Below are 111,145 nucleotides of genomic sequence, written 5' to 3' on the forward strand. Positions count from 1 at the left end.
AGCGCCCCCGTCCCCCGCGGCGCCGCAGGCGGCGCAAGACCTGTCGCCGCAGGCGCCCTCATTCCTCGTCCACCACGGCAAAAAGCGACGGCACGGCAGGGCACGGCGCCAGCGAGTTGCCCACCACGTCGCTCAGCCGGGTCTGGTGCAGGAACACGTAGACCTGCGCGCTCAGCCCTTCCCACAACCGGTTGGTCATGCTCTGCGCCCGCGACCCGCTGGTGGCGCCCGAGGCCCCTGCCCCCTTGTGCATCGCGTCAATGGTCTCGTCCACCGCGGCCAGGATATCCACCGCCCGGATCTCGGACGCCGGTCGCGCCAGCTTGTAGCCGCCGCCCGGGCCGCGCACCGACGTCACCAGTTCGGCCCGGCGCAGCTTGACGAACAGCTGTTCCAGGTAGGGCAGCGAGATGCTCTGCCGGTTCGAGATGTCGCTGAGCGTGACCAGCCCGTCCTTTTGCTGAAGCGCGATATCGACGAGCGCCACCATCGCATAACGTCCCTTGGTGCTGAGTTTCATCGCTCTCCCCCGGAATAGCGGTCGATTCAGGGGCTTGGCTGGCGGGGAAATGATTGACCTTGCCCGATCAACCCCCTATCTCGCGTGAAGCCGCAGAATCCATTCGGTCGTTTAGAATAGTTCTAAGGTGCTTGATCAATTCCGTCAAGAATTGAGCCGCACCGAAATGCAAGGGGACACGCATGCCCGAGGTCATCTTTCCCGGCCCCGAGGGCCGCCTGGAAGGCCGCTACCACCCGCAACGAGAGCGCGACGCGCCGATTGCCATCATCCTGCACCCGCATCCGCAGTTCGGGGGCACGATGAACAACAAGGTGGTCTACAACCTGCACTACGCGTTCCACAAGATGGGCTTCACCGTCCTGCGCTTCAATTTCCGCGGCGTGGGCCGCAGCCAGGGCGAATATGACCAGGGCGTGGGCGAGCTTTCCGATGCCGCCTCGGCGCTGGATTACCTGCAGTCGATGAACGCCAACTCGAAACATTGCTGGGTCGCGGGCTTTTCCTTCGGTGCCTGGATCGGGATGCAGCTCTTGATGCGCCGTCCAGAGATCACCGGCTTCGTCTCGGTCTCGCCGCCGGCCAACATGTACGATTTCTCGTTTTTGGCGCCCTGCCCGTCCTCGGGCCTGATCATCAACGGCAGCGCCGACCGCGTGGCGCCACCCGCCGATACCGACGCGCTGGTATCCAAGTTGCATGAACAGCAGGGCATCACCATCACCCACGAACAGATCGAAGGCTCGGGCCATTTCTTCGAGGAGCCGCACATGGAGACGATGATCGGCACGGTGTCCGATTACGTCAAACGCCGCCTGACCGAGACCACGAGGTAACGGCCCATGGGCGTGACCGAGGATCTGGCCGACGAACTGGCGCTCAAGGTCATCAAATACGTGGACGCCTCGGGCGACGATTCCGTCATCTCCGAGATCGTCGGCATCCTCGGCGCCACGTCCCAGTCCGCCGAGGAAGCCTTCCTGACCTCGATGCGGGTGCGCCGCGCCAACATGGCGGCGCGCGCGCATCTGCTGAACAGGGTCAAGAAGTTTCAGGAAAAGCAATCGGCCGGCGACGGCGCGGCCAAGGACGCGCCGGAAACCTGACCGCGATTGCAATGCGCACGGGCGTTCCGGGCCGACCGGGCCAGATGCCCGTCAAGACACGTGCGGCGCAGGCCGGTAAGGCCACGTCGGAAGACATAAAGCAGGGAGAGACCAGACATGGCACGCACCATCATCATCGAAGAGTTCGGCGGGCCGGACAACCTCAAGCTCGTCGACCGCGACGTGGGAGAACCGGGCCCCGGCGAGGTGCGCATCGCCCACGTGGCCTGCGGGCTGAACTTCATCGACGTCTACCAGCGCACCGGGCTTTACCCGCTGGAGTTGCCCCATGCCCTGGGGATGGAGGCCGCGGGCATCGTCGAGGCCGTGGGCGACGGCGTCACGCATCTGCAGGTGGGTCAGCACGCCGCCTACGCCGCCACGCCCCCCGGCGCCTATTGCGAGGCCCGCGTCATGCCCGCAGCACAGGTCTGCCCCCTGCCCGACGACATCCCGTTCGAGGACGCCGCCTCGATCATGCTTCAGGGCATGACGGTGGAATATCTCTTTCACCGGGTCTGGCCGCTGCAAAAGGGCGACACGGTGCTGTTTCACGCCGCCGCCGGTGGCGTGGGCCTTCTGGCCTGCCAGTGGGCACGGTCCGAGGGGATCAGACTGATCGGCACCGCCGGGACGGACGAGAAATGCAAGATGGCGGTCGAGAACGGCGCCACCGCCTGCATCAACTACCGGACCGAGGATTTCGTCACCGAGGTCAGGAAACTGACCGACGACAAGGGCGTCGACGCGGTGATGGACGGCGTCGGCAAGGACACGTTCGACCGCTCGCTCGACTGCCTGAAGCCCCTGGGCATGATGATGTCCTTCGGCAACGCCTCCGGCCCGGTCGAGCCGGTCAGCCTGCTGACCCTGGCGCAGAAAGGCTCGCTGAAGCTCACGCGCACGACGCTGTTCACGTTCCTGGCCGATCACGAACGCTGCCAGGAGATGGCCAGGCACCTCTTCTCCAAGGTCCAGTCAGGCGACGTGAAGGTCAATATCGGCCAGACCTGGAAGCTCGAGGATATCGCCGAGGCGCACCGCGCGCTCGAAGCCCGCGAAACCACCGGGTCGACCATCCTGACGCTTTGATCACCTGCCCGGGAACTTTTTCCGGCGCGGCGCAGTTGACGGTCTGCACGCCACAGCGGGCACGACAATCGTGCCCGCCCGGCAAACCGGAGTAGAAGACCCATGAACAACATCATCTATATCGTCGGCCTTATCGTCATCGTCGTTGCCATCCTGTCCTTCATCGGCCTCGCCTGACGCAGGTCCCGGGGTCTGCACTCTGGGAAAGAACTGAATGAACAAACGGGCGCTCTTGCTCAAACTGGCGCAGGACATACGCGCCAGCTACTGGTTCATTCCGGCAAACTTGGTGTTGTTCGCGATCCTTCTGGCCTATGCGTCGGAATGGCTCGATCGCAACGCCGAGATTCTGCCCTATCAGCTTCCCGAAAGCCTGATCGACACGCAGGTCGACGGCGCGCGCAGCACGCTGTCGACCATCGCCACCTCGGTGATCGGGGTCACCGGGGTCATGTTTTCCATGACGATGGTCGCGGTGTCCTTTGCCGCCGGCAACTACGGCCCGCGCCTCATCGGGAACTTCATGCGCAACCGGGGCAACCAGATCAGCCTCGGCATCCTGATCGCCACCTTCGTCTATGCCCTGCTGATCCTGCGCTCCGTGCAGGACCCCTCTGAGAGCGGCGGGATCGAGGCCTTCGTGCCGCAATACTCGATGCTGCTGGCGATGCTCGGCTGCCTGATCGCGGTCTTCACCATGATCTATTTCGTGCATCACGTGCCCGAAACGATCAACGTGAGCAACATCACCGCCGAGCTGGGCCTGCGACTGGAGACCGAGATCAAGGCAGTCATCGACGCCGAGGACGCGCGGGACCCGCGCGGCGAGGCCCCCTGCCCCGACCGCGACCCGGACCACCTCATCACCCTGAACGCCGCCGGCTATATCCGCACGCTGAACTACCAGCAGGTCGAAAAGCTGACCGACCGAGACGACCGGACCCTGCGGATCGACCAGCAGCCGGGCGATTTCGTCAGCACATTCACCCCGGTCATGTCGGTCTGGTCACGCGCGGCGCTGTCGGATGAGGACATCGCGGAATTGCGCGACTGCTACGCGCTCGGCACCAGCAAGACCGAGCATCAGAACGTGCTGTTTCTGGTCGACGAACTGGTCGAGGTTCTGGCGCGGGCTCTCTCCCCCGGCGTCAACGATCCCTTCACCGCGATCAACTGCCTCAACTGGATGAAGAATGCCCTCGACGCCGCGCAACACCACGGCGAGGGGCTGGGCAAGACCGGTGCAGGCAAGCACGCCCTCGGGCCGCGCATCACGTATGACATGCTCTTCCGGCGCAGTTTTCTGGCCTCGAAACCCTATACCGACACCGACGAACTGACCAAGGCGCACTACCACAAGCTGGTCGCTGAACTGGAGCGGTCCGAGTAAGCGCCGCGCGCTCAGCCCGTCTTGCCTTCCTTCACCTTCTCCGCCAGATCGCGGGCGATGGCAAAGGCCCCCTTGATCTTGTCGGCGTCGGATTTCCAGCTGCGCCTGACCACGATCTTGTTGTCCTTGACCTTGGCCAGCCCCTTCTGATCCTTGATGAATTCCACCAGCCCCTGCGGGTTGGAGAACTTGTCGTTGTGAAACTGGATCGTCGCGCCGCGCGGCCCGCCATCCAGCTTCGCGATCCCGGCGCGCTTGCACATCGCCTTGATCCGCACCACCAGCATCAGCGTGTTCACCTCGCGCGGCAGTTTGCCGAACCGGTCGATCAGCTCGGCGGCAAAGCCTTCCAGTTCAACTTTGGTCGTCAAGCCACTGAGACGACGGTACAATCCCAGGCGCACGTCCAGGTCGGGCACATAGTCCTCGGGGATCAACACCGGCACGCCCAGGTTGATCTGCGGCGCCCATTGCTCGTCGGCCTCGCTCAGCCCTTCCAGCTGCCCCGACTTGATCTTGGCAATCGCCTCTTCCAGCATCGACTGGTACAACTCGTACCCCACGTCGCGCATCTGGCCCGACTGTTCCTCGCCCAAGAGGTTCCCCGCCCCGCGAATGTCCAGATCCTGAGACGCCAGCGTGAACCCCGCGCCCAGCTGATCCAGGCTGCCCAGCACCCGCAACCGCTTCTCGGCGGCAGGCGTCAGCCGCATCCGGGGTTTCGTCGTCAGATACGCATAGGCCCGCGTCTTCGCGCGCCCCACGCGCCCCCGGATCTGGTAAAGCTGCGAGAGCCCGAACATGTCGGCGCGGTGCACCACCATCGTGTTGGCCGTGGGAATATCCAGCCCCGACTCGACAATCGTGGTGGCCAAGAGCACGTCGTACTTGCCGTCGTAGAACGCGTTCATGCGCTCATCCAGCTCCTTGGCCGCCATCTGGCCATGTGCCACGACGAAACTGACCTCGGGCACCTGGCTGCGCAGGAAATCCTCGATCTCGGCAATATCGCTGATGCGCGGCACCACGTAGAAGCTTTGCCCGCCCCGATAATGCTCGCGCAGCAGCGCCTCGCGGATCGTCACCGTGTCGAACTCGCTGACATAGGTGCGGATCGACAGCCGGTCGATGGGCGGCGTGCCGATGATGCTCAAATCCCGCACGCCGCTGAGGCTCAGCTGCAGCGTCCGTGGGATCGGCGTCGCCGTAAGGGTCAGCACATGCACTTCCGAGCGCAGGGATTTCAGCCGCTCCTTGTGCGTCACGCCGAACCGCTGTTCCTCATCGATCACCAGCAGGCCAAGGTTCTTGAACCGGATGTTCTTGGCCAGCAATGCGTGCGTGCCCACCACGATATCCACCGTGCCATCGGCCAGCCCCGCGCGGGTCCTGGTAGCCTGGCTCGCGGGCACGAAGCGCGACAAGGGCGCCACCGATACCGGAAAGCCGCGAAACCGCTCGGCAAAGCTCTGGTAATGCTGCCGCGCCAGCAATGTCGTCGGCGCGATCACCGCCACCTGCATCCCGGACATGGCCGCAACGAAGGCCGCGCGCATCGCCACCTCCGTCTTGCCAAAGCCGACATCGCCGCAGATCAGCCGGTCCATCGGCGTGCCGCTTTCAAGGTCTGCCATCACGTCCTCGATGGCGCTCAGCTGGTCGTCGGTTTCCTGATACGGGAACCGAGCCGAGAACGCCTCCCACGCGTGGTGCTCGGGCTCCAGCACGGGGGCCTTGCGCAGGGCGCGTTCGGCGGCGATCCGGATCAGGCGGTCGGCCATCTCGCGGATGCGTTCCTTCAGCTTGGCCTTCTTGGCTTGCCACGCGCCGCCGCCCAGCCGGTCCAAGAGGCCCTCTTCATGGCCATAGCGGCTTAGCAGTTCGATGTTCTCGACCGGCAGGTAAAGTTTTGATTGTTCGGCATATTCCAGCAGCAGGCATTCATGCGCCGCCCCCGCCGCCGTCACCACTTCCAGCCCCTTGTAGCGCCCGATCCCGTGATCGACATGCACCACCAGGTCGCCGGGCGACAGGCTTTGCGCCTCGGTCAGAAAGTTCTCGGCGCGCCGGCGTTTCTTGGGGGACCGGATCAGTCGGTCGCCCAGGATATCCTGCTCGGCGATCACCGTCAGGCCCGGCGCGGTAAACCCGTGCTCCAGTCCCCAGACTGCCAGATGCAGCCCACGCTTGCCGATGGCCCCGGCGTTCTTCACCGTCACCGCGCCCAGCAGGCCCTCATCCTCCAACAGACCTTCCAGCCGCTCCCGCGCACCCTCGGAATAGGATGCCACCAGCACCGGCCCCTCGGCCATCCGCGCGTCAATATGGTCTTTCAGAACACTGAAAAGGTTGATTTTTTCCTGCTGACGCTCGGGGGCGAAGTTGCGGCCGATCCGCCCGCCGGCATCGATCACCCCCGGCCCCGGCGCCTGTGGCAGCGGCGACAGGGCCAGCACGCGGCGGTCGCCCAGGACGGCGCTCCAGGCGTCGTTGTCGAGATACAGCAGATCCGGCGCGATGGGCTTGTAGACGCTGTCCTCGCGGCCCTTCTGGGTCATGGCGTGCTTGCGGGCATCATACTGATCGGCGATGGACACCCACCGCGCCTCGCGCGCCGCCTCGACCTGGTCATCCAGGCTTACCGGCGCGCCGGGGATATAGTCGAACAGCGTCTCCAGCCGCTCGTGAAACAGTGGCAGCCAATGCTCCATCCCGGCCTGCTTGCGCCCCGCGCTCACCGCCTCGTAAAGCGGGTCATCACTGCCCCCCGCGCCGAACTCGATCCGGTAATTCTGCCGGAACCGCGTGATCGCGGCATCGTCCAGGATCACCTCGCTGACTGGCGCCAGCTCGATCCGGTCCAGCTTTTCCGTGGTGCGCTGCGTCGCCGGATCGAACCGCCGCACGCCGTCCAGCACATCGCCGAAGAGGTCCAGCCGCACCGGGCCGCTCTCGCCCGGCGGATAGATGTCGATGATGCCCCCGCGCACCGCATAATCGCCCGGCTCCATCACCGTGGGCGCCTGGGTAAAGCCCATCCGCACGAGGAAGGATTTCAGCGCCTCCTCGTCGATCTGGTAATCGACCTGCGCCGAAAACGCCGCCTCGCGCAGCACGTCGCGCGCGGGCACCCGCTGCGTGGCCGCATTCAGCGTGGTCAGCAGGATGAACCGCGACGGCCCGCCATGCACCAGCCCGGCCAGCGTCGCCATCCGCGTGGCGGAAATGTCGGCATTGGGCGACACCCGGTCGTATGGCAGGCAATCCCAGCCGGGAAAGCGGATCACCGGCATCTCGGGCGCGAAAAAGCGCAGCGCCTCCTCCATCGCCGCCATCCGCTTGTCGTCGCGCGCGACGTGGATCACGGGGCCCTCCGCGCGCGCGGCCTCGTCCAGGATCAGCCGCGCGTCAAAGCCCTCGGGCGCGCCACCAACCGCGATGCGTGTGCCACCTGCCATGCGCAGCCCCTCAGATGCCCAGCACGCCGGTCGACATGTTGACCAGCATGCCCCACATCGCGGTCACCAGGATCGACAGCACGCCGACCATCTGCGTCACGATCCGGTGATGATGCATCCGCTTGTAAAGCGCCTCGCCCGTCAGCCCGTCGCGGATGATGCGATGCGCCGTAAAGGTCGCCAGAAGCGCCACCAGCGTCATCGGAAAGCCCAGCAGGAACAGCGCCTGGCTGAACTCGTTGCCATAGACGAACCCCAGAAGACACAGCGTGGTCAGCACGAAGCACCCGAACCCGGCCAGCAAAAGCCCGGTCTCCTGCGCGATGTACAGGATGCGGTTGCAGTTGATCCGCACCATGTCGTGCAGGTCCTCCACACCTTGCTCATCTCCCCTCCTGGCCCGCTGCACCATGTCCCACGGCACGCCCAGCACCCAGTGGCTGGTCGACGACCACAGCACCGCCAGCACGATCCAGAACCACAGGTTGCTGAAGCTGCGCATGTCGATCAGTTCGAAGATGGTCTCGATCAGGTCCAATGCCCGTGCCTCGTACTGCCCCTGCGCTTGCCCGCGCTCCACCCGGGCACCTCATAGCGCCGCTCTGCGCCAATTCCTACCCTTGAGATGGCGGAATTTCCATGCCACTCAGAGGGCGGTCAAGAAATAGGATGGCAAGAATGCGTCCCACCCAAGGTCCCTTCCCCGTCACGCGCCTGCGCCGCACCCGCGCCACCCCGGCGATCCGCGCGCTCGTGGCGCAGAACACGCTGACCCCGACCGATCTCATCTGGCCGGTCTTCGTGCGCGACGGCGACGGCGTCGAGGAACCCGTGCCCTCCATGCCCGGCGTCATGCGCCGCAGCGTCGACCGCGTGGTCGAGGCCGCCCGCGAGGCGCACGCCCTGGGCATCCCCGCGATCTGCCTCTTTCCCTTCACCTCGGCCGAGAACCGCACCTCGGATTGCGCCGAGGCGTGGAACCCCGACAACCTTTCCAACCGTGCCACCCGCGCGATCAAGGACGCGGTGCCCGACATCGCGATCATGACCGACGTGGCGCTCGACCCCTATTCCGACACCGGCCATGACGGCTTTGTTGTCGACGGCGAGATCCTCAACGACGAGACCATCGAGGCACTGGTGAAACAGGCCCTCAGCCAGGCCGAGGCGGGTGTCGATATCATCGGCCCCTCGGACATGATGGACGGCCGCATCGGCGCCCTGCGCGCAGCATTGGAATCCGAAGGCCACAAGAACACCCTCCTGCTCAGCTACGCCGCCAAGTACGCCTCCGCCTTCTACGGCCCCTTCCGCGACGCGGTCGGCGCGTCGGGCGCGCTCAAGGGCGACAAGAAGACCTACCAGATGGACCCGGCCAATTCCGACGAGGCGCTGCGCTGCGTCGCCCGCGACCTGACCGAGGGCGCCGACATGGTCATGGTCAAGCCCGGAATGCCCTATCTGGACATCTGCCGCCGGGTAAAGGACGCCTTCGGCGCGCCCACCTACGCCTACCAGGTGTCGGGCGAGTACGCGATGATCCAGGCCGCCGCGCAGAACGGCTGGATCGACCACGACCGCGCCATGGTCGAAAGCCTGATGGCCTTCAAACGGGCCGGTTGCGACGGCATCCTGACCTATTTTGCCCCCGCCGTGGCGCGGATGTTGCAGGGCTGAGGCCCGCGCAACTTCCCGCTTATCCGTCCGGACACCACAAACTGTGGTGACACCGCTTGCCTTCCCCCCTATAGTGTGGCCATAGACCGGCAAAATCAAAAGACCGGCCACGGATCAGGCAACGAACAGGCAGTATCATGAAAAACCTTTCCCGGCGAAGCTTCACGCTCGGCGCCCTGGCCGCATCCCCCTTTCTGGCTGCATGTGCCAACGGGGTGGGCAGCGTAGGCTCGCAAAAGATCGACGCCCGCGTCAACGCGACGCTCAATTACCTTTTCACCACCTACCCCCAGACCCGCGACATCGCGGCCAAGTCGGTGGGTCAGCTTGTCATGCCCCTGATCACCGAGGGCGGCTTCATCGTCGGCGGCGGCTACGGCCGCGGCGCCCTGCGCGTGGGTGGTGCCACGGTCGACTACTATTCCGCCACCAAGGGCAGTGTCGGGCTCCAGATCGGGGCGCAGCAATTCGCCCACGTGCTGTTCTTCATGACCCAGGACTCGCTGGCCGGGTTCCGCCGCGCGTCGGGCTGGGTCGCGGGCGCGGATATCGAATACGTGTTCTCGGACAAGGGCGAGAACCTGCGCGCCGACACGACCACGGCCAGCACCCCGGTGCTTGCGGTGATCTTCGGCCAGGCCGGCGCGCTGGTGGGCGCGTCGCTGGAAGGCACCAAGTATACGCGCATCATTCCCTGAGGGACCCGTGGGGTTTGAACCCCTCGGGCACGTCATCCGACATACAAGGGCGCGTGACCTCCACGCGCCCTTTTTCAATGAGGTCCCCCGATGTCCCGTACCGCCGCACTTGCCGCCCTTTTCACCCTCTGCTCTGCCGCCCATGCCGCCGCCTGTGTCCTGCCCATGCCGGTCTGCGAGGTCTCGAACGGGCAACGTGCCACGCTGGAACACGCCAACGGCAGCACCGTCCTGTTCTCGCAGATTGATCCCGACGCTCAAGGCTATGAACCCACCTACGTGCTGGTCGATTGCAGCAAGAGGCAGGCCGTGGCCCTGGGCCATCTGCCGGACGGTGCCGGCGACACGGCCTTCCAGAAACATTTCGAAGGCCGGATGGTGATGGACCGCGAACTCTCGACCGGCGCGCGCCCCCGGCTGGGCCACGTGCATCGCCAGCTCCAGCGCATGGGCTTGCGCAGCAAACGCTTCACCCTGCTGAAATCCCATTGCGGCTGCGCCCTGCCCGACATGCCCCCGCCGCCTTCCAGCTGCCCGCCCTACTGATCCGGGCGCAGGCGGTCCCGGCGCTGGCGCGGCGTGTCAGTCCGCGCCGTCGCCGAAATCGAACCTGATCCCGGCCAGGGGATTGTCGTCGTCTTCCTCGTCGCGGTCCTCCGCGCCCTCGCCCATGCGTCGGGCACGCTGTTCCTGCAGGATCTCCATCTGCCGGTCCAGGTACTCCGCAAATTGCGGCCCGGCGCCATTCTCGTCCCAATGCGCATAGACCCGCCCCTCGATCAGGGCCAGCCAGTAAAGCCGCAGCACCCGGTTCATGCGTGCGCCATAGCCGGGGCCAAGCCGGCGGAACCATTTCACCATGTCGCTGTCCAGCCGGATGGTGACCCGCGTCTTGGGGCGCGGGATCGGCTCGCGGCTTTCCAGCCCCTGCCACTCCTCGGGCAGGGATCGGTCCAGCCAATGCTCGGTCAGCGATTCCTGCAATTGCCGCAGTTCGTCCATCAACGCGGCGCGGGATTTCTGCTCGGGCGGCCTGCGGCGCATCGGGGCGTCCTTTCGATCGGATGACGGTCGGAACGCCCTCATCCTGCCGCCCGAAAGTTAACGCGGTTTGCCGGCACCGCGCGGTGCACGGCGGGTGCACGGGGGGTGCACGCGTGTCACCCCCGCGATTTCGGCCCGTTGCGCCGATCGGTTAACCGACCGTGCTCAGTTCAAATAGAACTCGCCCGTGACCTGCCGCCACTCGCCGGGACTGATCATTTTCCGGTGGATGAACTGCACCGAATGCAGCGGCCCTTCGATCTCGTCCTGCCAGAACTCGATGAACTTGAAAAGCTTGGGATGATCAGGCGCGATATCGTAATCCTGCCAGACGAAGGTATTGATAACATGCGCATAATCCGGCATGTGATAGTAGAATTCCGCGGTCGTCAGGCCATAGCCTTTCAGCATCAGTTCGGTTTCAGATAGCTCCGTCGTGTTTTCCATGTCGGCACCACTCTTTATTGTTATGATTCAGAGTGTGGCACGAAATTATTAGTTTTCAATAAAAACAGTATGTTATCACCCTGCCCTGCTGGCTGCCAAAGGTGTGGGGCGCGAGGCATTGCACCCCATATCCTGCCTCTGGTATAGTTTCCGTAACAAGATATAGAACAATTGCGACAGGACGGGACAGCACGTGAACGACACGCCGGAAACCCCTGAAAACGAAGACGAAATGCCGCCCGAGCGCCCTGCCTATGACGGTCCGTCGGTCTCGATCATCGACGAGATGAAGACGTCCTATCTGGACTACGCCATGTCGGTGATCGTCAGCCGCGCCATTCCCGATCTGCGCGACGGTCTGAAACCTGTGCACCGGCGCATCCTTTACGCCATGCACGAATCCGGCAACTCGCATGACAAGGCCTACCGCAAATCCGCCCGCCCGGTGGGCGATGTCATGGGTAAATACCACCCCCACGGCGACAGCGCGATCTACGACGCGCTTGTGCGCATGGCGCAGGATTTTTCCATGTCTTTACCGCTACTTGACGGTCAAGGCAACTTCGGTTCGATGGACGGCGACAACCCCGCCGCCATGCGCTACACCGAGGTCCGCATGGACAAGCCGGCGGGCGCGCTGCTGGCGGATATCGAAAAGGAAACCGTCGACTTCCAGGACAACTACGACGGCAAGGACAGCGAGCCCACGGTCCTTCCGGCGCGGTTTCCCAACATGCTGGTCAACGGCGCAGGCGGCATCGCCGTCGGCATGGCTACCAACATCCCGCCGCACAACCTTGGCGAGGTCATAGACGCCACGCTGGCCCTGATCGAAAACCCCGACCTGAGTTCCGAACAACTGATCGAGTACATCCCCGGACCGGATTTTCCCACGGGCGGCATCATGCTGGGCCGCTCGGGCGCGCGCAAGGCCTATATCGAGGGGCGCGGCAGCGTGATCGTGCGGGCAAAGACCCGGATCGAGGAGGTCAGGAAAGACCGCTATGCCATTATTATCGAAGAGATTCCCTATCAGGTGAACAAGTCGGCGATGATCGAGAAGATCGCCGAGACCGTGCGCGAGAAACGCATCGAGGGCATCACCCACGTGCAGGACGAATCCGACCGGCACGGCGTGCGCGTGGTGGTCGAGCTGAAGCGCGACGCCACCGCCGAGGTGGTGCTGAACCAGCTGTTCCGCTTTACCCCGATGCAGACCCATTTCGGCTGCAACATGCTGGCGCTCAACGGCGGACGGCCCGAGCAGTTGACCCTCTACGGCTTCCTCAGCGCCTTCATCTCGTTCCGCGAGGACGTGGTGGCGCGGCGCACCGCCTATGACCTGCGCAAGGCCCGCGAACGCAGCCATGTCCTGTGCGGCCTGGCCGTCGCGGTCAGCAACGTCGACGAGGTCGTGGCGACCATCCGCGCCTCCGCCGACGCCGCCGAGGCGCGCGAAAAGCTGATGACCCGGCGCTGGCCCGCGGGCGACATTCTTGAATACATCGCGCTGATCGACGACCCCACGCACAAGGCCAACGACGACGGCACCTACAACCTTTCCGAAACCCAGGCCCGCGCGATCCTGGAGCTGCGCCTGCAACGCCTGACGCAACTGGGCGTGAAAGAGGTCACGGACGAGCTGCAGGAGCTGGCCGGCAAGATCAAGGAATATCTCGCCATCCTCGCCAGCCGCGAGCGCATCATGCAGATCATCTCTGATGAATTGCAGGAGGTTAAGGACCAATTTGCCGTCCCCCGCCGAACAGAGATCGTCGACTGGTCCGGGGACATGGAAGACGAGGATCTGATCGAGCGCGAAGACATGGTCGTGACGGTCACATCCGGCGGCTATATCAAGCGCACAGCACTTGCCGATTTCCGTGCGCAGAAGCGCGGCGGCAAGGGTCTGTCGGGCATGCAGACCAAGGAAGAGGATGTGGTGACCACGCTGTTCGTGGCCAACACGCATACCCAGCTTTTGTTCTTCACTACCGACGGGATGGTCTACAAGCTCAAGACCTGGCGCCTGCCTTTGGGCGGACGCACATCGAAGGGCAAGGCGATCGTCAATATCCTTCCCATTCCCACGGGTGTCAGCATCGCGGCAATCATGCCGGTCGATGTGCCGGAGGAGGAGTGGGACAACCTTCAGATCTTCTTTGCCACCTCGGCCGGGGACGTGCGGCGCAACGCGTTGAGCGACTTCACCAACGTCAAATCGAACGGCAAGATCGCGATGAAGCTGCCGGACGAAGACACGCGGCTGGTCAACGTGCGCATCTGTTCCGAGGACGACGACGTGATGCTGGTTACCGACTCGGGCCGGGCGATCCGGTTCCGGACCACCGATGTACGCGTCTTCAAGGGGCGCGATTCCACCGGCGTGCGGGGGATCAGGCTTCAAAACGGCGACCAGCTTGTCTCGATGTCGATCATCCGCCATTTCGAGGCCAGCCCGGACGAGCGGGCCGCGTATCTCAAGATGCGTCGACAGATGGCGGGCGCGGATGACGAGGGTACGGGCGAGGACGAGGGCAACGCCGACGCCCCCCTGCCCCCCGAACGGTTCGAGGAAATGCAAGCGGCGGAAAACCTGATCCTGACGATCACCGAACAGGGCGCCGGCAAGCTGAGTTCAAGCCATGATTACCCGGTGCGCGGTCGCGGCGGGATGGGCGTGCAGGCGATGGACAAGGCCATGCGCGGCGGTGCGCTGGTGGCGTCCTTTCCTGTCGAGTTGGAGGATCAGATCATGCTGGCCACCTCGCGCGGGCAGTCGATCCGGGTGCCGGTCGACGGTATCTCTTTCCGGTCGCGCAGCGCGGGCGGGGTGAAGGTGTTCAACACCGGCAAGGGCGAAAAGGTCGTCAGCGTGGCGTGGATCGCCGAGACCGGAGAAGAGGAGTTGCTGGACGCCGAGACGGTGGAGGACAAGGCGGAGGATCAGGAGGCGACCTGATCTTTCCGATATGCCGTCAAGAAAGTTCTCGGATTTCTGCGCCTCGACATGATCGGAGAACGACGTCGAAAACATCTTCGGGGGCGTTACCCTTGCCCGACCGTACGCGGGTGAGAACCATTTGGTAAGATTTTGGTGTCACGGTACGCGCAAGCCTCAAGAAAGACGCTCAGGCGAGGCTGTTCGCGTTGGCGCGGGAAAACTGAACGGCCCAATTGCAGGCGGCGTGCATGATGGGCCAGTGATCGCTGCTGTGCCGCAAGCTGAACTTTGCGTCGGAACTCTATCGCGACTTCTGGCTCCAGATAGAAGTGACCGACTCGGTGCAGCTGAACCATGCGTTCCGGTATGAAGGGGCCTGGCCACGAGGCAGAGACGCTGTATGCCCGGATGCATGACATGATCGACAGCGCGGATTTCGCGCTTTACCAGGCCTTCCCTAATCCCGCACGTACTGAGCGACCGGCCATCGTTAACCGGCCGCTGATCAGTTGCTGACGTTGTTGACCGAACTGGTGACGCCGATGATCGTACCGAAGAGCCCGATAATTGTGCGGGCCGAGTTGATCGGCGACTCGGTGGCGTAGAGCGTGTCGTCGGGCTGCATGTAGAATTGGCGCGCCGAGAACAAGCCGTCGGCCGAGGTCAGGTCGAAGCTGAACACGACTTGCTGCTTGTTCGGACCGGCAAGGCCCGGCTTGAGATCCCTGGGCTGATAATCGCGTAGGATCAGAACGCCCTTGGGGTTCGCCGAGCCGGCATTGAGGCCGCTGGTCGCCGAGAGCGCCTCCATCACGGTCATGCGTTCCTTTTCGAAGTAGATGATCTTTTGAGCGCCGGTTGCGCCCAGGGAAGTGAAACTGCGCTCATCCTCGACGATGACGATCTGGTCGCCACCGACGACGCGGATGTTGCGGTTGGCATTTTCGAGCACTGAAGACACGCGCGTTTCATACGTGCGCCCCCCGCGTTGCAGGCGGACCAGCGGGTTGCGCAGCGCAGGATTCACGCCTCCCGCCTGGGCGATTACACCGAGCAGCTTGGTATTCCGGCTTTCGAGCGGCAAGCGACCCGGTGTCCCGACGCCCCCCACCATGTCGACCGAATTGTTGCGCCCCGGGGTAACCGAAAGTTGGACCTGCGCCGATGGTTGGATCTGTTCGAACTGCGATTGCAGCCGTACCCGCGCGGCCGATGGAGTGAGCCCGCGCACCGAGACCTCGCCGACATAGGGCAGGAACACACGCCCGGTGGCCGAGACGGTCTGCGGCGGGATCTGGGCCGCGGTACCGTCGACCCCGGTCAAAAGCGAGTTCTCCTCGCTGTCCCAGACCACGATGTTGACGGTATCGCCGGTCTGGATGGCCGAGGAATCAGGACCGTGATCGGCCCCGAACCAGTGATAATGTCCGTGTGCGCCGCTTTGCGGCCACTTGGCCAGCAACGGCGTCAGCGCGCGCGTGACCTCGACCAGTTGGAACGAGGGATTCTCGGACCTCTGTTCCTTGAGAACTTCCGATTGCACGGCAGCCCCGCGCGGCAGAGCACAGCCGGCCAGTGCCAACGCGCATACGGCCATCAGAGCGAACCGGAGATTCTTTTTCAATGTACCTGTCCCCCCACGGGATTGCTTCGGTTTCCTATCGCATGGACGTGATGATAGACAATGGGGTAATGGAAAAAGTCGGCGATCTTGCTGAGCTTCTCCAACAGGACGACCATCATGCGGATTTTGATTACGGGCGCGGGCGGGCGGCTTGGCCGGTTGCTTTATGCGGCGAGGGAGCGCGATGACGCCCCCGACACCGAGGTTGTGTTCCAGTCGCGCGGAGCCGGGCGTGATGTACAGTGGCGGCCCGGCGAGCCCGTAGAGCGGTTGCCCGATTGTGATGTCCTGGTGGCCCTGTGGGGTGCGACGCAGGGGGACGCGGAGGCGCTTTCGGTCAACGTCGGGCTGGTCGCGCAGTCGCGGCAGGTGGCGCAGGTATGTGGGGCACGAGCGGTCTTTCATCTGTCGTCGGCGGCAGTCTATGGGCCGGGCGCAGGTCTGACCGAAACGGCAACGATCGCTCCGCTCACCCCCTACGGCGCGGCCAAAGCGGAGATGGAGCGCCGCGTGCGGAACGTTGGCGCTGGCATGAAGGAGTGCATTTTGCGACTGGCCAACGTGGTAGGCGCCGACAGCCTTGCCGGCGCGCTGGCGTCCGACAAACCAGTAACCCTGGACAGGTTTGACGGAGGGCGCGGACCGGTGCGCAGCTATATCGGCGCGGTTGATCTGTTGCGGGTCCTGAGCGGGCTTGCGAGGGTGGAGTCCGGGACGCTGCCCTTCGCGCTCAATATCGCGGCGCCGTCGCCGGTGGCGATGGAAGACCTTGCGCGGGCGGCGGGGAAGCGCGTGATCTGGCAACCGGCCCCGGAAGGCGCGGTACAGGAAGTGTCGATAGACACCACCCGGATGCACAGGCTGCTGCCGGCCATTCGGACCAACGCCGACGCCGCCGCGCTGATTGGCGAATTGAACGCGCTGGAGAAAGTGACATGACACCGGGCAAACGACTGTTGGATATCGTTCTGGCACTTGTTCTTGCCGGCGTCCTCGCAATACCTTCTGCGATCATCGCACTTGTCATCCTGTTGCGGGACGGGCGACCTATTCTATATCCCTCGAAGCGGATGAAGGCGCCGGGAAAGAGTTTCACCTTGTGGAAATTCCGCACGATGGCAATGGCAGATCGGGATGCCTCGGTATCGGGGGCTTATAAAACGAGCCGGATCACGCCGACCGGGCATTTCCTGCGGCGGGTTCGGCTGGACGAGCTTCCGCAGCTTTGGAACATCCTGCGGGGCGATATGAGTTTTGTCGGGCCTCGCCCACCCCTGCCCCGCTTCGTCCGGCTTTGCCCTGAGATCTATGCCGAGGTGCTGCGAAACCGGCCAGGCGTTACAGGATTGGCCACGCTGGTGTTTCACAAGCGCGAAGAGCAGTTATTGGCGCAATGCCATACGCAGGCGGAAACCGACGCCGTCTACCTGCGGCGATGCGTGCCCGCCAAAGCCAGGATCGACCTCATGTGGGCTCGCAACCGGACCTTGTGCTTTGATTTGGCGCTGATAATAGCCACGGTTCGGCGGGTTTTCGCTTTTCGCGGATAAAGCGATAAATCATTAACTTTGAGGCTTTAGCTTGGGGCTGAGCCGATCGTTTTGCATACGCAGCAGGATATGAGTTGAGGGGGCTCGACAAGTTGTTCTAACAGTATAGTTGGAAAGCCCAGGAATCGTGACGTATGTTGATTTGTTTGTGTTATTTAAGGTTACTACAACCATCGGTAGCAAGGGGCGGGATTTGATGCTGTACAAGTTGGCGATTTCGCTTTCCCGTCATCATAAGCAGACAATCCTTCTAGCCATCGACGGTTTGCTGATCGCCCTGTCACACGTGGTTGCCGGCGTGCTGCTTCTCGGGATGGAGGCAGTCGGCGCGAATTTAAGGATGTTCCTGCTAAGCATCGCCGTGGTAACGCTCACGGGCGTTGCGCTGATCCTGTTCCAGGGACTGCACAAGATCAAGCTGAATGCCTACCAGATGCAGGGTGTCTTGGAATCGGCACTCGTGGCCTGCGCCATGATCGTCACCGGCATACTCAGTTCTTTCGTTTTTCTGACCATGGCTTTCCCCGTGCCGCTTTACGTCGTTATGGGGATGCTCTTCCTCATTCTGTCGATTTCGTCGCGGCTGGCGCTGCGGCAGGCTCTGCTGTCGGTCTATCGGCGTGGCAACGCGCGGATTCCGATCATCATCTACGGGGCTGGTCAGACCGGACAGCAACTCGCGACCGCGCTGACTGTCGACGACGCGGTGGCCCCGGTTGCGTTTGTCGATGACGATCTCCGGCTTCAGGGCATCACAATCGCGGGTTTGCGGACCTATTCGCCGGCCGACCTGGAGGATCTAATCCAGCGTTATCAGGTCAAACGCGTGGTTCTGGCCATGCCGAGCGCCAATCGCGCGGTACAGTCGAGTATCATACAGCGGCTGGCCAACACCTCTTGCGAAGTACATGCGATGCCGTCTTTCGCGGACCTCGTCGCCACCTCCGGCTCCAGCCTGGCCGAGACACGTCCGATCGACGTAAACACCCTGCTGGGGCGGGCTGGCTTTGAGGACGATCTGCCAGGCGTGTTCGACACCTATCGCCACCGTAATATCCTGATCACAGGCGCCGGCGGCTCCATCGGCTCGGAACTTTCGCGGCAGCTTCTTTCGTGTCAGCCTGCCAAGCTCGTGCTGCTGGATCACTGCGAGTTGGCGCTGTTCGAAACGCATCGCGAGCTTAGCGCCATTTTGCCCGAGGCGACGCTGATCGCAGTACTGGGCAGTGTAACCGAAGAAAATCACATGGCCGATGTCATGCGGTCGCACAAGATCGACATCGTGCTGCACGCCGCGGCCTACAAGCACGTGCCGCTGGTGGAGCAGAACGCGTTGGAAGGCATCCGCAACAACGTCTTCGGCACGCGGACCGTGGCCAGCGTGGCGATGCGGCATGGCGTCGAACGGTTCATCCTGGTATCGACGGACAAGGCGGTGCGCCCGTCGTCGATCATGGGCGCCTCGAAACGGTTTGCCGAACTGGCGGTGCAGGACCTGGCGACACGGTCGAGCACGACACGCTTTTCCATGGTACGCTTCGGTAACGTTCTGGGCTCTTCGGGATCGGTCATACCGCTGTTCCAGGAACAGATCGCGCGGGGCGGACCCGTCACGCTGACCCACCAGGACGTGACGCGATATTTCATGACCATTGCCGAGGCGGTGCGCCTGGTCCTTCTGACCGGCTCGTTCGCACGGGGCGGCGATGTGTTCGTTCTGGACATGGGCAAGCCCGTACCCATCCACGAACTGGCCCGGCGGATGATCGAGAATGCCGGTCACACCGTGCGTGACGCCGAGAATCCCGGCGGCGATATCGAGATCGAAGTGACCGGTTTGCGCCCGGGCGAGAAGCTGCACGAGGAATTGCTGATCGGATCGGACATGCTGACCACACCGCATCCCAAGATCCTGCGGGCGCAGGAGAAACACCTGTCGGAAATCGAGATGGCGAACGCGCTGCAATCGCTGCGGCAGGCCATCGAAACCCGAAACGTGGAACAGATGCAGGCCACGTTGCAGCAGTGGATGGAAAAGAGCGACATGACGGTGGGCGGAAAGTCTGTCAACGAATGACTCGTTTCTAGCCGGCGCTCTCTGCCTTTTCAGCCAGTGTCAGCCATTCCTCTTCGGCCTTTTCCAGCGCGGCCTGCCGCTTGCTGAGCCCCTCGGAGGCCTTTGCGAATTTGGTAGGCTCGCGGGTGAAGAGGTCGGGGTCGGACAGCAACTCCTCGAGCTTGCCGATCTCGGCTTCGAGGCGCGCGATCTCACCTGGGAGCGTGTCGAGCCGGTGCTGATCCTTGAAACTGAGTTTGGGCTTGCGGGGGCTTGCCGGTTCGGACGGTTTTGTACGCGGGCCAACGCCGCCTGACGATTTGACGGACTTGCGATCAGCGAGGGCGTCGGGCGTGGCGCGTTGCGCCATGTAATCGGTCCAGCCACCGGCATAGACGGTGTGCCGCCCGCGCCCTTCCATGGCGATGGTGGTGGTGGCGACACGGTCGAGAAAATCACGGTCGTGGCTGACCAGAAGGACGGTGCCCTCGTAATCGTCTAGCAGTTCCTGAAGCAGGTCCAGCGTTTCGATATCGAGATCGTTGGTCGGCTCGTCCAGCACAAGAAGATTGCTGTCCCGCGCCATCAGCTTGGCCAGCAGGAGACGGGCCTTCTCGCCCCCCGATAGCGATCGTACCGGCGCACGAACCTGGCGTTCGTCGAAGAGAAAGTCCTTGAGATAGCCCACCACGTGGCGCGGTGTACCGCGCACCATGACCTGGTCGGCCTGCCCCGAGACGCGCATTTCGGGATCGCCGGTCAGGCTGTCCCAGAGCGTCATGTCGGGGTCGAGCTGGGCCCGGGCCTGGTCGAAGATGACGGGCACGAGGTTGGTGCCGTGGCGCACCTCGCCCGTGTCGGGCTCAAGCGCTTTCATCAGGAGTTTCAGCAGCGTCGTCTTGCCCACGCCATTGGGACCGATGAAAGCCACGCGGTCCTTGCGCTGGATGGTGAGGGAGAAGTCGCGCACGATTGGCGCGCCCTCGAAGCTCTTGGAAACGCTAAGCGCCTCGATCACCTTGCGCCCCGATTGCGGCCCGCTGGACAGTGCCATGGCGGCGGTGCCCTCCCGCTTGATTTGCGAGGCGCGCTCGGCCCGAAGCGCCTGAAGGTTGCGCACGCGCCCCTGGTTGCGCTTGCGCCGGGCCGAGATACCCTCGACCGCCCAGCGGGCCTCTTCGGCGATCTTGCGGTTGAGCTTGTGGCGGGCCTGGTCCTCTTCCTCCCAGACCTTGTCGCGCCAGGATTCGAAATCCTCGAACCCTTTTTCCTGCCGCCGGGTGGCGCCGCGGTCGATCCAGAGGGTGGCGCGGGTGAGCGTGCGCAGGAAAGCGCGGTCGTGAGAAATGAGGATGAAAGCCGCGCGGGTCTCGCGAAGTTGCTGTTCGAGCCAGCCGATCGCCTCGATGTCGAGGTGGTTGGTGGGCTCGTCCAGCAGCATGAGATCGGGCGCCTGCGCCATCAATTTGGCCAGCGCGGCGCGGCGGCGCTCGCCGCCCGAGGCGGTGGCCACGGGACGGTCGGGATCGAACTTGAGGCCCTCGGCGGCCATTTCGATCCGGTAGTGTTCGGCCACGTCCAGCCCGTTCGCGGCGAAGGCCCCGAGGGTGTCGAAGCCGGTCATGTCCGGTTCCTGCTCCATGTAGCCGACAGACGCGTCGGGGTGCAGGACGCGAGAGCCGCGGTCGGGCTCGACGAGGCCGGCAATGACTTTCATCAGGGTCGATTTGCCCGACCCGTTGCGCCCCACCAGCGCCACGCGGTCGCCGGGCTGGACCACTAGCGACAGGTCCTCGAAGATCGGCGCACCGCCGAAGGTCAGGGAGATATCCGAAAGTTGAAGAAGAGGTGCACGCGCCATGGCGCAGCGCTATCCCGCGCGAAGAAGCCCGTCAAGCGCCGACGCGCTAGCCCGCAACCGCCCGCAGCAGGCGCTTGCGCGAGGCCGGGATCGAGTTGATCTCGAGCCCGGTGAAAACGTGCAGGGTGTTCATCTGCCGGTCCACCACCGCATGATCGCTGACCCAGCCACCCATCACTAGGTAGGTGCGCAAGAGCGGCGGCATCCGCGACATCGCCTGCTTGGCGTCGGGCTTGCGAAGGCGCAGGGCCTGGGCGAAGCGAAAGACCGAAGGCGCCTTGACCCGCGGCAACCAGCGGCGCGGCGCAAGGTGACGATCCTTGAGCATGGCGAAGGCATCGAGGTACGTGTCGGCATCGGTGCCCTTGAAGGAAGAACAGCCGAAAAGAAGTTCGACGTCGTTTTCATCGACGTAACGCGTCATCGCGGCCCAGGCCACGCGCAGGATATCGGGGTCGCGGGCCTCGGGATGGATGCAGAAGCGACCCATCTCGACCATGCGGCCGGGAAAGGCGCGAAGGGCAGAGAGCTCGTAGAACTGGGCAGAGTAGCTGCGCTCGATCTCGTCACCGCCGTTGAGCGGCAGCATCCGGAAACAGCAGATCAGCCGGTCGTCCGATGTGTCCTCGACGAGAATATGGGTGCAAATGTCGTCAAAGCTATCCTGATCGAGTGTTCCGCTTGGCTCGGCGCCCTTGAAGGCAAGTTGGCGCAACCGCTGCGCCGCCTCGATATCGGCTGCATTTTCGGCAGTCCTCGTCAGGTAGCGTCCCTTGCTCAACATGTCAGCCTCATCTGTGACGGTCGCCTAAAGGGTATATATGTGCGAACCGCTTATCATGAAGCATGTGACAGTCGAATGACGCCGAAAGGTCAGAAGAACTCGCCCGGATCGACATTGCCGAAATTGCCAAGAAGCTGACGCAGGAAGCCGCCGCCGACCACCGAAGAATCGGTCACGCGGCGGGTCAGCGGCACGATGTTGCCGTCGGCCAGCGAGAATGTCTCGATATTGGCGATGGTGTCGTTCGGGGCAAAGCTGATCGCCAAGACCTGACGCTCGATCACCTCGGGGCGGTACATGCCCACTTCCTTGAACCGGCTGCGCACGTAATAGTAGTCGCCCCCGCTCAGCATCCCGGCCGAGGACGGCGGGCCAACCACGTCGTCAACGGTTTCGCGGGTATCCACGCCCACCTGAAGGTTGTTTAGATCTTCCTGAAGCGGGAAATACCCGTGGTTGCGATAGGTCGGCGTACAGGCTGTGAGCGCCGCGGCCAGGCACATGACGCCCCCCAGTTTGGCAAACCAGATTTTCATGCAACCCCTCTTGGCCTCTTGAACGGGTCCCCATTGCCCTTTTAATCCGATACAACAAGGTAGCGGTAAGGTTCAAGAAAGGATAGGTCATACGCTCATGACCGAGAAGACAGAAAATACGAACGTGCTGCATCTGGCACAGATGGCGATGAACCGCCCGCACCCGTTCCGGATCGCGCCCGATGCGCCGACCATGGCACGCATGGCCGACGACCTTGGCATCCTTGCGCTGAAGAAAGCCGTGTTCGAGGGCGCGATGCACCCCGACGACGGTGAGAACTGGCGGCTGGAGGCCCGGCTTGGAGCGACTGTGGTGCAGTCGTGCGTAGTAACGCTGGACCCGGTGACCACCCGGATCGAGGAACCGGTCATCCGTAAGTTCCGCAGAGATTGGCCCGGGGTCGACACCGAGCAGGAAGAGGTCGAGATGCCCGAGGACGAGACGATCGATCCGCTGACCGACCGAATCGATTTGGGCGAAATGATGCAGGAGGCCATTGCGCTGGCGCTGCCCCCCTACCCGCGCAGCACTGGGCAGGAGTTGGGAACCGCGCGCTACGCGCCCCCCGGCGTGACCCCGCTGACGGACGCGGATGCCAAGCCGTTCGCGGCGCTTGCAAAGCTCAAGGAGCAGCTGAAAGACGACGACTGAGACCACGAAAGAATCGCTGGACAGCAAGCGATTTCCTTGTATTTTCGCGCTCTCACCGGATTTAGGGTTGCACGCCGGGCTCTCGAGGGATTAAGAGCCGCGTCAGCGTATGAAACCGGGCCGAAAGGCCCACAAGATTTGAGGTTGTGACATGGCCGTCCAACAGAACAAAGTATCGAAATCGCGCCGCAACAATCGCCGGGCGCATGACTCGCTGGAGGGTGCGAACTCGAACGAGTGCCCTAACTGCGGTGAACTGAAGCGCCCGCATCACGTGTGCGTCGCCTGCGGTCACTACGCGGATCGCGAAGTCATCGCGCTGGATGACGAGGTCGACCTGGACGAAGACGCAGCCTAAGCGGCGGCATCAAGGGACGCGTCCAATGACGGCATCGGCCGACAGCAAGACCAGCGGGCGCATCCTTATCTCCGTAGACGCCATGGGTGGCGATCTTGGCCCGGCAACCGTCGTTGCCGGGATTTCCTTGTCTGCAAAGAAAAATGACCGGATCGGGTTCATCCTGCACGGACCCGAGGATGTGCTGAAACCACTGGTGGCCAAACGCAAGCATTTGGTCGGGCGCTGCGAGATCCGCAATGCCGGCGATGTCGTCGAAATGGAGGACAAGCCGAGCCAGGCGCTGCGGCAGGGCAAGGATACCTCGATGTGGTCGGCGCTTGAATCGGTGCGCAACGGCGAGGCCAGCGTCTGCGTCTCCTGCGGCAATACCGGCGCGCTGATGCTGATGTCGGTCATTCGCCTGCGCAAGCTGCCGGGGATTTATCGCCCCGCCATTGCGGTTCTGTGGCCCTCGCAGAACCCGCAGCGGCACAACATCATGCTGGATGGCGGCGCGGATATCCGGGCGGATGCCAAGGACCTGATGCAATATGCGCTGATGGGCACGTCTTATGCACGCAACGGGTTTGGGCTGGAGCGACCGCGCGTCGGACTCTTGAACGTGGGCACGGAAGAGCACAAGGGCCGGGCCGAGCTGCGGGAGGCATATGACCTGATCGAGGGCAACGCGCGCAACGGCGATTTCGAATTCGTGGGGTTCGTCGAGGGGCGCGACCTGCCCGGCACTGTCTGCGACGTGATCGTAACCGACGGGTTCACCGGCAACGTGGCGCTGAAGACCGGCGAAGGCACGGCCAAGCTTATTCGCGAATTGCTCAAGGAAGCCTTTGCGCACACGCCGCTGTCGCGGCTCGCCTCGATCCTGGCGCTGACCTCGCTGCGGCGGATGGGCAAGCGGATCGACCCGAGCCGGGCCAATGGTGGTGTCTTCCTGGGCCTCAACGGAACAGTCGTGAAGTCGCACGGATCCGCCGATGCGACGGGGATTTCCGCCGCCGTCAAGCTGGCTTTCGAGCTGGCCGATACCGGCTTTACCGAAAAACTGGCGGCACGGGTTGCATCCGCAACGATGCTTGAACAGGATGCCGACAAAGAACCCGACAATAACGGTGAACAGGCATGACGATTCGCGCCGTTGTCGACGGTGTCGGTCACTACCTTCCTGAACGAGTGGTGCCGAATTCTCATTTCGAGACGTTTCTAGACACGTCCGACGAATGGATCAGGAGTCGGTCAGGAATAGAACGCCGCCATTTCGTCGCCGAGGACCAGACCACGTCCGATCTTGGCACTCGCGCCGCGCTTGCGGCGATGGCCAATGCGGGCGTAGGGCCGGACGATATAGACGGAATTCTCGTGGCCACCTCGACCCCTGACCTGACCTTCCCCTCGGTCGCCACCATGATCCAGAACCAACTGGGCATGACACGCGGCTTCGGCTTTGACGTGCAGGCGGTCTGTGCCGGGTTCATCTATGCCCTGGCAAATGCCAACGCGCTGATCGTGTCAGGCCAGGCCAAGCGCTTGCTGGTGATCGGGGCCGAAACGTTCAGCCGGATCATGGATTGGACCGACCGCTCCACCTGCGTTCTGTTCGGTGATGGCGCTGGCGCGGTGGTGCTGAGTGCCTCCGAGGCCGAGGGCTCATCGCAGGACCGTGGCATCCTTTCGACCGACCTCAATTCGGATGGGCGCTACCTCGACATGCTGTATGTCGACGGGGGCGTGTCGTCGACCGGCACCTCGGGCAAGCTGAAGATGCAGGGCAACCTGCTGTTCAGGCAGGCCGTCGAAAAGCTGACCACCACCGCCGAGGCCGCTCTTGAGAAGGCCGCGCTGAGCGATGACGATGTCGACTGGATCGTGCCACATCAGGCTAATATCCGGATCATCCAAGGCACTGCGAAGAAGCTTGGAATCTCCATGGACAGGGTCGTCGTGACGGTGCAGGACCACGGCAATACGTCGGCTGCATCGATCCCGTTGGCGCTTTCAGTGGGCGTGGCAGAGGGCAAGATCAAGCGCGGCGACGTGATCGTTTCAGAGGCGATCGGTGGCGGCCTTGCCTGGGGTGCAGTGGTCCTGCGCTGGTAACTGCCGGAACAAAGCGCGATTTTTCCGCTTAAACTGTACCTCCCAAGTCATTGACATTGACTCGGAAAATTCTTCACCCCTAAAGTTCTCTGCAAACGGCAAAGGGGATGTGATGACAAATGACACGGTGACACGGATGGACCTGAGCGAAGCGGTGTTTCGCGAAGTAGGTCTGTCGCGCAACGATTCCGCCCAGCTGGTCGAAAGCGTTCTGGAGCATATGTCGGACGCGTTGGTGCGGGGCGAACAGGTTAAGATCTCGTCCTTCGGCACCTTCTCGGTGCGTGACAAGTCGGCCCGCGTCGGGCGCAATCCCAAGACCGGAGAAGAGGTCCCGATCAATCCACGGCGTGTTCTCACATTTCGTCCGTCGCACCTGATGAAAGACCGGGTGGCGGCCGGCAACAAGGCCTGAGAACCAGCCGATGGCCAAATCCGCCGACGCGTTCCGGACCATCAGCGAGGTCGCCGACTGGCTTGAAACCCCGGCGCATGTGCTGCGATTCTGGGAAAGCAAGTTCAGCCAGGTGAAGCCGGTGAAGCGCGCCGGTGGGCGGCGGTACTACCGGCCCGCGGACATGAAGCTGTTGGGCGGGATCAAGAAGCTGCTGCATGACGATGGGATGACCATCAAGGGCGTGCAAAAGATGCTGCGGGAACAGGGCGTGGGATATGTCTCGGACTTTTCCCAGCCATTGGGAGATGCGGCGGATGACGTCGTCATAGATCACGTCGAAGATACACCATCAGCGGATCGGGCGGACGCCAACGCGCCCGAAACCAAGCCAGTTTCGACGGACGAGGTACCGCGCCCTGTCCCGCCTGCCGTTTCCCCCCCCGCCGGGTCCGAACCGGCTCGGGCTGAGCCGGACGCACCCCCGCCACCGCATTCCCCAAGCGCCGCGCCGGATCCGGCGCCGCTTACGCCAAGTGCCGCGCCCGAGCCTGCCCCTGTGGCGTCAAGTTTGCCGCCGCGGCCGGATCCTGTTTCCCAGCCTCCGACCCCGTCATCCGGGCCGCTGGACAGCGTGGACGCGGATATCCCGCCGACCTTCAGCCGGCGCAATGCCGAAGCCGAGTCCGGGCCGGAGCAAGAAGCAGAGCCCGAGCAGCAGGAAGAAGACTCCCCGCCGCTGCCGAGTTTTCTGCAACGGAGGAACGCCACGCCTGATACACCTTCGGCTCGCGCAACAGGAGACGACGCCCCGGCCACCGACCCGGAGCCTGCAGGCGCCGGGCCAGCCGTGCCGGAACCGATCGAGGTTGATTTGCCCGATGACCCGGATGACGGAATTGCCGCCGAACCGGGTGTGCTATCCATGCTGGCGCGGGTGCGCAGACCGTTGACACCCGACACGATTGCCGGTCTGGAAAGCCTGCTGTCGCGATTGCGCGCGACGACGGGTTCCGCCCCCAGAGAGTAGCGCGTGAATCTGGAATTTCCCCCTTGTCCTTGGCGCGAAAACCAGTATGAACGGCCAGACGTCGGGCTATGGCGCAGCCTGGTAGCGCGTCCGTCTGGGGGACGGAAGGTCGCAGGTTCGAGTCCTGCTAGCCCGACCAATTCTTCGCGTACCAAGGGCCTTTTATCCGCGCCCCGGGGCACTGCAATTGCCGCGCTGGCGCGTGCGGGGGGGATCGAATGACCGGCGTTCTGGCCAGCCAGCAACTGAAGGCGATGATCCTGGATGGGCGCCTTTCGGCACAGCCGGCGATCACCGACGAACAGGTACAGCCCGCGTCGCTGGATTTGAGGCTTGGCACGACGGCGTACCGGGTCCGGGCGTCGTTCCTTGCCGGAACCGGTGCGAAGGTCGAGGACCGGTTGAAAGAATTCGAGATGCACCGGATCGACCTGTCGGACGGCGCGGTGCTGGAGAAGGGCTGTGTCTATGTCGTGCCGTTGATGGAGCGGCTGGACCTGCCCTCGGATGTTCATGCGGTGGCAAATGCCAAATCCTCGACCGGGCGGTTGGATCTTCTGACGCGCACGATTACCGATGGCGGCGAGGAGTTCGACCGTATCCCGGCGGGCTATACCGGGCCGCTTTATGCCGAGATCTGTCCACGGTCCTTTTCGGTGCTCGTGCGGCCGGGCATGCGGCTGAACCAGATCAGGTTCCGTGCGGGCCAGGCAGTTCTGAACGATGCCGCGCTGAGCGCATTGCACGTTGAAAGCCCGCTGGTGAACGGCCCGCCGGTTATCAGCGACGGGCTGGGATTTTCGGTCGACCTGAAGCCTGAGGCGGGCACGCTGGTGGGTTATCGCGCGAAGCCGCACACAGGTGTGATCGACCTGGACAACATCGCGGGCTATGATGCCGCCGACTACTGGGAAGAGGTGCATAGTGACACGGGCCGCATCATCCTGGACCCCGGCGCGTTCTATATCCTGGTGAGCCGCGAGGCGGTGCATATTCCGCCGGCCTATGCCGCCGAGATGGCACCATACCTGGCAATGGTGGGCGAGTTCCGGGTGCATTACGCGGGTTTTTTCGACCCCGGGTTCGGCCATGACGCTGCAGGCGGCGCGGGATCGCGCGGAGTTCTCGAAGTGCGCTGTCACGAGGCGCCATTCGTGCTGGAACACGGGCAGATTGTAGGGCGGCTGGTCTATGAGCAGATGGACGAGGTGCCCGAGCAGCTTTACGGCGCTGGCATCGCGTCGAACTACCAGGGTCAGGGGCTCAAGCTGTCAAAGCATTTCCGCGCGACCTAGAACTTTCCGATCTTGCGCGCGACGCGCATCGACTGGCGCATGCGCTTTTGCGTTTCGGCCGTCTGCCGCTTGTGCTGCGGATTTGGCGCGCCCTTGCCATCGGCGGGTTTCTTGCCGCGTTTCGACATCTTGTCGATACCGGCGTTCACGCCCGTGCGGATCAGGCGGTTCATCACCATGCGGATGATCATGCTTACGATACGGTTGGCGTTCATTGCGCCCTCCTCGACCTGTGCGTTTCCAAGTATGTAACACGGAAACTTGAATTTTTCAGGGCGCTTTCGCAGAATTATCGGGATTTAATCCTCGAATAGCTCGCTCTGGCCTTCCCCGGTCTGTTCGTCCAGGTCCTCGTCTCCCTCGCCCATCTGCGGCATGTCACCGGGCGGTGGTCGGTTCTCCAGGAGACCCGCGGCGCGCAATTCCTTGAGCCCCGGCAGATCGCGGGCGTTTTCCAGACCGAAATGGTCGAGGAAATGCGGCGTGACCACAAAGGTCACAGGGCGGCCCGGCGTCATCTTGCGGCGTCCGAAGCGGATCCACTCCATTTCCAGCAACTGGTCAACCGTGCCGCGGCTGACACTGACGCCGCGGATTTCCTCGATCTCGGCGCGGGTGACGGGTTGGTGATAGGCGATGATGGCCAGGGTTTCGATCGCGGCGCGGCTGAGCTTGCGGGTCTCGACGGTTTCCTTTTGCATCAGAAATCCGAGGTCGGGTGCCGTGCGCATGGCCCAGGCATCGCCGACTTTGACCAGATGCACGCCCCGCCCCTCGTAGCGTTTGCGCAAGTGCACCAGTGCCTCGGCGGCGTCGCAGCCATGGGGCATCCGCGCCTCGATTTCCCTGGCCGAGACAGGCTCTGAGGTGGCGAAGAGGATCGCCTCGCACATCCGCTCCTGTTCGGCCATGGGCGGAGCCTCGAACAGGCTTTCCTCCTGCGGCGCGGGGTGTTCGGTGTCGTCCGACATGGGCTCTATCCTTTACGCCGCAATTCCAGCGGCGCGAAAACCTCGGACTGGCGCAGTTCAACCTTGCCCTCCTTGGTCAGTTCCAGCGCGGCGGCGAAGGTCGACGCGGTGGCCGAGCGTCGGCGCGCCGGATCGGCAGTAAAGCCGTCGGGCAGGTAGGAGGCGATGTCGGTCCATGTGCCGGCAAAGCCGATCAGGCCGCGCATCCGTTCCAGCGCCTGTTCCAAGGTAAAGAGCGCCTCGCGGTCGAATGCGTAGGGACGAAATTCGTCCTTGGTGCGGATGCGGGCATAGCCCTGCATCAGGTCCAGCAGCGTGGCCGTGTATTGCACGCGGCGAATGCGCGTCACGTCTTCGGGCAGGCCGCGGGCGAAGAAATCGCGACCAAGCTGGTCGCGGCCCATCAGCCGGGCGGAGGCCTCGCGCATGGCTTGCAGGCGCTCAAGCTGGAAGGCGAGATGCGCGGCAAGCTCCTCGCCCGAGGGGCCCTCTTCCGCCGGGTCGGGCGGCAGCAGGAGGCGGGATTTGAGGAAAGCCAGCCAGGCGGCCATGACGAGGTAATCAGCCGCAAGTTCGAGGCGCAGCGCCTTGGCGCGTTCAACGAAGGCAAGGTATTGTTCGGCCAACTGCAGGACGGAGATCTTGCGCAGGTCGACCTTTTGCGTGCGGCTGAGCGTCAGCAGCAGGTCAAGCGGCCCCTCGTAGCCGTCCACGTCGACGATCAGCGCCTCGGCCGCCATGCGGTCGCTCACGCTTTCTATCTGTCCCATTTCCTCGAATGTATCTTCAGACATTGCCCCGACCGTGCAGCAGTCCGGCAAGCTTTGCCTCCAGCGCGGGAATGTCAACCTTTGTTGGGCTTTTCCGCGCAGCAAGGGCGGCCTTGGCGCGCCGAAGGGCAGTCCCGGACAAAACGCCGGAGGCCTCCGTAACCGCCTTCATTTCGTCGAAAGTGCCGTTGCAATGCAGGATCACGTCGCAGCCGGCGTCGAGCGACTGACGCGACAGCGTGGCAAGATCGCCCTTGAGAGCTTTCATGGATATGTCGTCGGTCATGATCAGACCGTCAAAGCCGATCCGATCACGGATGAGTTGCATCATCCGGGGCGACGTCGTGGCGGGCAGCGCATCGCAAGCCTCGTAGACGAGATGCGCGGTCATGCCCATCGGCAAGTCATTGAGCGCAGCGAAAGGCCGGAAGTCGGTCGCGGTGAGCGTGTCGATGTCAGTATCGACGACAGGCAGGTCGAAATGACTGTCCACGACGGCGCGGCCGTGACCAGGGATGTGCTTGACCACCGGCAATACGCCTCCGTCCAGGTGCGCGTTGGCCACGGCGCGGCCTACTTTCGCCACCGTATCGGGATCCTGCCCATAACAGCGGTTCTTGAGAAACGGATGTGTCTCGCGCCCGGCGACGTCCACCAGCGGGGCACAGTTGGCATCGATGCCCAACTCGTGCAGTTCATGCGCGATAATGCGGTAACGGGCGTACATCGCCTGTTCGGCATGCGGGCCGGCCAGTTGGACCTGTTCCAGAGGCGGAAGCCATTCCCGCCATACGGGGCCGCGCAGACGCTGGACGCGTCCGCCTTCCTGATCGATCAGGATGCTGGCGTGGTGATTGGCCGCGAGGCGCAAGCTGTCGCAGAGCGCGCGAACCTGATCTGGCGTGTCGATATTGCGGGCAAAGAGGATGAACCCGAAGGGGCGGGACGCACGAATGAGCGCGGTCTCGTCCGGGGTCAGTTCCGTGCCGGCCACGCCAAGGATCGTGGCGCCAAGCGTGCTCACCGTGTCACCACCGGGATGCAGTCGGCCTTTTCGGCCACTAGGGCAGAGCAGAAGCGACGTGCATCACTGAGGTCGCCAAAACCCATGGCGCGCAGGCGATAAAAGGTGCGGCCGCCGCTTTGCGCTTTCTGGATGACGCGTTGCTTGTCGTCGAGATATTCCGCGAACTTGTCCGACAGCTTGCCCCACTCCTGCTCCGCCACGGCGGCGCTTTCGAACGCGCCAAGCTGGGCCATGCGGGTTCCGGCGGGGATGGTTTCGGGGTCGATCTGCGGGACGGCCTGCGCGGCGACGCTGGCGGCAACGGCGTCCTCGACCGTATTGACTTGCGCGGGACGGGCCTTGGGACGAAGCGAGCGCCCGATCCCTTCGGTCACCTGCGTAGTTTCGGATTCCTCTGCATCGGACTCCGCGTCTGACGTGCCGGCTGTGTCTTCGGTCTCGGTCTCGGCGGGAGCGACGGGGGTGAGAGGTTCGACCCCCTCGGACAATTCGTCGGCCAGTGTAGTAAGCGCCGCCAGCGTGGCCGCGTCTTCATCAGTTTCGACCGCGTCCTGGGATTCCGCGCTTGGCGTGATCTCCTCGGTCACCGCTTCGGTTTCGGTTTGCGTGGCGGCGAGCTGCACCTCTGCTTGTGGCGTATCCTCGAGGCTGAGGGCCAGAGGTTCGGGCGCAAGCACCAGCCGGTCGGCGGGCTGTGCAGCCGAGCCGTCGGCGGCCACGTCGTTGACGGCAAGCCCCTGATTTTCAGCCGTGGAGCCGCCGGGATTTTCGGGCTGAATGCGCATCGGACCTTCGGCGGCGCGGACCACCGGCACGCCGCTGACATCGCGGACAAGGATCTTGTAGCCCCAGACCCCGATCCCGATCACGAGGGCCAGAGATATTGCCGCTCCGGCCATGTTCGTGAGTTTCTGAACTGATATCTGCCGAACAGCCCCCGCCTGATGGGGGGCACCATGTATCTGTGCCATCGCTCGCCTCGCTACCTCCGGCGATACTTGGCCGCCGGGTTGGATTACTGCCACGTCCCCGGCGCTGGCGCGATTTGCTACCGCATCTCTTCGGCCGGAGTTACGCCCAAGATACCAAGACCGGCGGAAATAACAACGGTTACGGCCCGCGCGAGGGCGATTTTCGCCTGAGATCCGGCGATATCGGTCTCGTCAAGGAAGCGAAGCGCAGGCAAATCGTTGCCCCGGTTCCAAAGGCTGTGCAGGTCGCTGGCAAGATCGTAGAGGTAGAAGGCCACGCGATGCGGCTCGTTCGTGCGGCCCGCGATCTCGACCAGCCGAGGCCATTCGGCGATTTTCCGGGCGACGGCCACCTGCGCGCTGTCCTGAAGCACCGACAGGTCGGCGCCGGCCAAGGTGGCGTCGTCGACATCAATGCCGGCGTCTCGGGCTTTGCGCATGACCGAGGAAATCCGGGCGTGGGCGTATTGCACGTAAAAGACCGGGTTTTCCTTGGACTGCTCCAGCACCTTGTCGAAGTCGAAATCGAGCGGCGCATCGTTCTTGCGGGTCAGCATGACGAAGCGGGTCACGTCGCGCCCTACGTTATCGACCACGTCGCGCAGGGTGACGAAGGTGCCGGCCCGCTTGGACATCTTGAAGGGCTCGCCGTTCTTGTAGAGCTTGACCAACTGGGTGAGCTTGATGTCGAGCGGCACGCGGCCATCGGTAAGCGCGCTGACGGCGGCCTTCATCCGCTTGACGTAGCCGCCGTGGTCGGCGCCGAAGACGTCGATCAGCGCGTCGAAGCCGCGCTCGACCTTGTCGTAGTGGTAGGCGATGTCGGGCGCGAAATAGGTCCAGCTGCCATCGGATTTCTTGACCGGGCGATCGACGTCGTCGCCGTGTTCGGTGGACTTGAAGAGCGTCTGTTCGCGCGGCTCCCAATCCTCGGGCTTCTTGCCTTTGGGCGGCTCGAGTACGCCTTCGTAAATCAGGCCCTTGGATTGCAGCGCCTCGAGCGCCTGTTCGATACGGCCGGTGCCATAGAGGGACTTTTCGCTGTAGAAAACGTCCATGGAAACCCCGAGCGCGCGCAGGTCCTCGCGGATCAGATCCATCATCTCGTCGGTGGCAAAGTTGCGGACATCTTCCAGCCAGACATCCTCGGGCTGTCCGATAAAGGCGTCGCCCACCTTGGCCTTGAGTGACTCGCCGACCTCGATCAGGTAGTCGCCGGGATAGGTGCCGTCCTCGAAGGCAATTTCCTGGCCGTGCGCCTCGAGATAACGCAGGTAGACCGAGCGGGCGAGCACATCGACCTGTGCACCGCCGTCGTTGATGTAATATTCGCGGGTGACGTCGTAGCCCACGTAATCCAGGAGGCTGGCCAGAGCGTCACCAAAGACCGCGCCGCGAGTGTGGCCCACGTGCAGCGGCCCGGTCGGGTTGGCGGAGACGTATTCCACGTTGACCTTTTTGCCCTTGCCCAACTCCGAGCGCCCGAAACCCTCGCCGGTTTGCAGTGCCGTACGGATAACGTTTTGCCAAAGAGTGTCCGCCAGGCGCAGGTTCAAAAAGCCGGGCCCCGCGACCTCGGCGCTCTCGATCCGGTCGTCGGCGGACAAAAGGTCGGCAAGCGTGTCGGCAATGTCGCGTGGTTTCTGCCCTGCGGGCTTGGCCAGGACCATCGCGGCATTGGTGGCCATGTCACCGTGCGCCGGGTCCCGCGGCGGCTCGACGGTGACGTTCGACATCTCGAGGCCAGCGGGCAGTTGCCCCTGCCCCTGCATGGTATCAAGGGCGGCGAGGACACAAGCGCGGATTTCGGTAAACAGGTTCATCGGACAATCCTTCGTTTGGCGCCGGTTTAACACCCGGGCGGGCCGCGTCAATCCGCGCTGTCGGTCGGGGCAGCGGCTTCGGGCGTCTTGTCGTCTCGCGGGGGGCCCAACGAGATGAGCTTGAACTCGCCCCCGGTCTCGACCTTGGAAGTTTCGGACAGGATGCGCAGACCGGTAGCGGGGCTGTGGGTGGCGAGGGGAATACCCTCGTCATTCTGGGCCGACCAATCCTCCATCGTGAAATCGTCGGTCATGTTGGTTGCGCGCACCTGCCAATCCCGGACCATCAGACCAGCCAGTTCGGTATGGCCATAGCCCTGTCCCACGACCCGCCCGCCCAGCGAGGCGGGCAGCGCGTGGCGCTTGCTGTTTTGCTTGGCACGGCTCAGCTGGTAGACATTCTCGCGCCCGAATTCCGGCGCGAGGTCGGTAGCGACGAGGGTATTGTAGGCATCGTTGTCACTAAGCGCGAGGACGACGCCGTATTTCATGATTTCGGCGCTGTGTTCGGCCGCCTCGGACAGGACGTCGCCGAAAAAGGTCGGCAGGCCGGCCTCTCGCGCGCTGCGCAGGCGGGCGCGATTGGTGTCGGCAACGAGGACCGGAACCTCGAGGTCTTGCAGGGTCTTGGCGAAGGATGTGGCAAACTGCGACCCGCCCGCCAGCAGGACCCCCGGCTGACCCTTGCCCGCCAGCCCCATGGCGCGCGCCAGCGGGGCCAGCGTGAAGCCATGCAGCACGACGGTGGCGGCCACCAGCGCAAAGGCGAAGGGCGTGAGAAAGGCCGCATCCTCGATCCCTTCGGCCACGAGCCGCTCGCCGAATAGACCCGCGACCGCGACCAGCACGACGCCGCGCGGGCCAGTCAGCCCGACGAGCAAGCGCTCGCGGAAGGGAATGTTGGTGAAAGCCAGGGAAACGAGCACCGTCAGCGGACGAACCAGCAGGATGACCACCGCCACCATGGCGGCGGCGTTCCAGTTAATGCGGTTGAGCGTCTCGACATCCATGTTGGCAGCCAGCAATATGAACACGCCCGAAACCAGAAGGATGGTCGCGTGCTCCTTGAAGCGGCGCAGTTCGGTATAGCTGGGCAGGTTGGCATTGGCCATCACGACGCCCATGACGGTGACCGCCAGTAAGCCGCTTTCATGCAGCATGTAATCGGTGACCGCGAAGATCCCGAGCAGGACAGCGAACAGCACCGGCACCTTCATGTATTCCGGCACATAGGCGCGGCGGAACGACTCGCTGAGCACCCAGCCGCCGGCCCAGCCAAGCGCACCGGCCACGACGATACCGCGAATGATCTGCCATGCGGCGAGCCCCAAGCTGCTTTCACTGGCGGTGACGACGATCACCTCGAAGGCAAGCACGGCGGCAAGGGCGCCGATCGGGTCGTTCACGATGGCTTCCCATTGCAGAAGCTGCGCGGGACGGCGATTGAGCCGGGCCTGGCGCAAAAGCGGTGCGATCACCGTGGGGCCGGTGACGATCATGATGCCGCCAAAGACGGCCGAACTTTCCCAGCTGAGACCGCCCACGTAATGCAGCGCGAGGGCGCTGCCGATCCAGCCCACGGGCGCGCCCAGCAGGACCAGGCGCTTGACGCCTTGCTCTGCCCCACGCAGCGAGTGAAAGTCGAGCGTCAGGCCCCCCTCGAACAGAATTATGGCCACGGCTATGGAAATCATCGGCCCCATCAGGGTGCCGATATCGCGCGCGGGGTCGAAGAGGCCGAGGACCGGTCCGGCGATAAGGCCCGCGGCCAGCATGAGCACGATCGCTGGCATCCGCAGTCGCCACGCCAGCCATTGCGCTCCGACACCGAGCGCGCCCACCAGAGCGACCGCCATGACCGGATCGATCGCCCCGTCCGTACCGCCAGTTGCCATCGGCTATATTCCCTTTCCGTGACTCAATTCGTCGTCGCCGCCCAGCAGCCGCGCATGAGCCTCGAGCGCGAACCGGTCCGTCATTCCTGCGATATAATCGGCGACCAGGCGCGCCAGAGCCGTCTCATCCTGGGCATCGTCCACGTTCTGACGCCACCGCCGCGGAAGAAAGTCGGGACGCGACATGTAGAACGGAAACAGGTCCTCGACCACATTGGTGACGCGCCTGCGCATCTGGACCACTTTAGGAGCGCGATACATACGCTTGAAAAGAAAAGACCTTATCTGCTGAAGGTCAGACCACATCGGAGCTGAGAAGCGGATCACGGGGCGTCCCAGGTTGCGTACTGCCTGGGCGTCGGCCGGCGCGGCTTGCTGAAGAATTCCGTGCGAGGTCTCGATCACGTCCGTAACCATCACGCCAAAGACTCGGCGTAGCGCCTCATGCCGTCGGCGGTAAGGGTCGAGACCGGGATATTTGGCATCCACCTCACGGTAACAAGCGCCAACGACGGGAAGCCCGGCAATGTCGTCTTCGCTGAAAAGTTTCGCGCGCAGGCCGTCATGCAGGTCGTGATTGTTGTAGGCTACATCATCGGCAAGTGCGGCCACCTGCGCCTCGGCGCTGGCATAGGTGCCGAGTTCAAGGTCGTGTCGGGCGTTGTAGTCGGCCAGAGCATAGGGCAGATCGCCCGTGACGGGCCCGTTATGCTTGGCGATGCCTTCCAGCGTGTCCCATGTCAGGTTCAGGCCGTCAAACTCGGCATAGTGCCGTTCGAGCGAGGTGACGATGCGAATGGCCTGTGCGTTATGGTCGAAACCACCATATTGCGCCATGAGCGCGTCAAGCGCATCCTCGCCGGTATGGCCAAAGGGCGTGTGGCCGAGGTCATGCGCCAGCGCCACGGCCTCGGTCAACTCGACATTGAGGCCAAGCGCACCGGCGATGGTCCGGGCCACCTGCGCCACCTCGATCGAGTGCGTGAGGCGGGTACGGAAATAATCGCCCTCATGCTCAACGAAAACCTGCGTCTTGTGCTTGAGACGGCGAAAGGCGCTGGAATGGATGATCCTGTCTCGATCCCTTTGATAACAGGACCGAAACGCGCTTTCCTCCTCGGCATGAAGACGCGCGCGCGCCTGTTTTGGGTTCGAGGCATAAGGTTTATGCATCGCCTGTTTCCTTGTCGTCCTGTCCCAGCGTTCGTATATTCGATGATGAACGGCAAAGAAACCTCGAGGATCACCAGATGCAAATGCCCCCCAAAGTGACACAACGCGCCTATAAACGCCTTGCTGAAATCGGTGCCGGCGAACAGGGTCAGGCCCTGCGCGTTGCCGTCGAAGGCGGCGGGTGTTCGGGCTTTCAGTACGACATCAAGCTGGACGCGCCCACGGGTGACGATCTTGTGCTGGAAGGCGGCGATGGTCAGAAGGTCATCGTCGATAGCGTGTCCCTGCCCTTCCTGGCCGGTGCGACAATTGACTTTACAGAGGAACTGATCGGCGCGCGGTTTACCATCGACAACCCGAACGTGACCAGCGCCTGCGGCTGCGGGACGTCCTTTTCGATGTGATCTATTCAGCCGGGACCGCCGCCTTAGGCGTCGGCGTGCGAACTTGGTCCCAGACCAGCCATGCACCAGCGGTAATTAGCAGCGCCGCGCCGAGAAACACTCCTGCCCCGGCCCGTTCACCGAAAGCCATGGACCCGATGGCGACCATCCAGAGAAATTGCAGGTTCATCAGCGGCGTCACGACATAGGCCGGCAACAGCTTGAGCGCGGCTACGAGAACCCAACGTGCGCCAAAGAGCAGCGCTGCGTAATAAGCCACCCACAGTACATCCCACCAGCTCATCGGAACGAAGACGAACGGCAGAGCGCCTCCCATCACGATCATCAACGCGAGATTGGGGTAGAAAACCTGAGACAAGAGCCCGCCCGGGTCGCGCTGACCAATATAGCGCGAGGCGACCATCGACACGGCCCCCATCGCCACGGCGAGGAAGGCAACGAGGTGCCCTGCCCCCAAACTGTGCAAGCCGCCCGGAAAGAGCGTCGCGATACCGATCACGCCAAGGATCATAGCTCCCCAGACCTGCCCACCCGCGTATTCCTTCAGCATGACCCGCGACAGCAACGCGGCGAGGATCGGGATGATGGCGATGAACAGGAAAACCTCGGCAAAAGGCAGCAGCTTGAACGCGTAGAAGAATGCGCATGTGCCGATCACCGTGGCGGCGGCGCGGAGCGCCATGATCCAGGGGCAGCCGGTGGCAAGCACGCTGGTCGCGGCGGTTCTATGACCGGCGACCAGGCAGAAGAACGCGACCAGGCCACCGGAGAGAGCGAACATCTGCGGGGCGGCGTAGTTGGCCGAGAACAGCTTGGTGATGGCATCGGCGCCGGTGATCAACAGCGTGTAGATCACGGTCAGCGCGACACCGAGGAGGACAGTCTCGCGGCCCCTCGCGATCATGCCGGCACCCCTTGGGCTGTGGCGCGGGAAAAGCCGTAAAAGAAGGCGTCGAAATCGACGGCCTGTTCGGCGGCTTCGACCACCTCGCGAGCCTCTGCGGTCAAAAGCGGGTCGATCCGGGTGCGCATCAGCGACCAGTCGGCGATGCGCTCGCCCTCGAGGCGGTACATGCATTCCGACAACTCGCGCAGCGGAGCCACGTGCGGACTTGGCGCGGTGATCCGAAGCCCGCCTTCGGGCAGCATTGCCCCGAACCCGCCCAGCCCGGCGGTGGACAGGAACCACTGGATCATAAGATAGGGGTGGTAGTCGTCCGAGATCCATCCTGCCGGGTCGGCCTCGATCAAGAAGTGCCGCGCCTGCGCGGACAGCCAATCCTCCCATGTGTCAGGCGGTGTCTGGCCGGCGAAACGCAGGGCGATGCAGACCTCCGCGAGAAGGTCGATGTTCATTTCAAGGAAGGCCACAGTACCTGCGAAACGCAAGCTGTCCGCGAATGCAGCGGGCAGATCCGGGTTACGGCGACCATATTCGGACAGGTAGAACACGATGTGAGTGAGCTCGTACGCGGCTTTCTTGTTGGGAAGCGCGAATGTCGTGCTGCGGCTGCCGAAACTGCGCAGGCGATCGTCGAGCCCGGGATCTTGGGAAGTCGGATCGACCCCGCGGCGCAGGCAGAGGCGCCGCGCCTCGGCCCGTTGAAGATCGGACAATTCGGCGGAGACAAGCCCTTCGGCGGCCACCCATTCGACCGCCCATGCGCCCATGTTCCCGCCCATGCCTAGATCTTCAAGGTCGAGACAGAGAGACAGCAGAAAGCGGTAGTATTGCGGGAAGAACCTCAGGCGCCGGTCTATTGTGCGATAGAGCGTGTCGAACGGGTCGAGGGCCGCCAGCGACAGGGTTGCACCCGTGCTGGACAGGACGTTCAGAATCTCGGCGTTTTCCTTGAGCCAGAAAACGTCCGTTTCGGAACGACGCTCGGCAGCGAAACGTTGCAAAAGCGCGGTTTGCCGCGCCTCCCGCGAGGTTTGGCGGAACGGAAGATCGAGTTTGACGATGGATCCCATGGTTTAGATATCCCTGTGACGTGTTTCCGTTCCGCCGCCCGGCTTAAAGGCTGGACGTGAAGGCGCCGACGACATCGCCTTCGTCGGCACGCTCTGCACGGACCGGGCCAAGGCTAGAGGTGAATGCCTCGACGGCATCGCCTGCGCCGGTGCTGGTTGCGGTCACCGGGCCAAGGCTAGAGGTGAAGAGTTCTACCGCGTCGCCGGTTTCCGCTTCGCAGGCCATGCGAGGGGAGAGGCTTGAGGTGAACGCCTCAACCGCGTCGCCAGTCATCCGATTGGTTTCGGCAACGGGGCTCAGGCTGGATGTGAACATCTCGGTCGCCACACCATCCAGCATGTCGCCGGACGCTTGCAGGGACGAGGTGAACGCTTCGACAGCGGTGCCTTCGTGCAGGCTGGCCTCGGTCGGGGTGGAGGGGCTTTCGGCGAAAAGGTTTTTACGAATTGCAACCATTGGTGGTCTCCTGATTTGGTCAACACCAAAAACGGTTGCACGCAAAACGGGATTCTCAAACTGTTTTTCGCCGTAAGCGAGTTATCCACAAGGCACGATTCCGAACTACAAAATTTAGCACCCCTTGCCAGCTTTTCCGTGCGCTGCTTAGCAGCGCACGGAAAAAATTGTTTTCCACAGGGCAACAGAACTGTGGATAAAACAAAATTGTTTCCAGATTCAGACCGAATCAGCTTAGGCGCGAATCGTTAATTTAGTCCTCAAGGCGGCTTGCGTCCGCGGGGAGGCTGGGCGATAGGTTGACCATGATCGGAGACCGTGCATGAAGATCGCCAGTTTCAACATCAACGGTATCAAAGCGCGCCTGAGCGCCTTGACCGACTGGCTGGATGAGGCCCAACCCGACGTTGCGCTTTTGCAGGAAATCAAGACAGTCGACGAAGGCTTCCCGCGAGAGACGTTCGAGGAGCGCGGATATAATGTCGAAACCCATGGCCAGAAGGGTTTCAACGGCGTCGCGATCCTGTCCAAGCTGCCGCTGGAAGACGTCACCCGGGGCTTGCCCGGCGACGACGAAGACGACCATGCGCGGTGGATCGAGGCGACGGTCGTGGGTGCGCGGTCTTCGATACGTCTGTGCGGCCTCTATCTGCCCAACGGAAACCCAGCACCGGGGCCGAAATACGATTATAAACTTGCCTGGATGAAACGCCAGAAGGCACGCGCCGCCGAGTTGCTGGCCACCGAGGAGCCCTTCCTGATGGCAGGGGACTACAACGTGATCCCGCAGGACGAGGACGCAAAGCGCCCGGAGGCCTGGGCGAAGGATGCGTTGGCCCTGCCGCAAAGCCGGGCGGCCTTTCGCGAGTTGCTGTCCATGGGGTTTACCGAAGCGTTCCGCACGCGGGTGGCCGGGCCTGGCCATTACACTTTCTGGGACTATCAGGCGGGGGCGTGGAACCGGGATGACGGCATCCGGATAGATCACTTTCTGCTGAGCCCGCAGGCGGCGGACCACCTGGTGGACGTGGGCATCGACAAGGACATCCGTGGACGGGAAAAGCCGTCGGATCACGTTCCCGTTTGGGTCGAACTGGACCTTTAGGCGTCCGTTGCCGTGACGTCGTAGCCGTAAATCCAGTCGAACTGGCTCACGAGACGGCCTGGCATCAGCGCACCGCCGAGCCGCAGCGCCGTGTGCGCGGCAAAGCGAACCGGCGGGAAGGCGAGATGGTATTTCCAAGCGTTCCGGCTGGCGGTGTCGACGACCTGCCGCACGCGATCGGCTCGCATCCACTGGTAGGCCGCGAGCGCTGAGTTGAGGTCCCTTTCTTTGGCAAGGCTTCGTCCCAGGGCATAAGCATCCTCGAGCGCCATGTTGGCCCCCTGTGCCATGAACGGCAGCGTCGGATGAGCGGCGTCACCGACCAGCACCACTCCACCCGCGTGCCATTTCGCCGCGACCGGATGCTGGAACAGGCCCCAGCGATGGACCTTTTCGACCCGGTCGATCAAACGGGTCGCATCAGGCCCGAAATCGTGGAAGATTCCGCGCAGGGTTTCGGGACGATCCTCGGCAGTCCAGCTTTCTTCGTGCCACCGGGCCCGTTCCTGCACGGCAACGAGGTTGCGCATGCGGCCTCCGCGCAGGGGATAGGTGACCAAGTGCCGGTGGGGGCCCATGAAGACCTGCGCCTCCGGTTCGGCGCCGGTTTCGGGGATGACGGCGCGCCAGGCCACCTGCCGGGTAAAGTAAGGGGCGGATGTACCGTTGAGCGCTTTACGAGCGACCGAGTGAAGTCCATCCGCCCCAACAAGCAAGTTGCATGTCAGCGCAGTGCCATCCCGCAGCGTCACTTCGGGAACCGATCCGGGCGTCACGGACGCGCCCTCTTGATCCAGTGATATCTCGACGCCGGCCGCGAGAGCAGCGTGCTCGAGGATGTGGATCAGGTCCGCGCGATGGACGAAGTGGTAGTCACCACAAGGCAGGCGCGCGAGATCGAGACGGACGACCTCGGCCCCCTTGTAGTCGCGCAGACGCACTGACTGGCCGCGCACCGATTTCGCCCGCAGCGCGCTGCCCAACCCCAATTTTTCCAGAACGATGAAGCCGTTGGGACTGATCTGCAGGCCTGCCCCCACCTCGGTGATATGGGGGGCCTGTTCGAGGACGCACACGGCAGCACCCGCGCGGCGCAACATGATCGCCGTGGTCAGCCCGCCGATGCCACCGCCGAGAACGATGCAGTTGAAAGAGGCGATATCCATGCGGGTCCTTTGAATGCGAAAACGCCGAAGCAAAAGCCCCGGCGTTCCGATTTCGGTTTGGTTCTGCCGCGGTCAGTCGTCGCGGTGAACCTTCTCGCGCCGTTCGTGACGTTCCTGGGCCTCGAGGCTCATGGTCGCGATCGGGCGGGCATCGAGGCGTTTGAGGCTGATCGGCTCGCCGGTGACCTCGCAATAGCCGTATTCGCCCTCGTCGATCCGGCGCAAGGCCGCGTCGATCTTGGCGACCAGCTTGCGCTGACGGTCCCGCGTGCGCAGTTCCAGCGCCCGGTCGGTTTCCTCGCTGGCGCGGTCGGCCACGTCGGGAATTGCACGCGTGCTGTCCTGAAGCCCCTCGATGGTGTCACGGCTGTCCTCGAGCAACTCGCTCTTCCAGGTCAGCAGCTTGCGACGAAAATACTCCACTTGCCGCTCATTCATGAACGGCTCGTCCTCTGCCGGAGTGTAATCCTCCGACAGAACCACGTCCTGTTTCATTTCCACTCCCTCCTGCAGGTCTCCGTAGGTCACCCAACTTCCCCTTGAGAAATCCACCTTGTGGCGTGCAATTACACGCGCCCCGACCGATTGTCACTACACAATTGCCCGCCATTGATGTGAATTGCCCAAGACACTAGGGTGCGGCAAAAATTCCGTGCAGCCCGACACTTGCGCGCGGCGACACCACGAAAAGGGACGCTCATGAAATTCGAAGGCACCGACGCCTATATCGCCACCGACGACCTGACCGTCGCGGTGAACGCCGCCGTTACGCTGGAACGCCCCCTGCTGGTGAAGGGCGAGCCGGGGACCGGCAAGACGGAACTGGCCCGGCAGGTCGCCTACGGGCTGGGCCTGCCAATGCTGGAGTGGAACATCAAGTCCACCACCAAGGCGCAACAGGGTCTTTACGAGTACGATGCCGTTTCGCGCCTGCGCGACAGCCAGCTTGGCGAGGAACGCGTCCACGACGTGCGCAACTATATTCGCAAGGGCAAGCTGTGGCAGGCATTCGAAGCTGAAGAAAAAGTCGTGCTGCTTATTGACGAGATCGACAAGGCCGATATCGAGTTTCCCAACGACCTGTTGCAGGAACTGGACCGGATGGAGTTTCACGTCTACGAGACCGGTGAAACCGTCCGCGCGGTTCAGCGCCCGATCGTGATCATCACCTCGAACAACGAAAAAGAGCTGCCCGACGCATTCCTGCGCCGCTGTTTCTTTCACTACATCCGATTTCCGGACCCCGAGACGATGAAGCGGATCGTCGAAGTGCATCATCCGGGTATCAAGGAACGGCTGTTGACCGAGGCATTGACCCAGTTCTACGACATCCGCGAGCAGTCGGGACTGAAGAAGAAGCCCTCGACCTCGGAAGTGCTGGACTGGCTGAAACTGATCCTGGCAGAGGACCTGACGGCAGAGGACCTCAAGCGCGATGGCGCGGATGCGCTGCCCAAGCTGCACGGCGCGCTGTTGAAAAACGAGCAGGATGTACACCTTTTCGAGCGGCTCGCCTTCATGGCGCGCCGGCAAAGATAGCGACATCGCCTGAAACTTCGGCAGTAGCGTGCAAACCCGTAACATTGCGGCAACAGGCGTGCGATTAGTCGTTTGCTGGTAATTCCCGGTTAACCAGAGTTCCGACAACATTCCTCATGCGCTTCGAATCGCGATTCGGGCTGCTGGCGATTCGGCCACACTATTGTCTTTTTTGCACCTTGCCGGGGACGAAGTAAGAGGCGAAGAGGGCACCTATCCGGTAGGGTCGAAGAGCAGCGTTTCGAATTGCGTGCACGGAAAGACGCGCAGAAAGACCGGGCGACGACTGCACCGGATGGGCAGGACGGGGTTACGACGGACACCTGCCATATGGGACCATACAGGCATCGGGGGGCTTATGCGCCGCGTCATTCTTCCATTGTTTTTCATGCTGGGCGCGTGCGTTCCCAGCCCGTCCAGTGAAATGCCCTCGCGCGCAGCCACGGCGACCGCCACTACGCTACCAGCCCTTAAGTCGTTCTCGGCGCCGCGTCCCGTGCCACCCTCACGGTCCAACATCGACATCGCTCAGGATTTCCTCGAGTTGTCCTTTCAACTCGAATCGGGTCGCAAATTGCAGAATTTCTCGCGCTTCGAGGGGCCTGTTTCGATCCGAATCACCGGCAACCCTCCCTCGACGCTTATCCCGGACCTTAACCGCCTGGTGCACCGGCTGCGTACTGAAGCGATGATCGACATTGCAAGGGTCCGGTCCGACGCGGCCAATATCACGATCGAGGCCGTGCCGCGGGCCCAAATCCGCAGGCACCTGCCCAAGGCGGCCTGTTTCGTGGTGCCCAATATCAGTCGCCTGTCGGAATACCGCGCGGCGCGCAACAAGCGGCAGACAAACTGGAGCAAGCTGGTCGAACGCGAGAAGATTGCGATTTTTTTGCCCAACGATGCCTCGCCCCAGGAAGTACGCGACTGCCTGCACGAGGAAGTGGCGCAGGCGCTGGGACCGCTGAACGATCTTTACCGGCTGCCCGACAGCGTGTTCAACGATGACAACGTGCACACGGTTCTGACAGGTTTCGACATGCTGATTCTGCGGGCCTATTACTCGCCCGAGCTGCAGTCGGGAATGACGCGGGAACAGGTGGCGGCCCGTCTGCCGTCCATCTTGTCAAGGCTCAATCCCGGTGGCGACACAATCTCGCCGCACGCCCTGTCATCGACGCCCCGCGCATGGATCAAGGCTGTGCAGACGGCGCTTGGCCCCGGAGCGGGCCACTCGCAGCGGCTAGTGGCCGCGGGCGAGGCGCTGCGTATCGCCGACGCGATGGGCTGGCACGATCATCGGCGCGCGTTCTCGCATTTCGCAATGGGGCGCCTGACCCAGGCCAGCCAGCCCGATACCGCGTTCCAGCATTTCAGCCTGGCCGAACGGTTCTACAGCCAGACGCCCGGCACCGAATTGCATCGTGCCTACTCCGCATCGCAATTGGCCGCGTTCGCCATTGGCGAGGGCAATGGCCAGTTGGCGCTGACCATTCTGGCGCCGCATCTTGCCATCGCCGAACGTCATGAAAACGCCGCCCTTCTGTCGACACTGATGCTGCTGAGGGCCGAGGCGCTGGACTTGACGGGCCGCGTCGCCGAGGCGCAGACGGTGCGTCTGGACAGTATAGGCTGGGCGCGGTACGGGTTCGGCGCGGACTGGGCGGTGCGCGCGAAACTGCGGGAAATCTCGTCGCTCAGCCCCCTGAAGTGACCTGACGGGAAGACACGATGATCGTTCTATTCGGCGCGATCCTGGGCGCAAGCCTGGGCGCATTCACGGCGTGGCGGCGCAAGGGTCGCACCGCCGATATCCTTTTGTACGCGGCCGTTTACTGCCTGATCTTCACGCTGCTTGGGCTTTTTGCTACGCTGATCATCCACCGCATGTCGATCTGAGGTAAGCGATGTTCCTGCCCTTCTTCGAGAATCTCAGGAAGGCGGGCCTGCCGGTCTCGCTGCGCGAGTACCTGACCTTTCTGGAAGCGATGGGTGCGGGCCTTGTGACCTACGATCTCGAGGGGTTCTACTATCTTGCCCGTACGGCGATGGTGAAAGACGAGCGGATGATCGACCGCTTCGACCGCGCCTTTGCCGCCAGCTTCGAGGGGCTGGAAGCGATCAGCGCGAGTGACGTGGTCGAGGCTGTCGACATCCCGCAGGAGTGGCTGGAAAAACTGGCCGAGAAGCACCTGAGCGAGGAAGAGCGGGCCGAGATCGAGGCGCTTGGCGGGTTCGACAAGCTGATGGAGACGCTGAAGGAGCGGCTGAAGGAACAGCAGGGGCGCCACCAAGGCGGCAATAAATGGATCGGCACCGCCGGAACCTCGCCTTTTGGCGCCTATGGCTACAACCCCGAAGGTGTGCGCATCGGGCAAAAGGAGAGCCGCCACCGGCGGGCGGTCAAGGTCTGGGACAAGCGCGAGTTCCGCAATCTCGACGACACGGTCGAGTTGGGGACGCGCAACATAAAGGTGGCGCTGAAGCGGCTGCGGCGATGGGCGCGGGACGGAGCCGAGGACGAGTTGGACCTGGACGGTACGATCCGGGCCACCGCCGAGCATGGCTATCTCGACGTCAAGACCCGCCCGGAGCGACGCAACGCTGTGAAGGTTTTGCTGTTTCTGGACGTGGGCGGGTCGATGGACCCGCATATCAAGATGGTCGAGGAACTGTTTTCAGCCGCGAAAACCGAATTCAAACATCTGGAATATTACTATTTCCACAATTGCCTTTATGAAGGCGTCTGGCGCGACAATCGCCGCCGCTGGGACGCGCAGACGCCCACCGTCGAGGTGCTGCGCACCTACGGGCCGGACTACAAGTGCATCTTCGTCGGTGACGCCTCGATGTCGCCTTACGAAATTGCCTATCCGGGTGGCGCCAACGAGCACTGGAACGCCGAAGCGGGACAGGTCTGGCTTCAGCGGGCAAGAGCGCAATGGCCCGAGCACCTGTGGATCAACCCGGTGCCCGAGGCCTTTTGGAGCTATACCCATTCGATCGGAATGGTGCGCGAAATATTCGAGGACCGTATGGTACCGATGACCCTTGAGGGGATCGAGCGCGGGATGAAAGAATTGGGTCGTTGATCCGATCGAAGGTCCGCGCCAGGAGATCGGTCCCTCCCCGGAGTATTTCTGCCAAGACAATCTAAGCGCAGTGGACAAGTATTGTCTGCCGTGACAGGGGATTTGCATGAACGTGCGCAAGATCATCATCGACACGGATCCCGGGCAGGACGACGCCGTCGCGATCCTTTTGGCGTTCGCGAGCCCGGAGGAAATCGAGGTTCTGGGAATTACCTGTGTCGCCGGCAACGTGCCGCTGGAACTGACGGTGCGCAATGCGCGCATGGTGTGCGAATTGGCCGGGAGGCGCGACGTGAAAGTCTTTGCCGGGTGTGATCGCCCGCTGGACCGCGACCTTGTGACAGCGGAGCATGTGCACGGCAAGACCGGGCTTGATGGGCCCGACCTGCCCGAGCCGACGATGCCGTTGCAAGATATGCGCGCGGTCGAGTTCATCATCGAGACTTTGCGGAAAGAGCCCGCGAGCAGCGTCACGCTGGTGCCGATCGGGCCGCTGACAAATATCGCGACGGCGTTCCGCATGGCGCCCGATATTGTCCCGAAGGTGCATGAGATCGTCCTGATGGGCGGCGCCTATTTCGAGGTCGGCAACATCACGCCCGCGGCCGAGTTCAACATTCATGTCGATCCGCATGCGGCCGATCTGGTTTTCCGGGCTGGCGTGCCGATCGTCGTCATGCCGCTCGATGTGACGCACAAGGCGCTGGTGACGCGCGCGCGCAACGATGCCTTTCGTGCCATCGGCAACCGGGTCGGGACGGCGGTAGCCGAAATGACCGACTTCTTCGAACGTTACGACCGCGAGAAATACGGCTCCGACGGGGCACCGCTGCATGATCCTTGCACAGTCGCATACCTGATCCGCCCAGAACTGTTTTCGGGTCGACACGTCAATGTCGAGATCGAAACCGGATCGGAACTGACCATGGGAATGACCGTGGCGGACTGGTGGGGCGTGACCGATCGCGCACCCAATGCGCTGTTCATCGGGGACCTCGATGCGGACGGGTTTTTCGAACTTCTGACCGAAAGGCTGGCCCGGCTATGACGAAATTGACGCTTGCCGCGACCGAGGACATGGAGCGTCTGTTGCCGCTGGTAGCGGCGTTCCACCACGAAGAGGGCATCGTGCAGGACGACACGACCCGCCGCGATGCCCTGGCGCCGCTGCTGGAGGGATCGCCGCACGGGTGCATCTACCTCGCGGGTCCGAGGCGGGCCCCGATCGGCTATGTCGCCGTCTCGTTCGGGTGGTCGATAGAGTTTGGCGGGCTCGACGGATTTGTCGATGAGATTTTCATCCGACCCGGCGTGCGTGGACGCGGGATCGGCTCGGAAATCCTGCTGACCTTGCCCAAGACACTGGCAGCCGCGGGAATGAAGGCAATCCATCTGGAGGTCGGGCGCGAGAATGAAAAAGCGCGGCGCATCTACGAAAGACTGCGTTTCGAGCCGCGTGAGAATTACATCCTGATGTCACGCAAGCTCTAGCGTTTGCGGGACAGGCGACTATCTATCAGGTATGAGCTTGCAAATCCCATTCGACAATTCCTATGCCCGCCTGCCCGACCGCTTCTTCACCAGGCAGCCGCCCGTGCCTGTGAAAGCGCCTCAACTGATTGCTTTCAATGAGGTGCTGGCGCGTGAACTCGGGATCTCGCCGGGACCCGAGGACGAAATGGCGCGCGTCTTTGCCGGCAATCAGGTGCCGGACGGCGCTGATCCATTGGCGCAGGTCTATGCCGGGCACCAGTTTGGCGGCTTTTCACCGCAACTGGGAGACGGCCGCGCCAACCTGTTGGGGGAAGTCGCAACGAACGGTAAACGCTTTGACATTCAGCTCAAAGGGTCGGGGCCGACGCCCTATTCTCGGATGGGAGACGGGCGCGCCTGGTTGGGACCTGTGTTGCGGGAATACGTCGTCAGCGAGGCCATGCACGCTCTTGGCATCCCCACAAGCCGGGCGCTGGCGGCGACGCTGACCGGCGAGCCGGTGTTCCGCGAAACCGGCGCCCTGCCCGGCGCGGTGCTGACCCGCGTGGCGCAAAGCCACATTCGCGTCGGTACGTTCCAGTTCTTTGCTGCAAGGCGCGACCTGCCAGCGCTTCAGGCGCTATACGAACACGTGGTCCAGCGGCACTATCCCGAGGCAACTTCCCCGGCGGAGTTGCTTGACGCTGTGATCGCGCGACAGGCGCGTCTGGTGGCGCAGTGGATGTCGGTCGGGTTCATTCACGGGGTGATGAACACCGACAATACCGCGCTGTCGGGCGAAACCATCGACTATGGGCCATGCGCGTTCGTGGATGACTATCATCCCGATACAGTGTTTTCCTCCATCGACATGCACGGGCGTTACGCCTTCGCAAACCAGCCCAACGTGATCGCTTGGAACATGGCACAGCTGGCCACGGCACTGGTGCCTATGATGCCCGATCAGGACAAGGCGGTCGAAGATTTCACCAAGTCGGTCCATGCCATGCCGGGTCAGGTGCACGACGTGTGGCGTGAGCTTTTCGGGCGCAAGATCGGGCTGGCGAAAGCAACAGCCGAAGACGAGGGCCTGATTGCCGCGCTTCTGGATGCCATGGCGGCCAATCGCGCAGACTTCACCAACACGTTCAGAGCATTGAGTGACGGCAAGCCGCGCGACGAGTTCCTCGACCCAAAGGCATTCGACGCTTGGGAAAAGGACTGGCGCAAGCGGATGGAACAGGAACAGGCGCCGGACGATGTCATGCGCGCGGCCAACCCTGCCTACATTCCACGCAATCACCGCATCGAGCAGATGATCGCGGCGGCTGTTGCCGGTGACATGGCCCCGTTTCACCGGCTTTGCGATGTACTGGCCGATCCGTACCATCCGCGGAGTGACTCCCGGGATCTTGCACGACCGCCGCAGCCCTCGGAAGCGGTGCAGCAGACCTTTTGCGGCACCTGAGGCTATTCGGAGCGGTCGCGACGCCGTCGTAACCTGCGAAAGAAGCGTGGGTTGCGTTTTACGAATTCGTCAATGAAGGTGCCGATGCCGACATGCCGTCCCTTGAGATAGCCAAAACCCGCTGCAGCGCCGACCAACGCGCCGACCGCGTTGATGATGAGATCGCCCATGGTGTCCTGAAGTCCGGATTTCTGCATGTTGAACCCGAAGACCTGGTCCATCCCGAACTCGAAGATTTCCCAGACCGTGCCGATCGTCATGGCGAAACAGAAAGCGAGAAAGCTCAGTTGAAGATGCGGCGCGGCGAACCGGTCACCCTGGAACATCATGAATACAAAGACAAATCCGATCAGCCCGAACGCGACGGCGGACGTGCCGTGCATGGCGATGTCCCACCACCAGAACCGTTCGTAGAAATCGAAGACCTCACCAAGGAAAAGGGTGGCGACAACGAACGCCACGACCACGGCGATGAAGGTCGGTGGCACATGCACCTGCGCCCAGTTAGCAACGATGACCGGGGCCAGCGAAACTCCAAGCGTCGCCAGCGCAACAAAGGCCAGTTCAAACCGCAGCAAGGCCAGTGCCCAAAGCGTCGCGCCGGCAAGCGCCAGCCAGATGAGACGCGCCAGCCAGGTTTGATCTGCAAACATGTAGAGCGGTCCTTCTGCAATTTTGCCATCGTGTTACCATGAACGAGCCCCGACTGAGAATTGCAACCTACAACCTGCAAAAATGCGTGGGGCTGGACATGCGCCGGCGACCGGATCGCAGCCTTCAGGTGATCAATGCCTTGGGCGCCGATCTTGTTGTCTTGCAGGAGGCGGACAAGCGATTACAGCCCCGCCCCGCCGCCCTGCCCCACGACCTTGTGGAGCGGGACGGCTGGCGGATCCTGCCCTTCGGTGCGCCGGGCGGCTCGCTGGGCTGGCACGGCAACGCGATGCTGGCGCGGCGAGACCTGGCGGTGCGGCACACGCGGCATGTCGACCTTCCGGGGCTGGAGCCGCGCGGGGCGGTGATGGCGGAACTGGACACCAGCATTGGTCCCCTGCGGGTTGTTGGAGTGCACCTGGGGCTTGTGCGGCGATACCGGTTGTTGCAGATGATGGCGGTGATGCGGGTGGTTGCCCGGTGCGAGGCGATGCCGCTGGTGTTGGCGGGCGATTTCAACGAGTGGCGTCGCCCCGCCGCGATGCGCGCTGCGGCGAGCGGCTTGGAATTCGCGCCAACGCCTGCCAGCTATCCTGCGCCTCGGCCCGTCGGGAAGCTGGACCGGATCGCCCATTCTCCCCAGCTTGAGGTCGCGGCAACCGGCGTCTACACGGCCAAGCCCGCGCATATCACTTCGGACCACCTGCCCGTCTGGGCAGACCTGACGCACCGGCGGTGATGCATGTCGCAAAAAGCTGGATTTCCGATGTCACACCCGTTATCCAACGCTCCGGAAACGCGAAGAAGGCCGGCATGACAGAGACCATCATCGACCGTTGCGAGGCCAAGGGCTTGAGGATGACCGACCAGCGGCGCACCATTGCGGCGGTGCTGGAATCCTCCGAAGACCATCCAGATGTGGAAGAGCTTTATTCCCGGGCCAGCGGCCGGGACCCCAAGATTTCGATCGCCACCGTCTATCGTACCGTGAAACTGTTCGAAGAGGCCGGCATCATCGACAAGCTGGAATTTGGGGACGGGCGTGCCCGGTACGAGGATGCCGAACGCGACCACCACGACCACCTGATCGACATGCATTCCGGCGAGGTGATCGAGTTCGTCGACCCCGACATCGAAAAATTGCAGGAAAAGATTGCCGCCAAGCTTGGCTACAAGCTGAAGGGTCACAAGCTGGAACTCTACGGCGTTCCGATTCGGAAGGATTGACCCGACTCCGTCCGACCGACTGTCTTGTATCGCCCCCAAAAGCCGCCTATCGCGGCAGGGAAACTTTCAAGCGGCACGGCGATCATGGACAATCTTCGCGGAATAATGATGGTAATTCTGTCCATGGCGGCCTTCACCGTCGAGGACATGTTCATAAAGAAATTGTCGGCCGACATTTCAGTCGGGCAGATCCTGATCTTTCTCGGGATCGGCAGCGCGTCCATCTTTGCGGTGGTGGCGCGGCTGGGTGGGTATCGCATTTTCGCACCGGAGGCGTGGCGCAGGCCCTTTCTGCTGCGCGCGGGATGCGAGGCCGGTGCTGCCCTTGCCTTTACCACCGCGCTGTCGAAGGTCGATATCTCGGTCGTCGCCTCGGTTTTCCAGGCGACGCCGCTCTTCATTACCATGGGGGCGGCGCTGTTTCTGGGAGAGGACGTGGGCTGGCGCCGGTGGAGCGCGATCCTGATCGGGTTCTGCGGCGTGCTGCTGATTATCCGCCCGGGCCTTGCCGGTTTCGACCCTTCGGCGTTGCTCGTTCTGGTGTCCGTAGCCTGCGTGGCCGCGCGCGACCTTATCACCCGGCGCATCGACGTCACCGTGTCCTCGACCGTGGTGTCGTTTCAGGGCTTTGCCGCAGTGGTGCCGGCCGGAATTTTGTTGATCGTGCTGGGACCGCAGACGCTGTCACCGTTAACACCGCCGCTGTGGGCAATGATCGTGGGCGGCATGGTGTTCGGGGCCATGGGATATTATGGCATCGTGGCGGCGATGCGCATGGGGGATGCGGCGGTCGTCACGCCGTTCCGCTATACGCGCCTTCTTTTTTCGCTGATCGTGGGTGTTGTGGTCTTTGCCGAGCGGCCGGACACCCTGACCTTGCTTGGCGCCGCGCTGATCATCACGACCGGGCTCTACACTTATCTGCGCGAGCGGCGGTTGGCCCGGCGGGCGCGGGCCGCCTGACGCATCGAAAGATTACCGCCACACCGCCTTGCGTCGCAGTTCCCATTCGGGCGCGTTCTTGCTATGGACCGGCAACTGCATTCTGCCAAAGGGTTACAGATGAGCATCATTCTGGACATTCACGCACGTGAAATACTCGACAGCCGCGGCAATCCGACAGTCGAGGTGGACGTGATCCTCGAAGACGGCACCATGGGCCGCGCCGCCGTGCCGTCGGGCGCGTCCACCGGCGCGCATGAGGCGGTGGAGAAGCGCGACGGCGATACCGCACGCTATATGGGCAAGGGCGTGCTGGAGGCCGTGGCGTCGGTGAACGGCGAAATCGCGGACGCGTTGGCCGGATTCGATGCCACGGAACAGGTGGCCATCGACGAAGCGATGATCGAACTGGACGGCACCCCTAACAAGGGGCGGCTTGGCGCCAACGCCATCCTCGGCGTCAGCCTTGCCGTGGCCAAGGCCGCGGCGGATTTCGCCATGCAGCCTTTGTTCCGCTATGTAGGCGGCACATCGGCCCGCACCCTGCCGGTGCCGATGATGAACATCATCAACGGCGGCGAACACGCCGACAACCCAATCGACATTCAGGAATTCATGATCATGCCGGTCAGCGCGGGCAATATCCGCGATGCCGTGCGCATGGGATGCGAAGTATTCCACACGCTGAAGAAAGAACTGTCCGGCGCGGGGCTATCGACCGGAATCGGTGACGAAGGCGGCTTTGCCCCTGATATCGCCTCGGCCCGCGACGCGCTGGATTTCATCCTGCGCTCGATCGAAAAGGCCGGCTACAAACCCGGCGAAGACATCTACCTCGCGCTCGATTGCGCCGCGACCGAATACTTCAAGGACGGCAAGTACGAGCTTGCTGGAGAAGGAAAATCCCTTTCACCGGACGAGAATGCGGCGTATCTGGCGGCGCTGGTGAACGACTATCCAATCATTTCGATCGAGGATGGCATGTCCGAGGATGACTGGGACGGTTGGAAGGCACTCACGGACCAGATCGGCGACAAGGTGCAGCTGGTGGGTGACGATCTGTTCGTGACCAACCCGATGCGCCTGTCGGACGGGATCAAGCGCGGGGTTGCGAACTCGATGCTGGTCAAGGTCAACCAGATCGGCAGCCTGACAGAGACGCTTCAGGCGGTCGAAATGGCGCATCGCGCAGGCTATACCAACGTCATGTCGCACCGTTCCGGAGAAACCGAGGATGCCACCATCGCCGATCTTGCGGTGGCCACCAATTGCGGGCAGATCAAGACCGGCTCGCTTGCGCGTTCGGACCGGCTGGCGAAGTACAACCAGCTGATCCGCATCGAAGAGGCGCTTGGCGACACAGCGATCTACGCCGGGCGCTCGATCCTGCGGAATTGACGTGACCGCCGACCAGATCATTGCCACCCTCGACCTGTCGCCGCATCCCGAGGGCGGGTTCTTTCGCGAGACATGGCGCGCGTCCAATGAAGGACGCGCCCATGGCACGGCGATCTATTTCCTGCTGCGGGGTGAGGATCACAACCAGTGGCACAAGGTCGATGCGGCCGAGATCTGGCACTATTACGCCGGGGCGCCGCTGGTGTTGTCGATATCGGAAAGCGAGGCGGGCCCCGCGCGGGACATGGTTCTTGGCCCAGACCTGACGGAAGACCAGAGGCCACAAGTCATCGTCCCGCCCGACGGATGGCAGATGGCGCGTTCGACCGGGGACTACACGTTGGTCGGTTGCACCGTGTCCCCGGGATTCGAGTTCGAGCAGTTCACGATGGCACCTGACGGGTTCGATATTCCCCGCTAGCCCCGGATTGCTTTCAGGAAGGCCAGAAGGCTTTGGGTCGAGCCGTCCTTTCTGCCGGCCTCGGCCTCGCCCGCCACCAGCGGCTCCATCTCCTTGGCCAGTTCCTTGCCCAGCTCGACCCCCCATTGATCGAAGGAATTGATCCCGAGGATCACTCCCTCGACGAAAACCCTGTGCTCGTAGAGCGCAATGATCTGCCCAAGCTGGTAGGGCGTCAGCCTGTCATAGACCAGCGTGGTCGAGGGGCGGTTCCCAGGAAATACCCGGTGCGCGGCTTGCCGTTCCAGTTCGGCGCCCTCAAAACCGGCCTTGCGCATCATCTCGCGGGCGGTGTCGATGTCTCGCCCCCGCATCAAGGCTTCGGATTGGGCAAGGCAGTTGGAGATCAGCAAGCGGTGATGGTGGTCCATCCCCGGCTCGAACCCGCGGGCGGCCACCATGAATTCGCAGGGCACCACCTGCGTGCCCTGGTGTATCAGCTGGTAGAACGCGTGCTGTCCGTTGGTGCCCGGTTCGCCCCAGACAATCGGTCCCGAGCCGCCGTCCACCGGGTCGCCCTGCATCGTCACGCCCTTGCCGTTGCTTTCCATCTCAAGCTGCTGAAGATAGGCAGGCAAGCGCGACAGGCGCTGATCGTAGGGCAAAACGGCCCGCGTGGGATAGCCGCATGCGTGACTGTGCCACAGCCCGGTCAGCGCCAGCATCACCGGCATGTTCCGCTCGAGCGGCGCGGTCTGGAAATGGGTGTCCATCGCTTCGCCGCCGGCGAGAAATGCGTCGAATTCCTCTGGTCCAATGGCCAGCATCAGCGACAGCCCGATCGGCCCCCACATGGAATATCGCCCGCCCACCCAGTCGGCAAAGCCGAATACGCGCTCGGGCGCGATGCCGAATGCTTCGGTCTTGTCGAGCGCGGTGGACACGGCCGCAAATTGCGCGCTCGGGTCCCCGCCGCCAAGTTGCACCCAAGGCTTTGCGATCGCGGCGTTGCTCATCGTCTCGATGGTCGTGAAAGTCTTGGAGGCGACGATGAAGAGCGTGGTTTTCGGATCCAGCCCGTCGAGGCAATCGGCAATATCCGCCCCATCCACATTCGACACGAAGTGACAGCGCGGACCCTCGTGATAAGGGCGCAGCGCCAGCGTGCCCATTTCGGGCCCAAGATGCGAGCCGCCTATGCCGATAGTCACCACGTCGGTGATCGGACCGCCCGCGCCCTTGTGCCGGCCCGACCGAATGTCTTCGGCAAAGGCACGCATGCGGGACAGGACGTCGCGAACGCCGGGCATCACATCCCGCCCATCGACCTTTATCGCCGTGTCGGGCCCTGCTCGAAGCGCCACGTGTAGAACCGAGCGCCCCTCGGTCTCGTTGATCGGCTCGCCCGCGAACATCGCGTCCCGACGCTCGGCAACGCCGCGTTCCTTTGCCAGTTGCAAAAGCTTCTCGCGGGCCGCGTCGGTCATCGAGGTCTTGGCGTAGTCGAACAGCATCCCATCGGCCTGGACCTGGAACCGGGCTGCGCGGTCGGACGATCGCATGAGGTCACCAATCGGCGTTCCGGTCTCAGATTTCAGCGCCGCCCAGGTCATGCGGTCTCCTCCTTTTTTATCTCGGTCGGACTGTCCGGCACGCTAGGGCGCCCAGTGCACATCGGTTTCGTCGAGGATCGCGGCCACAGGCGCCTGTTCGGGCCGGCAGGTGCGGGCGCGCTCAACAGCCTTGCGCTTGTCCTCTCCGGTGATCACCAGGTGCTTGGCCACCGCCGCATTGAGCACCCTTGCCGACAGGCTGATCCGCACATCCTCGACCTTGGCAGGGCGCATGGGAACCAGCACCGGTGCGTCGTGCGCAAGCGCCTCACCCAGCCCATCGGTGCCCGGAAACAGCGAGGCGGTATGCATGTCGCCGCCCATGCCGAGGAGCAATACGGCGATCGGCAGACGTGGCTGGATGACGGCCTCCAAGTCCGCAAGTACCGCCTCGGGCGCCTCGGCACGGGCGTAAAGCGGCAGGTAGGCGGCTTTCGCGGCCCGGCCCACCAAGAGCCGCTCGCGCAGCATCCGGGTGTTGGACCGGATGTGCACCTCGGGCACCCAACGTTCATCGCTGAGGCAGATATCGACACGGGACCAGTCGAGATCGGCATCGCACAGCACGTCGAAGACCGGACCGGGCGTGCTGCCCCCCGGCACCACGAACAGCGCACGGTCGTCATGCTCCAGCGCGGTATTCAGATCCCCTGCGAGCTGATTGGCGAGATCGATCGCCATCATCTCCTCGTCGGCGTATTCGATCAGTCTCATGCGCGTATCTCCCTCCAGCGGCGTCCGTCGCGGTGCATCAGCATCAGCGCATCGTCCGGCCCTGAACTGCCCGTCGCATAGCTGTGCGGTGCGCGGCCGGACTCGTCCCATTGCGCGATGATCGGGTCGATCCAGGCCCATGCGGCCTCGACCTCGTCACCGCGCATGAAAAGCGTCTGGTTGCCGCGGATCACGTCCATGATCAGCCGTTCGTAGGCATCGGGAAAATCCGCCTCTTCCGGTCCCAATGCCTCGGCGAATGTCATATCAAGCGGGACGTCCACCAGCCGCATGCCACCCGGGCCGGGTTCCTTGATGGTCACGCCAAGCTCGATCCCCTCGTTGGGTTGCAGCTTGATGGTCAGGATGTTGCGGTGGCGGCCCGCGTCGGCGCCGAATATGGAATGCGGCGCATCCTTGAAGACCACGGCGATCTCACTCGCACGTTCGCGCAGTCGCTTGCCGGTGCGCAGATAGAAAGGCGTTCCGGCCCACCGCCAGTTGCTGATCGTGGCGCGCAGGGCAACAAAGCTTTCGGTCATGCTTTCGCGGTTGCCAACCTCGTTGCGATAGCTGCCATTCTGTCCGGTGCCCTCGTACTGGCCCCGCACGGCGTCGTCGGGTGCAACCGGGTCCAACGCACGAATCACCTTGAGCTTTTCATCGCGCACGGCGTCGGGATCGAACTTGGCTGGTGGTTCCATCGCGATCAGGCACAAAAGCTGCATGATGTGGTTCTGCATCATGTCCCGCATCGCACCCGAGCGGTCGTAATAGTCGCCGCGACCGCCAACGCCCACTTCCTCGGCCACGGTGATCTGGATGTGATCGACATACTGGCTGTTCCACAGGGGTTCGAACAATGTATTGCCAAAGCGGATCGCCATGAGGTTCTGTACCGTTTCCTTGCCCAGGTAATGGTCAATCCGGTAGATCTGGTGCTCGTCGAAATACTCCGCAATGGTGGCATTCAACGCCTTGGCCGTCTCGAGATCGCGGCCAAAGGGCTTTTCCACCACGATTCGGCAATTCGGACAGTCCATGCCGTACTTGTGCAGCCTGTCGGCGAGGTCCCCGAACAGGCTGGGCGCCACGGAAAAGTAGAAGGCGCGAATCTCGTCGTCGCGCAGCATCCCCGTCAGTTCGGACCATCCCGCCTCGCCGCGTGCGTCGATCGTCACGTACTCGAGCTGTTGCAGGAAGCTTTCTAGATGTTCGGTGTCTTTCGCGGCCTCGGGCTCGAATTCAATCACGGCTTTACGGGCGAAATCACGGTACGCGGCAGCGTCCATCTCGCTGCGCGCGGCACCGATCACTCGGGCATCGTCGCTCATTTGCCCGGCCCGAAAGCGCCGGAAAAGGCCGGGAAGGATCTTGCGCTGCGCCAAGTCCCCCGTGCCCCCGAAAATCACAAGGTCGAAAGGATCGACCGGGATGACGCGAGATACCATGGTTTTCTCCTGAACTCGGTGCAAGTCTAGGTGGCGATCACGAAGGTGTCACCTGCCCGTACTCGACTTTCAAGAGAAGAAAGGACAGGTTACGCCCGAAAGGCAAATGAAATTCGGACGATAGACAGATGAAAGATGTGGCGTCCCCTCGCGCAAACGGTGGAAAATTCATCGACCCGAAGGTCACCGCCGATGGTGAGCCGCGGGCGTACGTCCCGCTGAACAAGCCACGAACGCTTTGGTTCAATACCGGCACGCTGTGCAACATCACCTGCGCGAATTGTTATATCGAAAGTTCTCCGGAAAACGACCGGCTTGTCTACATCACCACGGCCGAGGTCGAGGATTACCTCGATCAGTTGACCGAACGCGGCTGGCCCGTGACAGAGATCGGGTTTACCGGCGGTGAGCCCTTCATGAACCCTCAGATGGTGGAAATGGCGGGCGTCTGCCTGTCTCGCGGTTACGACGTTCTGATCCTGACCAATGCGATGCGCCCGATGATGCGCAAGCGCGTTCGGGACGGGCTTCAGGCGCTGCAAGAAGAATACGGCGACAAGCTGACCCTGCGCATTTCGGTCGATCATTATTCCGAGGCGCTGCATGACGAGGAACGCGGCAAGGGCAGCTTTGCCCGGACGCTGGAAGGAATGCACTGGCTTCGGCAAACAGGCATCCGGATGGCCATTGCCGGGCGGAGCCTTTGGAACGACGGTGAACACGAGTCGCGTGCTGGCTATCAGGCGTTTTTCGCCGCACACGGGTTTGACATCGACGCCCACGACCCGGCCATGACGGTTCTGTTCCCGGAAATGGACGAGAGCGTCGAAGTTCCGGAAATCACCACCGGCTGCTGGAGCATCCTTGGCAAGTCGCCCGACAGCGTGATGTGTGCGTCCTCGCGTATGGTGGTCAAGCGCAAGGGCGCGGAGCGGCCCGCCGTGCTGGCTTGCACCTTGCTGCCTTATGACGCGGAGTTCGAACTGGGCCAAACGTTGGCGGAGGCCGAGGGAGACGTGGCGCTGAACCACCCCCATTGCGCCAAGTTCTGCGTGCTGGGGGGCGCCAGCTGCTCGGGCTGACCGGGGCTTGGGCCTCCTGCCCTTTTGCAAATCTCCAGAGTTGCGGGGTCATTCTGGATATCAGGCGGCGATGCGTCGCTTGCCCCGCCCGGCTGCAGGGCCCATATCTGCCTCATGATCAAGTTCACCCCGATCCTTCTGGCGATTCTCTATGCAGTGGTCATGTACCGTTTCTCGGTCTGGCGCACCAAGCGGGAGCTTGACGCACGTTCGACCGAACTGGCAGATCCCAAGCTGACACCGTTGTTCTCACGGCTGGCAAAGGCCCTCGATCTGCCGCGTATAAAGGTGCACATCTATGAGATCGACCCGGTCAACGGATTGGCCGCGCCGGATGGGCGCATCTTCATCACGCGTGGTTTCTATCGCAAGTTTCTTTCCGGAGAGGTTTCGGCCGAGGAGATGGCAAGCGTCATCGCGCATGAACTGGGCCACGTGGCGCTTGGTCATTCGCGCCGCCGAATGATCGATTTTTCGGGTCAGAATGCGCTGCGCACGGCTCTGGCGATGGTGCTGTCACGGTTCCTGCCCGGCATCGGAGTCTGGATCGCCAATGGTGTCGCCTCGCTTCTTGCGGCCCGGTTGTCGCGGGGCGACGAATACGAGGCTGACGAGTACGCCGCCGCCCTGCTGACCAAGGCCGGGATCGGGACGAGGCCACAGAAATCCCTGTTTGAAAAACTGGAGGCGCTGACCCAGTCGCGCGGCGGCGCGATGCCGGCTTGGCTGATGAGCCACCCCAAGACGACCGAGCGCATTGCCGCCATCGAAAAGCTGGAGACCCGGTGGCACGAGTTGTCAAAACAGTAGGATCAACCTCCGTTTATTGCCTCCTGACGCGGCATGGAACTAGGCGAAAGCCAGAGCCTTGCCCAAGCGCGGCAGCCGCGCTTTCTTCATCAGGCGCCGGATGTCCCAGTCCTCGCCGCTGAGGCGGCGTGCGTCGGCCAGCACTACCCCGGCGACCTCGTGCATCACATCCGGATGCGCCTCGAATACGCCGAACAGGAACGTGTCGGGATCTGCGCGGCTGATCCCTTCCTCGGCCAGAATATTGCGCGGAAAGTCCTTGGCGTTGACTGTCAGGATCAAGTCGGCCGACCCGGCGATGGCGGCGGCGAGCACGTGGATGTCCGCCGGATCCGGTAGCCACAGTCGCGATTGAAGCGAGGGTGGCCAGGTTACCTCGGCATCGGGCCAGTCGAGCGCCAGCATCGCTGCTTCGGCCTGGGCCTGCGCGATACCGTCGGGGCCCAGCTTGACGACCGCGCGCTGCCATTCCTCGATGATACGTGCCGACCAAAGCGGCTTGAAAACCCCATGCTTCGCTGCCCCAAGAAGCATTTGTCGCATTACGGTCGGATAGATCACGCAGGTGTCGAGAACCGCATTCATAGCCGAAAAAACAGCGCCTTGAGATACCCGCTTTCGGCCAGCTGAGGATGCAGCGGATGGTCCGGCCCGGCGAACCCGGTGTGAACGAGCGCACCCTCGCGCCCGGCACGGCCGATGCCCCGGGTACAGGCGGTCCGGAACTTGTCGAGGGTCGCGGCGTGGGAACAGGAACACAGCCCCAGAAAGCCCCCTTCCGCCACAAGGGGTGCGGCCAGCCGTGCGACCCGTTCGTAGGCGCGAAGGCCCTTCTCCAACGCCGGCTTGTTGGGTGCAAATGCCGGCGGGTCACAGATGACCACGTCGAATCGCGCTCCCTCTTCGGCCAAGGCCGTCATCACGTCGAAGGCGTCGCCGCGCCGGGTGGCGAAGCGCTGCGTAAGCCCCATGCGCGAGGCCCCTTCCCCGGCCAGTTCCAGCGCCGGTTGCGAACCGTCGACGGCCAACGCATCGGTCGCCCCCGATGCGAGTGCCGCCAAAGAGAAGCCGCCCACGTGGCTGAAAACATCGAGTACGCGGCTTTTTCGCGCGAGCGTCGCCGCAAACGCGTGATTGGGTCGCTGGTCGTAGAAAAGCCCGGTTTTCTGCCCGCCGGTCAGATCCGCCATGTAGGTGGCCCCGTTCATCGGCACGGGTAGCGGTTCCGCGGGCAAATCGCCCACTATCGCCACGGTCGTGTCGTCGAGCCCTTCCAGCGCCCGCGCCCGCCCCGAGCCGTTCTTGATCACGCAGGCCACAGACGTGACATTCACCAGGGCCGCCACGATCTGGGGCAGCAGAACCTCGGCCCAGGCCGCGTTCGGCTGAATGACTGCAACGTGATCGAAACGGTCGATGATCACCCCCGGCAAACCGTCAGCCTCGGCATGAACAAGCCGATAATACGGGGCATCAAATAGCCGTTCCCGCATCAATAGAGCCTGGCGCAACCTGCGCTCAAGCCAGGCCAGATCGACCTGTGCAGTCGGATCCCGGTCCAGCACTCGTGCCATGATGCGGGACTTCGGATTTACGGCCACAAGGGCCAGCGGCGTGCGTTCGGCATCTTCCAGCACCGCTACAGTGCCGGGTGTCAGCGCCTTGGTCCGTCGGTCGGTAACGAGTTCATTGTCGAAAACCCATGGAAACCCATGCCGTATGGCACGGGCCTGCGTCTTGGGTTTCAGGCGGATGCGAGGCAAAGAGGACGGCGTCATGCCGTCCCCTTAAGCCGTTTCAGTTTTTGTTGGAAGCACCGAGTTGATTCAGCGCCCCCATCAGGCCCAGGTTTGCCGCCTGATAGCCCTCGGGACTGGTCAACTGGCGCTGGATCACATCGGCGAGGTGATTGGTGATACGGTATTTCTGCGTGATGCCCTGTTGCTCGGCCTTGATCGCAGCCTGGCCGCCAAGCGCCTTGAAGTCGGCCTTTACGAATTGCGGGGCGCCATATGCGACTCCGGTCTCGGGATTGCGCAGAAGCATGCGGAATTGCAGTGCATGAACGCCGCCCACGGTATACCGCGCCTTTTCCGTCAACGCGTGGAATCGCGTGACCTGGATATCCAGCACCGCCGGTACGTGACCGGGTCGCATGGCGTTGACGCCCTGCTGCATCGCCGCCTCGAAGATCGCCTTGACCTGTGCGTGACGGTCGCCCGCAGGGTCTTCGCGCCAGACGATGTCGCCCCCCGGAAGGTAGCGGTTGGCTTCGGAAACCTTGAGAGACTTCGGAACGTTGACCCGGATTTCCTGGACCGCATATGCCGGAGCAGCCACGGAGACCGAAGTGGTTTCAAGCGGAGCATTCCGTGTTGCCGTCTCGGGCGTGGAACAACCCGCGACAGACAGTCCCATGATCAGCGCGGTGATAGCTCGACGGGTTTTCATGTCATCCTCCTGGCGCAATTTCAGCGCATTGGTTGGAGGTATCTTGACGAGCAATTGAGGCTAGTTTTGGGCACGTTCGGTACTTCACCAAGGTTCGTTCGCACGCGACACCGCGGTGACGAGCAGTCAGCGCTCCCGCCGGCGCCACCCGCCGCGGCGCTTTGGCGCCGCCGCGGAATTCAGGCCTTCGCGCAGAACGGCAGTCATCGGATGATCGGGATACTGGGTGCCGTAGCGCTCGATCAGGCCTTCCAGCTGCAGCTTTACGTCGCCGTCGCCATCCACCGACAGCGCCCAATCCAGAAAGATGGACCGGCATTCTCCCGACGTGATGCCCTCTATCCTATAGGATTCCCGGATCAGCCCCTTGGGATCCAACGCGTCAGCCATCTGCTGTTCCTCGCTTCAATGCCGCTTCAATCACCACTGCGGCCTCTGCCGTGCGCCGCTCCAGGTCCTGGCGCAAGTCTGCCATATGCTCCTGTCCGGTCTGCCGCAGAATGAACGCCTTTGCCCCGTCGCCCAACTTGTCCTCGTCCAATGGCTTGTCACCCAGCAGGCGCGCCGCCTGCGTCACTTGCCAACAAAGCCCGTAAGCGGCGGCAAGCGCAGTCTCTTCCGCGTCATTTAACCAACCGGCGGCGACACCGGCGGCCAATCCGGCCTCGACGCTGCGTTCGGGTTGTCCGGCAAGCAGGCATCCTGCCTGGGCAATCAACTCGATGTCCTGCATCCGGCCATCGCCCAGCTTGGTCTCCCACGCCCCCCCTGAACCCTTGGCGGCTTTGATCCGTGCTCGCATCTCGCCGACTTCTCTCAGGACGGTCTCGCGATCGCCCTTTTGCGGTAGCAGCGCACAGCGGAACGCCTCGACATCCGTGGCCAGCGCGTCGGGGCCGGCCACGACGCAGGCACGGGTCAGTGCCAGGTGCTCCCAAACCCAGGCCTCCTGTTCCTGGTAGCTCTGAAACGAGTTCCAGCTGGTGGCCACCGGACCCTGGTTGCCCGAGGGGCGCAGGCGCATGTCCACCTCGTAAAGACGCCCTTCGGACATAGGCGCCGTCAGTGCGGTAATCAGCGCCTGTGTCAGGCGCGCATAGTAGGGCCGCGTTGCAAGCGGACGGCGACCATCGGATCCTTCGGCCCCTTCGGCATCGTAGATCACGATCAGGTCAAGGTCGGAGGCTGCGTTGAGTTTTCCTGCGCCAAGAGATCCCATGCCAAGCACGACAGCGCCGCGCCCGGGCGCCGGGCCATGCTTCTGTGCGAACTGGGCGCAGACCACCCCCCAGAGCTCGGCTAGGATCACCTGCGCAAGATCGGCATATTGCGCACCAGCCTTGTCGGCCCCGATCAGTCCGCGCAATAGATGGACGCCAGTTCGGAAATGCCATTCCTTGAGCCATCGGCGCGCCGCGTCGAGCTTGCGCTCGTAATCATCTTCGCGCTCCAGCCGCGCCGCCAGTTCGCGCCGCAGGCGTGCTTGGTCCGGCCAGGGAGCGAAGAAATCTCCGGCAATCACCGCATCGAACACACCTGGATGCCGCGACAGGTAGCTGGCCAGGGCCGGCGAGACACCTGCGATGTCGACCATCAGGTCGATCAATTGGGGGTTGGCCTCGAACAGAGCGAAAACCTGCACTCCCGCCGGAAGGCCGGACAGGAAGCCGTCAAAGGCCAGCAACGCCTCATGCGGGTTGGAGGACCGGCTGAGGCGTTCGAGTATTTCGGGCCTGAGCCGGTCAAAGATCGTATTGGCCCGCTCGCTGCGCAAGGCCGGATAGCTGCGCCAACGACCGATGACCTCGTCATCCAGCCCCTCGAATGCGACAGGCTTTTCGCTGCTGCTGTCGGGCGCGAAAAATCCCTCGATCAGGTCATGCACCTCTTGAAGACGCCCGGTAAGTTCGTCGCGGAAATCCGGCGCGTCACGATCGCACAGCGCGGCCAGCCGTGCCCAGGCGTCGGGATGATCCGGCAGAACCTGTGTTTGCGCGTCGCGCAGCATCTGAAGCCGGTGTTCGATCTCGCGATGGGCCCGGTAATGGTCGGCAAGCATCTGCGCGGCATCGCCGGGCACCCAGTCCTTGTCCGCCAGCCGCGCCAGCCCATCGACCGTGCCGCGCACCCGCAGATCGGGATCGCGACCTCCGGAGATCAACTGGCGGGTCTGTGTGAAGAACTCGATCTCGCGAATGCCGCCACGCCCCAGCTTCATGTTGTGCCCGTCCAGCCGGATCGGACCATGGAGGCCTTTGTGCTCGCGGATACGTAGGCGCATGTTGTGCGCGTCCTCGATGGCGGCAAAGTCAAGATGCTTGCGCCATACGAAGGGACGCAGGGTGTCGAGGAAACGCGCACCCGCCTTGATGTCGCCCGCCGCGGCACGTGCCTTGATATAGGCCGCGCGCTCCCACGTGCGGCCGAGGCTTTCGTAGTAGGTTTCGGCGGCGCCCATGGCCATGCAGACCGGCGTGACATTGGGATCCGGACGCAGACGCAGGTCGGTGCGAAAGACATAACCATCCGCCGTGCGGTCGTTCAACATGGCCGCCATGCGGCGCGTCGCCCGAACAAAACCCGTCCGGGCCTCTTGGTAGGTGTCGCCGTCGAACCGGTCTTCGTCGAACAAACAGATAAGGTCGATGTCGGAACTGTAGTTGAGCTCATGCGCACCCATCTTGCCCATGGCCAGCACGACCATACCTGCAGCATCCTCCAGTGCATCCTCATCCTGTCCGGGGATCTTGCCGCGTCGCAACTCGGGCAGGAGCGCCGCATGCAGGGCCTGTGTCACTGCAAGGTCAGCAAACCGCGTGAGGGCGCATGTCACCTCCTCCAGCGACCAGACGCCGGCCAGATCGGCAAGTGCGACCAGTAGCGCCACCCTGCCCTTGGCCCGGCGAAGCCGCGAGCTGGTCTCGTCGACGGGGATCGAGGCAACCTCGTTCATCAGATCGTCGAACGCTGCCTCGGGATTGTCGAACACCTCGGGCAGCCAGTTGCGTTCCTTCAAACTGAGAGAGTGCAGGAACGGGCTGCATCCGGCCGAGCCTTCGACAAGCGCCGCCACGTCGGAAGAAACGCCATCGACCGCGTCGCGCGCCTCCTGTCCGGGGGCGGTGTCGAAGGAGCGCGGACATCTGGTCATGCGATCGGAGAAACTCATGGTCGCAGTGATACACCCAATGCAAGGGCGGTCAACGGCCCGCGCGTTCTCTGCCTTTCCGATATCTGCGTGGTATCCAGAACAACCAAGCCTGGCATGTGAAAATAATTAACATCCCCTCTTGCAACGGGCGCGCCCATTCCCCATCTCCTGAATGTAAAGACGCTTCACATACCATCCTCAAACCACCCCCGAAAGGACCCTAGATGAACACCTACACCTACAACTCGCCCGCTGCCGGCATCTCGGGCTGGTTCGCCCGCACCGAGGCATGGCTTGACGACAAGGGCAAAGCCGCGTGGATCGCAGTGCTGGTCGTCTCGATGATCGCGTTCTGGCCCGTCGGCCTCGTGCTGCTGGCCTACATGATCTGGCGCAACAAGCTGTCTTGCCCTTCCAACCGGGTGTCGCATCGCCCGATAGTGCGTCCGCTGAAGGGTTCGTCGGGCAACAGCGCGTTCGACGCCTATCGCGATGAGACCCTGCGCCGACTGGAAGAAGAACAGCAGAACTTCGAGGCCTTCCTCGAGCGGCTGCGCGCGGCACGCGACAAGGCGGAATTCGACCAGTTCATGGAAGAGCGTGCCCGCAAGACCGATTACGAAGCAGAAGACGACGAGGCAGACACGCACGGTACAGCGCGTGCCAACTGACGCCCGGTAAATGACACGCCCTCCGTGCCGTCACCTTTCGCGGCGCGGTGGGCCAGCCTATATGATGCATATGACCGATACGACCTGGCATATCCCCGACCCCGACACGCAGCCCGATTTTTATGCGGATGTCCCGCTGAAACGTTTCCTTGCATGGCTGGTGGACAGTGTCCTGACACTGGTGTTTTGCGTACTGGTGCTGCCGTTCACGGCCTTCACCGGGCTGTTTTTCCTGCCCTTCCTGTTTCTTGCCATCGGCCTGGTCTATCGGACCGCGACCATCGCGAAAGGATCCGCCACGTGGGGCATGCGCCTTTTCGCGCTGGAGTTCCGCACCGCATCGGGTCATCGATTTGATGGTACAATGGCGTTCTTGCACTCGATGGGGTTCACCTTTTCCTGCGCCGTTCCGTTGGTGCAACTGGCATCGATTCTGTTGATGCTGACAGGCTCGCGCGCGCAAGGCCTGACCGACCTTGTCCTTGGAACCGTTGCCATAAACCGACGCGCGGCGTGCTGACACAGGCTTCGCTGCACGGGATTTGACCTCTTGGCGCAGCGATACATCGTTGTTATCGTCACGGCTGAAAGTTGCGAAACCTACCATGCGTCATACCCTTCCCATCGCGCCCCAGTTCTATGTGACGGCGCCCCAGCCCTGCCCCTATCTCGAGGGCCGGATGGAACGGAAGCTGTTCACGGCACTGCAGGGAGATGGGGCGCAGCGCCTTAACGATACCCTGTCAAAACAGGGGTTTCGTCGTTCGCAGAACGTGCTGTACCGCCCGTCCTGTGCGGATTGCGCCGCCTGTCTGTCGGCCCGCGTGAATGTCGAAAATTTCACCGCCTCGCGCAGCCAGCGCCGCACCCTTCGGCGCAACCGTCATCTCGACCGGCGCGCCACGTCGCCTTGGGCCACCGAGGAACAATACGCGCTTTTCCGCGAATACCTGGAAGATCGGCATGCGAATGGCGGCATGGCTGACATGGATACCTTCGAATTTGCCGCGATGATCGAGGAGACGCCGATCCGCACTCGCGTGGTGGAATATGCCGACCGGGAAACTGGCGAGCTTGTCGCGGTCTGTCTGACGGACGTGTTCGACGACGGCGTCAGCATGGTCTATTCCTTCTACGATCCGAACCGACCGCGCGACAGCTTGGGCACGTACATCATCCTCGATCATATCGACATCGCCCGAGAAGCCGGCCTGCCCTATGTCTATCTGGGCTACTGGGTCCCGGGCAGCGCAAAGATGGGATACAAGGCGGCGTTTTCGGGGCTCGAGGTCTATTCGGCTGGAGAGTGGCAGCCCATGCGCGATCCGGCAGATTTCGAGGCACACCGCCACCCGCTGTCCAACGATCCGATCGCCGAGCAGGTGGCGAACATTTCGCTGCCCGACGGACGCCCCCTACGCAACAGGAAGTACTGAAGCGCCCTCTCGGGTAGTACATTGTACGGACACATTCTCGTGTGTGCCATCGGGCTTACGCCCTCGTGCTCTGGCCGTTTCCGGTGTCCGTGATATGTCCTGGAGTGCCGAAGCTCACGAGGTTGCATGTCCATTCTCCTCCACCGCCGCCACTTTCTTGCCAGTGCTGCCGCGCTCTCCGCATGGCCCGTCCGGGCGCAACCCACCGGGTGGCGGAACGTAGCGGATGCCGCGGGGGAGCTGGAGCAATGCCACGCTGTACTGATCTACCAGCACGGTGCAGAGGTTTTCGCCGAGGCGTTCCGCGGCCCGGAGATCGGCACGCCCGTGCCGATCAAATCGGTGTCGAAGACACTTGTGGCGGCTCTGACCGGCGCCGCGCTGGATCGGGGCGAGATTCCCGGGATGCAGGCCACCATCGGGCAGCTTGCCCCCAACCTTGTCCCCGACAGTGCCGAACCCGGGGTGGCGGACATCACCGTCGAAAACCTCGTGACGATGCAGGCCGGGCTGGAACGGACATCCGGCCCCAACTACGGCGAGTGGGTCAGCAGCGGCAACTGGGTCGCCGATGCCCTGTCACGACCCTTCGAGACAAAGCCGGGCGCACGCATGCTCTACTCCACCGGCTCGTTCCACATCCTCGGCGCGATCCTGTCCGAAGTCACCGGGCAAAGCCTTCTGCAACAGGCACGCGACCGGCTTGGCGCACCGTTGGGCATCAGCATCCCGCCATGGACGCGCGATCCGCAGGGACGTTATCTTGGCGGTAACGAAATGTCGCTCAGCCTGCCGGCGATGATCCATTTCGGTGAAATGTACAGGCGCGGCGGCGTGTGGGAGGACAAGCGCGTGTTGAGCGAGACGTGGGTCGAAAGGTCGCTCGAGCCCGTCACACGTTCGCCCTGGTCCGGACTGCGCTATGGCTACGGGTGGTTTCTGGGACGATCCGAGGGAGACGATTATGCCTTGGCCCGTGGCTATGGCGGGCAGGTGATCTGCATCGTTCCCGGTCTGGGCCTGACGATCGCCATCACGTCCGACTCGACCCGCCCGGCGCGCAGCATCGGCTATTTCGGAGACCTGATGTCCCTGATCGAGGGGACCATACTGCCTCTGGCCAGGAACGAAAGAACCTGACCGCGGCCCGGCGATTCCGCATTTTCAAGGCACCATGCGCCGAAAGAAATGATTACACGCGGATGTGACCATTGGCCCCTTGCCTTGATGCGTCCTGCCGGGAAATGTTACCGGATGCGCATTCTGGCCTGCATCCTCTGCCTGCTTGCCCAACCCGCCCTTGCCGAAACCGGGCAGGAGGTCGGCCTGGAACTGGTGCTGCTGGCAGATGCATCGGGATCGATAGATGACATGGAACTGTCGTTTCAGCGTCAAGGCTATGCAAGCGCGATCACCGATCCCGAGGTCCTGAAGGCCATCCGAGATTCGCTTTATGGCAATGTCGCCGTCACCTACGTGGAATGGGCCACCAACACCGCCGTCGTCGTGCCGTGGACGGTGATCGACGGCGAAGCATCGGCCCAAGCGTTCGCCGACGCACTGGCCGGCCCGCCCCGCCAGGCCTATGGCAGCAACGCCATCGGGGGCGCCCTGCTAGATGCGAAACGCCTGATCGAAACGAATGATATCATGGCCCCGCGCGCAGTAATCGACTTTTCCGGCGACAGTATCAGGAACTCGTCGGGCCCCGCAATTGCCGCGGCGCGGGCCGAGGTCCTGGCTGCGGGCATCGTCATCAATGCCCTGCCTATCTTGCGCCCCGAGGACGGGCGCCGCGCCGGGGCCAATCTCGAGGATGAATACGCCGAACGCATCATCGGCGGGCCCGGCGCCTTCATGGTGACGGCGGACGGGCGCGACAGTTTCGCCCGCACCGTGCGGCGCAAGCTGGTGCTGGAAATCTCGGGCCGGACACCGGCCCCCGGCGCCGGGCGGATCGCCGCGGTCCAGGTTCAATAGGCGTAGCGCAGGGATGGTTCAGCCTAGACGGTTCAGAACAAAAACGGCGCGTTCCGCCACCCCGATCTTTGGTAGGAGAACCAACGTGTAGCCTAGCCGATCATAGGCTTTGCAAAGGCGATGATATTCGTCGACCGCCGCGTCGAATCCATGGCGCCGCTCGCCGTCGGTTCGGTAGAGTTTTGGCCAGGGAGGCGCCATGAAGACGAGCGGGTGAAATCGCGCCGTGCCGGCAAGGGACTTCGCCACATCGGTGCCCTCGGCATGTTCCAGCGCGACGGCCGCGTCGATCAGCCCGCGATCGAAGAAGACCCAGCCTATCGGCTCGCCTAACGAGGCCCTGTCCCGCGTAGCCATTTCCACCGCACGCCGGGCGAAAGCCGCCGGATCGACCCACGGAAGGGCGGCGCCGCGCCCTCCCATTTCTTGCGCAACGATGCGCCGGCCTGGCTCGGCCACGGTATGGAATCCCGCCCGGCCCAAAGCGGCCAGCAGGGTGGATTTTCCGCCGCCGGAACATCCCGACAGGATGACATGCCGCTTGTGTGACGTGTCTGTCATGAACCGCGCAATGTCCGGTGCAAGAAGCGAAGGCCCGGTGTTCGCCGGGCCCCCGTCAAGAGAGCTGTACCGAACTCAGCCGCCCAGCAGGTCCGGAACAATCGTGACAATATCCGGGAAGAACCACAGGATCGCCAGCCCGACCACCTGGATCAGCACGAACGGTGCGACGCCGCGGTAGATATGACCGGTCGTGACCTCCTTTGGCGCCACGCCCCTGAGATAGAACAGCGCGAAACCGAAAGGCGGCGTGAGGAACGAGGTCTGAAGGTTGACCGCGATCATGATCGTCACCCATTTCGGATCGAACGTGCCACCATAGATCACAGGGCCCACGATCGGGACTACGATGTAGATGATTTCCAGGAAGTCCAGCACGAAGCCCAGTATGAACAGCACCAGCATCACGATCAGGAAGACCTTGAACTCGTTGTCGAACGATCGCAGGAACTGCTGGATGTAGTGTTCCCCGCCGAACGAGATCACCACCAGGTTCAGAAGCTGTGACCCGATCAGGATGGTGAAGACCATGCTGGTCACCTTGGCGGTCTCCCGCACCACGGGGCTCAGCACGCCGCCGGCAAACAGCACCCAGCAGGCAAACAGCAGACCGAACAGCGCATAGAGGTAGGCCGCCTTGGCCACGATGAACGCGACCCAGCTTTCGGCGGAGGCACCCTCGACGTTGATCCGCAGGTCGAAATTGATCCCGACGATGATCGCAATGATGATCGCGAACGTAGCGAAGATGATGATCTTGCCAGAGCGTTCCTGGTCCTTCAGCTTGCGATAGGCCGCGAGCATGATTGCCCCGCCCGCGCCCAGTGCAGCCGCAGGCGTGGGATTGGTGATCCCGCCCAGGATCGACCCCAGCACAGCCACGATCAGCACGAGGGGCGGAAAGACCACGCGGATAAGTTCGTTCTGGGCCAGACGCGCCGCGGCGTGCGTGCAGCCGTAAAGCGCCAGTGCGACAGGAATGGCCATGATCGCGAATGTTGCGCCGGAACTCCATTGCGGACCGATCAGGAGGACATCCACCAAAAGCCCGAGCACGATACCGATCCCACCAACGATCAAGGGAGTCGGGCTTTCGGACGGAAGTACACCACGGGCGAGGGTCAGAACGAGCGCGAAGATCAACATCATGACAGCAATGCCGGTCCCGATCGGCGCCGCGTTCTCGATCTTGCGGGCAAGCATTTCAGCGCGCTCTTCCTCAGTCAGGCGGACGCTTTGGGTCACGCCACCGGACTCGTCGATGGACTTCTGTTCGGCAACTGCCCGGTCCCAAGCCGCCTGCCCGTGCAGTTCGATCATGGACTCCTTGCACTCGGCCCCCACTGCGGTACGCAGGCTGGCACTCTGGCCCTGTTCGCTGAAACTGTCGATGGTCGTGCTCTGGCTGCCGACCACGTTCATCTGTCCCAGCACCAGAACCCCGACGACCAGCGCGACGGGAATGCCGAGGAACCACGTAAACGCCTCGCCGCGGGTGATTGCCTCTGCGTTGGTGGCGCCCAGTTCAACGGCCGGCGCTTTGCTCGGGTTCACCAGAGCGTAGCCAAAAGCATAGAGCGCGTAGAGCAAAGCCAGAAGGATGCCTGGTAGCAGCGCCGCCTGAAACAGCGTACCGACCGAAACCACAGCCGGTTCGCCCAGGTAGGTCAGCGCGTCGGTGCAGCCCGCCTCCTGCGCGCGTGCTTCCTGCGCGACCGAGTAGAGGTCTCCGGCAAGCGTACCCAAAAGGACGATCACGATCGAAGGCGGGATGATCTGCCCCAACGTGCCCGAGGCCGCGATCACACCTGTCGCGATTTCGGGACTGTAATTGTTGCGCAACATCGTCGGCAGGCTGAGCAGGCCCATCGTCACCACGGTTGCGCCAACGATGCCTGTCGAGGCGGCAAGGAACGCGCCGACGACAACCACCGAAACAGCCAGGCCGCCTGGCAACGGGCCGAAGACCCGCGCCATGGTGGTCAGCAGGTCGTTGGCCACCTTGGAGCGTTCCAGCGTGATGCCCATAAGGACGAACATCAACACGGCCAGCAGGGTCTCGATCGACTGGCCCGCGAAGACACGTTCGTTCATCCTGTTCACGACAAAGCTCACGTTCCGGTCAAGCGCGGTTTCCCAACCTTGCGGAAACACCGGCTCGCCCACGCGTGGCAGCTCGGGGTACCGGAAAATCGATACGGACTCAGGCTTCACCCCTGATCCGACAAGCGTGCGATAGGCCTCGCTACCGGTGTCGATCGCCTGGTGTATCAGCAGGCCCGCACTGTCTAGCCCGGCAATGATCGCAAAGGAAATGACGCCGGCGCCGCCGATGGCAAAGGCCACCGGGAAGCCGGACAGGATGCCCCCGAAGAGGCAGAGGAACACGATGATCAGGCCGATCTCGACGCCATCAAGTCCAAACAACATCAGTGTGTCCCCTCATAGGCTTCTTCGCCTTCCCCGAGGCTGTCCTTGTCAAGGTATTTGCCGTCGCTTTCCGGCCCCTCCTTCCATTCGAGGTAGGAGCGGTAGAAGAAGGCGATGGACTGGATGAACACCATGCCCGCAAAGGCGACCATCAGGACCTTGAACAAAAAATATCCGTTAAACCCGTTCGGGCTGAAGCCGATGGTCTCGACGTTCCAGCGCACCGCGCGCGCCTTCATCATCAGCCGATCAAGCGACTCCGACGCCGAGGGTTTCGGCGTTATCAGGTGGCGCCACATGAAGTACCAGCCGTACATCCAGATCAGGATGGCCATCGGCGCCATGAAAAGGACGCATCCGATCATGTCGATCAGCCTTTGCGTGCGAAACTTGACCGCCGCATAGACAAGGTCGACCCGCACGTGCCCGCCCTGAACGAATGTGTAGGTACAGCACAGCGCAATCACCAGCGCATTGTGAAATTTCAGAGCTTCGGCCCACCAGCTGATGTCATAGGTCAGCGGGATGCCGAAGCCGAAGGAGATATCCGGCCGCACGAAGATCCGTTGCACGAAGACGATGACGATCTGCTGTATCACCATGATCAGGCCCGCCCAGGCAAAGAGGCGCCCTGTGATATTGGCGAACCCCTCCAAAACCCTGACACAGCCCCACATGAAACTGTTCCGCCAGATCCCGACCACAGTCAGGATCAGCACGAAGGTGAAGATGACAAAGAAGAACTCGACCGATCCGCCGTAATAGACGAACCGCATGATAGCTTCCTTGTCGGCCCAGTTCAGCCACAGCCCGGGATGCGTGATGGCGTAGGCCAGATCGTAGAATGACCCGAAAATTCCGCCGAAAAACCAAAGAACTGCATCCACAAAGGCGGACCCGGATCCGGTCGCTTCAGTCTCGCCCATGTAACATTCCCCCATGCCCTGCGTATCGGACCGGTCCGGACGCGCCAGCGTCACCGTGACCTTGCCAAACCGACTGTCAGCCGACCTTGCGCAGGAGTGATACGCCTAAGTGCAGAATGCTTCCCGCGCCATGCAAGGCGCGGGAAGCGTAGCTCACAATCGCCCGGCGATCAGATGTCGAGCACGCGGTCGCGCTGCGACCGGAAGCTGCCTTCGGACCGGCTGATCCAGGAGGCCGAGCTTTCAAGCGACTCGCGGTAGCTGTCATAGGCTTTCTTGTAGAGTTCGTCGCCCATGTTCTGCTGCAGCACTTCCTGTGCCGCCGCACCGAACGCGTCCCAGACCTCGTCGGGGAATTCACGCAAGGTGACGCCCGACGATTGCAGACGCTGCAGCGCCGCACCGTTGTTCGCCATGAACTGAGACATGTTCCAGATGTTGGTGGCTTGTGCCGCGTTCGAGATGATCGACTGCTGCGCCGGGGTAAGGCTCTCGTAGACTTCGAGGCCGACGACACAGTTCAGGTTCGGGCCGGGCTCGTGGAAGCCGGCGGTGTAGTAGGTCTTGGTGATCTCTTGGAAACCGGCCTTCTCGTCCGCCCAGGGGCCGATCCACTCGGTACCGTCGATGGCACCCGACGACAGCGCCTGGTACACTTCCGATCCGGGCAGGTTCTGGACGCTGGCACCCAGCTTGCCCAGCACTTCGCCACCCTGGCCGGGCATACGGAAACGCAGGCCCTGAAAGTCCTCGGGCGAGTTGATTTCCTTGGCGAACCATCCGCCCGATTGCGGGCCGGTGTTGCCGCACGGAAATGCCTTGAGGCCGAAAATCGAGTAGAGTTCGTCGCCCAGTTCCTTGCCGCCGTCGATGTACCACCAGTTCGAATATTCCTGGAAGGTCATCCCGAACGGGATCTGCGAGTAGAACGACAGCGCCGGGTGCTGACCCAGGAAGTAATAGTCCACGCCATGGTACATGTCGGCCTGACCGGCTGTAACGGCGTCGAACACCTCGAACGCCCCGACGAGTTCGCCGGCAGCTTTCAGATCGACGGTCAACTGGCCATCGCTCATCGCGGTGATCTGGTCGGCGCAGTACTGTGCGGCGTCATGCACGCCGGCGAGGCCACGGCCCCAAGTCGTGACCATGGTCAGAGTGCGGTTGCCCTGAGCATAAGCCGGAGCGGCCAGCGATGTTGCGGCCGCGGCCGACCCGCCCAGAGCGGTATTTTTCAGAAATGAACGACGATCCATTCGGTATATCCTCCCAATTGATGAAGCGCGCATGCCGTCCCTAGCAGCCTGCGCGCGGACCGTTGCAGGTGTCGGGACACTATCGTGTACATGAATCAAAGGGAATACCGAGTAGTGCGTAGGTTTTGTGCCGTAGCGTACCGGAAATCGCTGAACCCGCTCAGAAATAGGGCATGGACGCGGCGGCGCGGCATTTCCTACCGACAGCCGGCGCTGGGCTTCGGCCAAGATTCGCATTAACGATTCGCCCAAGGAGAATCGATGACCAGACCGCAGTTGAATTATGGTCAGAAACTGTTTCTGACGGCGACCCTGCCCCTCATCCTGGCCGTGGTGACCATTTCCGTTCTGGTGACGCTGCAGTCCCGCCAGATGGCCGAGCGTGAAATTCACTCGCTCGAGGAAAAGCTGATTGCCGCAAAGCGCGACGAGTTGAAGAACTACCTGTCTCTGGCCCGGACCGCGATCATCAATATTTACGGGCGGGCGGCACCGGACGATGAAGACGCCAAGCTGGTCGTCACGCAGATTCTTTCCGCCATGATCTATGGGCAAGATGGCTATTTCTTCGTCTACGACTATGACGGGAACAACCTTGTCAGCCCCCGCCATACGCAGTTGATCGGGCGCAACTGGAGCGGACTGAAGGACGAATCCGGCATCCCGATAACCGACGAACTGATCCGCATCGCCCGAACCGGCGGGGGCTATCACAGTTACCAGTGGACCAAGCCGTCGACCGGCGAGACTGCGCAGATGGTCACCTATGTCATCGGGTTTCAGGATTGGCGGTGGGTGATTGGCACGGGCGTCTTCATCGACGATGTCATCGCCACCGTGAACAGCGCGCGCGCCACGGTGGAAGACCGCGTTCAACGCACGTTTCTTTATATTGGCGGCCTGACCATGGCGGCACTGTTGCTGGTCTTCACCTCGGGCCTTTTCATCAACATCCGCGAGCGCCGCGTAGCGGACGCCAAGCTGAAGCGGCTGACCCAGAGGGTGTTCGACGCCCAGGAAGAGGAACGCGGGCGCGTTGCGCGCGAATTGCACGACGGGATCAGCCAGATCCTTGTGGGCGTCCGCTATGCGCTCGACAGCGCCCGCCGTCGGTTCGAAACCGGAGATGCGCGGGCCGGCGAGACTCTCGACCGGGGCATCCTGAACCTTTCGGGCGCGATCCAGGAAGTGCGCCGCATTTCCCGCGACCTGCGGCCTGGCGTGCTGGACGACCTCGGCGTCGGTCCGGCGCTGAAGTCGCTGGTCGAAGATTTCGGCGCACGCACGGGCATAAAAACCGAGTTCCATACCGTGCCGTTCCGCAACCGGCTGGACGATGACGCCAAGACCGCGCTGTACCGCGTGGCGCAGGAGGCGCTGACGAACGTCGAAAGGCACGCGGATGCCACCTGTGTCTCGGTTCAAGTGCGCGGTCACAAAAACGGGGCGACCTTGCGGATTTCGGACAATGGCCGCGGATTCGATCCGGGCCGATCCTTCGTCACGCAGTCGCAGGGCCTGGGTTTGCGCAACATGCAGGAACGGATCGAGCAACTGGACGGTACGTTACGGATCCTGGGCTCTAGAAGCGGCACGGTGATCGAGGCGAACGTGCCGCTGACACATATGCTGCAACCAGAAGACACTTCCGGAACCGACAAGGGAACCAAGGCAAGCGCATGACCGAAACCATTCGTATCGCCATCGTCGACGATCATCCAATGGTGGCCGAAGGCATTGAAGCCATCCTTGAAAGCTATGACGACATAGAGGTCGTCGCGACCCTTTCCTCGGGACAGGATATCATCGACAAGGCCCCTGCGCTCGACCCCGACGTGATCTTGCTGGACCTGAACATGCCGGGTATCGGCGGGCTTTCAACCACCGAGATCCTGCTGGAACGCCGTCCGGATACCCGCATCCTGATCCTGTCGATGCATGACAGCCCGGAATACATCAGCTCCGCCCTCGGCCACGGTGCCATGGGCTATGTTCTAAAAGACGTGCCGACGGAAGAGATCAAGCGCGCGATCGATGCTGTCAGCAAAGGCGAGCGTTATCTTTGCACCGGGGCGCAGGGGTCGCTAGCGCCGGACATCCGGGAGGGCCGCGTTCAGTTGACCAATCGCGAACAAACCATCCTGCTGCAATTGGCGCAGGGGAAGTCGAACAAGCAAGTGGCGCTGGCGCTGGATATCTCGGTGCGCACCGTGGAAACGCACCGCAAGAACATCAAGCGCAAACTGGGCATCAGCTCGACCGCGGGTCTGACCCGTTATGCGATGGAACATGGCGTGCTGCAGGGGACCGGAGTTTCGCTCTAGAGGGATCGATGATCAACTTTGCGGCATCTGATGCCGCGGCGCAGAAATATTTATGCTGCACCCCTTCCATAATTTTACGAATCTGTCATCGTCGTGACATTCTTGGCCATGGGGGACACCATGCAGGACGTTCAAGAGGACTATGGCGAAAGCACGGTTGAGTTCGCCGATTTCACCTTCGACCGCCAGAAAGCCGTGTGTTACGGCCTTCAGAACAACGCAGGCGGCACGACGACGATCATCAACTTCGCGTCGCAACGGCTAGCCGACAGGTTTCGCACCGCCTACCTCAACGATCTCAACATCCGCATCATCCAGAACAAAGCGCAGCTGATCTGCTTCGCAGATTACGACACGGTGATGCGCAAATCCCAGGATGATCCGCGGGTTCAGTCGTTGCACTACAACCGGGACTATATGATGGGTACGCTCGGTCACCTCGTGTAGTCAGGTGCGCCTTCGCCATAACAGGGACGCTTGTGCATTAACATTTAGACGAGTGTTCCTTGTCCCAGGTTTTTGGCGCTTTCGCTTTCCCCAAGTACCGTCGCCGAACATGGCAGCTTGCCTTCTCGCGAACCCAAAATTTTTCACAGCTGAAACGGCTTTCAGCAGGGTTGGTTACGGTTTTTCCAGCCTGTGCGTTTCTGCCGCGCCGCGTTCCGCGCAACATATGCAAAGAAACCGTCCCCTCTCGCGACATTTTTTACGGAAAGCCTGTTGACGGTCCCGTAACCCGCACATAATGTCCCCGGACGCAGCAAGGAGTCGCCGAAAATGGCATCGCTAATCGTATTCGTAGGTGAATGGCGCATGGGCCGGTAACGGACACCATAACGGTACCCCATGCGCCCTCGGAACTCTCCGGGGGCTTTTTTATGCGTAGCACAAAGAGACACATGTCATGAACGGAGCAATAAGATGACACGTCAGATGACCGGAGCGAAGATGGTGGTTCAGGCCTTGAAGGATCAGGGTGTGGACGTCGTATTCGGATATCCCGGCGGTGCCGTGCTACCGATTTATGACGAGATCTTTCAGCAGAACGATATTCGCCACATCCTTGTCCGCCACGAACAAGGCGCGGTTCACGCGGCCGAAGGGTATGCCCGGTCGACCGGGAAACCGGGCGTCGTGCTGGTGACCTCTGGCCCGGGCGCGACCAACGCGGTGACCGGTCTGACCGACGCGTTGATGGATTCGATCCCGCTGATCGTCCTCACAGGCCAGGTGCCGACCTTCATGATCGGCTCGGACGCGTTCCAGGAGGCCGACACGGTCGGCATCACCCGCCCCTGCACCAAGCATAACTGGCTGGTCAAGGAAACAGAGCGGCTGGCGCAGACCATTCACGAGGCGTTTCACGTGGCAACCTCGGGCCGTCCGGGGCCGGTGCTGGTCGATATCCCGAAGGACGTGCAGTTCGCCTCGGCGAAGTACCTGGAGCCGGCGCAGACCAAAACTTCGCATTACCAGCCGCAGACCATGGGCGATATCGACACGATCACCGAACTTGTCGAGGCGCTGGAGCAGGCGGAGCGACCGATCTTCTATACCGGCGGCGGCGTTATCAACTCCGGCGACGAGGCAACGAAGCTCTTGCGCGAACTGGTCGATGCCACGGGCATTCCGATCACCTCTACCCTGATGGGCCTTGGCTGTTACCCGGCCTCGGGCAAGAACTGGCTGGGCATGCTGGGGATGCATGGCCTTTACGAGGCCAACATGGCGATGCATGACTGCGACCTGATGATCAATATCGGCGCGCGGTTCGACGACCGGATCACCGGCCGGCTGGACGCGTTCTCGCCCGGCTCGCAGCGGGCGCATATCGACATCGACCCGTCCTCGATCAACAAGGTGATCCGCACCGATTTCCCCATTGTCGGCGACGTCAAGGAAGTGCTGCGCCAGATGCTTGGCCTCTGGAAGGATCGCGGCAGCAAGATCAACCGCGATGCCATCCGCAACTGGTGGGGCCGCATCGATGAGTGGAAAAAAATCAATTGCCTGGCATTCACCCAGTCAGGCAAGACGATCAAGCCCCAGCACGCTGTGCACCGTCTTGAAGAACTTACCAAGGGGCATGATCGCTACATCTGCACCGAAGTGGGCCAGCACCAGATGTGGGCGGCGCAGTACCTCGGGTTCGAGGACCCCAACCGCTGGATGACCTCGGGCGGTCTGGGCACCATGGGCTATGGCTTTCCCGCCTCGATCGGCGTGCAGGTCGCGCACCCCGAGTCGTTGGTGATCAACGTCGCGGGCGAGGCGTCGTGGCTGATGAACATGCAGGAGATGGGCACTGCGGTGCAGTACCGCCTGCCCGTCAAGCAGTTCATCCTGAACAACGAACGCCTTGGAATGGTGCGCCAGTGGCAGGAGTTGCTGCACGGCGAGCGTTATTCGCACTCGTGGTCCGACGCCTTGCCCGATTTCGTCAAGCTGGCCGAGGCGTTCGGAGCCAAGGGGATCCAATGTTCGGACCCCGCCGATCTGGACGATGCGATCATGGAGATGCTTAACTATGACGGGCCGGTCATTTTCGACTGCCTTGTCGAGAAGCACGAGAACTGCTTCCCGATGATCCCTTCGGGCAAAGCCCATAACGAGATGCTGCTGGGCGAGAACGCGTCCACCGCCGATGCCATCGACGCCGGCGGGGCGGTGCTGGTTTAAGCCGCCCTGCCCTGCCCACGCACTATTTCAAAGGACCAAGGCCCATGTCAGCTCTGAAACTCAAGAAAGGCGCGTCCAGCCATTCCGCCTATAACCTGCGCCCGACCTTCTCGGACGCCGAAGAGCGCCATACCCTGGCGGTCATCGTGGACAACGAACCGGGCGTGCTGGCCCGTGTGATCGGGCTGTTTTCCGGTCGCGGATACAATATCGACAGCCTGACCGTGGCAGAAGTCGATCATACCGGGCACACCTCTCGAATTACGATCGTCACCACCGGCACGCCGCAGATCATCGAGCAGATCAAGGCGCAGCTTGGACGGATCGTGGTGGTGCATGACGTGCACGACCTGACGGTCGAGGGCCCGTCGGTCGAGCGGGAGCTGGCGCTGTTGCGTGTCACGGGCACCGGCGACAAGCGGGTCGAGGCGCTGCGGCTGGCGGACATCTTCCGCGCGAACGTAGTGGATAGCACGCTGGACAGCTTTGTCTTCGAAATCACCGGCACCTCGGAGAAGGTGGATGCCTTCGCGGACCTGATGCGTCCACTGGGACTTGAGGAAATAGCCCGTACCGGTGTCGCCGCGCTGTCGCGCGGAACGTAAGCGGGTCCGCCGCGAGGATCTAGCGGATCTGCTTTACAACTTCAGAAGACTGCGCGGTCTGACGCGAAGTCGCGTCATGAATATCGTCTGCCGCCCTCCGTGGCTGGAACGGCAGAATGTTACTGTCCGACGCAGACGGCTCACAGGCAATCCCCGCATATCCATCCGGAGCTGCGCTTCGCAGGTTCTTGGCAAGACCGGGGTACTCTTCGCTGGCGACCACCTTCATTTCAAAGGCAACGCGCATGCCTCGGCCATTGCGTATCTTGAATGCCACAAGGTCGCCTTCCTCAAAGGTAGAAGTATCGGTGAAACTGGCCGGCTCACCTTCGAAAAAGGCCAGTTCGCCGTGGTCTTCGCACCAGATCAGCGCGCGGTTCGTGCACCGATCTGCCCACAATACTGCACCGTACATAGTATCCTCGCTGCTATCCTGAATTAAGGATAGGACACCGTTCTGAGCCAATCACTGGAAATCTGATGCTTGGGCGCTACCCATTTGTGTCAGTCGTTAACAAAACTGACGCTAAAGTGCGTCAATTTCTGGACAGGGCGGCGCAACTTCGTGTATCTGGTGCATCAAATGCAATCTCGGTGCTCCGGCTGGCGTATCGGCTGAGTAAGAATCGGTGCTTTGTTGAACGGGAAAACGCGATCAGCCGGACCATCGAAACAGGCCGCCGATCCGGCGGTCCTGCGTGGTATTTTCGGCCGTAACCTTCAGATTCTGAGTGCGCCTTACAGGTCGGTATCAGGTCTGTGTCGGGAAATCGGGATAAACCGCACGCAGTTCAATCGCTACCTGTCTGGCGAAAGCTTTCCGCGACCGGACCTGCTGCATCGGATCTGCGAGTTCTTCAGAGTGGATGCCCGCATCCTGTTGGAACCGGTCGAAGCCATCTTCACGACGTCTCCGGAACTTCTGGGGCATGCTTTTCTGTCGGATTTCTTTGGCACGGCCCCCACCGCCGTGCCGGAAGACATGTTTCCCAGCGGCTTCTACAGCTTTGTCCGCCGGTCGTTCATCGACGACAGCCTGTTCACGATCGGCCTCGTCCACGTGCATCGCGAGGCGCCCTATACTTTTATACGCGGTTTCGAGCCGCGCGATGCCATGCGCAGCCAGGGCCTGTCAACCGGGCCGGCCAACCGGGAATTTCGCGGCCTCGTCATGCGGCAGGAAGAGGGCGTGGCGGCGCTGGTGACCCATCGCAACTCCCTGGCCTGTTCCTTCAACTTCCTGACGCCCGAGACATCATTCCAGTCGAACATCTGGGAAGGCTACGCGACACGCACCGTGCGGGAAAAGGTAACCGGACGGCGGGCGGCGCGGATGGTCTACGAGTATCTGGGGCCAGGCCTGGTCAGGGCACTGCCCGTGGCCCGGCAGGCGGGCCTCGTGACGCTGGAGGACGTACCGGTATTCCATGCGCGTCTGCTGCGCCTGAACGAGGAATTCCGCTAGAAACCGTCCCCCTTCTCCGGCTTTGATAAGGTCGCATTGAGAGAAGTCGTGTCGCGAATCGGCGGTTCCTCACGCGCGATTCAGGGCAATCGGGAAAGATCACCAGCCAAAGGGATGTGTTGCCGATGTCTGCCACGATCACCGACCTCTCTGCCGTCCGCGCCAGTGTCGAAAAGGCCAATGGCCTGCCCAACGCTCATTACATCGACCCCGCCGTTTATGCCGAGGAACGCCAGGCGCTGCTGTACACGCAGTGGGCGGGATTGTCGGTGGCCGCGGACGTGCCGGAACCGGGGGATGCCAAGCCGATCCAGTTCCTGGGCATGCCTCTGCTCATGCTGCGGGACAAGGACGGGGACGTGCGGGTGTTCCAGAACATCTGCCGTCACCGTGGAATGATCCTGGTGGAAGAGCCGCGCAAGATCGAGGGTGCGATCCGCTGCCCTTACCATTCCTGGTGCTACTCCACCAAGGGCAAGCTGGTTTCGACACCGCATGTGGGCGGACCGGGGTACAACACGCACGAGGCGATCAAACGCGACGACCTGGGCCTGATCGAGGTGCGCAGCCATGTGTGGCGCGATGTCGTCTGGGTCAATGTCTCGGGCGACGCACCCGCCTTCGAGGTGGCCATGAAGGAGGTGATCGCGCGCTGGTCGGAGTTCGAACTGCCAGTCTATCACGGCGGATTCGACAGCAAGATCGAGTTCGAGGTCAACACCAACTGGAAGCTGGCGGTGGAGAACTACTGCGAGAGCTATCACCTGCCCTGGGTGCATCCGGGGCTCAACAGCTATTCCAAGCTGGAGGACCATTACAACATCGAAGAGCCCGGTGCATTCTCGGGTCAGGGCACGATGGTCTACCGCCAGCTGACCAACGAGAACGGCGAGAAATTCCCGGATTTTGAAGGGGTTGGCGCGAAGTGGAATGAACAGGCGGAGTATATCGCGGTCTACCCGAACGTCCTTCTGGGCGTGCATCGCGACCATGCCTTCGCCATCATCCTGGAGCCGAAAGGCCCCGAGAAAACGGTCGAGCATATCCACCTCTATTATTCGGTGCCCGATAGTGACGAGGGGCTGCGGATGCGCAACACGCAGCTTTGGAAGACCGTCTTCGAGGAGGATATCTTCGTGGTCGAGGGGATGCAGCGCGGGCGGCATGCGGACCAGTTCGACGGAGGGCGCTTCTCGCCCGTGATGGATAGCCCAACCCATTGTTTTCATGCCTGGGTTGCCGGCAAGGTCGAAGCCTATCGCGGCATGGGAAAGGCGGCGGAATGACCGCGGCCCTGGACTCTGCGATGGTGGCGGCGCACCAAGCACATGATGCCGCGGCGCTGATCCGGCTTTATACCCAAGCCGCGGATACGGCGAACGACCTGGACGCGTCGTGCTTCTACCTGACGCATGCGTATGTATTCGCGCTCGAGGCCGGGGCGCCGGATGCGCGGCGTCTGCATGCGCGGTTGGTGCGGCACGGGCGCGAGGCCTGAGGCGCGGAAGAGGTTAATTCGGAGGATTCGCGGGAAAAATGGCACGTCGGTATTCGCGTCGGTATGACGTCGGTATGGCGACGGTGCGGATTTCGCGTTTCAGCCGGTTAACACACTGCGCGATGCGGACGGTGCGACCAGGGTTTCGTTAACGGTATGTGAAGAGACCGGGTGCGACGGCGCGTGGGTTTTCACCCACCCTACGCCGAAGTGGTGCGGATCGTGGCCTATTGCCCGGAAATCGAACGATGGCCGGGCCAGAATCGCCTTAATGGGATGGCAGGTATCTTACGCGACATTGCGCGAAACACCGCCCGAGGCGACATGCAGACCAGACCGGACCATATCGAGATGTCACGCCACGCGCGGCTGTTCGAGCTGTTGCGGCAGGAAAATGCCGCGCGACGGGTGCGTGACAGCGCCACGGCGCGGCAGGTCGCGGACGGCAACGCGGCGATGGCGTTCCGCGACCTGGCGGAGATGTCCTTTGAGGCCAGGCCCGTGGCGCTTTAGCCCCGGAAGCCCGTGGCGACCACGAATTTCTCGGAACTGTCGGATCGCGACGCGGGTGGCTTGACGTTGGCGACCTTGGTGAAGCGCTGCTTGAGGAGTTTCTGCAGGTCGCCCTCTGCCCCGCCGGCGAGGACCTTGGAGACGAAGGTGCCGCCTTCTTCGAGCACGTCGAAGGCGAGATAGGCGGCGGCTTCGCACAGTGCGATGATGCGCAAATGGTCGGTCTGCTTGTGGCCCGAGGAGGCGGCCGCCATGTCAGACATGACCACGTCCGCCTTGCCGCCCAACCATTCCTTCACCTTTTCGTCGGCGTCGTCCTCCATGAAGTCGAGCACGTGCAACTCGCAGCCGGCGATGGGCTCGACCTCTTGCAGGTCGATGCCGAGGATATAGCCCTGCGCCTTGCCGGATTTCTCGCCCAGGGCATTGACGCGGGGCACGGCCACCTGGCACCAGCCACCGGGCGCGCAGCCGAGGTCGACGACGCGGGCGCCGGGCACGAGGAAGCGGAACTTGTCGTCCAGCTCCATGATCTTGTAGGCGGCGCGGCCGCGATAGCCCTCGGCCTGGGCACGTTTCACGTACGGGTCGTTGAGCTGGCGTTGCAGCCAACGGGTGGAACTGCTGCGGCGGCCCTTGGCGGTCTTGACCTTGACGGTGAGGTCGCGCTGGCCGCGGCCGGAGGTGTTCTTGCCCGTGGGGCCCTTGCCGGTGGGTTTCTTGGCCATCAGTCCTGTCCTTCGATCAGCACGCCGTCGGCGGCCATCTGGGCGTAGAGCATGCCCTCGCGCAGGCCGCGGTCGGCGACCGACAGCCGATCGGTGGGCCAGCAGCGCAAGAGCGCCTGCAGAATCGCGGCGCCGGACATGATGAGCGCCTGCCGGTCGAGCCCGATGCGCGGGTCGCGGCGGCGGCCGGCAGGGCCCATGGCCAGGTAGTCGCGGATCACCCGGTCGATCTGGTCGGAGGTCATGCGCAGCCCGTCGACCTTGTTGCGGTCGTACCGCTTGAGGCCAAGGTGGCTGGCGGCGACGGTCGTGACCGTGCCCGAAGTGCCGATGATCTGGAAGCCGTCGCGCGGCGGCTCGTCCTTGTAGGGGGCGAATTCGGCGAGGTTTTCCTCGAAGAACCAGCTCATGAGGGCGAAGCGCGCGGCGTCATCCTCGACATCGTTGAACTGGTCGCGCAGCGTCGCCACCCCCAGGGGCACGCTGATCCAGTCGACCACGCGGGCCGAGGGGCCATCGACGCGCCGGGCGTCGGGAAAGCCGCCATGCATTCGCATGATCGCCGAGGCCCGCTCGCGCGGGCGGACGTTGGTGAGGTCGATCCAGACAAGCTCGGTCGAGCCGCCGCCGATATCGACCACCAGAAGCTGCTCGGTCTTCTTGCTGACCAGCGGCGCGCAGGAGACGACGGCAAGTTGCGCCTCTTCCTGCGGCTCGATGATGTCGAGGCGCAGGCCGGTTTCCCGTTCGACCTTTTTCATGAAGGCGGTGCCGTTGGAGGCGCGGCGGCAGGCCTCTGTCGCCACCAGGCGCATCCGCCGGACCTTGTTGCGCTTGAGTTTCTGCTGGCAGACCCGCAGGGCCTGAATGGTGCGGTAGATCGAGGCGCGCGACAGCTTGCCGGTCTGTTCCAGCCCCTGCCCCAGTTGCACCGATTTCGAAAAGCTGTCCACGACTTTGAACTGAGCGCCCTCGGGGCGGGCGATCAGCATTCGACAACTGTTCGTTCCCAGATCCAGCGCCGCGTAAAGCGGGCCGGATTCGGGCGAGATCAGTGCGGGGCTTTCGACCTTTGGCCGTTCTGATGAACGAGGGACCGCGCCCGCACTTTCGGGACGCTTGGGCGCCATAACACACGCCCTCCATTTCGAGTTGAGTTAAAGGTAGTGGTTGCGAGGGGTTCGCGCAAGCTTTGAGCCGTGCGGAGGATAAACTTGAATCATTTTCCGGTGGCCGGCAGTGGCCTTGAAAGGGCATGCTGGGTAGGGTGACGTCGCTGGAAGTTGCCGTTAAGTCGAAAAACGACCCTGTCGGACGCGGCACGTGAATTAGAGAGAGTCAACCGAGGTAGAGGAATCAGCGATGGTTGATGTGACTGTAGTATACTGGCGGGACATTCCCGCGCAGGTGATCGTCGGCAAGGGCCGGCGCGGGTCCAAACGCCCCCTGCCCGAGCGGTTCGAGCAGGCCATCGATCGGGCGGCGATGAAAGTCGGCGCCGAGGATACCGATGCCTATCTCGCCGAGTGGCGCAAGGCGGCCCCCTATGAGGTGGAAGGCGATGCCGATGCGGTGGCCGAGGCCGAGGCCGCGCGGCTGGACGCGGAATACGATCAGGACCGCATCAAGCAGCTGATCGCGAATGACGGTTGGGCCGGCTCGCAGTGAGCGGGGGCCGCAAATCTTTCTGGGAGGCCGCGATGGCTCTTTTGAACTTCAAGAAACGTGAGACCCCGGGCGCGCGCACGGTCAACCCGCAGGTGGAAGCTTTGCTCGACGGCTATTCCATCGAGGTGATGCCGCGCACCGCCGAGAAGGTGGACAATTTCCGCGACCTGCTGCCCGAGGGCACGCGCGTCTATATCGCGCATATCGAAGGCACGCCGATCGAGGACATGGTCACGACCGCCAAGCGTGTGGCCGCCGAAGGCTACAAGGTTATGCCGCACTTCCCGGCGCGGATCATCAAGGACCAGGCGACGCTGGAGGACTGGATCGCGCGCTATCAGGGCGAGGCCGGCGTCGAACAGGCGCTGGTGCTGGCCGGGGGCGTCACCGAGCCGCACGGCGCATTCGACAGCTCGATGCAACTGCTGGAGACCGGCGCGTTCGACCGGGCGGGATTCAAGCGGCTGCACGTGGCCGGCCACCCCGAGGGCAACCGCGACATCGACCCAGATGGCGGCAGGAAGAACGTCGAGAATGCGGTGCAGTGGAAGCAGAAATTCTCGGAGCGCACGGATGCCGAGATGGCGCTGGCCACGCAGTTCGCGTTCGACGCCGACCCGATCATCAAGTGGGCCGACGACCTGGCCGCGGCCGGTGTGACCCTGCCCATCCATATCGGCATTGCGGGTCCTGCGAAGCTGCAGACGCTGATCAAGTTTGCCATCGCCTGTGGCGTGGGTCCGTCGCTGAAGGTGCTGCAGAAGCGCGCGATGGACGTGTCCAAGCTGCTCTTGCCCTACGAGCCCACGGATGTCCTGACCAAGCTGGCGGCACACAAGGCGGCCAACCCGGACTTCAACATCACCAACGTTCACTTCTTCCCGCTGGGCGGCATCAAGACCAATGCCGAGTGGGCGATCGAAAATGGCGGCGCCTCGGCGGTGCCTGCTGCCAAACAAGGATAAGTCATGACGCGTACCATCGTCGAAAGCAAAACCAAGACCGCCATCATCGGGTTCGACCAGCCGTTCTGTGTGATCGGTGAGAGGATCAACCCCACGGGCCGCAAGAAGCTGGCCGCCGAGCTGGAAGCGGGCGATTTCTCGACCGTTGAGGCCGACGCCATCGCGCAGGTCGCGGCGGGTGCCACGGTTCTGGATATCAACGCGGGCGTTGTCTACAACTCGAACCCCGATCCGAACCAGACCGAGCCGCCGCTGATGCGCAAGGTGGTGGAACTGGTGCAAGGGCTGGTGGATGTGCCGCTGTGCATCGACAGCTCGGTGCCCGGTGCGCTGGAAGCGGGGCTGGAGACCTGCGAGGGCCGCCCGCTGCTGAACTCGGTCACCGGCGAGGAAGAGCGGCTGGAACTGGTTCTGCCGCTGGTCAAGAAATACAACGTGCCGGTGGTGGCGATTTCCAACGACGACACCGGGATCAGCGAAGACCCCGACGTGCGCTTTGCCGTGGCCAAGAAGATCGTGGAACGGGCCGCCGATTTCGGCATTCCGGCGCATGACATCGTGGTCGACCCGCTGGTCATGCCGATCGGCGCCATGGGCACGGCCGGTCAGCAGGTGTTTACCCTTGTCCGCCGCCTGCGCGAGGAGCTGGGCGTGAACACCACCTGCGGCGCGTCCAACATCAGCTTCGGGCTGCCCAACCGGCACGGGATCAACAACGCGTTCCTGCCGATGGCGATGGGTGCGGGCATGACCAGCGCCATCATGAACCCGATCGCCCTGCCCGTGAAGGAGGCCGACAAGGCCGCCAAGCGGGCCGAGGCCGAAGCGGCGGGGATCATCATCCCCGAGGATATGGACGACGAGACCTTCTGCCAGATGTTCGGCCTGGGAAGCACAAAGCCGCGTGCCGGCAAGGAGATGGAGGCCATTCGCGCCGCCAACTTCCTGACCAATAACGACCCGCATGGCGGCGAGTGGATCAAGTTCAACAAGGCCCCGCCGAAAGCCGGCGAAGAAGAGACCGGACGTGGCGGACGGGGCGGACGCCGCCGCCGCCGGGCCTGAGAATCAGGACAGTGAAGAGGGAAAAGCCCCGGTTCGCGCCGGGGCTTTTCTGCATTCGGGGGCTGCGGCGGATCAGTGTGGGGCTGGCGTGTCCTCGTCGGCCTGACGCTCGATCTCGGCGTTCAGTTTGGCGCCCGCCAACACGATGAAGGCCGAGAGCCACAGCCATGTCAGCAGGATGATGACGCCGCCCAGCGTGCCGTAGGTCTCGTTGTAGCTGGCGAAATTCTGCGTGTAGATGGAGAAGGCGACGGTGCCGATGAGCCACAGGGCCGTGGCGGCCACCGCGCCGGGGCTGATCCAGCGCCAGCGGGCGGGCGGACGGGAGGGACCGAAGCGATAGAGCACCGCCAGGCCGAGGATGGCGAAGACGGCCAGGATCGGCCACTGGAGCCACAGAATCGCGGTTTCCAACCCGTCCGGCAGACCGAGAAAGCCGATGACGTTGGGCAAGACGATCATCGCGCCGAGCGACACCAGCAGGCCCGCAATGATGAAGAGCGTGAGTGCGACGCCGGTGGCGTAAAGGGCGACAAAGCCGCGGGTTTCCTTCTCGGTATAGGCGATGTTCATGCCCTCCATCAGCGTCATCATCCCCTTGGTCGCGCCGTATAGCGCCAGCAAAAGGCCGATGATGGCGGCAAGGCTCGTGGCGCTTTCGTCGCCGCCGGTGACCTTGAGCACCTGGTCGCGGATGATCTCGGCCGCATTCTGGGGCAGGATGGCGACGATCTCTTTCAACTGCGTGGTGACATCGCTTGGATCGAGCAGGACGCCCGCAATGGAAATGAGCGCGACGGCAGCAGGAAAGATCGCAAGCAGCCCGAAGAAGGCGACCCCGGCAGACACCACCGACATGTGATCGTCGACAATGCCGGACTTGACCCGAAGCACGATGTCCCACCAGCCGCGGCGCGGAATGCGGGCAGGATGATCGGCGGAATGTTCCCGGGCGTAGTCTTGCATGGAGGCCGCTCCCTTTGCTTTGCCGTGTTGCAGGCTCAACGCATGAGCGGGCCAAAAGATCGGGCCAGGGACCGTGAAATGTCCGGAACTTTGCGGGCGAGGGCTCGGGGTTGGGCGTGCGAAAGACATCGACAAGGCGCGAAATTTCTGCGCATGAGGGTTAGGTGCGCCGCGTACAAGGAACACATTTGGTCATTTGCTTCGCCCTTGAGGCGAGACGAGCAGTGTTTCGCCCATGTCATCGCAGGCACTGATTGACCGCAATAAACCTCTGATATAAATACGTTTTCCGCGACTCTTATTGAAATTTCTCGTTCGCACCACGGGCGGCTTCGCTCTGACCGCATCGGCTGTGAAACATTTTGCGCAACCAAAGGTATATTTCGCTTGATATTTGGTGTGTGGGATGCCAGCCTACCAGTGCAGGCGAAAAAGATGACGCGAACGAGGAGGTTCGCAGCGCTTCATTCTGCCTTGAAAAACAAGAGTCGCCCGACGCGTTTCGCGGCCCCCCGATTGGCTAACGCCCATCGGGCGCCGTTACTGCCGAGGGCATGTTACATGTCTGGGAGGACAAGAGTTGAGTGACATTTCTATACCTTTGGGGGGAAAGGATGCCGCCAAGGGCGCGACCGACGCATCGGCGGGCGAGACAATTTATCTGGATGCGCCCGGAACGACGCTGAAAGACACCTGGAAGAACGCCGGCCCCGGCATCGCCGCCGCGATGACCGGCATCGGCGCCAGCCATATCATGCACGGGCCCACCGCCGGCGCGCAGTTCGGTTACGCCCTGCTGTGGATCATCCCCGCGGCCTATATCCTGAAGTATTGCTGCTTCGAATTCGCCCACCGTTACACGATGGTGAAGGGTGAAAGCATCATGAACGCCTATGCCCGGGTCGGCCAGTGGCCGTTCTGGTATCTTGGTTTCCAGTCGCTGGCCAACACCTTCGGCATCGCCGGGCGGGCGCTCGGGTGTGGTGCGCTGCTCTGGGCCGCCTTCCCGTTCATGTCTCTCGAGATGTGGTCGATGTCCGTTCTGCTGATCAGCGTCGCCATCCTGTGGCTGGGCAAGTACGAAGTGTTCGAAGGCATCGTGAAAGTCGCGATCATCGTCTTCGCGCTGTCGTCCTTCATCGCCTTCGCGTTGCAGGCGCCGCCCCCGGGTGAATACCTGTCGCGGCTGCTGCCGAGCCTGCCGCCCGCCGGTGCCATGATCCTTTTCGGGTCGATGTTCGGGTACTTCCCGACCACGACCGAGGTTTCGGCGATGCAGTCCAACTGGGCCGTCGACAAGAAAAGCGGCATGGTCTACGTCAGGGAGATGCGCGAGAAAGGCCATACGGTCGAAGTGCATCCCGACTACATGAAGAACTCGATGATCCTGTACCGCCGGGACATGAACGTGTCCTATATCATCGCGGCGCTGACCGGCATGGTGTTCCTGATCGTCGGTGCCGTCGTGCTGAACCCGATCGGCCTGGTTCCCGCGGGTCGTGAAATGGGCGTGACGATCGCGCGTATCTATACCGACACATTCGGCGCGTGGGTCTTCCCGGTCATCATCGCGGGTGGTATCGCGGCGCTGTTCTCGACCGTCTTCACCTATTTCGACGGTCAGGCACGGGTGTTCGAGGAATGCTGTGTGCGGCTGAAGACGAGCTGGGACAAACCCACGACCCGCAAGCTGATCAACCGCGGGTTCCAGGTGCTGTGGGTCATCGGCGGCGCTGCCGTGATGTTCGGCATGCCGAAGCCGATCCTGGTGGTGCAACTCGCCTCGATCCTCGCCCTCGTGTTCTCGCCGGTCATCTACTGGCTGACGATCAAGGCGGTCACCGACGGCTTTCAGACACCCGAGGAGCGCGAGCACATGCCCGGCCGCTTCATGATGGGGCTGGCCTGGGCCGGTACGATCGGCCTGACCCTTGTCTCGATCTACGTCCTGTTCATGATGGCGACGGCGTAGCACCACGGCACCTTGAAACAATAGGCCGCGCCACGGGAGATCGTGGCGCGGCTTTTTCTTTGGTCGAGAGTTGCGGTACGACCCGGGGCAAGACAGGCTGCATCCCCCTGCCCCGTTCGTCGCGCCGGTTACGTCAGACGATCAGCACCGGCACCGGTGAGAGGTACGTGACCTTCTGCGAAACGCTGCCCAGAAGGTAGCCTTCCATCGAGCCCATACCGCGGCGGCCGATCACGATGAGGTCGATGCCGTGGTTCTCGACGAACTTGACGATATTGCGCGAGGTGGGGCCGGCCTTGACGAAGGCGCGGACATTGGTCTTGCCCGCCTCCTGCGCGCGTTTCTTGGCGGTTGCCACGACTTCCTCCGCATGGGAGCGCATGGCGTCGTCGATGTTGCCGGGATCGTCCGGGCGGACCATGGACAGCGACGCCTCGAGCATCGAATGGTGGCGGTAGACCGTCAGCAGCGTCAGATCGGCGCCGCCGCAGAGGGCTGCCATCTCAAGGGCCTTGTCGAGGGCCAGCTCGGAGTTGGGCGACCCGTCGAAGGGCACCAGGATTGATTTGTACATGTCTCTCCTCCGGTTACTTGTCGAAGGCCAGGTCCCGCAGGAACAGGGCGATCTGGGGGAAGAAGATCAGCAGCACGGCGACTGACAGCAGGATGAAGATGAAAGGCGGCGTGCCGCGGATCACTTCCATGTAGGGCCGCTTGAACACGGCGATGGCCGTGAAGATGTCGCAGCCGAAAGGCGGCGTGGCCGAGCCGATGGCGACCTGAAGCGTGATGATCGTGCCGACCAGCACAGGGTCGAGGCCGACGGAGTCGACCACCGGCGCGAAGATCGGAACCAGCACGAGGATCACAACGATCGGGTCGACGAACATGCAGCCGACGAAGAAGGCGACGGAGATGACGAAGAGCACGCCGATCTGGCCCATCTCGTCGATGCCGATGGAGCCGAGGATTTCCTGCGGAATCTGGGCGAAGGAGATGACCCAGGAGAACGCGGCGCCGACGCCCACGAGGATGAACACCACGGCCGTGATGAGGCCGGTGGACTTGGCGGTTTCGTAGACGCCCTTGAGGTCCAGTTCACGGAAGATGATGACCTCGAGCACCAGCGCGTAGAGCACGCAGGCCGCCGCCGCCTCGGTCGGGCTGAAGATACCGCCGTAGATGCCGCCGATGATGATTGCCGGAAAACCCAGCGGCCAGAGCGCCTTGCGCCCGGCGGTAAGGCGTTCGCCCCAGCTGTATTTCGGCTCGGTCGGCACGTTGTTGCGGATCGCGTAGATCCAGGCGTAGATCGAGAACAGCACCAGGATCAGCAGGCCGGGGCCGATGCCGGCGATGAAAAGCTCGGCGATGGAGGTGTTGGAGACCACGCCATAGATGATCATGCCGATGGAGGGCGGGATCAGGAAGGCGATGTCGGAGGCGTTGACGATGAGCGCCAGGATGAAGCTGTCGTTGTAGCCCGCCTTCTGCATCCGGGGCCGCAGGGGCGAGCCCACGGCGACCACGGTCGCCTGGGTCGAGCCCGAGACCGCGCCGAACATGGTGCAGGCGGCCGCGGTGGACACGGCAAGGCCGCCCTTGAGGTGGCCCACGAAGGACATCACCAGGTCGATCAGGCGGTTGGCGGACTGGCCGCGCGTCATGATGTCGGCCGCGAAGATGAACATCGGCACCGCGATCAGCGAGGCGGGGCGGATGCCGGCCATGATCTGCTGGATCATGGTTTCAAGCTGGCCGAAGCCGCCGAACATGGTGAAGAAACCGACGAAGGCGCCGACGATCAGCGGGATCATCATCGGAAAGCCAAGCAGCAGGAGGACGATCATTATGGAAAAGATGGTGAGGGCCATCTGTCAGACCTCCTTCTCGGTGTCGTCATACCCTTCGAGCACGGCGGTCGAGAGGTAGATATCCTTGTCGATGATGTTCTTGATCGCGGTCAGCAGATACTGCACCCCGGTCATGAAGAAACCCACCGGAACCCAGACGAGCGTGATCCAGACAGGGATCTGGAGAGACGGCAGAACACGGCCCCGCCCGGCCTGGGTGAGAATGTAGGTGTAGGCGTAGTATGCCAGCCCGAACATGAACACCGCCGTCACCAGCGTGATGACGATCATCATCAGCTTGCGCGCCCGGGGCGGCATGGTGTCGTAGATCGCAGACATGCGGATATGCCGGCCGTGGCGGGCGGCATAGCTGATCCCGGCGAAGGTGATCAGGATGATCAGGATGCGGTTCAGTTCCTCGGAAAAGAAGATGCTGTTCTGGAAGACGAAGCGCCCGACCACGTTGGCGATGGTATTGGCCGCCATCAGAAGGACGCCAACGGCGAGCATCACCGCCTCGATCTTGCTTATGAGAATGTCGATGGTGCCGAGAAGTCCCGGCAGCGTGGAGACGTATTCGCCCGTGGGTTCGTCATCCAATCCGGTCGTCTCGGTCTGAGACTGTATCTGAGAGCCGTGTTCGTCTGACATAGCCTGTCCCCGCGTTCAGAAGATGCGTCAGCGACCGCGCCCCGAAGGCGCGGCCGCCGCGCGGCCTTGTTGTTATTGCACGGCTTCCAGATCGGCCTTGAGCTGGTCGAGGATTTTCTTGCCGCCTTCGCCGGTCATTTCGAGGAATGTCTCCTCGACCGAGGCGCCGGCCTCGACGAAGGGCTGGCGTTCTTCCTCGCTGAGGGTGTTGACCTGCATCGAGGGCTTGGCTTCCTTGATCTTCTCGATGCTCTCTTCGTGAAGACCCTTCTGGTACTCGATGATGTGGTCGAAGGCGACGTCGATCGCGTTCTGGATCACCGTCTGGTCCTCTTCGGACAGGCCGTCATAGAATTCCTTGTTGGCCATCACGGCTGTGGTGAAGTTATTGTGACCGGCGCAGGTGATAACCTCGGTCACCTCGTACATCTTGGTCGACTCGATGAAGAACATCGGGTTTTCCTGACCCTGGATGATGCCTGTCTGAAGCGCGCCGTAGACCTCGCCCCATGGCAGCGGCGTGGGCGTCGCGCCGAAGGCCTTGTAGCTTTCCACCAGGAGCGGGTTGGTCATGACGCGGAACTTGACCTGATCGAGATCGGGCGGACCGCTGACGGGTTCCTGCGTGGTCATGCAGACCTCGCCTTCGGGGAACATGGTCAGCAGTTCCAGCCCCTGTTCGGCGTAAAGCTCGGGGAACATCTCGTTGATGGCCTTGGAGGTGCGGAAGAACTCGCCAAGCTTCTCGGTGTCCTGCGGCAAGAGGTAGGGCACGAAGAAGACCTGCGCCTCGGGGATCAGCGACCCGGTGAAGCCGGGGCTTTGATCGACGAATTGCAGGATGCCGGTCTGGGCCTGCTCCATCGTGTCGGCGGATTCGCCCAACGTGCCGTAGGGGAAGAGCTGAACGGTGTGGTCGGAATTGGCCTCGACCTCTTCCTTGAACTTCTGGGCATAGACACCCTGCACCTCGTCAAGCGCCTCCTCGAAAGCGTAGCGCCAGGTCTCGGCGTTCGCGACGCTCGCGCTGAGTGCAATGCCCGCGGCGACCGCGGCGGCAAAGGATGTGGGCAAAAATCTAGCCATTTCAAATCTCCCATTTCGTTCGTGACTGACCCTAGGCTGATGGCCCCGCCGTATCGTGTCAATGCACTTGTCCGGCCTGCCGATGGGCCGATGGCATGGGTCGCCGCACCGTGGCGTTCTGATTTAATTCAGTAAATTCAATAACATGCTAACGCAATCGCGTGGGCCATTCGGGTTCATGAAACTGCCCGAAAATTAAGCGCAATTTATGGCGGGGCCGGCATTTCCCATCGATATCATGGGAAAATTGCGCGGAAGCGGCGGATATTTCGCAGCCTGATAGGCCGAAACCCGGGCCCGCGACGGCAGGAACCGTGGTCCGGAGAGGGCGGAGCCGGGTCCGGCGCCGCCCGTTCGTTTCAGGTCAGGCGTTCAGCCACCACCGTTCCATGTAACGCTCGCCATCGAGATCCCAGTTGGTGGCAATTTGCTCGGGCATGCCGACATCGTCGCCCGCGCCGAAGACGTAGGACGCGAACATCGGGATGGCCGAGCCGCCCTCTTCGTTCAGGATCTTCTGCATCTCGAAATACATGTCGCGGCGCTTGGCCTCGTCGAGTTCGGCGCGCGCCTCGATCAAGAGCTTGTCGAATCGTTCGTTGGACCACTTGGACTCGTTCCACGCCACGCCGGTCTGGTAGGTGGTCGAGAACATCTGGTCCTCGACCGGGCGGCCGCTCCAGTAGCTGGTGATGAAGGGCGACTTGATCCAGTGATCGGCCCAGAAACCATCGTTGGGCTGGCGGTTGACCTTGAGGTCGATGCCGGCACCCTTGGCGGAGTTCTGGATCAGGATGGCGGCGTCCACCGCGCCGGCAAAGGCGGCCTCGGAGGCCATGATCTCGATCTGCAGCGAGTCGAGTCCGGCTTCCTTGAGGTGGAACTTGGCGCGGTCGGGATCGTACTGGCGCTGTTCCAGTTCGCCATTGTAGAACCGCTGGCCCGAGCCGATGGGATGGTCGTTGCCGACTTCGCCGTAGCCGAAGAGGATCTTGTCGACCAGTTCCTGCCGGTCAATGGCGTATTTCACCGCGAGGCGGATGTTGTTGTCGGTGTAGGGGTCGGTGTCGCAGAGCATCGGCAACGAATAGTGCAGCGTCCCGGTGGTGGTCTTGAGGTTGACGCCGGGCCGGCGGCCCAGCAGCGCGGCGGTCTTGAGATCGACCCGGTCGATCACGTGGACGTCGCCGGAGACCAGTGCCGAGGTGCGGGCGTTTTGGTCGATGATCGACAGCACCTCGACCGTGTCGAAGAACGCCACGTCGTCGGACCAGTGGTTGGCGTGGCGCGAAAGCTGCGAACTGACGCCGGCGTCGTAATTGTCGAGCACGTAGGAGCCGCAGCCGATGTAATCCTGCCAGTTCATCGTGCCGTCGTCGTTGGCGGGCATCACCGGCAGGTGGTAGTCGGTCATGATGAAGGGGAAGTCGGCATTGCCGCTCTCCAGCTCGACCACAACGACGAGGTCGCCGTCGGCCTTGAGGTCGACCACGGGCGCCACCAGGGGGCCGGCTGCGGAGGTGTTGCCCTCGCCCCGGTGGTGGTTGATCGAGGCCACGACGTCGCTGGCCTTGACGGTGCGGCCATTGTGGAATTCGAGGCCGTCGCGCAGCTTGAACGTCCAGGTCTTGGCGTCGGGCGAGGACTCCCAGCTTTCGGCGAGCGAGGGCGCAAGGCTGCCGTCGGGGGCGATTTCGGTCAGGTAGCCTTGGTAGCCGCCGAGCGCGAGGCCGATGGTGTAGCCGTTCTCGATCACGCCGGGGTCGAGCTTGTCGGTGGTGGCGCCGTGGCCGCGGGCGACGCGGAAATGGCCGCCCTTCTTCGGGGTCTGGGCGTGGACCATGTCGGCGGTGAGGGACAGGGCCGAGACGGTCGCACCGGCGGCCAGACCCTGTTGCATGAAGCGGCGGCGCGAGATCCGGCGCGTGCGCAGGTCGCGCGTCAGTTTGTCGAGGAAATCCATTCTCTTCTCCTTGTTGGATCGGCCTTTTGGCGGCCGTTTTTTTGTTCTTGTCGGGATGCAACGCGTGTCATGCGGCCCCCGCGCCCCGAGAATAGCGCGCTTTTTCGCGTCCTGTCTCGGAGATGTTTGGGTGATGCGCGGTTTCCCCCGTCTGGCGGCCCTTTTTTTGAGCGCCCTGCCCGCCCTGGCGGCGCTGCGAAAGGCTGGGGGCGTGCGGGGGTGGTGGATGTCGGCGCGGCGCGTGGGTTTTCACCCACCCTACGTGGCGGATATCATCCCGGGTTAGGCCCGGGACGGGGTCGCGAAGGGCGGGCCGTCAGGCAACGGCGGTGCGCGCACCTTCGGCCTGGAAGAGCCGGCCGGGCCCCCATCCGCGGCCGTCGGCCCCGGCGCGGCCCAGCAGGTGCCACATCAGCGCCTGGTTGGAACTGATGACCGGGAGGCCAAGCTCGGCCTCCAGCGCGTCGATCACGCCGAAGGTACGCAGGTTGGTGCAGGAGGTGAAGACGGCCTGCACGCCCGTCGCCCTGGCGGCCTCGGTGACGGCGGCGTGGGTGGAGGCTTCGGTGATGCGGGCGACGCGGCGGTCGTCGGTCTCGCCGAAGCTGAAGTTGTGTGCCACCTCTATGCCGCGGGTTTCCAGGAAGCTGCGCAAGGGGGCCACGACGTCGACCGCGTAGGGCGTGACCATGGCGATCCGGGCCGCGCCGAGTGTATTCAGGGCGGCCACCACGGCGCTGATCGGGTTGGTGACCGGCACGCCGGGATGGGCAAGCTGCACCTGCCCCTCGATCAGAGCCGCGCCCATCAGGGCCGAGGCGGACGTGCAGCCGTAGCCCACCGCGTCGAGCTTGCCGGGCAGCAGCGCGGCGGAGGCGGCCATGCGCTCCTGCATCGACAGAAGGTTCTCGGGCGTCACCTCGCTGTCGGAGAAGATGCGGCTGTGATGCAGGCCGACATCGCGGCCCGCGAGAATCGTACGGGCCTCGGTTTCGAGCGTCTCGTCGGTGCTGAGCACGATGAGGCCCAGGCGGACGGGCATACCATTGTCGAGCGCATAGGTCATCGCGAGCTTCCGTCCGGCCAGCTGACGGTGCCGCCGGCCACTGCCGCCGCGACGCCGGTGGTCGACGGGCAAGAGGTGGGCAGGCCGCGCAGGACGCGCACGGCGAGATGGCCGAAGGCCTGCGCCTCGAGCATGTCGCCGTCCAGGCCCACCGCCTCGACCGGGTCGACGACCGCGTCGAGCGCCGTGCGCAACATGGCCATCATCACCGGGTTCCGCCGCCCGCCGCCGCAGACCAGCAGGCGCTCTGGCGGGGACGGACAATGCTCCATCGCCTGGAGGACCGCCGCCGCGCTCATCGCAGTGAGAGTGGCGGCGGCGTCGGCATCTGAAAGTTCGTGCACGAGGGTGTAGAGATCGGCGAAGGCGTCACGGTCGAGGCTCTTGGGGGGGATCTTGCGAAAGTATGGCTCGTCGAGGAAAAGCTCGAGCGCGCCCTCGGCCACGGTGCCCTTGAGCGCCAACGCGCCGTCGCGGTCGCAAGGCTCGCCCCGGCGCTGCATCATCAGGTCGTTGATGGGGGCGTTTGCGGGGCCGGTGTCGAAAGCCAGGAGCGCGCCATCCTGGTCGGGGCGGTCGCGGCTGGGATCGATCCAGGTGATGTTACCCACCCCGCCGAGGTTGAGGAACGCGAGCGGACGGTCGGCGCCGATCCACCTGGCGCAGGCGAAATGGAAGAACGGCGCGAGCGGCGCGCCCTCGCCGCCCAGGCGCACGTCGGCCGAACGGAAATCCCAGACGACCGGCAGGCCGAGATGCATGGCCAGCCCCTCGCCATCGCCAAGCTGGTGGGTGCCGCGCCCTTGCGGCTCGTGCGCGAGGGTCTGGCCGTGAAACCCCACGAGCTGTGCACCGGAAAAGCGCGACAGCACGTCGACATGGGCCTGCTGGACGAGCGGCAGGACCTCCTGCCCCACCTCGCCCGGCCACTTGCCCAGGGCGTCGCGCAGAACGGCCTCTTCCGTGGGGGTATATGAGCGATAGGCGCTGTCGCCGAAGGCAAAGATCGTCTCGCCATCGGTCTGGACCATGGCGGCATCGACCCCGTCCAGCGAGGTGCCCGACATCGCCCCGAGCGCCCAGACCGGGCCGCTCTTCAAACCGGCCTTCAACATGGCCTTTTCCTTCGCCTGAACCATCCCTATACATGCCGCGCAAAACCAGCTGGGACAAGCAATATGACCTACCACGCCAAATCGGATTTCATGGCCACGATGATCGAGCGCGGCTACCTGGCCGATTGCACGGATTACCAGGGGCTGGACGACGCGCTGAGCGCGGGCGTGGTGCCGACCTATATCGGTTATGACGCCACGGCGCAGTCGCTGCATGTGGGGCACCTGCTGAACATCATGATGCTGCGCTGGCTGCAGAAGACGGGGCACAAGCCGATCACGCTGATGGGCGGCGGGACCACGAAGGTGGGCGATCCGAGCTTTCGGTCGGACGAGCGGCCCCTGCTGGGGCCCGAGCAGATCGAGAGCAATATCAACGGGATGCAACAGGTCTTTGCGCGGTACCTGACCTATGGCGACGGAGCCACGGATGCGTTGATGCTGAACAATGCCGAGTGGCTGGACGGGCTGAACTACCTGGAGTTCTTGCGCGACATCGGCCGGCACTTTTCCGTCAACCGGATGCTGTCCTTCGAGAGCGTCAAGTCGCGGCTGGACCGAGAGCAATCGCTGTCGTTCCTCGAGTTCAACTACATGATCCTGCAGGCATATGACTTTCTGGAGCTGAACCGGCGCTATGGCTGCCTGCTGCAGATGGGCGGGTCGGACCAGTGGGGCAATATCGTCAACGGGATCGACCTGACGCGGCGGGTCCTGGACCACGAGATCTATGGCCTGACCTCGCCCCTGCTGGAAACGGCGGACGGGCGCAAGATGGGCAAGTCGGCGGATGGCGCGGTGTGGCTGAACGCGGACATGCGGTCGCCCTACGAATTCTGGCAGTTCTGGCGGAACACGATGGATGCCGATGTGGGGCGGTTCCTGAAGCTTTATACAGAGTTGCCGGTGGACGAGTGCAACCGGCTGGGCGCGCTGGCGGGGGCGGAAATCAACGAGGCCAAGGTCATTTTGGCCAATGAAGTGACGACCCTGCTGCACGGGGCGGACGCGGCGGCGAATGCAGAGGCCACGGCCCGCGAAGTGTTCGAGAAAGGCGGCGTCGGGGACGATCTGCCGACGCTGGAGCTGTCGGCGGCGGAGGTGGGCGACGGGATTTCCATCGTGCAGCTGATCGTGAAATCCGGGCTGGCGGTATCGGGCAAAGAGGCCAAGCGCCTGATTGCCGAGAACGGCGCCAGGATGGACGATCGCCCGCTGACGGATGCGGGGATGATGGTGGACGCGCAGGCGTTGGCCAGCCCGATCAAGCTGTCGGCGGGGAAAAAGCGGCACGCGCTGGTGAAGATCGTCGGGTAAGACATTGGCGCCCCGGAGTTTTTAAAAAACCCCGGGGCGTTTTCTTTTTAAGAAAACGGCGCGTTACGCCTGGGGCCACCCTGCGTGTTCAGCCGCATTTCAGTTTGTCGGGGTGCAGGATATGGCTGCGATGCGCCTCGACATAGGCGATGATCCCGGCCATGCAGGACGGTTTGCCGCCAAAGCCCGACCAGGGCGTGAAATGCGGGATGTGCACGTATGTGGTCGGATCGCGCTTGAGCAGGTTGGCAAAGACCGAGGCGACGATGGTGCCGCCCACGCCGGTGAGCTTGCCGCCGCCCTGTTCCTTGGCCTCTTGCAGGGCATAGAACCACAGCTGTGTCTTCTTGAAGCCCTTGTCCTTCAGTTCGGGCGGAACCTCGACCGTGTCGGTGCCCAGATGCGCCGCGAACTGCTGGCCGCTGGCCAGTTGATAGGTGTAGCGGTCGCGCACCATGTTGCGCAGGGCGAGGTTTTTCGATTGCGGCTCGGTCAGGGTGACGTTCACGTCCTTGAGCTCGATCTGACCAGAGACGAAGGGCAGTTCCAGGAGCGCCGCGCCCAGTTTAGGGCCGACCGGACGCGCCTTTTGCGATTGGGTGCCGCCGCCCATTTCGAAGAAAAGGTTATAGTCGAGGTTCTGGTCTTCGGGCCGCTTGCCGAACCCTTGCGTGGCGAAGAGCGGCACGGGGCTTCCGGCGGCGTTTATCTGGTACTCGAACTGCGTGGTGGCGTGGCCGAATCGATAGCACGCCCCGGTGAACTCGACCGGCATGACCGGCGCGTCCCAGTCAAAGACCAATGCGTGCATGGCCGCATCGAGGCAGTCCTGATGGACGAAGGCGTCGAGCAGTTCGTTCCAGACGATCCATTGGTAGTGGAGGCGGATGAAGCGGCGCACCTCCTGGAAACTGGTCAGGCCGGGCGAGACATGGGCGTCCCAGACCTCCTCGCTCATGCCTGAATGGGCGCAAGCCTTGATGTCGGCGGCCTCGGAGCCGCCCTCGATCACCTTGCTCATAAGAATGTTGTGCAGTTCGATGAAGATGCCCTGGATCTGGGCCACGATGATGTTCTCGTCATTGCGCGGATCGCCGATCAGGGCCTTGCCGGCGCAGGTCCGGGCCAGGTCGAGCGCGTTGTCCTGGCGCCCGAACATCAGCATGTGATCCTGCTCTCCCGCGCCGTAGAGATGTGGCGAGGCTTCGGGGCCGTCGCCGTAGACGCAATCGAGGTCGAGGCCGGGCGTGCGGATGTTGCGGATCGTCGCCGGGTCGATCCGCGTGCCGAGCGCGGACGTCGCGTCGAGAGTGATGTCGTGGTCGACGAACTGGCCCAGGAACGTCATGCCGGCATCGGCCGGGCCGTCCTCGTTGCTGGTGGCGCGCATGGATTGCGACAGGGCGTCGAGCGCGTTCACGACATCCTGGTGGGTGATGTTCTCGATGAACACCGGGTTGGCCGGCTTGAGGCGTCCCAGCGTTTGCACGAAGGGCTTCGCCGGGCCTTCGTTCTGAAGACATGTCTTGACGAGTTGGTCGAGCCGCGTAAGGCCGTGATGAATTCCTGGCATGGGAAATTCTCCTGATTAGAAAATGAATTGAAAAAAGTTCACATCGATCCGGGAAAAAGTCCGGATGCCGGAAAAGTAGCATATTCTATGGCTAAACTCAACCTTGGCGTGTTTTTGTCGGGCGGGGGCGCCCCCGGATTTCATGAGATCCCGCGTCGTTCTCGTTCACGCACCGGGGTCATCGCTGGCCCAGGGTTTCAGCATGACCTTCCCGCCACGACCGGGGGTCAGAGACGCATTCACCGCATCGGCGATCCGGTCGAGGGGATACGTGCCGCTGGTCGCCAACGGCAGCCGGCCCTGCATTGCCAGCGCCACCAGGTCGGACATCAGGCTCTCGCGGCGCTCGCGGTCCATTTCGGATATGACGCGCGCACCCCAGAAGCCCTTGACCGTGATCTGCTTCATGATGAGCGGTCCCGAGGCAAGCGGCATCGGTTCGCCCGTGGCAGTTCCGAAGACGAAGATCTCTCCGTCGCTGGACAGGAGGTCGACGAGATGCGCCGCGATGTCGCCGCCGACGGAATCGATGGCCGAGACCACTTTGCCGTCGTTTACGGTCTTGCGAACCTGATCTTTCCAGTCGCCGTCAGAGGTGGAAAAGACATGCTCTGTACCTGCTTCGCGCAGGTCCTGCACGGCCTCGTCCCGACGCACGAGGTTGACGAGGTGGATGCCGCGTTCGCGGGCCAGAACAGCCATGATGCGGCCCACTGCGCCATTGGCGGCGGTCTGGATGATCCAGTCGCCCCGATGGGCCTTGAGGCTGTCGAGCAGGGAAATGGCCGACAACGGCATGGCGATGAGCTGCGCGCCCTCTTCGTCGGAGATCTTCTCGGGCAAGGGCAAGAGCCCGTTTGCGGGAGCGAGAACATACTCGGCCCAGGTGCCATGCACCCCTGCCACGGCGACGCGCTGGCCCTTGAGACCGTCATCGACGCCCGCGCCCACGGCATCGACGATGCCCGCGGCCTCGGAGCCGCCGATGGCGCCGGGCAACGGCGGCTTGTAGCCGTAGGTGCCGCGTACCGTCCAGAGATCGTGATTGTGAATGGGGGACAAAAGGACCTTGACGCGCACCTGCCCTTCTTTCGGCTCGGGCGTATCGGTGCCGGCGGCGTAGAGAACCTTTGTTGGGTCGCCGAATGTGTCGTGGAGAGCGGCTTTCATGAGGATCGGCCTTTCGTTTCGAGAATGTCGCCTGTTCGTGAGCCTCGCCCCGGCGGAACGGGTGGCGACGGGTTTTGTTCCTGCGGTGCCGTGCTGCCTTGGCGGCAGCGGGCCCAGGTGATGAAAACGTCGCTTGCCTTTCGCGACACATATCCATACTTCTCGATGCATGGATAAAACATGCGCCCTTTCCGCCCTTCAGGCCCTGTCGCAGGACACGCGGCTGGATGTATTTCGCCTGCTGATGCGCGCCGGCCCCGAGGGCGTGGCGGCAGGAGAGATCGCGGCGATGTGCGGCGTGCGCCAGAACACCATGTCGGCGCATCTGTCGGTGCTTTCGCGGGCCGGGCTGATCCGGGCGGCGCGGGAGGGTCGGTCGGTGCGCTACCGTGCGGAGATCGAGGGGGTTCGGGGGCTGTTGGCCTATCTCGTGGAAGACTGTTGCGGCGGAAATCATGAGCGATGCCAATCGCTTATAGACGGTATTTCACTTCAGTGCTGACTTTGCGAAAATGGAACGAGGGCCAGATATGACCGACAGGGTCGACACACCGAAGGAGAGCGGCCTGGGCGTCTTCGAACGCTACCTCAGCGTTTGGATCGCACTGGCGATCGTGCTGGGTATTGCAATCGGGGCCGTGGCGCCGGGGCTGGTCGCGGCGGTTGCGGCGGCGGAGGTGGCGCGGATCAACCTGGTGGTGGCGGTGCTGATCTGGGCGATGATCTATCCGATGATGATCGGCGTGGACCTGAGCACCATTCCGGCGGTGGCGAAACAGCCGAAGGGGCTGGTGATCACGCTGGTGGTCAACTGGCTGATCAAGCCCTTCACCATGGCGCTGCTGGCGGTGCTGTTCTTCGAGTACTTTTTCGCGCCGTGGATCGCGCCGGAGGATGCGGCGCAATACATTGCAGGGCTGATTCTGCTGGGCGCGGCGCCCTGCACGGCGATGGTGTTCGTGTGGTCGCAACTGACGAAGGGCGACGAGACCTACACGCTGGTGCAGGTGTCGGTGAACGACCTGATCATGGTCTTCGCATTCGCGCCCATCGTGGCGCTTCTGCTGGGCGTCACGGACATCGCGGTGCCGTGGCAGACGCTGGTGATGGCGACGGTGCTTTACGTGGTGCTGCCGCTGGTGGCGGGGCTGGTGACGCGGCGGATGTTGGGCTCGAAAGCGGCGATCGAGGCGTTCACGGCGCGGGTGAAGCCGTGGTCGATCATCGGGCTGATCGCCACTGTGGTGATCCTGTTCGGGTTGCAGGGCAGCATCATCCTGGCCAACCCGCTGGTGATCGCGCTGATCGCTGTGCCGATCCTGATCCAGAGCTACGGGATATTCGTGCTGGCCTATGGCGCGGCTTACATGATGCGCGTGCCGCACCGGGTGGCGGCACCTTGCGCGATGATCGGAACGTCGAATTTTTTCGAACTGGCGGTGGCGGTGGCGATCAGCCTTTTCGGGCTCAATTCCGGGGCGGCACTGGCGACGGTGGTGGGCGTGCTGGTGGAAGTGCCGGTGATGCTGTCGCTGGTGGCGTTTGCCAACCGGACAAGGCGCCGGTTCGCCGAAAGAGAGGAACGACACGTATGAGTGACATGCCCAACCTGAATACGGGCGCCCTGCCCGATATCGATCATGACAAGCTGTTCCCGGCGGAGCGCGCGCGCCATGCGCCGCGCGTCCTGCTGCTCTATGGCAGTTTGCGGGAACGGTCGTTTTCACGGCTGCTGAGCGAGGAAGCGGCGCGGATCTTGGGCCACCTCGGTGCCGAGACCCGTATGTATGATCCCCACGGGCTGCCCCTGCCCGACGACGCGGAAGTCAGCCATCCGAAGGTGGCGGAGTTGCGTGAGTTGGTGATGTGGTCAGAGGCCATGGTCTGGGTCAGCCCCGAGCGGCACGGCGCGATGACCGGCGTGATGAAGAGCATGATCGACTGGATCCCGCTGGCGCCGATCGGAGGGATTCGCCCAACGCAGGGCAAGGTGCTGGCTGTGGCGCAGGTCAGCGGTGGGTCGCAAAGCTTCAACGCGGTGAACCAGATGCGTATCCTGGGGCGCTGGATGCGAATGCTGACGATTCCCAACCAGTCTTCGGTGCCGAAAGCGTGGGACGCGTTCGACGATGCGGATCGGATGAAGCCGGGGCCGCTCTATGACCGGGTGGTGGACGTGATGGAGGAGTTGGTGAAGTTCACGGTCCTGACACGCGGACAGGCGGGGTATCTCACGGACAGGTATTCCGAGCGGGTCGAGAGTTTGGAGGAGTTGTCAACGCGGGTGAACGCGTCGCAGGCAATCGGGACAGAGTGACCATGCGGCACGTGGGTTTCCACCCACCCTTCGCTATTCGGCGGGAGGCATCCCGGACCTGATCCGGGATCTTCTGGCGGCAGGACTACCGGGTCAGAAAGACAGAGGATCGGGCGCTCCGAAAGTGAGGTCACCGGGCGGCGAGCGCGTCATCCAGAACCTTGCGGACAACATCCATATCCACGTCGTCGGCCACGTAAGCGTCTCCGATGCCGCGGGCGAGGATGAAGCGCAGCTTTCCGTCGACCACCTTCTTGTCCTGGCCCATGAGGTCGATAAGGCCGTCTGCATTTGGCAATTCCCCTGCTATATCAGACAGATCGACCTTCATGTTCATGTCGCGCAGATGGGCGCGGACGCGGCTGGGGTCTTCCTGGGAACACAAGCCAAGGCGGCTGGAGAGTTCGAACGCCAGGGCGCAGCCGATGGCGACGCCTTCGCCGTGCAGCAGGCGGTCGCCATAGCCGGTGGCGGCCTCGAGCGCGTGGCAGAAGGTGTGGCCGAGGTTCAGCAGTGCGCGGCGCCCGTGCTCTTTTTCGTCCTCGATGACGATCTCGGCCTTCATCTCGACCGAGCGTTTGACCGCCGCGATCCGGGCGGGCATGTCGCCCCGTGCCACCTCGGGGCCGTGGGTTTCGAGCCAGTCGAAGAAGGCGGCGTCGCCCAGCAGACCGTACTTTACCACTTCTCCGTAACCGGCGAGGAAATCGCGACTTTTCAGTGTTCCCAGCACGTCCGTATCGGCCAGCACGAGGCTGGGCTGGTGGAAGGCGCCGATCAGATTTTTGCCCTGGGGGGCGTTGATGCCGGTCTTGCCGCCCACGGAACTGTCGACCTGGGCCAGAAGGCTGGTGGGGACCTGCACGAAGCGGACGCCGCGGCGCAGGACGGAGGCGGCAAAGCCGACAAGATCGCCGATCACGCCGCCGCCGAAGGCAATGACCACGTCGCTGCGCTCGATCTTCTCGGACAAGAGCCATTCGACGCAGCGTTCGAACTGTGGCCAGCCTTTGGTGCCTTCGCCGGGGGGCAGCGCGAGGGCGGTGCTGTCGATGCCCTCGGAACCCAGACCCGCCTGAAGCGTGGAGAGGTGCAGGGCACCCACGGTCTCGTCGGTCACGATGGCGACCTGGGGCCGGCGCAGCAGCGGCGCGATCAGCGCTCCGGACCGCAACAGTAGGCCGGGGCCGATATGGATGTCGTAGGCTCGCTCGCCCAGGGCCACGTTCACGCGTTCAGTCATGGCGCGGGCTCCAGAACGTCGGGGCGGGTGGCCAGTGCCTCGGCCACCTTGGCTGCCATCTGGTCGATCGTGTAGGTCGGGTGCGCGGGCACCGCGAGGTCAGCCATCTGGTAGAAGGGCAGACGGGCCTCGTAGAGGTCCGTCAGCGTCTTTCGGGGATCAGCTGTGCGCAGCAAAGGTCTGGTATCCTTGTGTTTTACCCGGTTCCACAAAAGCCGAAGATCGGCCTTGAGCCAGACCGACACGCCCTTGGCACCGATCAGGGCGCGGTTGCGCTCGGACAGGAACGCGCCGCCGCCGGCGGACAGGATGCCGCGCTCGCCGTCGAGCAGACGGTCGATGACCCGGGTTTCGCGGTCGCGAAAGAACGCCTCGCCGTCGCGGGCGAAAATCTCGGAAATCTTCATGTTGGCGGCGGCCTCGATCTCGACGTCCGAATCGAGAAACGGCACATCAAGCATGGCCGCCAAAGCCTTGCCAACAGCGGTTTTTCCTGCCCCCATCATCCCCACGAGCACGACGGTTTTCTTCAATTGCCAACGCTCGGTGCCGGCCAATGTCGGCGCTCCTATGCCAATCTTGTCTTTTCGTGCACTGAATGACGTGATCTTGATGAAATTGCCAGTTATAAAGTGGTAAAAGACGGCAAAACGCGGGCAGGCAACACATGTTCAGATTGATCAAATGGCTGATCTACCTTGGTATTCTGGCGTTCCTGGCGCTGATCGGCTATGCCTATATCGGCCCCTTCTTCGGGGCGGATTTTTCGCCCGAGCGTGAAGAAATTCGACAGGAAATCATTCTTGAAGACTCTTGAAACCGTTGTTTTTTCCATAGTTCTTGCCGCGCCGGCCATGGCGCAGGAGCCGCTGACGGCCATCGACTGGCTGAAGGACCCCGCGCCGATCAGCGTCGCCCGACCGCTGGAGGAAGCGCTCAACCCGCCCGTCGCGGATGACGTGGAAGGCGCCGTCGTGCCGGATGTGGACGTGATGCCGCTGGATGGCGCACAGCCCGACGGAGCGGGGCTATTGCCCGGCAGCACGACGGGTTTGCCGCCGAACCTGTGGGCCGGGAGCGGTACCGACACGCTGGTGTCGATGTTCTCGCGCCTGCCGTCGGACCCTCTGCCGGCGATCCAGGCGCTGTACTACACCCTGTTGCTGGCCGAGGCCGAGGCGCCCGCGGACGCCGGGCCGGAGGCGCGGTTCTTGCGCGCGCGGCTAATGGCGCTGCGCAAGATGGGGGCGGTGGATCCGGCGCTGGCGCTGGTGCAGCAGGCCGGTCCCTATGACGCGAGCCTTTTCGACCAGTGGTTCGACCTTGCCCTGTTGAGTGGCACCGAAGAGGAGGCTTGCGCGGCGCTGTCCCAGGACCCGGACCTGAGCGAGCGCTATGACGCGCGGATCTATTGCGGGGCGCGCACCGGCGCGTGGCAGACAGCCGCGCTGACCTACGAGACGGCAACGGCCCTGGGCGTTCTCGACGCCGCAAGCGTGCGGTTGCTGGCGCAGTTCCTCGACCCCGAGACGATCGACGCGGAGATGTCCCTGGCCCCTTCGTCAGAGATGACGCCGCTGCTCTATCGCCTGTACGAGGCGGCGGGCACGCCCCTGCCCACGCGCAACCTGCCGCGGGAATTCGCTGTTGCCGACCTGCGCGGACTGACCGGGCTGAAGGCCGAGATCGAGGCGGCCGAGCGGCTGACCCGCACCGGCGCCCTGCCCGCCAACCGCCTGTTGGGACTTTACACCGACCAGAGCCCGGCGGCCTCGGGCGGGGTGTGGGACCGCGTGGCGGGCGTGCAGAAGCTGGAACAGGCAATCGTGGACACCGATCCGCAAGCCGTGGCGCGACACCTGCCGGGGCTGTGGCGCGACATGAAGCGTGAAGGGCTGGCCGTGGCGTTTGCCACACTTTTCGCGCAGTCGCTCTCGACGCTGGACCTGGACGGGCGGGCGCGGGAGGCAGCGTTCGAAATCGCGCTTCTGTCGCGGGATTACGAGACCTTGGCCCCCGACCTTGCCGGAAGCGATGCGCGGTCGCGGTTCCTGGTCGGAGTAGCACAGGGTGCGCCGGACGCCGCGCTGGCCAGCGAGACGCCGCAGATCGCCATCGCCGAGGCCTTTGCCGCAACGGAGGCCCATCCCGACCATGCCGACATGCTGAAGGCCGGGCGGCTGGGTCAGGCGATCCTGACCGCGGCGTTGCAGCTGGACACAGCCGGGCCGAACCAAGCCAGTGATATCGTGGCGGGCCTGTCGACGCTGCGGGCCGTCGGGCTGGAGGATACCGCGCGGCAGGCGGCCTTGCAGATCCTGCTGCTGAAGGCCGACACGTGAGCACGCGGCACTGGCTGGCGAATTTTCTCGACGCGCAGGCCGCCGAGGCCGGGGCGGCGCAGAACACGTTGCAGGCCTATGCGCGCGACCTGACGGATTTCACCGAGTGGCTGGCGCGCGGCGGCAAGGACGCGGCCAGCGCGGCGCAGGCGGATATCGAGGATTATCTGGTGCATTGCGACGCACAAGGATTGGCGCGGTCGACGCGGGCGCGGCGGCTGTCGGCGATCAGGCAGTTCTACCGCTTTGCCTTTGACGAGGGGCTTCGCGACGACAACCCGGCGATTCAGATCAAGGGGCCGGGCCGCGACAAGCGCCTGCCCAAGACGTTGCAACTGGAAGAGGTGGACCGCCTGCTGGAAGCGGCGCGGCAGACGGGGCGGGGCAAGGTCGACCGGCTGCGCAATACCTGTCTGATGGAGCTGCTCTATGCCACGGGGATGCGGGTGACCGAGCTGGTGTCGCTGCCGGTGGCGTCCTGCCGGGGCGATCCGCAGATGCTGCTGGTACGCGGCAAGGGCGGAAAGGAGCGGCTGGTGCCGATGTCGCCCCCGGCCCGAGCGGCGCTCAACAACTGGCTGAAGGCGCGCGATGACACCGAGGCGGCGGCGAAGGCGAAGGGCAAGCCGGCCTCTCCTTTTCTGTTTCCCTCGAGCGGCAAGACGGGGCACCTGACGCGCAACCGCTTTTTCCTGCTGGTGAAGGAGTTCGCGGTGACCGCCGGCATCAGCCCCGAGCGGGTGTCGCCGCACACGCTGCGCCACGCGTTCGCGACGCACCTGCTGGCCGGAGGAGCCGATCTGCGGACGATCCAGACGCTCTTGGGTCATGCCGACGTGGGCACCACGGAGATTTATACCCATGTGCTGGAGGACCGGCTGCGCGAACTGGTGTTCGACGCGCACCCGCTGGCGCAGGATGAGCGGCGCAGGGCCTCGGGGGGCACGTCTTCGGACGGTTAGCAGCGACAACAGGTGTCGAGGTCGCCGGTGCGGTTGGTACCGCGTCCACCACGGCCTGCAGGGCCTGCGTTGCATGCAGGGTCGCGCAAGGCCGGTCGAAGGCCGATATCCGCTTGTCCCGCGCGCCCGAATTGGCAAGTTTCATCGCCTGTTTCCTTGAATGACCGGCGTCCACGCCCCATAACCCCTGCAACGCATAATCCGAATGTTGGACAATGGAACCCGTCTCGACAACCTTTGACGCCGCCTTCTGGATCACCGCCGGCGCGATCCTTCTGCTTCTGGTATTGTCCGCCTGCTTCTCGGGCAGTGAAACCGCGCTGACCGCCGCATCGCGGGGCAAGCTGCGGGCGCGGGCCGACAAGGGCTCGAAAGGCGCCGAACAGGCGCTCGAGATCACCGAGGACAACGAGCGGCTGATCGGCTCGGTCCTGCTGGGCAACAACCTGGTGAACATCCTGGCGACGTCGCTGGCCACCGCGCTTTTCACCCGCGCCTTCGGCGAAAGCGGCGTGGCGCTGGCGACGCTGGTGATGACGCTGTTGGTGCTGATCTTTGCCGAGGTTCTGCCCAAGACCTACGCGATCACGAACGCCGAGGCGGCGGCGGCGCACGCGGCCCCCGTCATCCGCTGGGTGATCGTCGTGTTCTCGCCCGTGGTGTCCGCGGTGCGCCTGCTGGTGCGCGGCGTGTTGCGGGTGTTCGGCGTGAAGACCGATCCCGACAGCCATATCCTGGCCGTGCGAGAGGAAATCGCCGGGGCGCTTTACCTTGGCCATTCCGAGGGCGTGGTGGAAAAGGAGGACCGTGACCGCATCCTGGGCGCGCTGGACCTGGGCGACCGCGCGGTCGAGGAGATCATGCTCCATCGCAGCCAGATCGAGATGATCGACGCGGCGCTGGAGCCCGAGGCGATTTTGGACCAGTGCCTGAAGTCGAACCACACGCGCCTGCCGATTTATCGC

At 63.1% G+C, this 111,145-nt stretch carries 112 protein-coding genes and 1 tRNA gene (1 of these 113 cut by a window edge); 63 read left to right on the forward strand and 50 right to left on the reverse strand.

What is annotated here, in order from left to right; all coding sequences use genetic code 11:
• Window positions 1-58 precede the first annotated feature (58 nt).
• Window positions 59-520 (reverse strand): Rrf2 family transcriptional regulator, encoded by a 462-nt coding sequence (locus RBB31_RS13675; RefSeq protein WP_306129859.1) that lies wholly within the window; start codon window positions 518-520, stop codon window positions 59-61.
• Between the two features lie 182 nt (window positions 521-702).
• Between RBB31_RS13675 and RBB31_RS13680 the strand changes: the two genes are divergently transcribed.
• The 4 genes from RBB31_RS13680 (at window position 703) to RBB31_RS13695 (ending at window position 4,108) form a co-directional block, all read left to right on the forward strand.
• Window positions 703-1,356: an alpha/beta hydrolase gene (locus RBB31_RS13680; RefSeq protein WP_306129860.1), complete on the forward strand. Its 654-nt coding sequence runs from the start codon at window positions 703-705 to the stop codon at window positions 1,354-1,356.
• Window positions 1,357-1,362: 6 nt separating this feature from the next.
• Complete coding sequence (locus RBB31_RS13685) at window positions 1,363-1,626, forward strand: hypothetical protein (RefSeq protein ID WP_306129861.1); 264 nt, start codon at window positions 1,363-1,365, stop codon at window positions 1,624-1,626.
• Between the two features lie 117 nt (window positions 1,627-1,743).
• Window positions 1,744-2,718, forward strand: a complete 975-nt coding sequence (locus RBB31_RS13690; RefSeq protein ID WP_306129862.1) for a quinone oxidoreductase — start codon at window positions 1,744-1,746, stop codon at window positions 2,716-2,718.
• A 214-nt stretch (window positions 2,719-2,932) separates the two neighbouring features.
• Window positions 2,933-4,108, forward strand: a complete 1,176-nt coding sequence (locus RBB31_RS13695) for a DUF2254 domain-containing protein (protein WP_306129863.1) — start codon at window positions 2,933-2,935, stop codon at window positions 4,106-4,108.
• An 11-nt stretch (window positions 4,109-4,119) separates the two neighbouring features.
• Here RBB31_RS13695 and mfd read toward each other — a convergent pair whose 3' ends face one another.
• Both mfd and RBB31_RS13705 read right to left on the reverse strand, forming a co-directional pair.
• Window positions 4,120-7,566, reverse strand: a complete 3,447-nt coding sequence (gene mfd / locus RBB31_RS13700; RefSeq protein ID WP_306129864.1) for a transcription-repair coupling factor — start codon at window positions 7,564-7,566, stop codon at window positions 4,120-4,122.
• A gap of 10 nt (window positions 7,567-7,576) precedes the next feature.
• Window positions 7,577-8,104, reverse strand: coding sequence for a component of SufBCD complex (locus RBB31_RS13705; RefSeq protein WP_306129970.1), 528 nt, complete (start codon window positions 8,102-8,104; stop codon window positions 7,577-7,579).
• A 140-nt stretch (window positions 8,105-8,244) separates the two neighbouring features.
• On the opposite strand from RBB31_RS13705, the gene hemB reads away from it, so the two are divergent.
• The 3 genes from hemB (at window position 8,245) to RBB31_RS13720 (ending at window position 10,487) form a co-directional block, all read left to right on the forward strand.
• On the forward strand, window positions 8,245-9,243 hold the full coding sequence (hemB, locus tag RBB31_RS13710; protein WP_306129865.1) for a porphobilinogen synthase: 999 nt from the start codon (window positions 8,245-8,247) through the stop codon (window positions 9,241-9,243).
• A 137-nt stretch (window positions 9,244-9,380) separates the two neighbouring features.
• Window positions 9,381-9,941 (forward strand): YSC84-related protein, encoded by a 561-nt coding sequence (locus tag RBB31_RS13715; protein WP_306129866.1) that lies wholly within the window; start codon window positions 9,381-9,383, stop codon window positions 9,939-9,941.
• Between the two features lie 90 nt (window positions 9,942-10,031).
• The gene (locus RBB31_RS13720) at window positions 10,032-10,487 is read left to right on the forward strand and encodes a hypothetical protein (protein WP_306129867.1); all 456 of its coding nucleotides are present in this window, start codon (window positions 10,032-10,034) and stop codon (window positions 10,485-10,487) included.
• A 36-nt stretch (window positions 10,488-10,523) separates the two neighbouring features.
• On the opposite strand, the gene RBB31_RS13725 is transcribed toward RBB31_RS13720, so the two are convergent.
• Window positions 10,524-10,985, reverse strand: coding sequence for a BrnA antitoxin family protein (locus tag RBB31_RS13725; protein WP_306129868.1), 462 nt, complete (start codon window positions 10,983-10,985; stop codon window positions 10,524-10,526).
• Between the two features lie 165 nt (window positions 10,986-11,150).
• On the reverse strand, window positions 11,151-11,432 hold the full coding sequence (locus tag RBB31_RS13730) for an usg protein (protein ID WP_306129869.1): 282 nt from the start codon (window positions 11,430-11,432) through the stop codon (window positions 11,151-11,153).
• A gap of 232 nt (window positions 11,433-11,664) precedes the next feature.
• Here RBB31_RS13730 and gyrA point away from each other — a divergent pair, with 232 nt between their 5' ends.
• The 3 genes from gyrA (at window position 11,665) to RBB31_RS13740 (ending at window position 14,892) form a co-directional block, all read left to right on the forward strand.
• Window positions 11,665-14,394 carry a DNA gyrase subunit A gene (gene gyrA, locus RBB31_RS13735; protein WP_306129971.1) on the forward strand — a complete coding sequence of 910 codons (2,730 nt, stop codon included), beginning with the start codon at window positions 11,665-11,667 and terminating at the stop codon, window positions 14,392-14,394.
• Window positions 14,395-14,657: 263 nt separating this feature from the next.
• On the forward strand, window positions 14,658-14,792 hold the full coding sequence (locus RBB31_RS20585) for a hypothetical protein (RefSeq protein WP_371931331.1): 135 nt from the start codon (window positions 14,658-14,660) through the stop codon (window positions 14,790-14,792).
• Entirely contained in the window at window positions 14,731-14,892 is a 162-nt protein-coding gene (locus RBB31_RS13740; RefSeq protein ID WP_306129870.1) for a DUF6614 family protein, read from the forward strand. The genes RBB31_RS20585 and RBB31_RS13740 overlap by 62 nt, the downstream gene beginning before the upstream one ends.
• On the opposite strand, the gene RBB31_RS13745 is transcribed toward RBB31_RS13740, so the two are convergent.
• On the reverse strand, window positions 14,882-16,000 hold the full coding sequence (locus RBB31_RS13745; RefSeq protein WP_306129871.1) for a polysaccharide biosynthesis/export family protein: 1,119 nt from the start codon (window positions 15,998-16,000) through the stop codon (window positions 14,882-14,884). The genes RBB31_RS13740 and RBB31_RS13745 overlap by 11 nt on opposite strands.
• 87 nt (window positions 16,001-16,087) lie before the next feature.
• On the opposite strand from RBB31_RS13745, the gene RBB31_RS13750 reads away from it, so the two are divergent.
• The 3 genes from RBB31_RS13750 to RBB31_RS13760 all read left to right on the forward strand — a co-directional run bounded on the left by RBB31_RS13750 (window position 16,088) and on the right by RBB31_RS13760 (window position 19,627).
• On the forward strand, window positions 16,088-16,939 hold the full coding sequence (locus tag RBB31_RS13750; protein WP_306129872.1) for an NAD(P)-dependent oxidoreductase: 852 nt from the start codon (window positions 16,088-16,090) through the stop codon (window positions 16,937-16,939).
• On the forward strand, window positions 16,936-17,550 hold the full coding sequence (locus tag RBB31_RS13755; protein WP_306129873.1) for a sugar transferase: 615 nt from the start codon (window positions 16,936-16,938) through the stop codon (window positions 17,548-17,550). Before RBB31_RS13750 ends, RBB31_RS13755 begins: the two co-directional genes overlap by 4 nt.
• Window positions 17,551-17,746: 196 nt before the next feature.
• A complete protein-coding gene (locus RBB31_RS13760) occupies window positions 17,747-19,627 on the forward strand; it encodes a nucleoside-diphosphate sugar epimerase/dehydratase (RefSeq protein WP_306129874.1) in 1,881 nt (626 codons plus the stop codon).
• A gap of 7 nt (window positions 19,628-19,634) precedes the next feature.
• Here the strand turns inward: RBB31_RS13760 and RBB31_RS13765 are convergent, their stop codons facing one another.
• The 3 genes from RBB31_RS13765 to RBB31_RS13775 form a co-directional block, all read right to left on the reverse strand.
• A complete protein-coding gene (locus tag RBB31_RS13765) occupies window positions 19,635-21,467 on the reverse strand; it encodes an ABC-F family ATP-binding cassette domain-containing protein (protein WP_306129875.1) in 1,833 nt (610 codons plus the stop codon).
• Window positions 21,468-21,513: 46 nt separating this feature from the next.
• The gene (locus tag RBB31_RS13770; RefSeq protein WP_306129876.1) at window positions 21,514-22,251 is read right to left on the reverse strand and encodes a GNAT family N-acetyltransferase; all 738 of its coding nucleotides are present in this window, start codon (window positions 22,249-22,251) and stop codon (window positions 21,514-21,516) included.
• An 89-nt stretch (window positions 22,252-22,340) separates the two neighbouring features.
• The gene (locus tag RBB31_RS13775; protein ID WP_306129877.1) at window positions 22,341-22,787 is read right to left on the reverse strand and encodes an outer membrane protein assembly factor BamE; all 447 of its coding nucleotides are present in this window, start codon (window positions 22,785-22,787) and stop codon (window positions 22,341-22,343) included.
• A 97-nt stretch (window positions 22,788-22,884) separates the two neighbouring features.
• Between RBB31_RS13775 and RBB31_RS13780 the strand changes: the two genes are divergently transcribed.
• The 8 genes from RBB31_RS13780 to RBB31_RS13815 all read left to right on the forward strand — a co-directional run bounded on the left by RBB31_RS13780 (window position 22,885) and on the right by RBB31_RS13815 (window position 28,613).
• Window positions 22,885-23,439 (forward strand): DUF177 domain-containing protein, encoded by a 555-nt coding sequence (locus tag RBB31_RS13780; protein WP_306129878.1) that lies wholly within the window; start codon window positions 22,885-22,887, stop codon window positions 23,437-23,439.
• A 151-nt stretch (window positions 23,440-23,590) separates the two neighbouring features.
• Window positions 23,591-23,797 (forward strand): 50S ribosomal protein L32, encoded by a 207-nt coding sequence (gene rpmF / locus RBB31_RS13785; RefSeq protein ID WP_306129879.1) that lies wholly within the window; start codon window positions 23,591-23,593, stop codon window positions 23,795-23,797.
• 25 nt (window positions 23,798-23,822) lie between these two features.
• On the forward strand, window positions 23,823-24,923 hold the full coding sequence (gene plsX / locus RBB31_RS13790; protein WP_306129880.1) for a phosphate acyltransferase PlsX: 1,101 nt from the start codon (window positions 23,823-23,825) through the stop codon (window positions 24,921-24,923).
• Entirely contained in the window at window positions 24,920-25,894 is a 975-nt protein-coding gene (locus tag RBB31_RS13795) for a beta-ketoacyl-ACP synthase III (RefSeq protein ID WP_306129881.1), read from the forward strand. Before plsX ends, RBB31_RS13795 begins: the two co-directional genes overlap by 4 nt.
• Window positions 25,895-26,006: 112 nt before the next feature.
• Window positions 26,007-26,309 (forward strand): integration host factor subunit alpha, encoded by a 303-nt coding sequence (ihfA, locus tag RBB31_RS13800; RefSeq protein WP_057789467.1) that lies wholly within the window; start codon window positions 26,007-26,009, stop codon window positions 26,307-26,309.
• Between the two features lie 10 nt (window positions 26,310-26,319).
• The gene (locus tag RBB31_RS13805) at window positions 26,320-27,318 is read left to right on the forward strand and encodes a MerR family transcriptional regulator (RefSeq protein ID WP_306129882.1); all 999 of its coding nucleotides are present in this window, start codon (window positions 26,320-26,322) and stop codon (window positions 27,316-27,318) included.
• A gap of 62 nt (window positions 27,319-27,380) precedes the next feature.
• Window positions 27,381-27,457: transfer RNA gene (locus RBB31_RS13810), tRNA-Pro, on the forward strand.
• Window positions 27,458-27,536: 79 nt separating this feature from the next.
• Window positions 27,537-28,613, forward strand: coding sequence for a 2'-deoxycytidine 5'-triphosphate deaminase (locus RBB31_RS13815; protein WP_306129883.1), 1,077 nt, complete (start codon window positions 27,537-27,539; stop codon window positions 28,611-28,613).
• Here the strand turns inward: RBB31_RS13815 and RBB31_RS13820 are convergent.
• From RBB31_RS13820 to RBB31_RS13855, 8 genes are all read right to left on the reverse strand, one after another.
• Complete coding sequence (locus tag RBB31_RS13820; protein ID WP_306129884.1) at window positions 28,610-28,828, reverse strand: hypothetical protein; 219 nt, start codon at window positions 28,826-28,828, stop codon at window positions 28,610-28,612. The genes RBB31_RS13815 and RBB31_RS13820 overlap by 4 nt on opposite strands.
• Window positions 28,829-28,912: 84 nt before the next feature.
• Window positions 28,913-29,584, reverse strand: coding sequence for an SMC-Scp complex subunit ScpB (scpB, locus tag RBB31_RS13825; RefSeq protein WP_306129885.1), 672 nt, complete (start codon window positions 29,582-29,584; stop codon window positions 28,913-28,915).
• A 5-nt stretch (window positions 29,585-29,589) separates the two neighbouring features.
• Window positions 29,590-30,378 carry a ScpA family protein gene (locus RBB31_RS13830; protein WP_306129886.1) on the reverse strand — a complete coding sequence of 263 codons (789 nt, stop codon included), beginning with the start codon at window positions 30,376-30,378 and terminating at the stop codon, window positions 29,590-29,592.
• Window positions 30,371-31,378 (reverse strand): beta-N-acetylhexosaminidase, encoded by a 1,008-nt coding sequence (gene nagZ, locus RBB31_RS13835; RefSeq protein ID WP_306129887.1) that lies wholly within the window; start codon window positions 31,376-31,378, stop codon window positions 30,371-30,373. Before nagZ ends, RBB31_RS13830 begins: the two co-directional genes overlap by 8 nt.
• Window positions 31,375-32,280 carry an SPOR domain-containing protein gene (locus RBB31_RS13840; protein ID WP_306129888.1) on the reverse strand — a complete coding sequence of 302 codons (906 nt, stop codon included), beginning with the start codon at window positions 32,278-32,280 and terminating at the stop codon, window positions 31,375-31,377. The genes nagZ and RBB31_RS13840 overlap by 4 nt, the downstream gene beginning before the upstream one ends.
• Window positions 32,281-32,429: 149 nt before the next feature.
• Window positions 32,430-34,175 carry an arginine--tRNA ligase gene (gene argS, locus RBB31_RS13845; RefSeq protein ID WP_306129889.1) on the reverse strand — a complete coding sequence of 582 codons (1,746 nt, stop codon included), beginning with the start codon at window positions 34,173-34,175 and terminating at the stop codon, window positions 32,430-32,432.
• 47 nt (window positions 34,176-34,222) lie between these two features.
• Window positions 34,223-36,070 carry a sodium:proton antiporter gene (locus RBB31_RS13850; RefSeq protein ID WP_306129890.1) on the reverse strand — a complete coding sequence of 616 codons (1,848 nt, stop codon included), beginning with the start codon at window positions 36,068-36,070 and terminating at the stop codon, window positions 34,223-34,225.
• 3 nt (window positions 36,071-36,073) lie between these two features.
• Window positions 36,074-37,243 carry a deoxyguanosinetriphosphate triphosphohydrolase gene (locus RBB31_RS13855; protein WP_306129891.1) on the reverse strand — a complete coding sequence of 390 codons (1,170 nt, stop codon included), beginning with the start codon at window positions 37,241-37,243 and terminating at the stop codon, window positions 36,074-36,076.
• A 77-nt stretch (window positions 37,244-37,320) separates the two neighbouring features.
• On the opposite strand from RBB31_RS13855, the gene RBB31_RS13860 reads away from it, so the two are divergent.
• Window positions 37,321-37,647, forward strand: a complete 327-nt coding sequence (locus RBB31_RS13860; protein ID WP_306129892.1) for an iron-sulfur cluster assembly accessory protein — start codon at window positions 37,321-37,323, stop codon at window positions 37,645-37,647.
• Between the two features lies 1 nt (window position 37,648).
• Here the strand turns inward: RBB31_RS13860 and RBB31_RS13865 are convergent, their stop codons facing one another.
• Genes RBB31_RS13865 through RBB31_RS13875 form a run of 3 tightly spaced genes read right to left on the reverse strand, consistent with a single transcriptional unit; the run spans window position 37,649 to window position 40,078 of the window.
• On the reverse strand, window positions 37,649-38,551 hold the full coding sequence (locus tag RBB31_RS13865) for a DMT family transporter (protein ID WP_306129893.1): 903 nt from the start codon (window positions 38,549-38,551) through the stop codon (window positions 37,649-37,651).
• A complete protein-coding gene (locus RBB31_RS13870; protein ID WP_306129894.1) occupies window positions 38,548-39,621 on the reverse strand; it encodes a hypothetical protein in 1,074 nt (357 codons plus the stop codon). Before RBB31_RS13870 ends, RBB31_RS13865 begins: the two co-directional genes overlap by 4 nt.
• 43 nt (window positions 39,622-39,664) lie before the next feature.
• Entirely contained in the window at window positions 39,665-40,078 is a 414-nt protein-coding gene (locus RBB31_RS13875; RefSeq protein ID WP_306129895.1) for a DUF6749 family protein, read from the reverse strand.
• 322 nt (window positions 40,079-40,400) lie between these two features.
• Here RBB31_RS13875 and xth point away from each other — a divergent pair, with 322 nt between their 5' ends.
• On the forward strand, window positions 40,401-41,183 hold the full coding sequence (gene xth / locus RBB31_RS13880; RefSeq protein WP_306129896.1) for an exodeoxyribonuclease III: 783 nt from the start codon (window positions 40,401-40,403) through the stop codon (window positions 41,181-41,183).
• Here the strand turns inward: xth and RBB31_RS13885 are convergent.
• Both RBB31_RS13885 and dksA read right to left on the reverse strand, forming a co-directional pair.
• Window positions 41,180-42,349 (reverse strand): FAD-dependent monooxygenase, encoded by a 1,170-nt coding sequence (locus RBB31_RS13885; protein ID WP_306129897.1) that lies wholly within the window; start codon window positions 42,347-42,349, stop codon window positions 41,180-41,182. The two genes, xth and RBB31_RS13885, sit on opposite strands and share 4 nt — an antisense overlap.
• A gap of 72 nt (window positions 42,350-42,421) precedes the next feature.
• Entirely contained in the window at window positions 42,422-42,844 is a 423-nt protein-coding gene (gene dksA / locus RBB31_RS13890; RefSeq protein ID WP_306129972.1) for an RNA polymerase-binding protein DksA, read from the reverse strand.
• Window positions 42,845-43,048: 204 nt separating this feature from the next.
• Between dksA and RBB31_RS13895 the strand changes: the two genes are divergently transcribed.
• From RBB31_RS13895 to RBB31_RS13925, 7 genes are all read left to right on the forward strand, one after another.
• The gene (locus tag RBB31_RS13895; RefSeq protein WP_306129898.1) at window positions 43,049-43,888 is read left to right on the forward strand and encodes a MoxR family ATPase; all 840 of its coding nucleotides are present in this window, start codon (window positions 43,049-43,051) and stop codon (window positions 43,886-43,888) included.
• A 358-nt stretch (window positions 43,889-44,246) separates the two neighbouring features.
• The gene (locus RBB31_RS13900; protein ID WP_306129899.1) at window positions 44,247-45,602 is read left to right on the forward strand and encodes a DUF2927 domain-containing protein; all 1,356 of its coding nucleotides are present in this window, start codon (window positions 44,247-44,249) and stop codon (window positions 45,600-45,602) included.
• 17 nt (window positions 45,603-45,619) lie between these two features.
• Window positions 45,620-45,787 (forward strand): hypothetical protein, encoded by a 168-nt coding sequence (locus tag RBB31_RS13905; RefSeq protein ID WP_057789503.1) that lies wholly within the window; start codon window positions 45,620-45,622, stop codon window positions 45,785-45,787.
• Window positions 45,788-45,795: 8 nt separating this feature from the next.
• The gene (locus RBB31_RS13910; RefSeq protein WP_306129900.1) at window positions 45,796-46,980 is read left to right on the forward strand and encodes a VWA domain-containing protein; all 1,185 of its coding nucleotides are present in this window, start codon (window positions 45,796-45,798) and stop codon (window positions 46,978-46,980) included.
• 106 nt (window positions 46,981-47,086) lie between these two features.
• Window positions 47,087-48,028: a nucleoside hydrolase gene (locus tag RBB31_RS13915; protein WP_306129901.1), complete on the forward strand. Its 942-nt coding sequence runs from the start codon at window positions 47,087-47,089 to the stop codon at window positions 48,026-48,028.
• Window positions 48,025-48,471, forward strand: a complete 447-nt coding sequence (locus RBB31_RS13920; RefSeq protein ID WP_306129902.1) for an N-acetyltransferase — start codon at window positions 48,025-48,027, stop codon at window positions 48,469-48,471. The genes RBB31_RS13915 and RBB31_RS13920 overlap by 4 nt, the downstream gene beginning before the upstream one ends.
• 31 nt (window positions 48,472-48,502) lie before the next feature.
• Complete coding sequence (locus tag RBB31_RS13925; protein WP_306129903.1) at window positions 48,503-49,921, forward strand: YdiU family protein; 1,419 nt, start codon at window positions 48,503-48,505, stop codon at window positions 49,919-49,921.
• A 2-nt stretch (window positions 49,922-49,923) separates the two neighbouring features.
• Here RBB31_RS13925 and RBB31_RS13930 read toward each other — a convergent pair whose 3' ends face one another.
• On the reverse strand, window positions 49,924-50,574 hold the full coding sequence (locus tag RBB31_RS13930) for a hypothetical protein (protein ID WP_306129904.1): 651 nt from the start codon (window positions 50,572-50,574) through the stop codon (window positions 49,924-49,926).
• A 38-nt stretch (window positions 50,575-50,612) separates the two neighbouring features.
• On the opposite strand from RBB31_RS13930, the gene RBB31_RS13935 reads away from it, so the two are divergent.
• The 5 genes from RBB31_RS13935 (at window position 50,613) to RBB31_RS13955 (ending at window position 54,563) form a co-directional block, all read left to right on the forward strand.
• The gene (locus RBB31_RS13935; RefSeq protein WP_306129905.1) at window positions 50,613-51,314 is read left to right on the forward strand and encodes an endonuclease/exonuclease/phosphatase family protein; all 702 of its coding nucleotides are present in this window, start codon (window positions 50,613-50,615) and stop codon (window positions 51,312-51,314) included.
• A gap of 74 nt (window positions 51,315-51,388) precedes the next feature.
• Window positions 51,389-51,802 carry a Fur family transcriptional regulator gene (locus RBB31_RS13940; RefSeq protein ID WP_306129906.1) on the forward strand — a complete coding sequence of 138 codons (414 nt, stop codon included), beginning with the start codon at window positions 51,389-51,391 and terminating at the stop codon, window positions 51,800-51,802.
• A gap of 84 nt (window positions 51,803-51,886) precedes the next feature.
• Window positions 51,887-52,765, forward strand: coding sequence for a DMT family transporter (locus RBB31_RS13945; protein WP_306129907.1), 879 nt, complete (start codon window positions 51,887-51,889; stop codon window positions 52,763-52,765).
• Between the two features lie 99 nt (window positions 52,766-52,864).
• Entirely contained in the window at window positions 52,865-54,142 is a 1,278-nt protein-coding gene (eno, locus tag RBB31_RS13950) for a phosphopyruvate hydratase (RefSeq protein ID WP_306129908.1), read from the forward strand.
• A gap of 1 nt (window position 54,143) precedes the next feature.
• Entirely contained in the window at window positions 54,144-54,563 is a 420-nt protein-coding gene (locus RBB31_RS13955) for a cupin domain-containing protein (protein WP_306129909.1), read from the forward strand.
• Here the strand turns inward: RBB31_RS13955 and pgi are convergent.
• Genes pgi through zwf form a run of 3 tightly spaced genes read right to left on the reverse strand, consistent with a single transcriptional unit; the run spans window position 54,560 to window position 58,320 of the window.
• Window positions 54,560-56,155 (reverse strand): glucose-6-phosphate isomerase, encoded by a 1,596-nt coding sequence (pgi, locus tag RBB31_RS13960; RefSeq protein ID WP_371931328.1) that lies wholly within the window; start codon window positions 56,153-56,155, stop codon window positions 54,560-54,562. The genes RBB31_RS13955 and pgi overlap by 4 nt on opposite strands.
• 42 nt (window positions 56,156-56,197) lie before the next feature.
• Window positions 56,198-56,869 carry a 6-phosphogluconolactonase gene (gene pgl / locus RBB31_RS13965; protein ID WP_306129910.1) on the reverse strand — a complete coding sequence of 224 codons (672 nt, stop codon included), beginning with the start codon at window positions 56,867-56,869 and terminating at the stop codon, window positions 56,198-56,200.
• A complete protein-coding gene (gene zwf / locus RBB31_RS13970; protein ID WP_306129911.1) occupies window positions 56,866-58,320 on the reverse strand; it encodes a glucose-6-phosphate dehydrogenase in 1,455 nt (484 codons plus the stop codon). The genes pgl and zwf overlap by 4 nt, the downstream gene beginning before the upstream one ends.
• Window positions 58,321-58,448: 128 nt before the next feature.
• Between zwf and RBB31_RS13975 the strand changes: the two genes are divergently transcribed.
• Entirely contained in the window at window positions 58,449-59,402 is a 954-nt protein-coding gene (locus RBB31_RS13975) for a radical SAM protein (protein WP_306129912.1), read from the forward strand.
• 114 nt (window positions 59,403-59,516) lie between these two features.
• On the forward strand, window positions 59,517-60,212 hold the full coding sequence (locus tag RBB31_RS13980) for a M48 family metallopeptidase (RefSeq protein ID WP_306129913.1): 696 nt from the start codon (window positions 59,517-59,519) through the stop codon (window positions 60,210-60,212).
• Between the two features lie 39 nt (window positions 60,213-60,251).
• Here the strand turns inward: RBB31_RS13980 and RBB31_RS13985 are convergent, their stop codons facing one another.
• From RBB31_RS13985 to RBB31_RS14005, 5 genes are all read right to left on the reverse strand, one after another.
• Window positions 60,252-60,797: an RSP_2648 family PIN domain-containing protein gene (locus tag RBB31_RS13985; RefSeq protein WP_306129914.1), complete on the reverse strand. Its 546-nt coding sequence runs from the start codon at window positions 60,795-60,797 to the stop codon at window positions 60,252-60,254.
• Window positions 60,794-61,990, reverse strand: a complete 1,197-nt coding sequence (locus RBB31_RS13990; protein ID WP_306129915.1) for an RSP_2647 family RNA methyltransferase — start codon at window positions 61,988-61,990, stop codon at window positions 60,794-60,796. Before RBB31_RS13990 ends, RBB31_RS13985 begins: the two co-directional genes overlap by 4 nt.
• Window positions 61,991-62,009: 19 nt before the next feature.
• Window positions 62,010-62,663, reverse strand: coding sequence for a DUF6778 family protein (locus RBB31_RS13995; RefSeq protein ID WP_306129916.1), 654 nt, complete (start codon window positions 62,661-62,663; stop codon window positions 62,010-62,012).
• A gap of 126 nt (window positions 62,664-62,789) precedes the next feature.
• Window positions 62,790-63,053, reverse strand: coding sequence for a hypothetical protein (locus RBB31_RS14000; protein WP_306129917.1), 264 nt, complete (start codon window positions 63,051-63,053; stop codon window positions 62,790-62,792).
• The gene (locus RBB31_RS14005; protein ID WP_306129918.1) at window positions 63,046-65,832 is read right to left on the reverse strand and encodes a glutamine-synthetase adenylyltransferase; all 2,787 of its coding nucleotides are present in this window, start codon (window positions 65,830-65,832) and stop codon (window positions 63,046-63,048) included. The genes RBB31_RS14000 and RBB31_RS14005 overlap by 8 nt, the downstream gene beginning before the upstream one ends.
• 206 nt (window positions 65,833-66,038) lie before the next feature.
• Between RBB31_RS14005 and RBB31_RS14010 the strand changes: the two genes are divergently transcribed.
• The 5 genes from RBB31_RS14010 (at window position 66,039) to RBB31_RS14030 (ending at window position 69,901) form a co-directional block, all read left to right on the forward strand.
• On the forward strand, window positions 66,039-66,485 hold the full coding sequence (locus RBB31_RS14010; RefSeq protein ID WP_306129919.1) for a DUF2852 domain-containing protein: 447 nt from the start codon (window positions 66,039-66,041) through the stop codon (window positions 66,483-66,485).
• 70 nt (window positions 66,486-66,555) lie between these two features.
• A complete protein-coding gene (locus RBB31_RS14015) occupies window positions 66,556-67,005 on the forward strand; it encodes an RDD family protein (protein ID WP_306129920.1) in 450 nt (149 codons plus the stop codon).
• A gap of 85 nt (window positions 67,006-67,090) precedes the next feature.
• Complete coding sequence (locus tag RBB31_RS14020) at window positions 67,091-67,921, forward strand: arginyltransferase (RefSeq protein WP_306129921.1); 831 nt, start codon at window positions 67,091-67,093, stop codon at window positions 67,919-67,921.
• A 126-nt stretch (window positions 67,922-68,047) separates the two neighbouring features.
• Window positions 68,048-69,061, forward strand: a complete 1,014-nt coding sequence (locus tag RBB31_RS14025) for a serine hydrolase domain-containing protein (RefSeq protein WP_371931329.1) — start codon at window positions 68,048-68,050, stop codon at window positions 69,059-69,061.
• 114 nt (window positions 69,062-69,175) lie between these two features.
• Entirely contained in the window at window positions 69,176-69,901 is a 726-nt protein-coding gene (locus RBB31_RS14030; protein ID WP_306129922.1) for a DUF1194 domain-containing protein, read from the forward strand.
• Between the two features lie 18 nt (window positions 69,902-69,919).
• On the opposite strand, the gene RBB31_RS14035 is transcribed toward RBB31_RS14030, so the two are convergent.
• The 4 genes from RBB31_RS14035 to RBB31_RS14050 all read right to left on the reverse strand — a co-directional run bounded on the left by RBB31_RS14035 (window position 69,920) and on the right by RBB31_RS14050 (window position 75,074).
• Window positions 69,920-70,462, reverse strand: a complete 543-nt coding sequence (locus RBB31_RS14035; protein WP_306129923.1) for an AAA family ATPase — start codon at window positions 70,460-70,462, stop codon at window positions 69,920-69,922.
• Window positions 70,463-70,537: 75 nt separating this feature from the next.
• Entirely contained in the window at window positions 70,538-72,892 is a 2,355-nt protein-coding gene (locus tag RBB31_RS14040) for a TRAP transporter large permease subunit (RefSeq protein WP_306129924.1), read from the reverse strand.
• Complete coding sequence (locus tag RBB31_RS14045; RefSeq protein ID WP_306129925.1) at window positions 72,892-73,818, reverse strand: TRAP transporter small permease subunit; 927 nt, start codon at window positions 73,816-73,818, stop codon at window positions 72,892-72,894. The genes RBB31_RS14040 and RBB31_RS14045 overlap by 1 nt, the downstream gene beginning before the upstream one ends.
• Before the next feature lie 170 nt (window positions 73,819-73,988).
• A complete protein-coding gene (locus tag RBB31_RS14050; RefSeq protein WP_152474894.1) occupies window positions 73,989-75,074 on the reverse strand; it encodes a TRAP transporter substrate-binding protein in 1,086 nt (361 codons plus the stop codon).
• A gap of 261 nt (window positions 75,075-75,335) precedes the next feature.
• Between RBB31_RS14050 and RBB31_RS14055 the strand changes: the two genes are divergently transcribed.
• From RBB31_RS14055 to ilvN, 5 genes are all read left to right on the forward strand, one after another.
• Window positions 75,336-76,757, forward strand: a complete 1,422-nt coding sequence (locus RBB31_RS14055) for a cache domain-containing protein (protein WP_306129926.1) — start codon at window positions 75,336-75,338, stop codon at window positions 76,755-76,757.
• A complete protein-coding gene (locus tag RBB31_RS14060; RefSeq protein ID WP_306129927.1) occupies window positions 76,754-77,398 on the forward strand; it encodes a response regulator transcription factor in 645 nt (214 codons plus the stop codon). The genes RBB31_RS14055 and RBB31_RS14060 overlap by 4 nt, the downstream gene beginning before the upstream one ends.
• Window positions 77,399-77,518: 120 nt before the next feature.
• Entirely contained in the window at window positions 77,519-77,845 is a 327-nt protein-coding gene (locus tag RBB31_RS14065; protein WP_306129928.1) for a hypothetical protein, read from the forward strand.
• Window positions 77,846-78,319: 474 nt separating this feature from the next.
• The gene (locus tag RBB31_RS14070) at window positions 78,320-80,077 is read left to right on the forward strand and encodes an acetolactate synthase 3 large subunit (RefSeq protein WP_306129929.1); all 1,758 of its coding nucleotides are present in this window, start codon (window positions 78,320-78,322) and stop codon (window positions 80,075-80,077) included.
• Window positions 80,078-80,121: 44 nt separating this feature from the next.
• Complete coding sequence (gene ilvN / locus RBB31_RS14075) at window positions 80,122-80,682, forward strand: acetolactate synthase small subunit (RefSeq protein WP_306129930.1); 561 nt, start codon at window positions 80,122-80,124, stop codon at window positions 80,680-80,682.
• Window positions 80,683-80,701: 19 nt separating this feature from the next.
• Here ilvN and RBB31_RS14080 read toward each other — a convergent pair whose 3' ends face one another.
• Window positions 80,702-81,097 carry a hypothetical protein gene (locus RBB31_RS14080; RefSeq protein ID WP_306129931.1) on the reverse strand — a complete coding sequence of 132 codons (396 nt, stop codon included), beginning with the start codon at window positions 81,095-81,097 and terminating at the stop codon, window positions 80,702-80,704.
• Between the two features lie 447 nt (window positions 81,098-81,544).
• Here RBB31_RS14080 and RBB31_RS14085 point away from each other — a divergent pair, with 447 nt between their 5' ends.
• From RBB31_RS14085 to RBB31_RS14100, 4 genes are all read left to right on the forward strand, one after another.
• Window positions 81,545-82,147, forward strand: a complete 603-nt coding sequence (locus RBB31_RS14085) for an XRE family transcriptional regulator (protein WP_371931330.1) — start codon at window positions 81,545-81,547, stop codon at window positions 82,145-82,147.
• A gap of 125 nt (window positions 82,148-82,272) precedes the next feature.
• Complete coding sequence (locus tag RBB31_RS14090; protein ID WP_306129932.1) at window positions 82,273-83,433, forward strand: aromatic ring-hydroxylating dioxygenase subunit alpha; 1,161 nt, start codon at window positions 82,273-82,275, stop codon at window positions 83,431-83,433.
• Window positions 83,430-83,645 (forward strand): hypothetical protein, encoded by a 216-nt coding sequence (locus RBB31_RS14095; protein WP_306129933.1) that lies wholly within the window; start codon window positions 83,430-83,432, stop codon window positions 83,643-83,645. Before RBB31_RS14090 ends, RBB31_RS14095 begins: the two co-directional genes overlap by 4 nt.
• 324 nt (window positions 83,646-83,969) lie before the next feature.
• Window positions 83,970-84,158 carry a hypothetical protein gene (locus RBB31_RS14100; RefSeq protein ID WP_306129934.1) on the forward strand — a complete coding sequence of 63 codons (189 nt, stop codon included), beginning with the start codon at window positions 83,970-83,972 and terminating at the stop codon, window positions 84,156-84,158.
• Here RBB31_RS14100 and RBB31_RS14105 read toward each other — a convergent pair.
• Entirely contained in the window at window positions 84,155-84,886 is a 732-nt protein-coding gene (locus RBB31_RS14105) for an RlmE family RNA methyltransferase (RefSeq protein ID WP_306129935.1), read from the reverse strand. The two genes, RBB31_RS14100 and RBB31_RS14105, sit on opposite strands and share 4 nt — an antisense overlap.
• The gene (locus RBB31_RS14110; RefSeq protein ID WP_306129936.1) at window positions 84,886-86,016 is read right to left on the reverse strand and encodes a Ppx/GppA phosphatase family protein; all 1,131 of its coding nucleotides are present in this window, start codon (window positions 86,014-86,016) and stop codon (window positions 84,886-84,888) included. Before RBB31_RS14110 ends, RBB31_RS14105 begins: the two co-directional genes overlap by 1 nt.
• A gap of 232 nt (window positions 86,017-86,248) precedes the next feature.
• On the opposite strand from RBB31_RS14110, the gene RBB31_RS14115 reads away from it, so the two are divergent.
• From RBB31_RS14115 to RBB31_RS14125, 3 genes are read left to right on the forward strand one after another with little or no spacing between them, the layout of a single operon-like run.
• Window positions 86,249-86,554 carry a virulence factor gene (locus RBB31_RS14115; protein WP_306129937.1) on the forward strand — a complete coding sequence of 102 codons (306 nt, stop codon included), beginning with the start codon at window positions 86,249-86,251 and terminating at the stop codon, window positions 86,552-86,554.
• Window positions 86,555-86,586: 32 nt separating this feature from the next.
• Window positions 86,587-87,519: a methylenetetrahydrofolate reductase gene (locus RBB31_RS14120; protein ID WP_306129938.1), complete on the forward strand. Its 933-nt coding sequence runs from the start codon at window positions 86,587-86,589 to the stop codon at window positions 87,517-87,519.
• A gap of 3 nt (window positions 87,520-87,522) precedes the next feature.
• Entirely contained in the window at window positions 87,523-88,584 is a 1,062-nt protein-coding gene (locus tag RBB31_RS14125) for a methyltetrahydrofolate cobalamin methyltransferase (protein WP_306129939.1), read from the forward strand.
• 72 nt (window positions 88,585-88,656) lie between these two features.
• On the opposite strand, the gene RBB31_RS14130 is transcribed toward RBB31_RS14125, so the two are convergent.
• On the reverse strand, window positions 88,657-89,550 hold the full coding sequence (locus RBB31_RS14130; RefSeq protein WP_306129940.1) for a YihY/virulence factor BrkB family protein: 894 nt from the start codon (window positions 89,548-89,550) through the stop codon (window positions 88,657-88,659).
• Window positions 89,551-90,130: 580 nt separating this feature from the next.
• Here RBB31_RS14130 and RBB31_RS14135 point away from each other — a divergent pair.
• Entirely contained in the window at window positions 90,131-91,522 is a 1,392-nt protein-coding gene (locus RBB31_RS14135; RefSeq protein ID WP_306129941.1) for an Nramp family divalent metal transporter, read from the forward strand.
• 133 nt (window positions 91,523-91,655) lie between these two features.
• Here RBB31_RS14135 and RBB31_RS14140 read toward each other — a convergent pair whose 3' ends face one another.
• From RBB31_RS14140 to RBB31_RS14170, 7 genes are all read right to left on the reverse strand, one after another.
• A complete protein-coding gene (locus tag RBB31_RS14140; protein ID WP_306129942.1) occupies window positions 91,656-92,096 on the reverse strand; it encodes a universal stress protein in 441 nt (146 codons plus the stop codon).
• 13 nt (window positions 92,097-92,109) lie between these two features.
• Window positions 92,110-93,396 carry a TRAP transporter large permease gene (locus RBB31_RS14145; RefSeq protein WP_306129943.1) on the reverse strand — a complete coding sequence of 429 codons (1,287 nt, stop codon included), beginning with the start codon at window positions 93,394-93,396 and terminating at the stop codon, window positions 92,110-92,112.
• Window positions 93,397-93,399: 3 nt separating this feature from the next.
• A complete protein-coding gene (locus RBB31_RS14150) occupies window positions 93,400-94,026 on the reverse strand; it encodes a TRAP transporter small permease (protein ID WP_306129944.1) in 627 nt (208 codons plus the stop codon).
• A gap of 72 nt (window positions 94,027-94,098) precedes the next feature.
• On the reverse strand, window positions 94,099-95,112 hold the full coding sequence (dctP, locus tag RBB31_RS14155) for a TRAP transporter substrate-binding protein DctP (protein ID WP_306129945.1): 1,014 nt from the start codon (window positions 95,110-95,112) through the stop codon (window positions 94,099-94,101).
• 364 nt (window positions 95,113-95,476) lie between these two features.
• Window positions 95,477-97,075, reverse strand: coding sequence for an ABC transporter substrate-binding protein (locus RBB31_RS14160; protein WP_306129946.1), 1,599 nt, complete (start codon window positions 97,073-97,075; stop codon window positions 95,477-95,479).
• Window positions 97,076-97,391: 316 nt separating this feature from the next.
• Window positions 97,392-98,141 carry an aspartate/glutamate racemase family protein gene (locus tag RBB31_RS14165; protein WP_306129947.1) on the reverse strand — a complete coding sequence of 250 codons (750 nt, stop codon included), beginning with the start codon at window positions 98,139-98,141 and terminating at the stop codon, window positions 97,392-97,394.
• Window positions 98,138-99,256: an anhydro-N-acetylmuramic acid kinase gene (locus tag RBB31_RS14170; RefSeq protein WP_306129948.1), complete on the reverse strand. Its 1,119-nt coding sequence runs from the start codon at window positions 99,254-99,256 to the stop codon at window positions 98,138-98,140. Before RBB31_RS14170 ends, RBB31_RS14165 begins: the two co-directional genes overlap by 4 nt.
• A gap of 63 nt (window positions 99,257-99,319) precedes the next feature.
• Between RBB31_RS14170 and tyrS the strand changes: the two genes are divergently transcribed.
• On the forward strand, window positions 99,320-100,573 hold the full coding sequence (gene tyrS / locus RBB31_RS14175) for a tyrosine--tRNA ligase (protein WP_306129949.1): 1,254 nt from the start codon (window positions 99,320-99,322) through the stop codon (window positions 100,571-100,573).
• 88 nt (window positions 100,574-100,661) lie between these two features.
• On the opposite strand, the gene RBB31_RS14180 is transcribed toward tyrS, so the two are convergent.
• Together RBB31_RS14180 and RBB31_RS14185 are read right to left on the reverse strand one after the other, a co-directional pair.
• Window positions 100,662-102,146 carry a peroxidase family protein gene (locus tag RBB31_RS14180; RefSeq protein WP_306129950.1) on the reverse strand — a complete coding sequence of 495 codons (1,485 nt, stop codon included), beginning with the start codon at window positions 102,144-102,146 and terminating at the stop codon, window positions 100,662-100,664.
• Between the two features lie 165 nt (window positions 102,147-102,311).
• Window positions 102,312-103,316, reverse strand: a complete 1,005-nt coding sequence (locus RBB31_RS14185; RefSeq protein WP_306129951.1) for a zinc-binding dehydrogenase — start codon at window positions 103,314-103,316, stop codon at window positions 102,312-102,314.
• Between the two features lie 169 nt (window positions 103,317-103,485).
• Here RBB31_RS14185 and RBB31_RS14190 point away from each other — a divergent pair, with 169 nt between their 5' ends.
• From RBB31_RS14190 to arsH, 3 genes are read left to right on the forward strand one after another with little or no spacing between them, the layout of a single operon-like run.
• Window positions 103,486-103,818, forward strand: coding sequence for a helix-turn-helix transcriptional regulator (locus tag RBB31_RS14190; protein ID WP_306129952.1), 333 nt, complete (start codon window positions 103,486-103,488; stop codon window positions 103,816-103,818).
• 28 nt (window positions 103,819-103,846) lie between these two features.
• Entirely contained in the window at window positions 103,847-104,911 is a 1,065-nt protein-coding gene (gene arsB, locus RBB31_RS14195) for an ACR3 family arsenite efflux transporter (RefSeq protein WP_306129953.1), read from the forward strand.
• Window positions 104,908-105,633: an arsenical resistance protein ArsH gene (arsH, locus tag RBB31_RS14200; RefSeq protein ID WP_306129954.1), complete on the forward strand. Its 726-nt coding sequence runs from the start codon at window positions 104,908-104,910 to the stop codon at window positions 105,631-105,633. The genes arsB and arsH overlap by 4 nt, the downstream gene beginning before the upstream one ends.
• A gap of 130 nt (window positions 105,634-105,763) precedes the next feature.
• On the opposite strand, the gene aroB is transcribed toward arsH, so the two are convergent.
• A complete protein-coding gene (aroB, locus tag RBB31_RS14205) occupies window positions 105,764-106,876 on the reverse strand; it encodes a 3-dehydroquinate synthase (RefSeq protein WP_306129955.1) in 1,113 nt (370 codons plus the stop codon).
• Window positions 106,873-107,382, reverse strand: coding sequence for a shikimate kinase (locus RBB31_RS14210; RefSeq protein ID WP_371931332.1), 510 nt, complete (start codon window positions 107,380-107,382; stop codon window positions 106,873-106,875). The genes aroB and RBB31_RS14210 overlap by 4 nt, the downstream gene beginning before the upstream one ends.
• Before the next feature lie 161 nt (window positions 107,383-107,543).
• Between RBB31_RS14210 and RBB31_RS14215 the strand changes: the two genes are divergently transcribed.
• From RBB31_RS14215 to RBB31_RS14230, 4 genes are all read left to right on the forward strand, one after another.
• Window positions 107,544-107,693, forward strand: a complete 150-nt coding sequence (locus tag RBB31_RS14215; RefSeq protein ID WP_306129957.1) for a hypothetical protein — start codon at window positions 107,544-107,546, stop codon at window positions 107,691-107,693.
• Window positions 107,680-109,218, forward strand: a complete 1,539-nt coding sequence (locus tag RBB31_RS14220; RefSeq protein ID WP_306129958.1) for a hypothetical protein — start codon at window positions 107,680-107,682, stop codon at window positions 109,216-109,218. Before RBB31_RS14215 ends, RBB31_RS14220 begins: the two co-directional genes overlap by 14 nt.
• A complete protein-coding gene (locus RBB31_RS14225; RefSeq protein WP_306129959.1) occupies window positions 109,215-110,180 on the forward strand; it encodes a site-specific tyrosine recombinase XerD in 966 nt (321 codons plus the stop codon). The genes RBB31_RS14220 and RBB31_RS14225 overlap by 4 nt, the downstream gene beginning before the upstream one ends.
• 215 nt (window positions 110,181-110,395) lie before the next feature.
• A protein-coding gene (locus RBB31_RS14230) for an HlyC/CorC family transporter (RefSeq protein WP_306129960.1) crosses the window boundary here: on the forward strand, window positions 110,396-111,145 show its 5' portion. 558 nt of this gene lie beyond the right edge of the window; 750 of the gene's 1,308 nt are visible here — the first part of the coding sequence; the start codon lies at window positions 110,396-110,398; its stop codon lies off the right edge, out of view.

It is taken from the genome of Roseovarius sp. MMSF_3350 (genome assembly GCF_030733425.1).
Classification (GTDB): Bacteria; Pseudomonadota; Alphaproteobacteria; order Rhodobacterales; family Rhodobacteraceae; genus Roseovarius.

Excerpts from the sequence above, each read along its gene's own strand:
- RBB31_RS13675 (WP_306129859.1), bottom strand. The coding sequence starts at position 520 with ATGAAACTCAGCACCAAGGGACGTTATGCGATGGTGGCGCTCGTCGAT.
- RBB31_RS13680 (WP_306129860.1), top strand. The coding sequence starts at position 703 with ATGCCCGAGGTCATCTTTCCCGGCCCCGAGGGCCGCCTGGAAGGCCGC.
- RBB31_RS13685 (WP_306129861.1), top strand. The coding sequence starts at position 1,363 with ATGGGCGTGACCGAGGATCTGGCCGACGAACTGGCGCTCAAGGTCATC.
- RBB31_RS13690 (WP_306129862.1), top strand. The coding sequence starts at position 1,744 with ATGGCACGCACCATCATCATCGAAGAGTTCGGCGGGCCGGACAACCTC.
- RBB31_RS13695 (WP_306129863.1), top strand. The coding sequence starts at position 2,933 with ATGAACAAACGGGCGCTCTTGCTCAAACTGGCGCAGGACATACGCGCC.
- mfd (WP_306129864.1), bottom strand. The coding sequence starts at position 7,566 with ATGGCAGGTGGCACACGCATCGCGGTTGGTGGCGCGCCCGAGGGCTTT.
- hemB (WP_306129865.1), top strand. The coding sequence starts at position 8,245 with ATGCGTCCCACCCAAGGTCCCTTCCCCGTCACGCGCCTGCGCCGCACC.
- RBB31_RS13715 (WP_306129866.1), top strand. The coding sequence starts at position 9,381 with ATGAAAAACCTTTCCCGGCGAAGCTTCACGCTCGGCGCCCTGGCCGCA.
- RBB31_RS13720 (WP_306129867.1), top strand. The coding sequence starts at position 10,032 with ATGTCCCGTACCGCCGCACTTGCCGCCCTTTTCACCCTCTGCTCTGCC.
- RBB31_RS13725 (WP_306129868.1), bottom strand. The coding sequence starts at position 10,985 with ATGCGCCGCAGGCCGCCCGAGCAGAAATCCCGCGCCGCGTTGATGGAC.
- RBB31_RS13730 (WP_306129869.1), bottom strand. The coding sequence starts at position 11,432 with ATGGAAAACACGACGGAGCTATCTGAAACCGAACTGATGCTGAAAGGC.
- gyrA (WP_306129971.1), top strand. The coding sequence starts at position 11,665 with ATGCCGCCCGAGCGCCCTGCCTATGACGGTCCGTCGGTCTCGATCATC.
- RBB31_RS13740 (WP_306129870.1), top strand. The coding sequence starts at position 14,731 with ATGCGTTCCGGTATGAAGGGGCCTGGCCACGAGGCAGAGACGCTGTAT.
- RBB31_RS13755 (WP_306129873.1), top strand. The coding sequence starts at position 16,936 with ATGACACCGGGCAAACGACTGTTGGATATCGTTCTGGCACTTGTTCTT.
- RBB31_RS13760 (WP_306129874.1), top strand. The coding sequence starts at position 17,747 with ATGCTGTACAAGTTGGCGATTTCGCTTTCCCGTCATCATAAGCAGACA.
- RBB31_RS13765 (WP_306129875.1), bottom strand. The coding sequence starts at position 21,467 with ATGGCGCGTGCACCTCTTCTTCAACTTTCGGATATCTCCCTGACCTTC.
- RBB31_RS13770 (WP_306129876.1), bottom strand. The coding sequence starts at position 22,251 with ATGTTGAGCAAGGGACGCTACCTGACGAGGACTGCCGAAAATGCAGCC.
- RBB31_RS13775 (WP_306129877.1), bottom strand. The coding sequence starts at position 22,787 with ATGAAAATCTGGTTTGCCAAACTGGGGGGCGTCATGTGCCTGGCCGCG.
- RBB31_RS13780 (WP_306129878.1), top strand. The coding sequence starts at position 22,885 with ATGACCGAGAAGACAGAAAATACGAACGTGCTGCATCTGGCACAGATG.
- rpmF (WP_306129879.1), top strand. The coding sequence starts at position 23,591 with ATGGCCGTCCAACAGAACAAAGTATCGAAATCGCGCCGCAACAATCGC.
- plsX (WP_306129880.1), top strand. The coding sequence starts at position 23,823 with ATGACGGCATCGGCCGACAGCAAGACCAGCGGGCGCATCCTTATCTCC.
- RBB31_RS13795 (WP_306129881.1), top strand. The coding sequence starts at position 24,920 with ATGACGATTCGCGCCGTTGTCGACGGTGTCGGTCACTACCTTCCTGAA.
- ihfA (WP_057789467.1), top strand. The coding sequence starts at position 26,007 with ATGACAAATGACACGGTGACACGGATGGACCTGAGCGAAGCGGTGTTT.
- RBB31_RS13805 (WP_306129882.1), top strand. The coding sequence starts at position 26,320 with ATGGCCAAATCCGCCGACGCGTTCCGGACCATCAGCGAGGTCGCCGAC.
- RBB31_RS13815 (WP_306129883.1), top strand. The coding sequence starts at position 27,537 with ATGACCGGCGTTCTGGCCAGCCAGCAACTGAAGGCGATGATCCTGGAT.
- RBB31_RS13820 (WP_306129884.1), bottom strand. The coding sequence starts at position 28,828 with ATGAACGCCAACCGTATCGTAAGCATGATCATCCGCATGGTGATGAAC.
- scpB (WP_306129885.1), bottom strand. The coding sequence starts at position 29,584 with ATGTCGGACGACACCGAACACCCCGCGCCGCAGGAGGAAAGCCTGTTC.
- RBB31_RS13830 (WP_306129886.1), bottom strand. The coding sequence starts at position 30,378 with ATGTCTGAAGATACATTCGAGGAAATGGGACAGATAGAAAGCGTGAGC.
- RBB31_RS13840 (WP_306129888.1), bottom strand. The coding sequence starts at position 32,280 with ATGGCCGGAGCGGCAATATCTCTGGCCCTCGTGATCGGGATCGGGGTC.
- argS (WP_306129889.1), bottom strand. The coding sequence starts at position 34,175 with ATGAACCTGTTTACCGAAATCCGCGCTTGTGTCCTCGCCGCCCTTGAT.
- RBB31_RS13850 (WP_306129890.1), bottom strand. The coding sequence starts at position 36,070 with ATGGCAACTGGCGGTACGGACGGGGCGATCGATCCGGTCATGGCGGTC.
- RBB31_RS13855 (WP_306129891.1), bottom strand. The coding sequence starts at position 37,243 with ATGCATAAACCTTATGCCTCGAACCCAAAACAGGCGCGCGCGCGTCTT.
- RBB31_RS13860 (WP_306129892.1), top strand. The coding sequence starts at position 37,321 with ATGCAAATGCCCCCCAAAGTGACACAACGCGCCTATAAACGCCTTGCT.
- RBB31_RS13865 (WP_306129893.1), bottom strand. The coding sequence starts at position 38,551 with ATGATCGCGAGGGGCCGCGAGACTGTCCTCCTCGGTGTCGCGCTGACC.
- RBB31_RS13870 (WP_306129894.1), bottom strand. The coding sequence starts at position 39,621 with ATGGGATCCATCGTCAAACTCGATCTTCCGTTCCGCCAAACCTCGCGG.
- RBB31_RS13875 (WP_306129895.1), bottom strand. The coding sequence starts at position 40,078 with ATGGTTGCAATTCGTAAAAACCTTTTCGCCGAAAGCCCCTCCACCCCG.
- xth (WP_306129896.1), top strand. The coding sequence starts at position 40,401 with ATGAAGATCGCCAGTTTCAACATCAACGGTATCAAAGCGCGCCTGAGC.
- RBB31_RS13885 (WP_306129897.1), bottom strand. The coding sequence starts at position 42,349 with ATGGATATCGCCTCTTTCAACTGCATCGTTCTCGGCGGTGGCATCGGC.
- dksA (WP_306129972.1), bottom strand. The coding sequence starts at position 42,844 with ATGAAACAGGACGTGGTTCTGTCGGAGGATTACACTCCGGCAGAGGAC.
- RBB31_RS13895 (WP_306129898.1), top strand. The coding sequence starts at position 43,049 with ATGAAATTCGAAGGCACCGACGCCTATATCGCCACCGACGACCTGACC.
- RBB31_RS13900 (WP_306129899.1), top strand. The coding sequence starts at position 44,247 with ATGCGCCGCGTCATTCTTCCATTGTTTTTCATGCTGGGCGCGTGCGTT.
- RBB31_RS13905 (WP_057789503.1), top strand. The coding sequence starts at position 45,620 with ATGATCGTTCTATTCGGCGCGATCCTGGGCGCAAGCCTGGGCGCATTC.
- RBB31_RS13910 (WP_306129900.1), top strand. The coding sequence starts at position 45,796 with ATGTTCCTGCCCTTCTTCGAGAATCTCAGGAAGGCGGGCCTGCCGGTC.
- RBB31_RS13915 (WP_306129901.1), top strand. The coding sequence starts at position 47,087 with ATGAACGTGCGCAAGATCATCATCGACACGGATCCCGGGCAGGACGAC.
- RBB31_RS13920 (WP_306129902.1), top strand. The coding sequence starts at position 48,025 with ATGACGAAATTGACGCTTGCCGCGACCGAGGACATGGAGCGTCTGTTG.
- RBB31_RS13925 (WP_306129903.1), top strand. The coding sequence starts at position 48,503 with ATGAGCTTGCAAATCCCATTCGACAATTCCTATGCCCGCCTGCCCGAC.
- RBB31_RS13930 (WP_306129904.1), bottom strand. The coding sequence starts at position 50,574 with ATGTTTGCAGATCAAACCTGGCTGGCGCGTCTCATCTGGCTGGCGCTT.
- RBB31_RS13935 (WP_306129905.1), top strand. The coding sequence starts at position 50,613 with ATGAACGAGCCCCGACTGAGAATTGCAACCTACAACCTGCAAAAATGC.
- RBB31_RS13940 (WP_306129906.1), top strand. The coding sequence starts at position 51,389 with ATGACAGAGACCATCATCGACCGTTGCGAGGCCAAGGGCTTGAGGATG.
- RBB31_RS13945 (WP_306129907.1), top strand. The coding sequence starts at position 51,887 with ATGGACAATCTTCGCGGAATAATGATGGTAATTCTGTCCATGGCGGCC.
- eno (WP_306129908.1), top strand. The coding sequence starts at position 52,865 with ATGAGCATCATTCTGGACATTCACGCACGTGAAATACTCGACAGCCGC.
- pgi (WP_371931328.1), bottom strand. The coding sequence starts at position 56,155 with ATGACCTGGGCGGCGCTGAAATCTGAGACCGGAACGCCGATTGGTGAC.
- pgl (WP_306129910.1), bottom strand. The coding sequence starts at position 56,869 with ATGAGACTGATCGAATACGCCGACGAGGAGATGATGGCGATCGATCTC.
- zwf (WP_306129911.1), bottom strand. The coding sequence starts at position 58,320 with ATGGTATCTCGCGTCATCCCGGTCGATCCTTTCGACCTTGTGATTTTC.
- RBB31_RS13975 (WP_306129912.1), top strand. The coding sequence starts at position 58,449 with ATGAAAGATGTGGCGTCCCCTCGCGCAAACGGTGGAAAATTCATCGAC.
- RBB31_RS13980 (WP_306129913.1), top strand. The coding sequence starts at position 59,517 with ATGATCAAGTTCACCCCGATCCTTCTGGCGATTCTCTATGCAGTGGTC.
- RBB31_RS13985 (WP_306129914.1), bottom strand. The coding sequence starts at position 60,797 with ATGAATGCGGTTCTCGACACCTGCGTGATCTATCCGACCGTAATGCGA.
- RBB31_RS13990 (WP_306129915.1), bottom strand. The coding sequence starts at position 61,990 with ATGACGCCGTCCTCTTTGCCTCGCATCCGCCTGAAACCCAAGACGCAG.
- RBB31_RS13995 (WP_306129916.1), bottom strand. The coding sequence starts at position 62,663 with ATGAAAACCCGTCGAGCTATCACCGCGCTGATCATGGGACTGTCTGTC.
- RBB31_RS14000 (WP_306129917.1), bottom strand. The coding sequence starts at position 63,053 with ATGGCTGACGCGTTGGATCCCAAGGGGCTGATCCGGGAATCCTATAGG.
- RBB31_RS14005 (WP_306129918.1), bottom strand. The coding sequence starts at position 65,832 with ATGAGTTTCTCCGATCGCATGACCAGATGTCCGCGCTCCTTCGACACC.
- RBB31_RS14010 (WP_306129919.1), top strand. The coding sequence starts at position 66,039 with ATGAACACCTACACCTACAACTCGCCCGCTGCCGGCATCTCGGGCTGG.
- RBB31_RS14015 (WP_306129920.1), top strand. The coding sequence starts at position 66,556 with ATGACCGATACGACCTGGCATATCCCCGACCCCGACACGCAGCCCGAT.
- RBB31_RS14020 (WP_306129921.1), top strand. The coding sequence starts at position 67,091 with ATGCGTCATACCCTTCCCATCGCGCCCCAGTTCTATGTGACGGCGCCC.
- RBB31_RS14025 (WP_371931329.1), top strand. The coding sequence starts at position 68,048 with ATGTCCATTCTCCTCCACCGCCGCCACTTTCTTGCCAGTGCTGCCGCG.
- RBB31_RS14030 (WP_306129922.1), top strand. The coding sequence starts at position 69,176 with ATGCGCATTCTGGCCTGCATCCTCTGCCTGCTTGCCCAACCCGCCCTT.
- RBB31_RS14035 (WP_306129923.1), bottom strand. The coding sequence starts at position 70,462 with ATGACAGACACGTCACACAAGCGGCATGTCATCCTGTCGGGATGTTCC.
- RBB31_RS14040 (WP_306129924.1), bottom strand. The coding sequence starts at position 72,892 with ATGTTGTTTGGACTTGATGGCGTCGAGATCGGCCTGATCATCGTGTTC.
- RBB31_RS14045 (WP_306129925.1), bottom strand. The coding sequence starts at position 73,818 with ATGGGCGAGACTGAAGCGACCGGATCCGGGTCCGCCTTTGTGGATGCA.
- RBB31_RS14050 (WP_152474894.1), bottom strand. The coding sequence starts at position 75,074 with ATGGATCGTCGTTCATTTCTGAAAAATACCGCTCTGGGCGGGTCGGCC.
- RBB31_RS14055 (WP_306129926.1), top strand. The coding sequence starts at position 75,336 with ATGACCAGACCGCAGTTGAATTATGGTCAGAAACTGTTTCTGACGGCG.
- RBB31_RS14060 (WP_306129927.1), top strand. The coding sequence starts at position 76,754 with ATGACCGAAACCATTCGTATCGCCATCGTCGACGATCATCCAATGGTG.
- RBB31_RS14065 (WP_306129928.1), top strand. The coding sequence starts at position 77,519 with ATGCAGGACGTTCAAGAGGACTATGGCGAAAGCACGGTTGAGTTCGCC.
- RBB31_RS14070 (WP_306129929.1), top strand. The coding sequence starts at position 78,320 with ATGACACGTCAGATGACCGGAGCGAAGATGGTGGTTCAGGCCTTGAAG.
- ilvN (WP_306129930.1), top strand. The coding sequence starts at position 80,122 with ATGTCAGCTCTGAAACTCAAGAAAGGCGCGTCCAGCCATTCCGCCTAT.
- RBB31_RS14080 (WP_306129931.1), bottom strand. The coding sequence starts at position 81,097 with ATGTACGGTGCAGTATTGTGGGCAGATCGGTGCACGAACCGCGCGCTG.
- RBB31_RS14090 (WP_306129932.1), top strand. The coding sequence starts at position 82,273 with ATGTCTGCCACGATCACCGACCTCTCTGCCGTCCGCGCCAGTGTCGAA.
- RBB31_RS14095 (WP_306129933.1), top strand. The coding sequence starts at position 83,430 with ATGACCGCGGCCCTGGACTCTGCGATGGTGGCGGCGCACCAAGCACAT.
- RBB31_RS14100 (WP_306129934.1), top strand. The coding sequence starts at position 83,970 with ATGCAGACCAGACCGGACCATATCGAGATGTCACGCCACGCGCGGCTG.
- RBB31_RS14105 (WP_306129935.1), bottom strand. The coding sequence starts at position 84,886 with ATGGCCAAGAAACCCACCGGCAAGGGCCCCACGGGCAAGAACACCTCC.
- RBB31_RS14110 (WP_306129936.1), bottom strand. The coding sequence starts at position 86,016 with ATGGCGCCCAAGCGTCCCGAAAGTGCGGGCGCGGTCCCTCGTTCATCA.
- RBB31_RS14115 (WP_306129937.1), top strand. The coding sequence starts at position 86,249 with ATGGTTGATGTGACTGTAGTATACTGGCGGGACATTCCCGCGCAGGTG.
- RBB31_RS14120 (WP_306129938.1), top strand. The coding sequence starts at position 86,587 with ATGGCTCTTTTGAACTTCAAGAAACGTGAGACCCCGGGCGCGCGCACG.
- RBB31_RS14125 (WP_306129939.1), top strand. The coding sequence starts at position 87,523 with ATGACGCGTACCATCGTCGAAAGCAAAACCAAGACCGCCATCATCGGG.
- RBB31_RS14130 (WP_306129940.1), bottom strand. The coding sequence starts at position 89,550 with ATGCAAGACTACGCCCGGGAACATTCCGCCGATCATCCTGCCCGCATT.
- RBB31_RS14140 (WP_306129942.1), bottom strand. The coding sequence starts at position 92,096 with ATGTACAAATCAATCCTGGTGCCCTTCGACGGGTCGCCCAACTCCGAG.
- RBB31_RS14145 (WP_306129943.1), bottom strand. The coding sequence starts at position 93,396 with ATGGCCCTCACCATCTTTTCCATAATGATCGTCCTCCTGCTGCTTGGC.
- RBB31_RS14150 (WP_306129944.1), bottom strand. The coding sequence starts at position 94,026 with ATGTCAGACGAACACGGCTCTCAGATACAGTCTCAGACCGAGACGACC.
- dctP (WP_306129945.1), bottom strand. The coding sequence starts at position 95,112 with ATGGCTAGATTTTTGCCCACATCCTTTGCCGCCGCGGTCGCCGCGGGC.
- RBB31_RS14160 (WP_306129946.1), bottom strand. The coding sequence starts at position 97,075 with ATGGATTTCCTCGACAAACTGACGCGCGACCTGCGCACGCGCCGGATC.
- RBB31_RS14165 (WP_306129947.1), bottom strand. The coding sequence starts at position 98,141 with ATGACCTATGCGCTCGACAATGGTATGCCCGTCCGCCTGGGCCTCATC.
- RBB31_RS14170 (WP_306129948.1), bottom strand. The coding sequence starts at position 99,256 with ATGTTGAAGGCCGGTTTGAAGAGCGGCCCGGTCTGGGCGCTCGGGGCG.
- tyrS (WP_306129949.1), top strand. The coding sequence starts at position 99,320 with ATGACCTACCACGCCAAATCGGATTTCATGGCCACGATGATCGAGCGC.
- RBB31_RS14180 (WP_306129950.1), bottom strand. The coding sequence starts at position 102,146 with ATGCCAGGAATTCATCACGGCCTTACGCGGCTCGACCAACTCGTCAAG.
- RBB31_RS14185 (WP_306129951.1), bottom strand. The coding sequence starts at position 103,316 with ATGAAAGCCGCTCTCCACGACACATTCGGCGACCCAACAAAGGTTCTC.
- RBB31_RS14190 (WP_306129952.1), top strand. The coding sequence starts at position 103,486 with ATGGATAAAACATGCGCCCTTTCCGCCCTTCAGGCCCTGTCGCAGGAC.
- arsB (WP_306129953.1), top strand. The coding sequence starts at position 103,847 with ATGACCGACAGGGTCGACACACCGAAGGAGAGCGGCCTGGGCGTCTTC.
- arsH (WP_306129954.1), top strand. The coding sequence starts at position 104,908 with ATGAGTGACATGCCCAACCTGAATACGGGCGCCCTGCCCGATATCGAT.
- aroB (WP_306129955.1), bottom strand. The coding sequence starts at position 106,876 with ATGACTGAACGCGTGAACGTGGCCCTGGGCGAGCGAGCCTACGACATC.
- RBB31_RS14210 (WP_371931332.1), bottom strand. The coding sequence starts at position 107,382 with ATGATGGGGGCAGGAAAAACCGCTGTTGGCAAGGCTTTGGCGGCCATG.
- RBB31_RS14215 (WP_306129957.1), top strand. The coding sequence starts at position 107,544 with ATGTTCAGATTGATCAAATGGCTGATCTACCTTGGTATTCTGGCGTTC.